Below are 114,699 nucleotides of genomic sequence, written 5' to 3' on the forward strand. Positions count from 1 at the left end.
TCAGGTTCATGGCAGAACAGCGTGGTAATCACCCCGAGTGACATCAGACCGGCCATCACCAGATAGGTGATCTGCCAGCCACGATAGTCATAGCCGCTGTTGCTGCCAAACCAGGCTGCCAGCGCCAATGCGCCGGCACCGGCGATGATCATCGCCAACCGGTAGCCAGTCATGTAGGAGGCCGCCATCGCAGCCTGCAGTCGCTCGGGAGCAGATTCGATGCGATAGGCGTCGATCACGATATCCTGAGTCGCCGAGGCAAAGGCCACCAGCAGGGCGAACAAGGCCAAATGAGTCAACCCGCTCTTGGGATCACAAAACGCCATCCCTACCAACGCAGCCGCGATCAATAGCTGGGAGAAGAACATCCAGCTACGACGACGCCCCAACAGGGTAGAGAGCAGTGGCAATGGCATACGATCCACCAGCGGCGACCACAACCATTTAAAGCCGTAGGCCAGCGCCACCCAGCTCATGTAACCGATATCGGTCAGGCTGACATCGGCCTCGCGCAACCAGAATGAGAGGGTGCCAAATACCAGCAACAGCGGCAGACCCGATGAAAAGCCCATGGCAAAGAGAATGAGTACTCGGGCTTCGAGATAAACAGCGAGCGATTCCCGCCAACTCGGTGTGCGGATCATATTCAACTACCTGACGACTTTGGAAAAGTGCGTCATTTTGGCAGGTTGATGGCAGATAGCCAAGGCGGGTAAGGAGATAGACACAAGAAGCCCGGCCAGAGAAAAGGCCCATCCCGAACGGGATGAGCCTTGCATGGTGGCGCGACGGGATCACGGTGACATACCGCATCCGGCGATGGGTTACTTGCCGGCTTTCTTGTCCGCCGGGGTTTCCGCCAGCAACACTACCTTCTTCAGGATGACAGGGCTGGTCGGCACATCGTTGGCACGCAAAATGGGGCTGTAACCGGTCTGTACCTGAGCCAGTTTGTCCAGCACCTCCATCCCCTGAACCACCTGACCGAACACGGTATAACCCGCAGAGCCACCGGCGTTGAGGTTATTGTTGTCGACCAGATTGAAGTAGAACTGGCGAGTAGCGCTGTCGACCGCCTGGGTGCGAGCCATGGCGATGGAGCCACGCTTGTTGGGCAGACCGCCACGCGACTCGTTGACCACCGGCTCATAAGTTGGCAGTTGCTGGAACTGCTGGTTATACCCCCCCCCCTGCACCACAAAATCCTGGATCACCCGGTGGAAGATGCTGCCGTCATAGCTGCCATCAGCCACGTAGCGCAAAAAGTTTTTCACCGTCTGGGGCGCCTGCTTGGACGCCAGCTCCACCACGATATTGCCGTGGTTGGTCTCCATTCTCACTTTCGGGCCCGCGAACGCCAGCGGGGCGATCAACATGGCCAGCAACCAGAGTTTTTTCATCATCAGACACCTGCGCCGTTCGGTTGACCTTTAAGGTAACCGCGCAGCGCCTCATCGGCCATGATCTGCTGCAGCACGCTACCCAGTTGCAGGTTCAGTGTAGACTCGAGATCGGCCATGCTTGGCTCGCTCGGGCTCTCCTTGCTGGAAGACATGTTGAACTGCTTGGTCAGACGGTTGCCCTGGAAATCGGCGATCACCTGCAGACTGACGCGGGACTTGGTGACATAGGTAAAGGTCTTCTCTTCCACATTGACTGCGGCGTTGGAGATCACCAGCGTCAGGTTGGTGGTGCCACTGTTGCCCACTTCGAGACCCTGACTACGCAGTCCTTCAGCCAGCCGTTCGGCCATCAGCAGATTGAGCGGACGCTCGCTGTTGACCAGCACGGGGGCTTTCTCTTTATGTTTGATGGAGAAGACGTAGGCAGCCTCACGCTTGTCTACCCCTTCCATGGTGATGCGATTGCCAGAGTAGTATTGCTGGTTGGCGGGGATCACCTGCGGATTGAGCAGCGCTGTCTCCGGCCAATGAGTGGCACACCCGCCCAGCATCAGGGCGGCCAGCAGCAAGAGTGACTTTTTCATCATGGTTTCCTTTGGCTTTAGCGTTTGATGGCTTTCAAAATAACGAATTTGCTGTTCGACGCAACGACTTGTGCGTTGGCAAACAAGCGCTTGAGTTTGTTGTGATAGTCCAGATGACGGTTGCCTACTATCCAGAGTTCACCCCCCTGAGGCAACACCCGGTGCGCATCGCTGAACATCTGCCAGGCGATATGATCGGTGATCGCCTGTAACTGATGGAAAGGAGGGTTGCAGAGGATCCGATCCGCCGAACCTACCGCCACCCCGTCGAGACAGTTATTGACCATAAAGCGGGCACGCGGCAGTGCATCGGGCAGATTGTGCTCGACGTTGAGCTGTGCCGAGGCGACCGCCATATAGGATTCATCGATAAAGGTCACCTCCACCTCGCTATCTTTGGCGAGCAGCGACAGACCCAAAACCCCGTTGCCACAGCCCAGATCGATCACCTTGCGGGCACTGTGGATGGGCAGGTTGTCCAGCATAAAGCGGGCACCGATATCGAGACTGGTGCGCGAGAAGACGTTGGCATGGTTGTGGATGAGCATGCTACTCCCCTCCAGCGGCCAGACAGTCGGGAAGGGGTTGGCCAGCGCGGGTTGCCCCGCCTGCGGCTCGCAGTGAATGAGACGCGCTTTTTTCCAGGCCAGCGAGGTACGGGTAGGCCCCAGATACTTCTCAAACAACTTGAGCGTGGAGGTATGAATATCCTTCGCCTTGCCGGCAGCGATAACGCGGGTTGCCGGTGTCACCACCGCACGCAATGCCAGCAGTTGCTGCTCCAGCAGTGCCTGATATTTGGAGACCTTGATCACCACCAGCGCAGGGGCATCGGGCAGCGGCGCCAGCGCATCCTGCAAGCGGATACCACCCGCATCCAGTCCGTTTTCGGCCAGATTGGCCAGGGTCGCCCGCTCACTGATGTAGGAGTCGGTGACGCAGCAGGGGAAGTGCGGATGCAGATAGGCGGCCAGCGCGCCAAAACCGTCATTCATGATGATGACGGGGCCCGCCTGCTCGAGGGGAGACTCCGCCAGGGTGTTGATCAGGTATTCGTCAGCCGCATCCCAGGCTTGCAGGGTCTCCTGACTCTGGCGCGGATAGCGGTAGAGCGTGAGCTGGCAATGGGGAGTGTCGAGAAGGGTTTGCATAGGAAGAGTCCAACCTCGGCTTGATTCGTGTATACAGGCGCCAGGGGCGACGCAAAGTGGCGCTATTCTAGCGAGGAGCAGGAATTTCACCAGTTCGATGCGCATCAAGGGGGCAACTGACGGGTGATTTCCCTCTTACGGGGGCTTATTCCATCCCGCGACTGCCGATAGAATGGCCCGACATTCACTCTGGAAGCCGATCCGATGACTATCCAACAACTGATTGAAGCCAAGCTGACCGCCGCCCTCTCCCCTACCGTGCTGGAGGTGATCAACGAGAGCCACATGCACCGTGTGGAACCGGGATCTGAGAGCCACTTCAAGGTGGTGATCGTCAGCGAACAGTTTGCGGGTCAGCGCCTTCTCTCTCGGCATCGTCAGGTCAACGCCATCCTGGCCGATGAACTGGCCGGCGCTGTCCATGCACTTGCACTGCATACCTACACGGCAAGCGAGTGGCAGGAGAAGGGTAAGGCACCACGCACACCAGCTTGTGTTGGCAACCCCTCGCACTCCTGAACGGCTAGCTGTCACCCATTGCTCTGACCCACCACCCTATGGGTGACAAACAAACAAAAATTAAACAAAAAGCCGCCAGCCTGCTGATCCTGACAACCATAAATAGGTATTTAATTCAGTTTTCCCTGGCGGCTTAGTCACAGCCTTACACAAGCATACCCCCATGGGGGTATTAAACTAAAAAAACCTTTAAAACCACAGCTTACAAGGAATTCAGGGGTTATTCATTGCAGGTTAATTTTGTGATGACGCAGGGATTTTGCCTATTTGGCATGGCAGAAAATGGGCCTTAAGTGGTAGACTCAAGCGCTTTTGAGTGACCTCGCATGTTGAATAATTGCTGAGCCTGACCACCCGGCGCAGCCACAACAGCGACTCATTCAACCACCCGTCGTGATGTATTTCTCGGCGCTAACCAACCTCTCTTCCCGTAACGGTAGTGCAATTAAGTATGATTACAATCAAAAGAGGACTGGACATCCCCGTGCTGGGTGCGCCAGAGCAAGTAATCTACGATGGCCCCGCCATCACCCGTGTTGCTACACTGGGCGAGGAGTTCGTGGGGATGCGACCTACTATGTTCGTCAAAGTAGGTGATCGCGTCATCAAAGGTCAGGAGCTCTTCGAAGACAAGAAGAATCCCGGCGTTAAATTCACGGCCCCCGCCACCGGCGTAGTTTCAGAGATCAACCGTGGAGCCAAACGTGTGCTCCAGTCAGTGGTCATCGACCTCGACGGCTCCGATGAGCAGGTGACCTTCGAGCATTTTGCCTCTTCCGAGCTGGCCAAGCTCGAGCGCAGCAAGGTGCAAGAGATCCTGGTTGCATCAGGTCAGTGGATAGCACTGCGCACTCGCCCGTTCAGCAAAGTCCCTGCGGTTGGCTCAGCCCCGCGCGCCATCTTCGTGACCGCGATGGACACCAACCCGCTGGCTGCCGATGCCGAGCTGATTATCAAGGAACAGCCGCAGGCCTTCCTCGATGGTCTTGCCGTATTGACCCGCCTGACCGACGGCACCGTCTATGTCTGTAAAGGCGAAGGCAGTCTGCCTCACTCCTCTTTGGCTCAGGTCAAGGAAGAGATCTTCGTCGGTCCGCACCCTGCCGGTCTGCCGGGTACCCATATCCACTTCCTGGATCCGGTCAGCAGCACCAAGGTGCAGTGGCACATCAACTATCAGGATGTGATCGCATTCGGCAAGCTGTTCACCACCGGTCAGATCTGCACCGACAAGGTGATCGCCCTGGCCGGCCCGAATGTGCTCAAGCCGCGTCTGCTGCGTACCCGTCTGGGGGCCTGCATCAGCCAACTCACCAACAATGAGCTGCGTGCCGATGAAAACCGCGTCATCTCCGGTTCCCTGCTGAGCGGCGCCAAGGCTGAGGGTGTTCACGACTATCTGGGTCGTTACCACAATCAGGTCTGTGCACTGGGCGAGGGTCGCGAGAAAGAGTTCCTGGGCTGGATCAACCCCAGTGCCAACAAGTTCTCCATCACCCGCACCACCCTCTCTCATCTGATGAAGGGTCGCCTTATCAACTTCACCACCACTACCAACGGTAGTGACCGTTCCATGGTGCCTATCGGCAACTATGAACGGGTGATGCCACTCGACATCCTGCCTACCCTGCTGCTGCGGGACATGGTCTCCGGCGATACCGACGGTGCGCAAGCACTGGGCTGCCTGGAGCTGGATGAGGAAGATTTGGCCCTCTGTACTTTCGTTTGCCCCGGCAAGACCGAGTACGGCCCTATCTTGCGTGAGTGCCTGACCAAGATTGAACTGGAAGGTTAAGCGATGAGTTTCAAGCAACTTCTTGAAAATATGGAACATCACTTCGAACCGGGTGGAAAGTACGCCAAGTACTACGCCCTGTTCGAAGCGGCGTATACCCTGTTCTATACCCCGGGTAGCGTTACCCGCAATGCCGCCCACGTCCGTGATGCGCTCGATCTGAAGCGCATGATGATCATGGTGTGGCTGGCCGTGTTCCCGGCCATGTTCTGGGGCATGTACAACGTTGGCAACCAGGCCATCGCCGCCATTGCCCACATGGGCTCGGCAGCCGGTGCCAGCAGCTGGCAATATGCCCTGGCCACCATGCTGGGCGCCTCCCTCGATCCGTCTGTTGCCGGTATCGGCAGCAAGATGCTGATTGGCGCCACCCACTTCTTCCCGATCTACATCACCGTCTTCTTTGTCGGTGGTTTCTGGGAAGTGCTGTTTGCCATGGTGCGCAAGCACGAGATCAACGAAGGCTTCTTCGTGACCTCCATCCTGTTTGCCCTGATCGTGCCGCCCGAGCTGCCCTTGTGGCAAGCTGCGCTGGGCATCACCTTCGGTGTGGTAATGGCCAAGGAAGTGTTCGGTGGTACCGGCAAAAACTTCCTGAACCCTGCGCTGGCAGGTCGTGCCTTCCTGTTCTTCGCCTACCCAGGCCAAATCTCCGGTGACGCAGTCTGGGTTGCCGTTGATGGCTACTCCGGTGCAACCGCGCTGAGCCAGTGGGCTCAGGGCGGCCAGATGGCGCTGATCAACGGTGCCACCGGTCAGGCTATCAGCTGGATGGACGCTTTCCTTGGCAACCTGCCGGGTTCCATCGGTGAAGTCTCCACCCTGATGATCCTGCTGGGTGCGGCCATGATCGTCTATATGCGCATCGCCTCCTGGCGCATCATCGCCGGCGTGATGGTCGGTATGATCGCCACTTCCCTGCTGTTCAACGTCATCGGTTCCGATACCAACCCCATGTTCAACATGCCGTGGCACTGGCATCTGGTACTGGGTGGCTTCGCCTTCGGTATGGCCTTCATGGCGACCGACCCTGTCTCCGCCGCCTTTACCAACAAGGGCAAGTGGTGGTACGGCGCCCTGATCGGCGTGATGGTCGTGCTGGTTCGCGTGGTCAACCCTGCGTTCCCGGAAGGCATGATGCTGGCCATTCTGTTTGCAAACCTGTTTGCTCCCCTGTTTGACCACTTCGTCGCTCAGGCAAACATCAAGCGGAGGATTGCTCGTGGCGTTTAATAAAGACTCAACCTTCGGCACCATCAGCGTGGTCACCGGCCTCTGTCTGGCCTGTTCCATCGTGGTATCCGTTGCTGCCGTTGGCCTGCGTTCTACCCAAGAGGAGAACAAGGCGCTGGATAAACAGAGCAATATTCTCTCCGTAGCCGGCGTGGACATCAGCGATGTAGCCAAGCGCGATCTGGCCAAGCTGTATGGCGACAAGATCGAAGCCCGTCTGGTGGATCTCGCCACCGGTAACTTTGTTGACGGCGATGCCGACAACTTCGATACCAAACAGGCGGCCAAAGATCCGGCGCAAAACATCCGTCTGGCTGCTGCCGAGGACAAGGCTGGCCTGCGCCAGATCTCCAAGCTGGTTCCGGTGTTCTTCGCCAAGGATGCCGATGGCAAGATCGACAACATCATCCTGCCCATCTACGGTCAGGGTCTGTGGTCTACCATGTATGCCTTCGTCGCGGTTGCCGCTGATGGCCAGACTATCAAGGGCATCACCTACTATGACCACGGTGAAACCCCTGGTCTGGGCGGTGAAATCGAAAATCCAGCCTGGCGCGAGCTGTTTGTCGGCAAGAAGCTGTTCGATCAGGATGGCATGCCGGCGCTGCGCGTCATCAAGGGTCACGCTCCGGCGGGCTCCGAGCACGAGATCGACGGTCTCTCCGGCGCCACCCTGACCGGTAACGGTGTACAGCATACCTTTGACTTCTGGATGGGTCCCAAGGGCTTCGGTCCTTTCCTGGCCAAGGTTCGTGCAGGAGAAATCAACAATGGCTGACAAGAGCGAAATGAAAAAGTTGCTGTTGACTCCAGTGCTGGGCAACAACCCCATCGCCTTGCAGGTGCTGGGGGTCTGTTCCGCACTGGCGGTTACCAGCCAGATGAAGACAGCGTTTGTAATGACCCTTGCGGTCATGGCGGTCACCGCCTTCTCAAACCTGTTCATCTCCCTGATCCGCAACCAGATCCCGAACAGCGTGCGGATCATTGCCCAGATGGCGATCATCGCCTCGCTGGTTATCGTGGTTGACCAGGTGCTCAAGGCGTATGCCTATGACATCTCCAAGCAGCTGTCAGTCTTCGTCGGTCTGATCATCACCAACTGTATCGTGATGGGCCGCGCCGAAGCGTACGCCATGAAGAGCGCGCCGCTCCCTTCCTTCCTGGATGGTATCGGTAATGGTCTGGGCTATGGCGCCATTCTGCTGAGTGTCGCGACCGTGCGTGAACTGCTGGGCTCCGGCACCTGGTTTGGCATCGAGCTGCTGCCGCTGGTGAACAACGGTGGCTGGTATGTACCCAACGGCCTCCTGCTGCTGCCGCCGAGTGCATTCTTCATCATTGGTCTGATCATCTGGGGCGTGCGCACCAAGGATCCCAAGCAGGTGGAGGCGAAGGATTAAGGTATGGAACACTATCTGAGTCTGTTGATTAAATCGATCTTCATCGAAAACCTGGCACTCTCCTTCTTCCTGGGGATGTGTACCTTCCTGGCGGTATCCAAGAAGGTCAAGACCTCCATGGGTCTGGGTATTGCCGTTATCGTGGTGCAAACCATCGCCGTACCGGTCAACAACCTGATCTACAACTATGTGCTGAAGGCCGGAGCTCTCTCCCCTGACCTGGATCTGAGCTTCCTGAGCTTCATCACCTTTATCGGGGTGATCGCAGCGCTGGTACAGATCCTGGAGATGGCGCTGGACAAGTACTTCCCGGCTCTCTACAACGCGCTGGGCATCTTCCTGCCGCTCATCACCGTGAACTGCGCCATCTTCGGTGGCGTTTCCTTCATGGTGCAGCGTGACTACAACTTCGTGGAGTCTGTGGTCTACGGCGTGGGCTCAGGGGCAGGCTGGATGCTGGCGATCGTTGCGCTGGCGGGTATCCGCGAGAAGATGAAGTACTCCGATGTTCCGGAAGGCCTGCGTGGTCTGGGCATCACCTTCATCACCGCCGGTCTGATGGCGCTGGGCTTCATGTCCTTCTCTGGTATCTCCCTGTAATCGGCTTTCCTGCAATCAGAAAGGAACGATAGATGGAAATTATTTTGGGTGTGGTCATGTTTACCGTGATCCTGCTGGCACTGGTGGCAGTCATTCTGTTCGCCAAGTCCAAGCTGGTGACCGCGGGCGACGTGACAATCAGCATCAATGGTGACCCGGCCAAGGCTGTGACCAGCCCGGCCGGTGGCAAGCTGCTCGGCGTACTCGCTGGCAACGGTATCTTCGTCTCTTCCGCCTGTGGCGGCGGTGGCTCCTGCGGCCAGTGCAAGGTACGGGTGAAATCCGGTGGCGGCGACATCCTGCCGACCGAACTGGATCACATCAGCAAGGGTGAAGCCCGTCACGGCGAGCGTCTGGCCTGCCAGGTCACCGTGCGTGGCGACATGGACATCGAACTGCCGGAAGAGATCTTCGGGGTGAAGAAGTGGGAATGTACTGTTATCTCCAACGATAACAAGGCCACCTTCATCAAGGAGCTCAAGCTGCAGATCCCCGATGGCGAGAGCGTACCGTTCCGCGCCGGTGGTTATATCCAGATCGAAGCGCCGGCTCACCACGTCTACTACAAGAACTTCGATATTCCCGAGGAGTATCGCGGTGACTGGGATCGCTTCAAGATTTTTGAGCTGGAGTCCAAGGTCGATGAGCCGATCATCCGTGCCTACTCCATGGCAAACTATCCGGAAGAGTTCGGCATCATCATGCTGAACGTGCGTATCGCGACCCCACCCCCGAGCAACTGGACTGCCCCTCCGGGACAGATGTCCTCCTACATCTTCAGCCTGAAGGCTGGCGACAAGGTGACTATCTCCGGTCCGTTCGGTGAGTTCTTCGCCAAGGATACCGATGCCGAAATGGTATTCATCGGTGGTGGTGCAGGTATGGCGCCGATGCGTTCCCATATCTTCGACCAGCTGCGTCGCCTGAAGTCCAAGCGCAAGATGAGCTTCTGGTACGGTGCCCGTTCCAAACGCGAGATGTTCTATGTCGAAGACTTCGACATGCTGGCGGCCGAGAACGAGAACTTCACCTGGAACGTAGCCCTGTCCGATCCGCAACCGGAAGACAACTGGGATGGCTACACCGGCTTCATCCACAACGTGCTCTACGAGAACTATCTCAAGAACCACGAAGCGCCGGAAGATTGCGAGTTCTACATGTGTGGACCTCCCGTGATGAACGCAGCCGTCATCAACATGCTCAAAGATCTGGGCGTTGAGGACGAAAACATCCTGCTGGATGACTTTGGTGGTTAATCCATGAACAGCGTTGTAAAGACCTGGCTAGCCTTCGGGCTAGCCTTTTTCTTGACAGGGTGCGGTCAGGAAAGCACGGTCCAGTCGAAACCGGAGATCCATATCACCGGCAGCACCATGGGCACTTACTACTCCATCAAGGTGGCGGACAACGTCATCAGCGATGCAGCCAAGTTTCAGGCCGAGGTCGATGTACTGCTGGAGCGAGTCAACGATCAGATGTCCACCTATCGCCCCGATTCCGAACTGTCGCGCTTCAATCAGCACCACAGTTCGACACCGGTAGTGGTATCGCGGGACACCGCTCGGGTCATTACAGAAGCCATTCATATTGGCCGTGAGAGCCAGGGGGCGCTGGACGTCACCGTCGGCCCCTTGGTCAATCTGTGGGGCTTCGGTCCGGACAAACGGCCGACCAAGATGCCATCAGAGGAGCTGATCACCCAGACCCGTCAGAAGACCGGCCTGGGCAACCTGCACGTCATCACTTCGGTCGATGCCGACACCCTGCAAAAGGACATCCCGGATCTTTACGTTGATCTCTCCGCCATTGCCAAGGGCTTTGGTGTGGACAAGGTGGCCGAGTATCTGGAGTCTCTGGGTGCGCGCAACTATCTGGTGGAGATCGGCGGCGAGCTGCGGATCAATGGCGTCAACGGCAAGGGACACCCCTGGCGCGTTGCCATCGAAAAGCCGACAGCCAATGCCGGTTCGGTGCAGGAGGTGATCGTTCCGGGTGACAACGGAGTGGCCACTTCGGGCGAATATCGCAACTACTATGAGATGGATGGCCAGCGCTTCTCCCACACCATAGATCCACGCACCGGCAAGCCAATCCAGCACCGCATGGTGTCGGTCACCGTGATCCACCCCTCCTGCATGACCGCAGACGGGCTGGCGACCGTATTCATGGTAATGGGACCGGAGAAGAGCCTGGCCTATGCCAAAGAGCGCGGCCTGGCGATCTTCGTGATCACCAAGACGGACAACGGCTTTGAAGAGGCCTACTCCGATGCGTTCAAACAGTATCTGGTCAGGAAATAGGGAGGATAGATGCAGGTTTTTCTGATCACCTTCGGGGTATTCATGCTGGTGATAGCCGCCATGGCTATCGGCTATATCTTCCAGAAAAAATCCATCTCCGGCTCCTGTGGCGGTCTGGGGAGCGTTGGCATCGAGAAAGAGTGCGACTGCCCCGAGCCCTGCGACAATCGCAAGAAGAAGATGGCCAAGGAAGAGGCCCGTCGCAAGATGCTGGAAGAGAACCGCATCATCTGATGACTCTGATTGTTCGATAAACAAAAGCGCGCCATCGGCGCGCTTTTTACTGGGCGTTATCTTGCGTTAACGGTCAGGCTGACGTTCGATATAGAGGATCACCTCGCCAAGATGGATACCGAACTTGCTGATCTCGGCACGATTAATCAGACGATCTTCGTCCAGCAGATACATCCAGTCATCGAAGCTCACCCGCACTACCTCGCCATCCGGCAGCGCCAGATCAAGCTGATAACGCCAGTTGAGGGCAAACCCTTGGCTTTTACCCATCGCCTCCCCCACCACATCGGAAGCAGTACCTCGCCAGTGACCGTCAACCCCCTTGCTCAGATACCAGGTACGGGTCTGCTGGCGGCCATCATCAAAGTAGAACTGCTCGAACAGCTCTCCCTTGCCATCCTTCCAACGACCCACCATCTCGACCCGAAAGCGACTGGTCACTTCGCCGCTGCGGTCGGTTACCAGGCCGTGAGCCACTAATTTACCGTTGAAGAAACGGGCGAGATCCCAGTTTGGCCCCTGCCCCCGATAGTCATCGAGACTGGCACCACAGCCGCTCAGCAGCAAAAAAGGGAGCAACAGCAACCAGCGGTATGCACGATAGAAAAACATTGGAAACTCCATGTTCAGGGTTGGCCACGCAGGCGGCGGGTCAGGGCAGGATCGCGGCTGTTGTCAGCCAGCCAGATGGCGAGAAAAGCGGCCGAGAATTGCGGATCGGCCAGAGTGCCGAGGGGCTTCTCCTGCCACCAGAAGTGGCCTGTCCCACCCTTGTCGACATAGAAGGTAAGCCGGTCACCCGCCTGGATATCGGGCCAGAGTGCGGCGAGCTGGCCTAGCCAGCGCTGACGGTCGGCGTCAGAGCCAAGACCGAGTCGCTGCCACTCGGCGGCGGTGGCGCTCAGCAGATCTTGCCGCTCGATGGATCTGGCATAGGTGAGGGTCAGTGCCTGTGGATAGTGACCGGGCTGATAGCGCCCGCTCGCACTGTAGAGGGTGGCATCGTAGAGCTTGAACCAGAGCCAGTTCATCTCCCCCTGCCCGACCGGGCGCAGCTGCTGCCAGGGTGCGGCAGAAGCCTGCACCGCGGTTGCAGCAAAGAGCGTAAACGCCAGCAGCAGCGGGTTAATTCCACCCCATATGCCAGTGGTTGGGGTCTTCCAGTTCATGCCAATCCATCTCCTGTTCCTGCAGGGTGTTGATATCCTGCATCACCACCTGCACCAGCTGCCCCTGCGCATCCCGCTGGCAGGCAACCACCAGATAGAAGCGATCAGTCAGCTCATGCTGGCTCTCTTTGGTCCATTTGGAAAAAAGCAACGAGTCGGTCGAAAAGGTGTTTGTCATGACTCACCCTCCAGCTTGACCATTACCCACAGGAGTACGGGTAACCACCACATCCAGATCACAGCCAGCTGCGCCGAACTGATCCAGATGCCCCAGGGTAAGTGTACTGCCCCCATGGCGGCCCCCGCCACATAGGAGGAGGCACCACCAAATACGCCAAACAGTGCCTGCTGCCAGCGAGGCAAGCGCAGCAGCCAGCGCATACCGTGGGCCAGCGTCAGGGCAAAACCGAGCCAGAGCAGCACCAGCCAGAGGGGAAAACCGGACGGGAAACGGAACAGGCCGAGCTGCCAGAGCAGGGCATCCAGCAGACAGCCAGCAACCGCGATGGGGAGCAGCCGCCAGTCACGCAGGCGGCTGGGTGAGAAAATAAAGTGCAGCAGCAACATTGCCAGCAGCGGGCCCGGCTGCTGCCACTTCACCGCCAGCAACCAGTAGAGGTTGAACCCCAGCAGGTGAGCCCACTGCCACATGGTCAGTGACCGCTTACTGGCACATCACCCGACCAGCCAGCGGGCCCCGGCTTGGCGGCCTCCAGCTGCACCAGACTGATGGTGCGCTCCCAGAATCCCCCCTCGCAATAGGCGAAGTAGAAGTGCCACAGCCGGATGAAATCCTGGCTGTAACCGAGCTTGGGCAGCTCGGGCGCCAACGCCAGAAAGCGATCGCACCAGTGAGCCAGGGTGCGGGCATAGTGATGGCCGTGATCGTGCAACCGCACCAGCTGCATGTCGGTCTCCCGCGCCAGCAACCCCGCCATCTGGGAGACACTCGGCAGGCAGCCACCGGGGAAGATGTAGCGCTGGATGAAATCAACGCCGCGCAGATACTGGGCATGGCGCTGATCGGCGATGGTGATGGCCTGGATGAGCAGGCGACCACCGGGTTTGAGCAGCCGCGACAGCTGGCGGAAATAGTCGGGCAGGAAGGCGTGGCCCACCGCCTCGATCATCTCGATGGAGACCAGCTTGTCATAGGTGCCCTCAAGCTTGCGGTAATCCTCCAGCAGCAAGGTGATGCGATCCCCCAGCCCCTCCCGCGCAATCCACTCCTTGGCATAGTCATGCTGGGCCCGGGAGATAGTCGTGGTGGTCACCCGGCAGCCATAGTGGCGGGCGGCATAGACGGCGAGGCCGCCCCAGCCGGTGCCGATCTCCAGCAGATGATCGTCAGGGCCCAGCTCCAACCGCTCGCAGATGGTACGCAACTTGGCCTGCTGCCCCTCTTCCAAAGTAGCCTCGGCGCTCGGATAGATGGCGCTCGAGTACTGCATATGGCTGTCGAGAAAACCCTGATAGAGGGTATTGCCGAGATCGTAGTGGGCGGCGATGTTGGAGCGCGAACCGGTCAGGGTATTGCGATTAAGCCAGTGGCGCACCTTGTTGAAGGGGAAACTGAGCCAGCCTAAGCGCCGCTCGAGGGAGTCGAGCAGAGTCAGGTTGCGAGCCAGCAGCCGTACCAACGCCACCGGATCCGGGCTGGTCCAGAGCCCCTCCACCCAGGTCTCCCCGGCGGCAATGCTGCCCCCCAGCAACAGGCGGCGATAGAAGGCGGGATCCTGCACCACCAGTTCGGCATGCAGATCGGTGCCCGCCACGCCAAAGCTGTGGCGCTTACCGCCATCCCGCAGCAGCAGCTGGCCATGTTCTAGGCGCCCCAGCAGATTGAGCAGCAGTTGCCTTGCCCCCTTGTCGATGAAAGAGGCAGAGAGGGTTGATTGAGCAAGTTCCATTAGCGGCTCTCCGGATGGGTAAATATCGGGGTTCGTTTGATAAAAAGACGCAGGGCCTGCCAGTAGATCCCGAGCAGCACCTTCATGGTCATCCATGGCCAGCGGGCCAGCAGGGCCACCAGCCCCTTGCGCGACAAGGGTTCGCGAGTGAGCGCCAGGGTGGCGTCAAACAACTTGGCTTCACCGGATACGGGATGACTCTCGATATGGATCAGCGTCTCCTGCGCGGGCGGCCTGATCCGCCAGTGATAACGCATCGCCAGCCCCATGAAAGGGGAGACGTGAAAATCCTTGTCATGGGGTGCCAGCGCCGCCAGATCCAGCAGGTAGTAGTGACGCTCGTTCCAGGGGGTGTTGGAGACCTCTGCCAGCAGATAGCGGGCGTCTCCCTGCCGGTAGCAGAAGTAGAAGTTGACCGGGCTGAAGTAGAACCCGAGACAGCGCACATTGCCGAGCAGCAGTACCCGCCCCTCGGGCTCGGCATCACCACCCAGCTCGCTCACCTTCTGCCACACCGCCTGCTTGAGGCTCCCCTCGCTGCCCTTGAGATAGTCATGGCGGTGAAACGAGAGCAGCCCCGAGCGCTCCACCCCGAACCAGCGCCCCTGATCGAGCTGCGGCAGCTCGTCGAGATCCAGTCCCAGCATAAAGAGGCTGTAGGAGAAGGCGTGGGGCCGCGGCGCGAAACGGCGGTGGCGCACCGAACCCTGCCAGATGGCGCTGGTAACACCAGCCAGTTCGTCGGCTCCCTCATGTTCGGTGGCCACGGTGGCGCCATTCATAGCTCGGCCCCGAAGCGCCTGGCGACATCCAGCGCGCTGCGCACCCCATCCTCGTGGAAGCCGTTGTACCAGTAGGCACCGCAGAAGTGGGTGTGCTGCTGGCCGCAGATCTCCGCACGCCGCTGCTGGGCGGCGATAGAGGCCTGATTGAACACCGGATGGTGGTAGACGAAGCGGCGCAGCACCTTGCTCTCATCCACCTTGCCCTTGGGGTTGAGGCTGACGCAGAAGGGCTCCGGCGAGTTCACCCCCTGCAGGATGTTCATGTTGTAGCTCACCAGCGGCCGTGTCTCATCGTTGCCATCGAGCTGATAGTTCCAGCTGGCCCATGCCTTGCGACGGGTGGGCAGGCAGCGAGCATCGGTATGGAGCCAGACATCGTTGGCCTGATAGGGCATGTCGCCGAGGATGGCCTGCTCCCGCTCGCCGGGATCCGCCAGCAGCGCCAGCGCCTGATCGCTGTGGCAGGCGAAGATCACCTCGTCAAACCGCTCCTCGCCGTAACTGCTCTGGATCACAACGCCATCCGCGTCCCGCCGTACGCTCTGCACCGGACAGGCGAGTCGGATCTGCGACTGCCAACCCGCGGTAAGGGGGCCGATATATTCCCGCGAGCCACCCGGGATCACGTACCACTGGGGGCGATTGGCCACATCCAGCAGGCCGTGGTTGGCAAAAAAGCGCAGGAAGAAGCCAAGGGGGAAGGCGCGCATATCGGCCAGGGTCGATGACCAGATCGCCGCCCCCATCGGCAAGATGTAGTGGCGGGCGAAGTAGTCGCTAAACTCCCCCGCCAGCAAAAAATCCCCCAGCGTCAGCTCGGGGCCAGCCCCCTGATGCTGACCATCCGCCAGCCAGGCCCGCGCCTCCCGGTTGAACCGCAAGATCTCGGCGACAAAGCCATAGAAGCGCGGACTCAGCAGATTGCTGCGCTGGGCAAACAGGGTGTCGAGATTGTGGCCGTTGTACTCCAGCCCCTCCGGGCTCTTTACCGAGAAGCTCATCTCGGCCGGTTGGCGCGCCATGCCAATCCGCGCCAGCAACTTCAAGAAGTTGGGGTAGGTACGATCGTTGAAGACGATAAAGCCGGTGTCGATGGCATAGCTGCGGCCAGCCTGATTCACATCGACGGTGGCGGTGTGACCGCCCAGGGTCGGCGCCGCTTCGAACAGGGTGATGTCATGGAGTTTGTGGAGCAGAAAACCGGCGGTGAGCCCCGAGATCCCTGAACCGACGATGGCGATCTTTTTCTTCATGAATGGCTTCCTTTCGATACGAGTGCGCGGCCAAGGCGCAGCCAGAGCCCCACCGGCAGCGCACCAAGCAGGCGCAGCAACCAGATGAAACGGCGGGGAAAGTGGATCTGGTGACGACCAGCGGTCAGCCCGTCCATGATGGCGCGGGAGGCCTCTTCCACCGTCACCAGACAGGGCATGGGAAAATCATTTTTGGCGGTGAGCGGCGTCTGGACAAAGCCGGGGCGGATCAGGGTCACCCCGATCCCTTTGCTGGCCAAATCGAGGCGCAAGGTATCCGCCAGATAGTCGAGGGCCGCCTTGGAGGCGCCATAGGCCTCGGCTCGTGGCAGCGGCAGCCAGCTCACCGACGAACTGACGATGGCCAGCCGTGACCCAGCCCCTAGCAACGGCAAGAAGGCGGCCAGCGCATGGCCGGTAGCGGTCAGATTGGTGTCGATGACATGGGCAAACAGCTCGCTGTCAAACCCCTCGCCGACATCCATGTACTCGCAGTTGCCTGCGTTGAGGATTAGCAGATCGAGGGATGGCAGCGTAGCGGCTATCCCGCTCATTGCGGCCAGATCCCGGGCATCGAACTGCAGCGGAGTGACGCCATCCAGCCCCAGCGCCTGCAGCCGTTCGCCATCGCGGCCACAACCCCACACCTGCCAGCCGGCGCGCCGGTAATCCAGCGCCAACTGGCGACCTATGCCGGAGGTCGCGCCTGTGATAAGCACCCGGCCGCTCATGCGCCAAGCCTCATCTTGATGGTGCGAACCACTGGCCCGAGCAACGGCAACTGCTCGTAGAGCATGGCGCCCAGGTCAAAATAGTCCCTGTGCTGGCACACCTTGCCCGCCTCGTCGAATTCGAGGCGGGTGGCCCCCTCCACCGTCACCGGCTCACCACCACGCAATCTGGGGTGAGAGAAGGTCATGGTCCAGCCGAGCCAGGCCTGTGGCCCTTGCTGCTGCTGACTGGTGATGACGAAACGGCAGTAGGCGAGACGCTGATAGAGGGCGGCAAAATAGTCGCCAAGGGCCGCCAGCCCCTCGATACGGTGAGCCGGATCGATAAAGACCACCTGTTCGGCATAGACCTCGGGCAAGCGATGCAACTGCTGTTTGTCCAGTTGCTGATAGAGGCCAATAAAGCGGGCCAGCGGCTCGTTCATCCTATTTCTCCAGAGAGCGAAACATCTCGATGGCTCTCACCCGGGCAACGGCGTGATCCACCATGGGTGCCGGATAATCCTGTCGCCCCTTGAGTCGCAGCCAGTCGTGGGGCTGATGCACATAAGCGGCAGGAATATCGGCCAGTTCAGTTACCCAAGTACGGATAAACTCCCCTTGTGGATCAAATCGTTGCCCCTGAGTGGTGGGGTTGAAGACCCGAAAGTAGGGGGCCGCATCGGCACCGGTGCCTGCAGCCCACTGCCAGCCGCCATTGTTGGCTGCCAGATCCCCGTCGATGAGTCGACTCATGAAGTAATCCTCCCCGAGCCGCCAGTGGATATGGAGATCCTTGGTGAGAAAGCTCGCCACTATCATTCGCAGCCGGTTGTGCATCCAGCCGGTGGCGTTGAGACAACGCATCGCCGCATCGACGATGGGGTAGCCGGTGCGCCCCTCGCACCAGGCGGCGAAGGCATCCGGATCCCAGCTCCACGGCAAGGCCACCGTCTCGGGCTTGAAGGGGCGATTCATCGAAAGAGTCTGGATCAGCACCAGCAGGTGGCGATAGAACTCGCGCCAGATAAGTTCGTTTAGCCAGACAAAGCCGGGCTGAGCCTTGGACTGGGGCCGATAGCCGAGCCGCTGCTGGAGCGCCGCCACACACTGGCGCGGGCTGATGATGCCCGCCGCCAGATAGGGGGAGAGCACAGAGGTGCCCGCGATGGCAGGAAAATCGCGGGTCTCGCCATAGTCGAGCACCGCCTGCTCCAGAAAAATGTTCAAACGACGCTGAGCTTCCGCCTCCCCCACTGGCCAGCGGGGATCCGCCGTCAGCTCGCCGAGCGCCTCATCAACCCACGCACGTTCGGCCAGCGGCTGCCACGGCAACGACTCGCCACGGGGCGCTGGGGCGCGATGAATGACAAACCCCTCTTCATCGAGGGCCTTGAGCCAGGCACGGCTGAAGGGGGTGAACACCTTGAACATCTCACCCGAGCCGGTCAGCACCCGCCCCGGCGGCAATACGCAACAGCCGTTGAACCAGTGACAGCTCACCGCCTGATCAGCCAGCGCGGCGCTGACGGCATGGTCGCGACGCTGCTCATCGATCTCGATAGCCTGATTGGCATAGAGCTGGGTCACACCCTGCTCGCGGCAGAGGTTTGCCAACGCAGCGGGCACCTCGGCAAAGGTCTCCACTCGCAGCAGATGGAGCGGGATGCCGAGCGCCGCCAGCTCGCGGCCCAACTCATCCACCTGCGCCAACATAAAGCGCTGACGGATGGGGGCCATTTTGTGCTGCCGCCACTGGGTAGGAGAGATGATAAAGAGCGCGGCGACCGGTCCATCACCGGCGCAGGCATGCCGCAGCGCCGGGTTGTCGGCAAGGCGCAGATCGTTGCGAAACCAGACCAGTTTCATGATTTTTTCCTCCCGCGTCCGCTGGCGCCAGCCGCAGCAGGTGCGTTCGCCATCAGCTCGGCAAGGCTCGCCTGCCAGCCGTGTGCTTTCAGCCACTCATCGTCGTAGAGACGACCCAGTTCGCCAAACAGGCGCGTGCCTGCGGGCCACTCGGCGGCCAGCTCCTGTTTGCCAAGCCCTGCCCCCAGCAATACCAGCCAGGGGGTAACGGCACGCCCCTCCAGCAAGCTGGCATGGCGCGGCTCGACCGCCCCCAGCAGTTGCACCTCATAACCCTGACCGATCAACTCGTAGGCGGCCCAGACCAGATCGAGGGGGCCGACTTGCCCCCAACTCGCCAGCGTGATCGGCACGCCCTTCTCCTGCTCGATCAGGTGGCGGGCGAAGCGGGTATGGAGCCAGCCCAGCCACACCTGTTGCAGCAACTCGCCATCGGGCCGCTCGCGCCACAGCCCCAGCAGCCGCTCCACCAGCGGTTGCAGTACCCGGCTGCGCACCAGCTCGAACGGGTAGCTCGCCAGCAGATCGTTGAGCTCAGCCTCCGCCTTGCGCTGGTTGAAGGCGAGCAACGCCTGACTGAACTGCTCCAGGGTCTGCTGCCAGTGATCGCTCACCGGATCGGAATGGGGTTCGCTCAGGAGCCCCTTCACCTGCCCGATACTCACTCCCCGCTCCAGCCAGCTCAGGATCTCGCCGATTTGGAGGATATCCTGCTCGCTGTAGAGGCGGTGGCCCTTTTCGGTGCGGGCCGGTTGCACCAGACCGTAGCGGCGCTGCCAGGCACGCAGGGTCACGGCGTTGACGCCGGTGAGACGGGAGACCTCGCGAATGGGGTAGATCCCCTCATCAGCGAGAGGAGCAACTTCTTGCGATAAATCAGACATGACAACGTCCATCAAACAGAGGGGTAAAGCACCCCGGCGCAAACCATGCGCCGGGGCAACAGAACGGATTCAGAGCCCGTAACGCAGCTTGAGCGTATCGGGGTGCGGATTGAGATAAACCTGCTCGGCGAGATAGGGATTGGGGTACTCGCGCAGGTAGTGACGGATCAGGGTGAGCGGCACCAGCAACGGGAAGATACCGGTGCGGTACTTGTCGATGGTATCGGCAAGCTCCTGCTTCTGGGCCGGGGTCAGCACCCGCTTGAAGTAGCCCTGCAGGTGCATCAGCACATTGGTGTGGCTGCGACGGTTGGCCCGCAGGGTCAGCGCCGTCATCAATCCCTTGATGTAGTTGTCGGCCACCTCCTGCAAATTGGTGGACTTGCCCAGATTGCCGAGCAGCTTGCCAAGCGCCCGGTAGTGGGTGGTGGCGTGGGAGAGCACCAGATACTTGTAGCGGGAGTGGAAGCGGATCAGCGCAGAGGCGGTGATGCCGCGGGCGCAGAGCTGCTGCCAGTCGTGGTAGGCAAAGACCCGCAGCACGAAGTTCTCGCGCAGGATGGGGTCGCACAGGCGGCCATCCTCTTCCACCGGCAGCAGGGGGTTGGCCTCCATCAATGCCTTGGCAAAGAGGCCGATCCCCTCCTTGGCGCTCCCCTCGTTGTTGGCGCCATAGACCTTGACCCGCTCCATACCGCAACTGGGTGATTTGGCACAGAGGATATAACCGGAGATGAAGTCAAGCTGGCGTGCCTTCTGCTCGCTGAAGGCGATCAGCTTTTCGGTGACATCGAAGCTACCGTTGCTCGCCTCGGCACGGATCTCGCCGTTGCGCTTGACCAGCCGGATGGCGGCACGGGGCGCCCCCAGACCGATAGCCATCTCGGGACAGACGGGGTGATAGTCAAAGTGAGCGCCAAGATCCCGTTCGCAGAAGCTGGAGCGCTTGTGGCCCCCATCGAAACGTACCTCTTGTCCCAGCAGGCAGGCACTGATACCGACTTTAATCTTGTACATGATGACGCCCCTTGTATAAGCATTGATTCAGTTATAGCAGTTATACAAAAAAATGAAAGTTGTATAACTATTTGCGACTGATACGACACAAGGAGAAAAAAGGGATCACCGGAAAAAGAAAAAACCCATGGCGAACGCCATGGGTAAAAGTCAAGACACTACGGACTACGGGAAGGGGGATTAGAAGCTGTACTTCACACCCAGGCTGGAGATGGAACCTTTTTGCAGATCCCAGTTGCGATAGGTGTAATCGGCAGTCAGCGCCCAGTTCTGGTTGAGCTTGTAGGCACCGCCCACCTTGAAGTCGTGCATATCGTCGGTCATGTTGGCGTAGCGATAAGCGGTAGAGAGCTCGATGTCGCCGATGTCGTAGCGCAAGCCCACTTCACCGTACATGCTGCCGCTATCCTTGCGAGCCACTTCGTCCCATCCCTTGTTGTTCTTGGCCAGCTCACGCTCAAGTTGATAGCCCATCAAACCGGTTTCGCCATAGAGATTGAGTCCTGTGCTCAGCGGGGTAAAGACACCGATACCCAGGCTGGAAATGGACATGCTGTCATTGCCGTCGTTGCGGGAGGTGAATTCGGTTCCGGCACGACCGTAGAAGTTGGAGCCAAAGCTCTTTGAGAGGTCCAGGCTCAGACCACCAAAATCACGGGTACCTTTGCTGGCAGCATCACGGGGAAATGCAGCGCTGTCTTGGCTAAGGTAATCAGACTTGGTGTGCGCCCAGGTCAAACCGCCCTTTGCGTAGCTGAACGCATCCTGTGCCAGAGCGGAAGTAGAGGCGAAACCGGCCAGAACCAGAAGAGATACAGTTGCTTTTTTCATGATGATAACTCCATGTGATTGGGCCCGTTGCTAGCGAGCTGGTATGGAGTCATTGTGCAGTCAGCATCCCGGCTTGCCGAGCGGCAAGCTATTGCAAAACCATGTCAGATGTAAGCAGATATTTCCCGAGATGTCAGGGGTAACAAATTGCCGGCCCAAGCGGTTTGCATGGGCCGGACAACACCAAATCAGCGGAAGACCACCTCATCAATTTCGACCCTGACCAAGGGCTGCCCGGTCAATCCGGCAGGACGGGGGATCTCGAGTGCCAGCGACGGACGGACTTGCCCCTTGCGCAGATAGGTCTCCGGCAAGCGATTCTCGGCGACCCAGAAACGGGCTTCCTGACGGCTCAGCTGCACTCCGTCAGCACTGAACAGAGTCACCATGCCGCGCACCCCGACCACATTGCGGCTGCCGGTATTGCTCACCATAAAGGTCAGCGCCAACGGATCAGACCCCTCGAGCTTGTCCAGCTTGACCACCACACCGTCGCGTGCCGCTTGTGACAGCAATTCGGGGTTGGCCTTGGCCTGCTCGGTCAGTACCGGTGCTGCAACCGCCACCACGGCCCCCGCTTTCCCATCAGCAGCCATACCCTGCACGGGTTCGGCCGGTTTGACCACCAGATACTCCCAGGTAAAGTCATCGTTGAGCTGAACCTGCCGACCATCGGGCAGCGTCACCTGAGAAAGAGGGGCAGCCTGCGCCAACACGGGGGAGAGGCACAGGGCAATCAGCAGACGGGAGAAGGGTTTCATAGGGCGAAGCTCGGCAACAGGTGAAAGGGCGACAGTATAAACAGTCCCGCCACCCCTTGCCTATGACGGCACTCACGTTCTGGCTCCGGCGTCGCTTGCCCACGGGCTAGATGGCAAGATCGTGCCGCTCTTTGTGCGCCATATCCAGAGTCACCAGATCGAACTCGGTCCTCTTGAGGGCAGAGAGAATATCCGATTGCATATCAAAGGCCTGAGCACGCTGATGCTCGGGCAGACGCACCCGGGCCAGGGTGGTAGAGCAGTCGCACAGGGTATGGAAAAAGACCTGCGCCTCATCCAGCCCCATGTCGGCCAGCATCTGTTCGGCCTGATCCACCATTCGTAGATAACGTTGCTTCAACTGCCGTGGATTGGTGAAGCGATTGCTGAGGCAACCGTTGCTCCCTTTGCCCCAACGACCGAGCTGACGCTTGTTGAAGCCATAGCGAAAATCACGGCTCATCACCCCGTTATCGGCAAAAAACCAGATGGTATTGGCAGGCAGTGAGCCGAACTGGGCAAGATAGTCATCACGCTCCTCCACCGCGGCCGGGACCAACAACGGCAGATGAGCCCATTCCGGACGAGCCTGCACATACTCACCAATGCGACGGACCGGATCGATCAACCCTTCCATATTCGGCAGGCGATCGCAAAAGATGATCTCGTCGCTCTTGATGATCCAGTGGTCGATGCCGTAACGCTGGCAATAACGCCGGGCCCGAGCCACCTCACTGCGGCTGCGGGTCGGATTATCGAGGGTGATGGCGCGGATCTTGATCCCGCTGGCACGGCACAAATCGATGCTGTAACAGGATTCCAACCGCCCCGAAAAAGAGACTATCAGCTCGTCAAAATTTGCCAGTCGCTCAATCAGCTGCAGCTCCCTGGCTTGAAAAGAGTGATCATATCCCTGATTCAAGACAACAACATTGGCATCCATTAAACAGCTCCGGATGATAAACAGGTGGCTTATTGTGCGGGAAACAAGCTGAATAGGCCCTTACAGAGTCAGGTTAAAATTAAAACTTGATGATTATTTCCCGTGATTCATCCTTAAAATCAACATCTTGAGCGTCATACACTCGCAATCTGGCCTGATGTACCCGATGGGCTCGCAAAAAGCCCTGCGCCTGATCCAGCGAGGTGAAGGTCAGGTGCTCCCCCTCGCTGTCGGTCAGACAGAGGTACTCCCCTTCCGCCTCGATACAGAGCTGATAACCACTGCCATCCTTGCAGGCGATGATCAGGGTTGCCTCGGGATAGTGACTGAGCCAATTGCGAAACCGGCCATGCTCCATAGTACTCCTGGAGGGGCATCACCCCTTGTCGGTGACAGGCAAACTACCCAGCTCACCCAGTTGCTGACGGCAACTCGCCACGTCGGTAAAGACGATCCCCCTGATGCCGAGGGCCTCGGCGGCCGCAATATTGGCGGGACTGTCATCAATAAAGATGCACTCTGCCGGTTTCAGATCAAACGACACCAGCAGATAACGGTAGATATCCGGCTCCGGCTTCATCATCCGCACCCGCGCCGAGACCACCTTGCCGCTGAAAAAGCGCCAGAAATCCTGATGCTGCTCCAGCCAGTCGATGCTGGCGTGCCCCATGTTGGAGAGGGCATAGAGCGAATGGCCCGCTCCGTGCAGCTCGGCTATCAGGGTTAGCATAGCGGGATCTGGCAGCAGGGAAGCGGGAACTGCCTGTAAAATGGCCAGATTCTCCGCCGTCGAGAGGCCAGTGCGCGCTTGCGCTTCCCGGGCCATGTTGTGGAGCGACATGGTGCCTCTGTCTACCTCCAGCCAATCCGGGTGGTTAAAGAGCTGCTCGGCCAACTGTTCGGCCCCTTGCGGACCACGCACCGAACGCACTATACCTACCGGATCCCAGCTCACCACCACCCGTCCCAGATCGAAAATAATCGCCATCGTCTTTACCTCCCCCACTGGGTGTCAGTCATCAAAACAGAGTCAATAGAAGATCGCTCATACGCCATTTTCTTAACCGGATACCCTGCCCCCATCCCCGCCCGCGGGCAAGTTTTACTTGCATCAGACCGGCAAATCCCTTAATGGTTATGACGTTACTTCAAGGACACACCTATGCACGCACCATTCTTCTTTGCTTTCTCGTTTATCCGGCCCGCTTGAGGGAAGGCCTGTCGTCGTGTGAACAGAAAGCAAAGACGAATCGAGCCTCCCCTAGCGGAGGCTTTTTTTTGCATTAATATCAATCGATTACTTGGATAGGGAACAATCATGGCAACGCTCGACGAGATCAGACAAGACATCACCCGGTTGGATCAGGAGCTGCTTGCCCTGCTGGCGAAACGCAAGGCCCTCAGCATCGAGGTCGCCCGTGCCAAGCAAGCCAACCCGCGCCCCATTCGTGACCACCAGCGGGAGCAGGAGCTGCTGGTTGCCCTGATCCAGAAAGGGCGCGTGCTGGGGTTGGATGCCCAGTACATCACTCGCATCTATCACACCATCATCGAAGACTCTGTGCTCTCCCAGCAGGCCTATCTGCAGAGCCTGCTCAACCCGGAGCAGCAGGAGCCGATGACCAGCGTCGCCTATCTTGGGCCGCGCGGTTCCTATTCCAGCCTGGCCGCACGCAAATATCTGGCGCGCTACAAGGATCAGGTGATCGAAGTAAACTGCCAGAACTTCCGTGAAGTACTGGATGCGGTGGAGTCGGGTCGCGCCGCCTTCGGCGTGCTGCCCATCGAAAACACCAGCTCGGGCTCCATCAACGAAGTCTATGACGTGATGCAGCATACCAGCCTATCCATCGTCGGCGAGCTCACCTACCCCATCGAGCACTGCATCCTCACCGCCGTACCGACCGAGCTGAGTCGCATCAAAACCTTCTATGCCCACCCGCAGGTGTTCCAGCAGTGCTCCCACTATCTGAGCAAATTGGAAGGGGCGCGCCACGAGATCTGCGACTCCTCCTCCAGCGCCATGATGAAGGTGAAAGAACTGGCCAGCCCGGAGGCCGCCGCCATCGGCAGCGCCGCCGGTGGCGAACTGTATGGTCTGGACGTGCTGGCCGAGCAGCTCGCCAACCAGAAAGAGAACTACAGCCGCTTTATCGTGGTGGCGCGCAAACCCATCGACGTGGCGCCGCAGATCCCGGCCAAGACCACCCTCATCATGTCCACCTCCCAGAAGCCGGGCTCGCTGGTGGAGGCGCTGCTGGTACTGCGCAGCCACGAGATCAACATGACCAAGCTCGAATCCCGTCCGGTGCAGGGCAACCCGTGGGAAGAGATGTTCTATCTCGATGTCTCCGCCAACCTGCAGACCCCGGCGATGCAGGCTGCACTGGTGGAGCTGACCAAGATCACCCGCTATATCAAGGTGCTTGGCTGCTACCCGAGCGAGGATGTGAAACCCACCGCAGTGCCGCCGGTGCTGATGGGAAGCTAACCAGCCCACAACGACAAAAGGCGAGCACCCTGCTCGCCTTTTGTTTTGATGCCTGTGTTGATGCCTGTTTTCAGGTCAGACAATCAACTCAGAACTGACCAGCCATCAACTGATTGATGTTGTAGAGGGCACGGGTATCGAGCTCCATCTCGGTGGCATAGGTGTTGCCGCGCGGATAGGAGGCAACCACCCGGGCACCACGCACCACACCAGCGACCGACACATCCAGCGAGTTGGAGGTCTGGGTCAAGTCGCGGTAGCTGCTCTGACCGCGCACCTGCTGACCATTGAGCTGCTCGGCCAGCTCGCGATAGGCATCCATCTTGGAGGCGCGAATGGCTTGCAGCATCTTCTCCGGCTGGGAGGGGCCGGGCTGGATGTCGATCACCGCATAACCCACCGCCTTGAGCACCGGAAAATCATCGGGCTTGCCACCCTGGGTGTAATCCACCACCCGGTTACCGCTGCAACCGGTGAGCAAGAGAGCCAACAGGCAACCAAACAGGATCTTCATGACTCGCTCCTCACGGGGTCAGGTTGACTAGATGACCGCCCGGCCTAGCCTGACTGTCACGCATCAGATAACCGCGATTGATCGATGCCCGACCAAACGAGTTGTTGGCACCGAACAGATATTTTTGCGGGATCAGGCTCTGGGCTGTGGTCTCCACCATCTTGGTGCGCATGTCGATAACGCGGGCGTTGACCAGGATCCCCTTGCTATTGCGGCTGAAGGTGCCGACCAGAATGCGGGAGATCGGCAAACGGGAAGAGAGCTCCTTATAGTTGCGGCTCAGCACGAAGTCCCCCTGCGGCGTCACCTTGATGCTACCGGTCAGCTTGAAGTCCACCACCACCTCGCCGCGGCGGTTGAGCTCGTAGATAAAGCTCTCCTCAATCTGCTGCCCCATCCAGTTGGTATCCTGCAGGGTATCGAGATCGACGAAAGAGGCCACCGCGATGGGCTCGGTCAGGGTGGTCAGTGATTTGCGCTCCATCAACTGATCGGTCATGCGCGCCACCAGCCAGTTGAGCTCCATCCCCTGCGCCGCCTGGCGGGGGTCACCCTGATCTCGATTGATAGGGTCGGAGCCGCATCCGGTCAATGCCAGGGCGAGCGCCAACGCCGTGATGAGTTTGTTCATGGATACCTTTCCTGTATCTGCACCTGATTTGTTATCGGACGCGCCGGACAAAGCTTGAGCCGGGAATGAGGCATGATTCTTGCTTTTTTAATGGACATCGTCAGCGCCAACGTGCGCTGCCACTTGGAACGTGTTGTGATCCATGTCGGCCAGCAGGCGCCATTTCCTCAAAATGGCGCGGCTGCCCGCCAACTCAAGGTATCTGCTATGAAATTACCGCTGCTGTTGACCCTGCTGCTGGCCAGCCTGAGCGCCCGAGCCGAGCTTATCGAAGCGCAGGGCAGCGCCGCCATTCTGGGGGGCGATGAGGTCTATGCCCGCGAGCAGGCGACCCGCGACGCCCTGCGTCAGGCGCTGCTGGCAAGCGGCGCGGCCGTTTCCAGCGTCCAGCGTCTGGAAAATGGCAGCCTGCGATCCGAGCAGATCCAGATCCGCTCCGGCGGCGACATTCGCCAATACCGGCTCAAGCGGGAAGAGGTGCGCAACGGCCGCATGTACATCACGCTAGTGGCCGACATTCAGGCCGAACGCCAGATCTGCCAGACCCAGCACTTCGCCAAGGATTTGACACTGGTCAGGCTGCGAATGCGCTATCCGGACCAAGCCAGCTACGGCGCCATGGACGACATGCCGGAAAACCTCTCGCGACGACTGTTCGAGACCCTCGCCAATGCGCCGCAAGGGGTCGCGGTGCGCCAGTGGCTGGATGAAAACCTGCGCATCGATCCGCTCCATCTGCAACAGGGAGATCGCAGCGCCCTCGAGGAGATCAAGGCGCTCAGCCTGCGTACCGACAGCCAGTATCTGGTGCTCGGCAGCATCGACGATCTCTCCATAGAGCCGCAGGGCAACCAGCTGACCAGCTGGTATGAGGATCCGGTGCGCAACTTTCGCATGCAGCTCTACCTGTTCGACGGTATTAACGGCAGTCTGATCAACCGCAAGGTCTACGAAGGACGTGCCACCTGGACCTTTGGCAAGCGGGAACAGGTGGGCAGCAGCAGCGGCCAGTTCTGGCAATCGAGCTATGGCCAGGAGGTCAACTACCAGTTGCAGCAGGCGGCTCAAGATCTGGTAGCCCAGCTCACCTGCGCCCCGGTCACCGCCCGGGTGGTAGGCCAGAACGAACGTGGCCCCTACATCAATCTGGGGCGGCGCAACGGCGTCAAACTTGGCGACCAGTTCCGCATCCAGCACAACGCCGACTTCATCGACCCCTACGGCAAGTCGCGCATGATGCGCAATCCGGCCGACGGTCTGTTCGAGGTGGTGCAGGTATTCGACGATGGCGCCATCATCAGCAGCCAGAACAAATATACGCCGTTTAACATCCAGAATGGGGATTTGGCTGTATTGGAATAGGTGCCAGAGAGTTACCGGCGCTTACGGCATCTCCCGAGTTTCCCGTTGTTATGGTTCACCAGTGGATTGGTATCGGTCAGTTTCCCAACACCTGACGCAACCTCTCCTGCGCAACGCCCACCAGCAGGTCGGGCTGGAACTTGGAGATAAAGCGATCACAACCCACCTTCTTGACCATGGCTTCGTTGAAGTTGCCGCTCAGGGAGGTATTGAGGGTAATAAAGAGATCGGACATGCGCGGATCACTGCGCACCTCGTGGGTCAGCCGATAGCCGTCCATCTCAGGCATCTCGGCATCGGTGATCATCAGCAGGATCTCGTTGGTCACCTTCTTGCCAGCATCGCACCACCCCTTGAGCAGGGTCAGCGCCTGCAAGCCATCCTGACACTCGATAACCTCGAGTCCCAGCTGGCCAAGAGTCTCACGCACCTGGGTGCGGGCGGTGCTGGAATCATCGACGATCAGCACCTTGCGACCGTGCATCTCGGGCAGGATCTCCCGATCCAGCACCTCTTCGGAGATGCGGATGTCATAGGTGATGATCTCCGCCAACACCTTCTCCACATCAATGATCTCGACAATCTGATCGACGCCATCTTCCGGAATGCGGGTGATGGCGGTGAGGTAATTGGCGCGCCCGGCGGAGCGCGGCGGTGGCAAGATATCCTTCCAGGTCATGTTGACGATATTGGCCACCTGCCCCACCAGAAAGCCCTGAATGGTGCGGTTGTATTCGGTGATGATGAGGTTTGATTCACTGTCGATGGGCATGGGGCGCATACCAATGGCACTGCGCAGGTTGATCACCGGGATCGAGGTGCCGCGGATATTGGCCACCCCGCTGATATTGTGATGGGAGCCCGGCATCTTGCTGAGATGGGGCAACTTCACCACTTCCCTCACCTTGAAGACGTTGATGGCGAACATCTGGCGGGTGCCGAGACGAAACATCAACAACTCAAGGCGGTTTTCCCCCACCAGTTGAGTTCGTTGATCAACGGAATCCAATATACTCGCCATACGCTGATATCCATCTGATTATTAATCGACTCTAGTATAGAGGCTGCCTGCCAGGAAGGGCAGGCGCATTTTCAACCAGAGTGACCAACCAGATAAAAAAAGTGAGGCCGAAGCCTCACTTATATCATTGATTTTAAAATCAATAACTACAGACAGACTTCCAGCTGCCGTCGCTTGCCTTGGGCTCGCTGCTGGTCCACCAGTTGGCCTGCCACACCATCTTGTTATGGGTGATGCGATCACCACCATTGGCATGATCCCCCTGCGGCCAGTTCGGGTAAGCCTTGTAGGAGGCAGGGTTGACGTTCTGGCTGCTGCAGGTGGCGCCGCCCGGGTTCTCACCGCCACCATTGCTGCCCAGCACGGCCTCCGGCAGGGTCGGGAACTCAGCCTTGAGGCCCGCAGTCTGGGTGCCGCTGATGATGCGGATACCGCTCGGCACACCGGCGGCCGGCAGATAGTAGGTCATCGCCACTTCCACGTCGCTGCCCGGCGCCCACGCCTTCCAGGTCGGCAGCGTAAAGGCCGCCTTGTGGAAGTCCTTCTCGCCCGCGATGCCGTCGGAGTTCTGGTTGCCACCGCTCTCCACCACTTTCAGCCCCATCCCGCTTTGGTCGGTGATGGTGTCGGAGGTGGAGGTAGGCACCAGGAACTCGATGCGAGTACCGCCCGGAATGGTCTGGGTCGAGTTGTTGGTAAGCTTCAGGGTCGGATTGATCGGGTAGTTGGAATCCCCCTCCTTGAAGCCGGAGAGGCTCACCGCGATGTCGAGCTGGGCGGTTGGCGCCGCCAGATCGTTCTGCTTGGTGTTGTACTTGGTCGCCTTGGCAAACTTCTCGTAGGCGAGCGTGGTCAGCGTGCTGCCCATGCCGTACTCGTTCTTGGCCGGATCGAAGGCGTAGTCACCCGCCATCTCCCAGAACATGACCCCGCCCAGGCCCCGCTTGATGATGTAGTCAAGCTTGTGGCCCATGGACTCTTCATCTTCGGTGGAGAGGAACACCTTCTTCTCTTCGTTCCACAGCCAAGGCGCCTGCGCCTTGTCATCGTAGTAACGCACGTACTTGCCCTGCATCACGTGGGCCGGGTTGTTGGGATCCAGCCCCCAGGCCTGGCCGTAGCTCGGCATGGTGGTGATACCCAGGCTGGCGGCGTTCTCCAGGTTCTTGGCATGCCACATGGGCACGGCGCCACCGCCGATCTCCTTGCCGTTCTTGTCGAGATCGTGCCAGATGTTGTCGATGCCGACCGCCCCGTTGCCGCACGGAATGGTGCTGCCACCGGTGCCCGGCTGACAATCGCTCTGGCTCGGCAGGGCTGCCTTGCCAGCCAGGCCGTGGGTGCCACCGCTGACCCCTTGCCAGCCGCGGGTGTAGTAAGGCACGCCCACGTTGATCTTGCCGGCCGCCAGGGCGCCACGGAAGTAGTGGGCAGACCAGGCCGCGTTGAGGTAGCCGATACCGCCAAACTGGCTCTGGGTATAGACGCCCCAGTGGGCAAGTTCGGCATCCGCCTTGTTGTCAAACAGGGCGGCGTTGTGACCGACGAAGTTGTTCCAAGCGCCGTGGAAGTCGTAAGTCATCAGGTTGACGTAGTCGAGGTACTGGGTGACCTGGAAGTTCTCCATGCCGCGCAGCAGGTAGGCCGAGGCCGGCGAGGCGATGGTCAGCATGTACTTGCGACCATCCTCGCTGCCGGCGCTGTCGAGCTTGCTGCGCAGAGTCTGCATCAGCACCTTGTAGTTGGCAAACAGCTTGCCACGGCACTGGTTGGAGAGCGGGAAGTCGTTGGGGTTGCCCGCATCCTTCATCGAGGTGGGGTATTCGTAGTCGATATCGACCCCATCAAAGCCGTACTGGCGGATAAAACTCACCGCCGAATCAGCCAGGGTGTTGATACCGGCAGTATTGACCGAGCAGTCACCCTTGGTGGTGGCGGTATAGAAGCCGCGGGTATCGGCCCAGCCCCCCACCGAGATGAGGGTCTTCACGTCCGGATACTGCTTCTTGTACTTCGACAGCAGGTTGAAGTGGCCCTTGTAGGCAAACTCCGGATCCATCTCGGCACCCGGCACGCCGTCCCAGGTCATCTTGGTCGCCGAGTCGTCCACCTTGATGGTGTGGCTCTGCTCGTCCACCGCCGCGAAGGCATAGTTGATATGGGTGATCTTGTCCCAGGGAATGTCGCTCACCAGATAGGAGGGCAAGCCGTTCTTGCCGGTACGCCAGGAGGTGAAATAACCGATGACCCGACGGGCGTGGTCATCCCCCATGCACTCGTAGCCGTCCGGGCGGTAGATCTGGCGAATGTCGCAGGAGAGGTTGCCGCCGGTGGGCGGCAGGGCTGCCTCTTCCACCTGTACGTCGACCTGGCTCGATTCGCCGCTCAGGTTCTCCTTGTCGGTCGCCACCAGCTTGAGGCCGGCCAGCCCCTTGCTCTGGGGCGTCCAGTTCACCTGCCAGGGGGCACTGGTGTCTTCGCCCACCTTCTTGCCATCGACGAACAGCTCGACCTTGGCGACGTCGTTGTTGGCATCGGTGACGTTGCCGCTCACCGCCACGCTGCGACCCAGGGTCACCTTGGCGCCGCTGGCCGGACTGCTGATGCTCACCTTGGGCGCCTCCGGCGCCACCACGGCGGCGACGTTGAAGTTCGAATCCGCCTCGCTCAGCACCTTGCCATCTTTATCCAGTGCCCGTGCCTTGAGGGCATGGGCGCCGACACCGGCGGCACTCCAGCTGCCGTTCCAGGGCGAGGCGCTCGCCGTGGCGACCAGCTTGCCGTTGATGAGGTATTCCACCCGAACCAGCGCCGTCACCGGGCCGCTCAGGGTCACCGCCAGCGCGACGCTGGCCCCCTCGTTGAAACTGGCGCCGGCAGCTGGCGAGCTGACGGCTACGCCGAGTGCCGGTGGCGGCACGTCCCCGCCATACAGCTTCCAGGCATCGGCCCAGACCACACCCACTCCGGGAGCGTAGTGATAGGGCGAGGCCCCGCACCAGCCGGAGTAGGGAAATTCTTTGCACTCATAGAGATTGCCGACGTTGCTGACGATGTCGCCGGCCTTGTAGGCAGTACCGGCCTGATAGGCGGGATAGGCGGCCTGTGCCCAGGCGGGCATGGCAGCCAAAGCCACCAGCATGGCAAGCCTGCTGGGCCTTAGGGTCTGTTGCATATTGTTATCTTCCTTGTTTTGTCTTGGCATTGGTCACCAAGGCAAAGAACAAGCGCAACCTGCGTGATGGGCGCAGACAACTGGCAATGGACCTGCCACAAACGTCACCCTCACCCTGGGAAGCCCCGCTATCTGGATCGCACGCTCTGAAGACCGGAGGCATTGCGTCCCGGCATCTCGACCGGTTTGCCCTTTACCTGGGTTCCGTGAGGAACAAGCCGAGTATAGGAATCAACCAGCTGAGTCTCAATCTTCATTCTCGAAGAAAAATATGTGGTTGCCGGCAGGATCACACTTTCTCACCGACGCACTTGATAGGTCTTTTATCAGTAACTTCAAGATGTTAGCCAAGTCAAAAAAAGCTGCTTTGCGCTCGTTTGTATCCCTGGAATGTGCGTTGGCTCACTGGTACGACATGCCAGAAATGTGACAATGCGCGCCCTTGGTCAACGAGCCAAGGCTATGGAATCACTGGCAAAAATAAAAAAGGAACACCTATGAAAGGTACTCGTACCCTGCTGTCGCTGGCCGTGGGGCTGGCACTTGCATCCTCAGGCGCCCATGCGGCATTTGTCTGCCCGTCCGATCCGGCTCAACTCACCCCCATCCCGACCATTCAGGGCACAGGCTCCGCCAGCGCGCTGGCCACCCAGACCGTGACCGACAAGAACGGCAATGTGACCGGTAAAATCAGCACGGGCACCTTCAACGTTCGCGGTATCGTGACAACGCTGGGCCAAAGTCTGACCAAGGGTTTCTATCTGACCGACCCGGTGGGTGATGGCAATCCGGCCACCTCTGACGGCATCTTTGTCTATCTGAACGACAAGGAGTTTGCGACCAACTATGCCGACATCAAACCGGGGGCAGAACTCTGCCTCGAAGCCAAAGTCGAGGAGTATTACGGCGGCACCCAGCTCAAACCCACCTTCGAATCCAGCAAAGCCCGCCTGCAGGTCACAGCGCAAGGACTGGCGGTGCCGACCAGCGTACTGCAGGTCAATGAAGGGGAGACGCTGGCGCAAGCGCTCAATCGCCACGAAGGGATGCGGGTACGTCTCGACAGCAGCAGTGACCTGCACCTGACCCGCAATTACGGCTTCGACTACAAGGTCTATCGCAACAACCTAGAGCTGGCCCACAAAACCCCGCTGATCAAACCGACCCAGCTCCATGTCGCCAACAGTGCGGACGCTGTCGCGCTGGCTACCAAAAATGGCAGCAACCGTCTGGTAGTAGAGTCTGATTACAAAGCACCGGATGGCGTACTGCCCTGGTTCCCAGGCTGGGATGCCGATCAGGGCTATCTGCGTATCGGTGATCAACTGACCGGGCTGGAGGGGGTGATCGTCTATAACAAGGATGCCTTCCGTCTGGTGGTACCGAGCGACGTCACCCTGGCTGCCGGTGCTCTGCTGCGCAGCCCTGAAGAGGATCGTCAAGACGCGCCGGCTCGCCTCTCTGGCAGCGATCTGCGGATCGGCAGCTTCAACGTGCTCAACTACTTCACCAGTCACTCCAGCATCGGCGGTGCACTCAATATCCTGTGCAAGGATCAGGCGGATGCCGACAACGCCAAAGGTTGCAACCGGGGTGCCAAGAGCCAGCCCGAGTTCGAGAAGCAGCGCACCAAGATCGTCAATGCCATCACCGCAATGGATGCCGATCTGCTCGGCCTGATGGAGATGGAGAACAACGGCTTCGAGGATAACTCTGCCCTCCACAATCTGGTGACCCGCCTCAACGAACAGCAAAAGGATGCGAGCAAACACTACGCCTATGTGCGTCTGCCGGTCACTGCTCTTACCGATGGCAAGTTCTTCGGCGGTGACGCCATCATGGTGGCAATGATCTACCGTCCTGCCCTGCTCACCCCCAGCGGAGATGCCAGCGTCATCAAGCTGCCGGAGCAGCGCTACACCACAGGTGGTGTGGCCAAGACAGCCGGTCAGCGCGACTCGCTGGTTCAGACCTTCACCCTCGCCAAGAGCAAGGAGCCGCTGACACTGGTGGTCAACCACCTCAAATCCAAGGGGTCAGGCTGCTACGAAAATGGCGATGGCAAGACAGAACCGGCCGACCTGCAGGGCAAGTGCACCGAGTTCCGGGTCTCTGCCGCCAAGGTGCTGGGTGAGGCAGTCAGCAAACTGCCGGGCCAGGTGCTGCTGGTTGGCGACTTCAACTCCTACGCCAAGGAAGATCCGATCCGGGTGCTGACCGACTACAACCCGGCCACCAGCGAGCGTAAGATCGTATCGGCCTCTCACACCTTTATCGGTGATCACTCCTATGAACAGCTCGGTCGCGAAGTGACTCGCAGCTACGGCCTGATCGATCTCAACGTCAAATTCAACAAGGAGAAAGCCATCTCCTACAGCTACGACGGGGAGCTGGGCACCCTTGACTATGCCCTCGCCAACCCGGCGCTGGCCAGCAAGGTGGCAGGTGTCGCCGACTGGCACATCAACTCCTTCGAAAGCTCCCTGTTCGAATACGGCAGCAAGTACACCGGCACATTGCTCAAGTCTGACAACCCCTTCAGTGCCTCCGACCATGATCCCATCATCGTCGACCTGAGACTGGAGAGCGATGCCACCAAACCGGACACCTCCTCAGGCGGTGGTGCGCTGGGACTCGGCCTGCTAGCCCTGTTGCCACTGGCCTGGCGACGTCGCCGTTAACCACAGGCGCATTTGAATAGTGCAAGCAAAGCCCGCGACTCTCGCGGGCTTTTTCATTCAGGTCATTGGATTTACAAATGAAAGGCACGGACGTATGGAGAAAATAAATGATGGAGAAAACAAAAAGGCCACCGCGATGCGGTGGCCTTATTGCTTCTTGTAACAAGAATTTGGTGGAGCTACGCGGGATCGAACCGCGGACCTCTTGCATGCCATGCAAGCGCTCTCCCAGCTGAGCTATAACCCCGATTTGTGTGAATGACGGTAGTCACTCTGAATTTGGTGGAGCTACGCGGGATCGAACCGCGGACCTCTTGCATGCCATGCAAGCGCTCTCCCAGCTGAGCTATAACCCCAAATTCGGTACTCAATGAATGGTTCTGGCGGCCATTCATCCTAAATAATGGTGGAGCTACGCGGGATCGAACCGCGGACCTCTTGCATGCCATGCAAGCGCTCTCCCAGCTGAGCTATAACCCCACAAAGGTCGGCTTGGGTGATACACACCACACTGCCCTGGGTATTCAATACAACAATCAAGAATCTGGTGGAGCTACGCGGGATCGAACCGCGGACCTCTTGCATGCCATGCAAGCGCTCTCCCAGCTGAGCTATAACCCCTTTGATTCCAGATTGTTCGAGGAGAATTTGGTGGAGCTACGCGGGATCGAACCGCGGACCTCTTGCATGCCATGCAAGCGCTCTCCCAGCTGAGCTATAACCCCAACTCACCTCGGTGCTGACGAAGTTATCTCCGGCAACGGAGGCGCATGATATGCATCACCCGCTTTGCTGTCAACCCTAAAATAACCGCGACTGATTCGTTTAGTCAAAATTGCAGCAGTTCGCTGTTTTTACCAGCAAGGCGCGTGCTATCTCTCTGTTTTATGTCACAAATTGGCTCAAGCACCTATAAAGGAGAGGCCGTGCAGCGAGCCTCTTTCCCCGTGCAACGCTCCCGCTCTCAGACCTCTCTATGCTGGCTGGTAATCAGCTTCTCCCCCGTCACCTCGGGAAAGCCTTTCCATAAAGGGCATTGCATTTGAAAACCCTTTCCATGATTTTTGTAAATTTACAACACAGAAAGTTGATCTGGCTCACAAATGACCATAGGATCAAACCGTGACCCAGGTCACACACCATAACCATAAATGACAGAGCGATGAGGTAAACCATGTTTGAGAATCTGGCAGTCCTGTTCCACCTGCGCGGTGCAACCACCAAGAACGGCGTTGTAGAGAAAGATGCCTATGCCCCCTCCACCCGTGAATACTACTTCCGCTACGGCAAATAATTGCTGAAAGTCTTTCACGGAAAACGTAATAAAACTACAACACACATCATCACACAGCCCTCTCGAGGCGCTGTCCTGTCCGGGCCAGATGTTCCACGGCCAAACCTGAACTCCACCAAACAAGAATGGGGCCCGCAGGCCCCATCTTTTATTGCATCGGCTCATTGCGGGATCTCGGCCTGATCCAGGTATGACACCATGAAATCCCCTTGCCGGGAGCGCTGGCTTGGATAACACCAGCATCCGGGAAGCTGGCTATAATGCTTGCCATCCTTGTTCAACAGCCAAATGCCGTCGATTAGGTACTGCATGAAGGGACAGCATGACGACGGACAGAGATTTAAAAAGAGCAAGCGAAGTTGAGCAAGCCCTCATCCTGGCGATACCGACCCGCTGGCCTGTCTCGCCAACAGCGGGATGCTCGCCTCTCGGGCAACCTGAAAATATTCGGCCGCAGACTTTCCAGCAGTGTAATTACAACAGCGGAAAGGTTACCACGAATCAGGTTCACACCTTATCAGAGAGCAGTGCAGCCATCACTTGGGGAGAGCCTTCATGCCGGCACCACAAGTCGGCCTGACCGGATACAAGACAGAGCAGAAAAAGAGGGATTGGCAGAGCAACCAATGTTCAGCGCCGCGGGTTGCAAAAGCGGGGCATGACCAGCATGCCCCGCCACAACTCAAGCCTTATTTACAGCTGGCGGCCCCCACATCCTGCCAGACGTCGTGTTTGCCGGGCTCGTTGCCCTTGGTCCAGTATTGCGCTTTCCATTGACGGCCATTATGGGTGGTGATCTCGCCACCGTTGTAAGCTACATTGGCATCCCAACCCAGTTGCACCTTGCTCACCAGCAACCACTGATCTGCGGTACGGCTCGGCTCGTTGCCCTGAGTCCAATACTTGGCCTGCCACACCAGCTGGTTGTGACTCACCTTGTCACCGCCGTTGTAGACCTTGCTCGCCTGCCAGGCAGGCCAGTTGGCCGCATCCGGATCGGTGGCCGAGCAACCGCCACCACCGCTGACCGGCTTGACCGTCAGACGGGTTGCCGCGCTGGCATCCAGCGCGCCGTCGGAGACGGTGAGGCTAAGGTCATAGGCGGTGTCGCTGGTGACGCTCGGGCCGGTGACCACCAGGGTGGCGCTGTTCTGACCGCTGGCGGTGAGGCCGGCCGGTACCGTCCACTGATAGGTGAGCGGATCACCGTTCGGGTCAGACGCGGTCGCCTTGAGGGTCACCTGCTTGCCAGACTCCACGGAAGCGGTAGCCGGCAGGCTCACCAGTGGCGGCAGGTTGGGCTGCGGCGCCTTGTTGGTGACCACCACCTGATCCTTGGCACTCAACTGCTGGTCATCGGTCACTGTCAGCTCGAACACCAGATTGATGTCGGTGGACACGGCATCGAGTACAACGCGGGCCTTGGCCTGAGTGGCATCAAACAGGGTGGCCTGCGGGCCGGATACCTGCTTCCAGCTATAGGTGAGGGCGCCATTTTCCGCGTCGTGGGACGCGGAACCATTCAGCGTCACCTCGGTCGGGCCAGTGACACTCAGATCGCTGCCCGCGTTGGCCACCGGCGGCTTGTTAGCTGGCGGAGTGGTTCCCTCGCCGTGACCCAACCCCTCGTGCATGGCATTGAGGATGTCGCCGTTGTCGGCATCAATCTCCCAGGAGAAGAGGCCGCCCAGCTTGTTGGCTAGCACATACTGCCCCTTGGCCTTGACCGAGCGGTCGTTGTCATAGGTGATGAGATCGCCGGTCGAAGCCTTGAACAGATAGGGAGCCTCGGCCACCTCGTCGTAGCTCTTCTCCCAGCCAGCTCCCATCCGGTTGTTGACGATGTCGCGGTAATCGACCACGCCATCTTCCCAGGTGCCTTTCACCTTGCCGGTCGCCTTGCCGGTGAAGGGGTTGTTGCCCTGATAGCCGCTCACGCCAGTCCAGCCACGGCCATACATGGCGGCACCGACCACCAGCTTGCCGGGGTCAACCCCTTGCGCCAGCATCAGGTTGACTGCCTTGTCGGTGGTGTACTTGGTATCGGGATCCCAGCTCGCCGCGTAGAGGTTAGTCTGGTGGCCCAACTCGGTGTTGCTCCAGGCGCCGTTGTAGTCGTAGGTCATCATAAAGATGTGGTCCATATAGGGTTGGGCCGCCCTGTAGTCCACATCCTGGATCTTGTCCCCCCCGGCCCCGATAGCCGACGTCAGCTCATACTGGCGACCAGTCTGCGACTCCAGCTCGTCGAGCATGGCGCGCAGCTCCTTCATCAGGGCCACGTAGGTGGCACCATCACTCGGGCTACCCAGCTTCGGGTTGGCACCCTGTCCGCCCGGATACTCCCAGTCAATGTCCACGCCATCGAAGAATTTCCAGGTCTGCAGGAACTCTTTGACCGAGGCGACGAAGGTATCGCGCTTGGTTTTGTCACCGAGGAAGTAGAAGGGGTCGGAAAGGGTCCAGCCGCCGACGGAGGGGAGGATCTTGAGGTCAGGGTAAGCCTGTTTGAGCGCCATCAGGGCACCGAAGTTACCCTTGTAAGGCTCGTCATAGGCAGTCAGGCCACTTTGCGGCATCTGAACGGCGGCCCAAGGATCGTGGATCGCAACCTTGAAGTCGGCACGACCGGCACACGCACGTTGCAACGCCTGGAAGCTCCCTTCGATCTCCTTGAGGCTATCGTTGAGGCCATCCCCGCCACAGATGGGGGTGAAACCATAGAGGATATGGGTCAGGTTCTGGGCCGGGATCTTGTCCACTGTGAACTTGCGACCATAGACGCCCCACTCCACGTAGTAGGTACCGACCACCTTGCCGGACTTGTTGGCGTAGGGCTTGTTGTTCTCCTGCAACGCGGCCTTTAGCGGCGCCAGGTGGCTGCCATCGGTATCGGCGACCACGATCTCCTTGGCATCAGAGAGAGTACAGCCATCGGCATTGCAGAGGGCCACCTGCATCTGGTAGCGCCCACCTTTGTTCACCTTGAATTTGGCCGTGCCTGCAGCAGCAGAGGGGCCAGACCACACCTCCTTGCCATCAAGCAGTACCTTGGCAGTCTGGCCGACGTCACCGCTCCAGAGGTTCCAGTTCACCTCCACATCGGCGGCATCCTTGACCTTGACCAGATTGTTGTAGGAGGTTGCCGCCTGATCCACTTCAACAATGGCGAACTTGATGGGACCCCAGCCGATGGTGGGCTTGCCCGGCGCAGCCGCATAAACGGCAGATGAGGCAAGCAGGGAGCCGACCATCATGGCCAGCAATGCGGGTTTTGGACTTAGCATATTGTTTTCCTTTACGTTATGGACAAACGAAAGGGCAACACAACACGACAGGCAACACAAACACGACTACCCCTTGGCAAAGGCAGCCAGCATAACACTGTGGTGGCCCCGCTATCCCAGCTCAACAACGCCTTTAGACCGGAGGCTTTGCGTCCCGACTTTTCAATCGGTTTGCCCTTGTCACAACTTTATTTTCGGCGATAACTAATCGCGAATTAACTCTATGGCAATTTATATAACTAAGCAAACAAGACCATTCCAAACCCGCTACTGGCCGTACCTGACGCTGAGCCATAGCTTCATGATTCATCTTTAAAATACAAGGGAGCATTGGCCATGATTAATAGCTACCCAACTGATTAAGCTAAATATTTCACTAAAACAAAATAAAACGACAAAAGCTCAATACCTGTGGCACAACACAACAAGAGGTAGCCATACCTCACGGCAACAAGTGAATTAAAAGTCAATTTATTGCATACCAGTATCTTCCTCCCCCCACCCCTTCTTATTCAGACACCACAAACTTGTTTATCTGACCCCCAGAGCACAAACGTACAATCCGGCCAGAATGTAAGCAACTGGATAAACAGACATACGCAGTTGTTTATTTTTATTGGCATTTTTATATAATGCCCGCACGTCCCAGTGGCACAGCTGGATAGCGCGCGCCCCTCCTAAGGGCGAGGTCGCAGGTTCGAATCCTGCCTGGGACGCCACCCATCATCCCCTTTTCGCATTCACTCATCTCTTTGGCGATTCGTTCGACGTCCAGCAGCACTCTGCTTGCACCATCAAAATTCTCACCAAGTCACAAGTAATTGTATTCACGCGGCATTCGGCATCTCTCCTCTCTCTGATAGACTGCTTTTTTTGGCTGAGCCCTACGGCAAAGCCAGCAGCTTCATCTTGCAAAGGAGTGTTGGATGTCCGGATGTTCCTGGTGGGATAGATCCACCGGTTTTGCACTGCTGACCATTGTGCTGTGGGCCTCACTGGCGGCGCTGACGTCACGGGTCACCAGCGTGTCACCACTGGTGCTGGTCGGGCTGGTGCTGTTTTTCTGCGGGGTCGGGGCCTTGCCGTTTTGGCGCCAATGGCGCGCTCGTCCTATTACCTGGCTGGTGACGGTTACGGCATTGCTGCTCTACCATCTGCTGCTCTTTATGAGTTTTCGCCATGCCCCGGTGCTGGAGGCCAACCTCATCAACTACCTCTGGCCGCTCTGCATCATTCTGTTCACCCCGCTGTTGTTGCCCGGCCATCCACTCCATGCCCGTCATCTGCTGGCTGGCGCCTTTGGTCTGGCGGGCTCCATGCTGGTGATGGTCAATGGCGAGCTGCAACTGCAACAGACCTATCTGCCGGGATACCTGTTGGCGCTCGGTGCAGCTGTCGTCTGGGGAGCCTACTCGGTATTATCACGCCGTCTGCCGCCAGCCCCCGCCGTGGTCACTGCGGCAGCCTGTCTGCCCGCGGGTTTGCTGGCGCTGCTGCTTGCCCGTCTGCTGGAGGGGCCCCTGCCGCTCGCGCAGATCCCCACCAGTGACTGGTGGCTGATCATCGGGCTGGCGCTGGGCCCTATGGGGGCGGCCTTTGTGACCTGGTATCTGGCACTGCGAGACGGCGATCCACGCCGGATCGGTGCCCTTGCCTACCTGACACCGCTGCTGAGTACCTTGCTGCTGGTGTTGCTCAATGGAGAAACGCTGACTTCGCGCCATCTGCTGGCCGGTGCACTTATCATGGGAGGCGCCCTGCTCGGTATGCTTGGCCAACGCAACAGCGCTCAGGTATCCCCAGCCAGTTAAGCCGGCAAGATAGGACCACCTGACCATGCTGTCATAAAAACGCCATCATCCCTGTTTAGGCTCTGGCCACGCTCCCCCATGGTCTGTGCTGACAGGAATTACCCCGTGAAAATCGCCCATTACGCCACCCTCTCCTCCCTTGTTTTGTTACTGGTCGCGGGAGGACAGGCGCTGGCCCTCTACCACGGCTGGCAACAGCTTGCCCGTACCAATCAGGCCCAGCATCAGCACGAGACGCTGCAACAACTGGTGACAGTGACCCTGCAAAACAGCCTGCGTGACTACCTCAACAGCGGCGATCCACAGCAACTGACCGCTGCGGAGAAGATCCGCCAGCAAGCGCTTTCCTCGCTGACCACTCAGGATGATGCCGTGGCGGCCCCGCTCAGGCAGCAACTCGAACAGATGGGGCAGCGCATCGCACACGACTATCAGGCCGCAGGCAAGCTCTCGGGCAACAGCCAGCTGCTGCTGCAAAATGCGGAGAGTGAGCTGGGCAGCCAGGCCATGGCGCTGATCCGCTATGGGGAGCAAGGTGCCAGCACAGAACAATCTGCCGCGGCACAACAATATCGCAGCGGTGCGGCCGAGATCCTGGCGGGCCTGCCGCGCCTCGCCCATTTGCGCCAAAGCTATATGGAGCAGGGCAATGAAAAGCTGCTCGAAGGGATCCGCTTCGAGCTGGAGGCACTGCAAAAACAGGCGCAAGCACTGCAAGCCTTGCCGCTGATCGGCCTGTATGAAGAGGCGCCCGCCGATGAGTTCACGCTGGGGGAGCCGGTGCGCAAGGAGCTGGGAGATCAACCACGCAGCGAATTACGCTCGCTGCTGGGCCGCTATCCGCAGGAGCTGGCCAACAGCCGCACGGCGCTTCAGCAACAACAGGCTGGCCGCCAGACCGTGCAGCAAGACATCATGGCCATGTTGCAAGCGACCAGACAGATGGGGGAACTACTTGCCCACGAACGGCAAGCCGTCAATCAGGAGCTGGCCACCATCCTCGGCACGCTGGCGCTCTGTCTGGTGATAGTCGCCCTGCTGTTTGCGCTGGTGCAACGACGCTGGCTGCTCACCCCCTTGTTGCGACTGCGTGGAGCCTTTCTGCAGCTCGATCAGACGGGGCAGGCCGAGCCGTTGCCTGCCGGGCGCGATCGCAACGAGCTGGCCGATATTGTTGCCAGCTACAATCGGCTGATCGGTCGCCTGCAACTGGACCAGCAACAGAAAGAGGGGCAGCTGTCAGCGGTATCCCTCAGTCTGCAAGGAATGGTCAGTCAGGTTGACGAGATCCACCACAGCACCCGCACCACCGAACAGGTGGTCGACGAGAGCGGCCAGATGATGGATGAGCTGAACCTGCTGGCCGGAGAGGTCCATCAGGTCGCCGCCGACATCGCCCAGCATGCCCACCATAACGAACAGGCGATGAGCCAGAGCGAAGATCTGGTGGGGAGCATGCTGCACGCCACTCATCAGACAGGACTGGCGATTGACGAGAGCGATGAGGCGCTGCAAGCCCTCACCCGCTCGGTTGCCGATGTGACGGCCATTGTCGATGTGATCGGTCATATCGCTCAGCAGACCAACTTGCTGGCCCTCAACGCCGCCATCGAAGCGGCCCGCGCAGGGGAACAGGGACGCGGCTTTGCCGTGGTTGCCGATGAAGTGCGCCACCTCTCTGCCAATACCCAGCAATCCCTCAACCAGATCACCGATATTCTGGGGCGTCTGACCCAATCCGGTGAACAGCTTGGCACTGTACTGAACCGGATCACCAGCGAATCAAGCCGCCAGCGGGCACAGGCGGAACAACTGCGCCAGACTACCCAGGCGGTGAGGGAGATCGCCCGCAACACCGCAGTGATCGCCCTGCAGGGGGCCGACAACGCCAAAAGTCAGGAACACAAACTGGCCAGTTTTGCCGATCTTATCGCCCGTATCCATCAGCATGCCCGTCAGGTGAGTCAGCTCTCGGTGCAGGTCTCGTCCCATATCCACCATCAGGCGCAACAGATCCCCCGCATCCTCGGCCAGCAAGGCTGACCCTATTCGCCCCACATCCCCACCAATTCACTTTCCCTCGACCAGAGGGAAAGTTTTTTTGTAGCACAAAATTATATGTTGCCTGCAGGTTAACAGCTTCCCTTCCCCCGTATCTGATGAAAACCCGCACCGGCGCTGGCCACACCTCCAAGAAAACGCTCTCATTACCGTGATACCTGCCATGAGGCTGTTTACGACCTTGCCCATGATTATTTGCACTCGGTCATACTTTTGAAACGTTGAGGGAACTTTTCATTGATATTTCGCACCGCGAACGTACTCTTGGAGTTGTCCGATAGCCAAGAATCGGAACAAAAAAAACAACATGTGATGATCAGGACTGCCAACTACAGATGTGCCAAGACATCCGGGTTTGCAGGTAGCCAAGAGAAGATTTTTTGCCCTTCGGGGTTTTGATTGCAATGCCAATACCGAGCGGTAGGCCCGATGCCAGCTGCCGGAAAAAAGCTAAGTCCATAAAATCAGGAGCAATAAAAATGGAAAAAGTGATCTTCAAGCGCGCCGCTTTGAGTGCCGCTGTGGTAGCCGCTCTGGTCGCCCCCGGCATGGCGTTGGCAGCCCAGGATATGATGAGCCCGGAATATGGCCAGTCCTATGAAACCTTCGTAAAAGACTCCAAACTGACCGGTGGCCTGTTCTACTTCCAGCGTGATCGTCAGCGCATCGATGGTGACCCGACTGCCGCCAAGAAAGAAGGCAAGTACCAGTCCAACCTGAGCCATTCCACCGTCCAGGCAGCTCTCAACTTCAACTCCGGTTATGCCTGGGACACTGTTGGTCTGGATCTGGGCGGCTTCGGTGCCTATGACCTGGCCGTTACCGAAAACCATCCGGTCAACCAGGAGAACGAGTTCTCCTTTGCAGGCAACTCCTGGGGCAACAACTACAAAGATGGCTCTCCCGAGGGTGGCTTCAGCCTCTCCAACGCAGCTCTGAAGCTGAAATTCCTGGACGGCGGTGTGACTGCCAAGGGTGGTTACACCCAGCTGTATGTCCCTGGCCAAATCGGTGTTAACTGGTCCTATCAGCCGGGTACCTATCGTGGTGGTCAAGTCGAAGGCAACTTTGGCGGTCTCTACCTGACCTACGCCATCGCTGACGAGTACAAGGCCCCTTGGTACAAAGAGACTCAGGTCTTCTCTCGCGCCAAAGCGTGGATGGATCCGTTCGCTGATGAAAACATCATCGACTATATCCACGGTATCGCGGCTCGTTACACCTTTGAAAATGGCACTGCCGTGACCGGTTCTTTCGGTCAGTCCGAAGGCTACATGGACAGCTACCACTTCAAACTGGCTCACAAGTTTGACGTACTGGGCGGCCTCGCCACCAGCTACCAGTTCTACGGTTCCGAGACCGAGACCTACACCAAGGGCGGCTCCCAGATTGAAACTTACGACGGCCTGGCATGGCAACAAGCACTGACTGCTGCTTGGAACTACGCCCAATACGGCTTCCGTCTGGAAGGTCTGTGGACCAAGGCTGAAGGTGCGGAAGGCAACTACCTGCCCCGTCTGACCCGTGGCTACGCCAACTCCCAGGGCGCCAACGAAATTTGGTGGGATTCCCGCTCTGACTGGAACGCCAACAACGAAAAAGCACTGTTCTTCGGCGTGACCCGTTCTCTGGATGATCTGGTTGGTGCGCCGGGCTGGGCTGTCGGTGTATCCGGCGCCTACGGTTGGGATATCGAAAATGGCCAAGGCAAGAAAGCAGCCAACGGCGAGGATACCGAGTGGGCCGTCAACTTCGATGTCAGCTATACCGTGCAGGATGGCAAGCTGAAAGGCACCCTGTTCAAACTGCACTACACCGACTACAACAACGACATCAGCCAGGGCGGCGGTTGGACCGATTACCCCAACATCTTCGCCTCCGAGCACGACGTCAAGTTCCACATCATCATGCCGCTTACCTTCATGTAATCAGGCAATACGATGTCAGCAAACCGGGCCACTTGGCCCGGTTTTCTTTTTTCCGGTTGGCAGGCTAACATGCGAGCCGGATAAGGGTTTTATCCACTCACCAGCACGCTTTTGTCAGCAGTCACAAGGACGCCATCATGCCCCGTTTTGTTTTGATCACCGGTTGTTCCAGCGGTATTGGCCTCGCCGCCGCACAGGCGCTCGGGCAGCACGGTTTTACCGTGATCGCCTCGGCGCGCAAGGCGGAAGATGTGGCCCGTCTGCAGCAACAGGGATTGCTGGCAGTACAGCTGGATCTGGCGGATTCTGCCTCCATCGAGCTGGGTGCCAGTGCGGCGCTCCATCTGGCAGGCGGGCGCCTCTATGGCCTGTTCAACAATGGCGCTTATGGCCAACCCGGGGCGCTGGAAGATCTGCCCACCGAAGCGCTCAGGGAACAGTTCAATACCAACCTGTTTGGCTGGCACCATCTGATCCGTCAGGTGCTGCCGCCTATGCTGGAGGCCAAAGAGGGGCGGATAGTGCAGAACAGCTCGGTACTGGGACTGGTTGCCATGAAGTATCGCGGCGCCTATAACGCCAGCAAGTTTGCGCTGGAAGGTTATAGCGACACTCTGCGCCTCGAACTGGCGGGTAGCGGGGTACATATCAGCCTGATTGAACCGGGCCCCATCGATACCCGTTTTCGTGCCAATGCTCGCAACGCCTTCCTGCGCCACATCGATCCGGCTCAGAGCCGTCATCAGTCGGCCTACCGCCAGACCCTGACGCGGCTGGAAAAAGAGGGGGCCACCAGCGGCTTTACCCTCTCGAGCGAAGCCTGCATCCCGCCGCTGCTCCATGCGCTGACCCACGCCCATCCCAAGGCACGCTATCCGGTGACCACTCCGACCCGGCTGTTTGCCTTCTTGCGACGGGTATTGCCCACTCGCTGGCTCGACAAACTGCTGGCCAAATCGGCCTGATCCCGTGATGGGCGACAAGCATCCTGCCGCCCGGATTGAGTTAGCTGTATAGCGGCGTAATCCAATCCGCCAACCTGGTTTGTCCCCCTCTTCAGTAGTGCTCACCGTTGCTGTAGTAAGCGCTCTTGACCAGAGGGATCACCTGCACCACCACATAGGTCTGCTCCCCCAGCACCCGTTTCAAATGGCGCGTGATAAGGCGCGCGGCGGCGTCCTGCATCTCCTGCGGCCGCTCGAACCAGTGCAGCTCGACAAACGGAAAACCCACCTCTGACTCACCGTTGCGTATCCAGCAGCTATCAATCCGCTCCATGGTGACAAACTCCGGCTTACCGCCGGTCAGCTCGCAGAGCTCGGCCAGCAGCGGGCCGCTCACCTGTTGCAGGGTATCGAGCGTCACGGCGCGAAAACGAAGATGGGGCATGGCAAACCTCTTGGTTATCTGAAATGAGGACTTATCATAGGGGTTATTGTCAGCAAGAGAAGTCACCCGGCGCACATTAAGGATCCCCATGAGATTTCATCGCACCCTCTTTGCCTTCCTGCTCTGCCTGCTGCTACCGCTGCACGCCTTTGCCGATCCCGCCTTCTATCGGGTGAGCAAGGGCAACCTGCAACACTGGCTGCTGGGCTCCATCCATGCGGGCAAGTCTGCCCTCTATCCTCTGCCCGAGCCGGTGGAGCGTGCCTGGCTGCAGAGTCGCACACTGGTGATGGAGGTGGACATGAACAGCATCACGCCGGATCAGTGGCAACAGACCGGCTCCCTCACCCGACTGGTGGATGGCAAACCGCTCAAGGATCATCTGCCTGCCGAGCTCTATCAACGCACCCTGATGGCGGGGGCCCGCTATGGCATCGACGAGGCTACCCTCGCCACCCTGCGCCCCTGGTTTGCCGCCATTACCCTGACCCAGGCCGCCATGGCCCGCTCCGACTTCAAGAGTGAACTCGGGATAGACCAGCACTTTGCCGTCCGGGCCGCCAAAGAGGGCAAACCGGTAGTGGGTTTTGAAACCCTGCTGGAGCAGCTCGGTTATCTGGCCAGCGTGGGTGACAACCAGACCCTGATGCTCGCCAGCACCCTGGATGAGCTACCAATGCTGGAGAGTGGTTTCGCCGCCGTGATGAAGGCGTGGCAGCAGGGAGATGAGCCAACGCTGATCAATCTGCTCAAGGAGGAGATGGCCCCGCCCGCGCTACAGAGCTGGATGGAGCAGACCCTGCTGGCCGAGCGCAACCATAACTGGCTGAAAAAATGGTCCACCCTGCCCAACGAGAGCTTTATCGTGGTAGGCGCCCTGCACCTTTACGGCGAACAGGGGTTGCTGGCGTTGTTGGAGCAGCAAGGGTGGCGCATTACCCCGCTCACCACTCCAGGTCCGGTGCAGACTCGGTCGCAAGGAGTCCAGTGAGAACGATCACAGAACGCGCTGGTTATTAAACAACCTGCAAGGGAGTTGATCGGGATCATCCCGGACGGGGCAAAGAGGTATTTATCATGCCTGTCATCAACCGGGTGACAGGAGCAATAAAATGGACTTTTGGCTGGACCTGATGTTTGGCAACAGCGTGGGATTGATGTCGATGCTGGTGATTATCGGCACCTTCTTGCTCATCAGCTCTTACGCGGCCTACTTCATCTACAAGGTGATGCACTCGCAACCGCCTCATTCACAGCAACCCCATTCTCAACAGCCCAAAGAGGGAAAATAATCCTCTGACCACAGGCGGTAGCTCACACTGACCGCCTGTGCTGTTTTATGGTTCGCGACTGTGATTCCCGGGCCAGACTGCACCAGTGTCCATGCTGGGCGCCCCTTATCCCCTCCCCCTTTCCCCGTTTTCTGTGCCGGTTGCGGCCGTTATAATGGCCCCCACTTTTTCTTATGGGGAGCCTGCCGTGTCTCATAACGACGAACTCTCGCTATTCATGAATGCAGTGGCCGACGTGCGGCCCATTCGCAGCGACAACATCCATCCCCATGCGGCCAAATCCGCCCCGACCGAGGCACAGCTCGCTCGCCGCCAGGCTGCCACCGCCGAACAACTCGCCCTCGACCACCTCACCATGGAGGCCATCGAGATGCGCGATCCGCACGAAATCGTCGGCTTCAAACGCGATGGGGTGCAGGAGGGGGTCTACAAGAAGCTGCGGCTCGGCAAATACGAGCTGCAGGCCAGCCTGGACTTGCACCAGAAAACCCTCAATGAGGCACGCCAGACGCTGGTGCAGTTCATTGCGGATTGTGAAGTCCGGGATATCCGCTGCCTGCTGATCCTGCACGGCAAGGGGGAGCGCAGCACCCCGCGCGCCCTGCTGAAAAGCTATGTGAGCGCCTGGTTGCCGCAACTGCCCGCCGTCATGGCGATCCACAGCGCCGAGCGTCGCCACGGCGGCAGCGGTGCTCTATACGTGCTGCTGCGTAAAAGCGAACGCAAAAAAGTGGAAAACCGCGAACGGCACCAGAAGCGGCTCGGCTAATCCGCGTTTCGCTCCCACGTCTTTTGCCCGCCCGCATGAAGGTGGTCAACTATACAGCGGCGGTGTTAGCATCGAACGGCCCCGATCATGCCAGGTACGGGGCTGCATACCATCAGGGACGATAACAAGGACAATCCCATGTCATATCAAAAGCTTGAACAACATCAGCAGCAGATCCACCGCTTTAGCCACCTCGCCGCCATCTGCGGCTGGGATCAGGCGGCCATGATGCCGGAAGGGGGCAACGATGCCCGCGCCGAAGCAATGGCCGAACTCGGTCTGCTGATCCACCAGAAGCGCACCGCTCCCGAGCTGGGCGACTGGATTGCCAAGGCCGAGAGTGAGCCGCTCGATGAAGTGCAACGTGCCAACCTCGGCGAGATCAAGCGCCAGTGGCAAGATGCCAGCCTGCTGCCCGGTGAGCAGGTCGAAGCGCTGTCGCTCGCTGGCAGCAAGTGCGAGCACGCCTGGCGCAGCCAGCGCAAGAACAACGACTGGGCCGGTTTTGCCCCCAATCTTGAGGAGGTGGTGAAACTCTCCCGTGAAGTGGCGCAGCTGCGGGCCGATGCCCTTGGCGTGCGCCCCTACGACGCCATGCTGGCGCTCTATGAGCCGGGCATGACCAGCGCACGGCTCGATCAGATCTTCGGCGATCTCGCCAGCTGGCTGCCGGCTCTTATCCAGACCGTGAGTGAACAGCAGAAGGGCGATGCCCTGCTGCTGCCGCAAGGCCCCTTCCCCATCCCCACCCAGCAGGCGCTCGGTCAGGAGGTGATGGGACTGCTCGGTTTTGATTTCGCCCACGGCCGGCTCGATGTGAGCAGCCACCCCTTCTGTGGCGGCGTGCCGACCGACGTGCGGATCACCACCCGCTATAACGAGCAGGAGTTTGTCTCCAGCCTGATGGGCATAGTGCACGAGACCGGTCACGCCCGTTACGAGCAGGGGCTGCCGCGCCATCTGCTGGGTCAGCCGGTGGCCGAAGCGCGCTCCATGGCGATCCACGAGAGCCAGAGCCTGTTTTGCGAGATGCAGCTGGGGCATCATCCGGCCTTCCTCGCGCTGCTGGCACCACGCATTCGTCACCACTTCGGCGAGCAGGCGGCGTTTGCGCCGGACAATCTGGCAAAGCTCTACAGCCGGGTCGAGCCGGGCTTTATCCGGGTCGATGCGGACGAGGTGACCTATCCGGCCCACGTTATCCTGCGCTACGAGCTGGAGCGCGATCTGGTGGAAGGGAAGATCGAGGTGGCTGACATCCCCGAGCTGTGGGACGCCAAGATGCAGCAGTGGCTGGGGCTCTCCACCAAGGGCAACTACCGCAATGGCTGCATGCAGGATATTCACTGGACCGACGGCTCGTTCGGCTACTTCCCGAGCTACACCCTGGGCGCCATGTATGCCGCCCAGCTGCGTTTTGCCCTCGAAAAAGAGCTGGGCAGCATGGGGGAGGTGATCGCGGCGGGTCGCTTGCCGGAGATCTTCGGCTGGCTCGGGCGCCAGATCTGGTCACAGGGGAGCCTGCACAGCACCGACGAGCTGGTGCGCCGCGCCACCGGTGAAGCGCTTAACCCGCACTGGCTGCGCCAGCATCTGGAACAGCGTTATCTGAAGTGATGCTTGCTACACGGGTAACAAAAGACGGGGCCCTTTTAGTTGACCACTACAGGGCCCCGTTTTTATGGCGGTGCATGGCACAGCACGCCGCCACAACCATGCTGTAAAAAGAGAAAATTCAGAGAGGATCAGGGGAACCCAGCAACTCGCGCAGTTGCAGGATATTGCCCTCAGGGTCGAAGGCGTTGCGCACCACAAAGCCGGGCCCCGTCCACTGCTGTGGCAGCAGGCCGCCGCCGAGATCCGCCGCCTTCGCTTCTGCCCAAGCGAGGCTGGAGACGGTGAAGAACAGCTTGATGGCCCCCTCTTCCCGCAATTCCGGCGGCCGCTTGATAACAACTTGCCCGGTATAAGGCTCGGGAATGGCGTGGATCAGCAGCTGGATATCGCTGTTTTCCAGCACCACCAACTGCTCATCCTGACTGCAGACCACCATCTGCAGCAATGTACGGTAAAAGTGGGTCAGCAGGCCCGGATCCTTGGCATAGATCAGGGCACCGGCACGAGCTGGGCCTGGCATGGAGCACTCCTCAACAGTGAACGACTGGGTGGACAGATCTCCACCTTCTCACAGTTGCGCGCCCCATTCGATCCTTTTTAGCGGCTCGCCAGCCTCACTGCACAAAGTGCCACTGCCGCAGTGCCAACGTCGGAGGCGGCCCCTGATCGTCCCCCAGATCTGCCATGCCCAGCGCCTCGTCATAGTGCACACCGCCCGCACCGCTCTCGGTCAGGTGCTTGGCACGCACCGCCCCGTACAGACCGCCACTTCCGCTGATCTTCATCTCGGTGAGCGGGGCATAGAGAGCGGCATAGAGCGGCGTATTGCCCGACAGCTTGACCCCATCCTTGCCGCTATACGCGGAATAGATGGAAATAGCGGGCGTACCGCCAGCGGTCAGCCCCTGTTTGGCTGCCGTCACCTCGGCACCGGCCCCAAGATCGACCTTGCCGCTGACGATCAGGGTCAGGCTGCTCCCCTCGCTCACCGTCAACTTGTTGCTGCCTGTCATGGTGAAATCCTTGTCGATCAGCAGCACCACATCCCCCTTGATGGTGAGCTTGGCATCGGCCCCCATATTGAGGCTGTCGAGCTTGTAAATAGTCTGTTCCTTGCCAAACAGCTCCCCTTTGCCGGGGAACGGTAGCCCGGGCTTGTGCTGGTTGCTGCTGGTTACCGAGCCGGTGGAGGGATCCGTGGTCAGCACCATCTGCTGGGTGGCCCCGAGCGTCAGCGGGCCATTGATGGGCAATGTTGCAGGGGGGAACGATTTGGGCAACGCTGCCACATTGAGCGGGTCACACACCTGCCCGGCAACAGGCGGTAGCTTGGGATGAGTTCGGTATTGGGGCTCCAGATACTTCTGATGCTTGGCATCAAGGAATGCCCCGTTCCCACCATAGTTCAACTTGTCGCCAGCAATGCTTGTGCCATGACCCATAGAAACATCCCCATTGATCGCAACAGCTCCGGCAATATGCCCCCCTTGCAAGGCAAAATTTCCACTCCCGTTCACGCTGCCCTCAACCCTGACGACCCCATCAGAGGGAGAAATGGTGATATCGCCGCCAGCAAGTACATTACCCGCAACAGGTGAAGAACCTTTCAAGGTCACCGAGCCGGTCGCCCGCACATCACCCCAGATGGGGGAGTGCCCGGCGAGCACCACATTGGCCTTGTCGCTGACGGTCGCCACCTTGGCGTTCTGCCCCTGATTAAGGGTCCCGGAAACAGACTCCTTGTACGCTCCCTTGCGCGAGTCATAACTATCGATAAAACCGCTACCGGAGAGGCTTAGCCCTTCGCATGCCACTACCGAATCCTGAAAGATGAGATTGCCGGGCTCGCGCTTGAGGGCAAACAGCGCGTTGAGACTGGCATTGCCCTCCAGATAACGGCCATGGCTCTGCAACGCCAGTTTGCTGCCTGTAGAAGCATCCAGCTGATCGATGCGAAAGCGGCTGCCCGCCATGGCCCCTTCCCCCTTGCCTGGCACCTTCTGCACCAGTTGATCCCACTCTATCCGTGGTTCGGAGCCGAGCGCCTGATGCAGGGCGCGATAACTGTCGTTCATCCCCTGCTCGGCACTGAGCTGTGCATTGATCTTCTTGTGAAAATTGCCGCTCAGGCGGGTTTGCAGCTGGTTCTCCTGAATGCTGGTAAACACCAGCAGGCTCGACAGCAGGCTCACCACCAGCACCACCAGCAATACGGCTCCTCGCTGCCCCTGCAATCCCTTGTTCATCCTGCTCCCCCTGCACCGGATGTGGCCAGTGCTGCCGCCCAGACCGCCTTGCGGCGTGCCACCTGCACCTCTACCCCAGGCGCCAGATAGCTCGGCAGCCCTTCGGGCAAGATGCGGATATTGACCAGCGCCCCCTGCTGGCTGAATTCAAGATCCTGAAGATGGGCCAGCAACAGGCGCGGGCCATCCCCGTCATCGCAACTGAGTACCGGCGGCGTGAAGCGGTACTGCTCGGTAAAATCGGCGGTTTTCTGGTTGCCAAGGCAGGAGAGCACCGGACTGCCCCCCTCTACCTTGAAAGCCAGCGTCAGGCGATCAGGGGTGACCGCTATCAGCTGATCCGCCTGCTTGACGCTGTTGGTAAAGGTGAGAGTGGCAAAGCGCAGCACTTCGTTCGCCTGCTCCAGCGCCTTGCTCTGCTCAACCGTGCTCTTGATAGGCACGTAACCGGCAAAAATAGCCAGCATCAGCATCAGACCGAGCACCATGGAGATCATCAGCTCGACGAGACTGACACCTCGCTGTCGGAAGGGAACGTTCAGCATAGTGGCGGAAATCCTGCGTTCAGCTCAACCCGCCTGGCACCGGAGATCCGCGCATCACGCCACTCGATGGCGACCACAAAGTGGTCGCTGTAGCGACTAGGCAGCACCAGCTGGTGGCCCTCGTGCAGGGTGAAGCGGGCAAGAAAATCGCCCTGGGTGAACCGCTCCGGCTTGCGCTGTACTTCACACAGCGAACCCCAGATCTGCTCCACACTGTTGCTCGCCTCAATCGTGGCCAACGTACTCTGCAGGCTATAGTGCGCCTGCTGCAACGAGACCACCTGCCCCTTGGCGAGACCGAGAAATACCATCACCGCCAACACCATGGAGACCATGATCTCCACCAGATTGAAACCCTGCTGGCGAGCAGGCGCGGTGTGTCTCATGAGCAGCTCCCGTGCAGCAGCTGGCCGCTCGGCGCCACACAGAGCACGCGCTGCTCACCGAGGCGATTGGCCAGAATGATCTCGGCGTGGCTGCTACTGCCGGTTGGCGCGATCTTGATGGGGTCAAACGGCTTGATCACCACGCCGCCAGCAGGTGCTGCCGTCTGACGCAGCAACTTGCTGTCAGCCATCACCTCCCAGCCACCGTTCTCGGTGCCCTGCAGTACCACCGGCAGGGTCAGCTTGACCGCTTCGCTGCGGGCAAAGCGGTAGGCTGACGCGAGCTCGGTCGCACTGCGATCGAGTCGTTCGGCCGCGAGGCGCTGACTCATGGAGGGCAACCCGACTAGCAGCAAAATAGCGGCGATGCCGACCGTGATCATCAACTCAATCAGAGTAAATCCGCGCACGTTCATCTTATGATCCCCAGCAGTCATGGCGATTGGCCGCGCGATAACCGGTCTGATCGAGGGTCAGAGTGCCGCATTCATCCTGTTGTCGCGTCGTTGGAATGGCTTTGAGCAGATAGTCGCCAGCATCTTGCTGGCTGTAGCTGAACTGGTAGAAATCCGTGTTGGAAGGGGTGGCAAACGTGGCGGGATAACGCCCCTGTTGGGTATAGATACGTTCGAGGGCGAGCGCCTGCTCCAGCAATTGCTGCTGTGCTTCGTAACGACGTCCCTGTTGCAGATAACCCTGATACGCTGGCAACGCGATGGCTGCGAGAATGCTGACAACCGTCATGGCGATCAACAACTCGATCAGACTAAACCCCCGGCAATGGGACCATGCCTTACAGTCGTTCACTTATCATCCTTGGCAAGTGTTGTTATTGGTCGGCCTTGAGCCGCAGATGTGATGACTTAATAATCACCAGAAATTAACCGACTCAATTGAACAACACAAAATCACCACATTCAATGTAAAAAAGATAATTATGTGATCTTTTATTAATTTATAAGCAGTTTTCGCCGCCACTAATCTCGCTAAGCAAATAAAGCTAGACCAATCGAGCCTCCGACCCCATCCGTTATGAGCTCTTCTGCCGAGCATTGCCAAATGGACAACAACGGAGCGAAGAGTGAAACCCAACCGTGCAACGAAAGAGTAAAAAAACCTTTCGCCAATTTTTGCTATCCCTGTCCGTTTCTGGCTAGTCATGGCCCCCGAGCCCCCTTACTCTCTTGCCATCTATTCCAGCAAAGCCGCCAACACCATGAATGCAAAGCCCAGCCCAGAGTCGTCACCGGATGAGGTGATCAACACCCTCAGCCGTGAACAGTGTCACGCCGCACGGCTCGCCCGCGACGCTCGCTTTGATGGCCGTTTTTTTACCGGCGTCATCTCGACCGGCATCTACTGCCGGCCAGTCTGCCCGGCACGGCCACCGCACGAGCACAACGTGCGCTACTTCCAAAGCGCCGCGGCCGCCGAGCAGTATGGGCTGCGCCCCTGCCTGCGCTGCCGCCCCGAGCTGGCCCCCGCCGCCCGTGGCGATCTGCCGGTTGAACTGGCACGTCTGCTGGCGCGCATCGATCGCGGCGAGCTGGCGGAGGGAACGCTCGCCAAACTGGCCACTGAGGCAGGGATAAGCGAACGTACCCTGCGCCGCCAGTTCGAGCAGCACCTCGGCGCCTCGCCAAAACAGGTGGAGCAGACGCGCCGCCTGCTGCTCGCGAAACGACTGCTGACCGAAACAGGGCTGCCCATTACCGACATCGCGTTTACCGCCGGTTTTGCCAGCATCCGCCGCTTCAATGACGCCTGGCTGAACGCCTACGGGCTGGCCCCACGCACCCTGCGCCAACAAGAGGAGCATGCGCCAGAGCACATAGGCTCGGAGCCGCGCGGCGCAACGCTGACGCTGCAGTTGCCCTACCGTCCCCCGTATGATGTGGCGGCCATGCTGGCGTTCTACCGGCTGCGTGCGATCCCCGGGCTGGAGCGGGTAGATGGCGAGGTGTATGAGCGGCGCTACCAGGTCGGTGATCAGGTCGCGCTGGTGCGCATCGCGCAGGGCAAGGGGCACAGCCTGCAACTCACCGTTCATGATCTGCCGCTCGCGGCGCTACCCGATCTGCTCTATCGAGTGCGCCGGATGTGGGATCTCGATGCCGATATGCAGCGGATCGGTGATCTGCTCGGTCAGGATCCGCTGCTCGCCCGCTTGCAAGCGCGCTGGCCCGGCGTACGGCTGCCAGGTGGTTGGGATGAGTACGAAGTAATGCTGCGCGCCATCGTCGGCCAACAGGTCTCGGTCAAGGGGGCCATCACCATACTCGGGCGACTGGTAGCCCGTACCGAGGCGCAATTCGGGGTGGCGCAACTACCGACCCCCGCCCAGTTGTGCGAACTCGATCTCGACGGTATCGGCATGCCCGGCAGCCGTATTCGTACCCTGCGGGGCGTGGCACAGGCGCTGGCCAGTGGCGAGCTGACCCTCACGACAGCCAGTGACGAGCAGTTGCTGGCGCTGCCGGGTATAGGCCCCTGGACGGTCTCTTACTGGCGGCTGCGTTGCGGGCTGGATACCGATGCCTTCCCCGCCTCCGATCTGGTGCTGCAAAAGGCACTCGGAGGCGGCACCAAGCTGCCGGTAAAAGAGGGGTTGGCGCAAAGCGCAGCATGGCAGCCGTGGCGCAGCTATGCGGCCAGCTGGCTGTGGCATGCCATGAGTGAAGCGCCCGATTTGCTGCTCCATGCCACCAGCAATGAACAACAGCCAGATACCCAACAACAGGAGATAACCCCATGATCCGCTACGATATCCTGCCGACCCGCTGCGGCGATCTGCTGGTCGCCATCAATGAATCCGGTCTGGTGCACGTGGACTTTGTGGCGGGCCTGCGGGCACTGCCCGATATGAGTGGCTGGCAGCAAGATCACGGGGCACTGGCCCCCTTCCTCGCCGAATTTGACGCCTATTTTGCCGGTCGCTTGCAGCGCTTCTCCCTGCCCCTTGCCGCCAGTGGCACTGCTTTTCAACAAGCTGTGTGGCAAGCGCTGTGCGACATCCCCTACGGCGAAACTCGCAGCTACAGCGATATTGCCCGAGCCATCGGCAAACCGGATGCGGTGCGAGCAGTGGGCGCGGCAAACGGCCGCAATCCACTCTCGATCATCATTCCCTGCCATCGGGTGATCGGCCAAAACGGCAGCCTGACCGGCTATGCGGGAGGATTGGAGATCAAAAAAGCGCTGCTGGCGCTGGAATCAGATCGGCTTCCATTGTGACAATCCCTTGAGAGAAATAAACACATGGACAGGTAAAGGACTCGATCGCAGTGAAACCTTTTTTAAATGAAAGCTGTTAGTTGAATTGGCTAAAGCCCAGAAAGATCGAAATCAACTTCGTAAAGCTTTCTTTTTGCACAGATGAACTGACCATTCTCAATGGCACGAACATTTGACAGACTCCATGCCCAATAACCTGATTCCCAACCACTTGAACAGGCGGCAACGACCTCACTAGGCTGCCACTCATGAATCTCCTCAATATCAACGATCGCAACGGCCTTACCATAGGGGTCAATCGGCATGTCGCGAGATAAAAATACTGAGTTTTCAACAATCAAAAGATCGCGAATAGGGAGGTATTGAGGGCACCATGAGCGCACCTCCAACGTTTTCTTTCCTGAAGCAATATTTGCCCCATGCGGACTCACGATCGAAAGTGCGAGCATCAATACGTCCTTGTATTTTCCTGTCATGGTAAGAGCCAGCGTAAGGATGGGTAACATCTCTCAAGCCATTCAATGAGTTATATTGCCATTTGACAATATACTTGTCAGTCACCGTTTCAGGCTGCCCATCACATGCATTTCGCAGCGGTTGCAGTCAAAACGCAGGCGGAAGGTGTCTTTGCCCATTTTGAGTTCCAACGGCTCGGCCTTGAGACCAGGCACCTCGTTCGGGCAGAGGTTCTGGCTATAGCGGATGCAATGCTTGGTGATCATCAGCACCACTTCCCGCTCCTCCTTGTTCGCCTCATAGGCGGGAGCGATGCGCTCCACCCCGTGTTCGCGGAAGAACTGCTCGGCGGCGCTGTTCAGCACGTTGCCAAGGTAGGAGAGGCGGTGCTGGGGATAGCTGATATCCCGCAGGGCGATACGTCGCTCGGGGCGCTGGTAGCTGGCCACTCGCGCCACCTCCAGCGCGGCGATGCCCTCCCGGCGCAAACCGTTGAGCTGTGATGCGGCGATAAATAGCGGGTGAGTAAATGCCAACTCAATCTTGCGCGCCACAAACAGGGTATTGCCGAGTTTGCCGAGCTGGTCACGCGCCTGTTGCAGCGCCCGCTCCGGGTTGTCGGCAGGCTGTTTGTCACAAGGCACGGTCACTGCGGCACTGATGCCCTGCTCGTCGGTGAGCGTGAGGCTCACGCCCTCATCGCACTCTGCCAGCACCATATCGACCCGGATGCGACGATCCGCGCTCGCCTTCTCCAGCATCTTGCTGAACGCCTGATCGTGGTTACGGTAGATTTCGGTCCCCACCTTCAGCCCCGGCATACGTTCTGACAGAAGTAACTGCTTACCTTCGACCTTGTTGAGACGCATACCCACCAGCTCGTTATTCGGCTTGAAGAAGCCGAGACCATCGCCGTTGTTGAGGGTGACCTGTTTGCCATCGATCTCGATACCGTCACGGGTCACCTTGGTGACCCGCCCCAGCGCCTCTCCCACATATTTCGGGCTTTTTGTGGAGTCGATCCCCTGCTGGCGACCATGGAGGAAGTAATCGGTGCTGCCGCGGTTGAAGCTCTTTTTGGGGTCAGGCGTGAAGCTGTAGCTGCAACGACCCGCAGAGGCGGCGACCAGATCGGAGCGGCTATCCAGAATAGCGTCCAGCTTCTGGCGATACCAGGCGGTGACGTTCTTGACGTAGTCGAGCCCCTTGAGACGCCCTTCAATCTTGAAGGAGCGGATCCCCGCCTCGATCAAGGCCTCCAGGTTGTCGGTCTGATCCATATCCTTGAGCGACAGCAGGTGGCTGTCGGCCACCAGCACTTCACCGTCCGGCTTTTGCAGTGAGCAGGGCAGACGGCAGAGCTGGGCACACTCACCTCGGTTGGCGCTGCGGCCGGTGCGGGCATGGCTGATATTGCACTGGCCGCTGTAGGAAACGCAGAGCGCGCCGTGGATAAAAAACTCCAGCTGCACATTGGTCGCCGCACTGATCTCGCGGATCTGCGCAAGAGACAGTTCGCGCGCCAGTACCACCTGAGAGAAGCCCACATCCTGCAGAAATTTCACCTTCTCTGGCGTGCGGTTGTCGGTCTGGGTACTGGCATGGAGCGCGATGGGTGGCAGATCGAGGGCCAACAGCCCCATATCCTGCACTATGAGCGCATCTGCTCCCGCTTCATATATTTGGTGAGTCAGCCGCCGGGCCTGCTCCAGCTCGTGATCGTGCAGCAGGGTGTTGAAGGCGACAAAGACCTGGGAGCCGAAACGGTGGGCGTGGCGCGCCAGCGCCTCGATATCCTCGATGGAGTTGCCCGCCGCACTACGGGCGCCAAAGGCCGGCCCCCCCATGTAGACGGCATCGGCGCCATGGTTGATGGCTTCGATGCCGTAGGCGAGGTTCTTGGCCGGAGCCAGCAGCTCCAACCGGTTGTTGTGGCTTAACGGGTGCTTGTTCTGGTGCATGGTCTCGGGATCAGGGCAGACAGAAAATGGGCGCTACTCTAGCCCATTCACCACCCGCATGCCTTGATCCCGCTTAAGGTATCCGCAAAATGCAGGATTAGATAACCACCTTGAGTGCCAGTCCCAGCAGCACCAGCCCGCTCACCTTGTCGATGACAAAGGATTTGGCTTTAAGCCACGCCAGCACAGGCCCGCGGGAGAGCACCAGCGCCACCAGCACGTACCAGACGGCATCGATCCCGCCCGCGGTGAGCATCATGATGCCCCCTTCGCTCCAACCGGTATCGGCCCGCACAAACTGGCTGAACAGGGCGATGAAGAAGACCGCCAGCTGGGGATTGAGAAAGGCCACCATAAAACCTTCAAAGGCTCCCTGCCGACCACGCCGCTGGTGAACCTCTTCACTCGCTTCACCACTGGCTGGTTTTGCCAGCAGGGCTTTCATCCCAAGCCAAGCAAGAAACGCTGCACCGCCGTAGCGGATCAGATCAAACAGGATCGGGGTCTGGGTGATCAGGATGGAGAGGCCAAGCGCGGTAACCAGCGCATAGATACCAACCCCGAGGCCGTGGCCAAGCGCAGTGGCGACGCCATGCCCCTGCCCTCCCTGCACCGTGTTGCGGATGATCAGCGCCAGACTCGGCCCCGGGCTGATAGCGCCCATTACGCAGATTGCGGCCAGTGCCAGCCAACTCGTCAGTTCCATGCATTTCCTCTTTATATGCTCGATATGATGACCTGCCTTCAGAGTACGGGCTGAGCCATTATGCCAGTAGTGAAAGTTATGAATAGATTCCATAACCAATGGCTATGGCACCACACAACTGACTGCGGCTAACCGCCGAGCTCGAGCAGCTTGCGACTCTCGCCGACAGTACGTTGCAGGTGATCCCGCAGGAATGGGTAGGCCAGCTCGCGAAACCAGCGGTGGGCCGGATCCTGATGGTGGCGCTGGTGCCACAGCAGATGATACTGCTGGTCGCGGGTAGCAAATGGCAGATCGACAAAGGTGAGTTCATGGCCGCAGGAGAGCTGCCAGGCGATATGGGCCGGGGTAGTCATCAGGCAATCGGTGCGCAACAACACCTCCACCGCCGCCTGAAAGAAGGGAACTCTGGCAAACCAGCGCCGCCTCAGTCCCTGCGGCGCCAACACCTGCTCCACCGGGCTGTCCTTGTCGCCACCGCCACTCACCTGCAGGTGAGGCCAGGCGAGATAGTCATCGAGACTCAGCGCCTTGCCTGCCAGCGGATGGTGGCTTCCCATCAGCACCGCCAGTCGATCTTCCCCCTGATGCAGACCACGGATCTGCTCCGGTACCAGCTCGGTGATGGTGGAGACCAGATCCAGCTCCGACTGCCACAACTGCGGCAGCTGACGCTTGTCCCACAGGCTGTACTCCAGCGCCACCAACGGCGCCTCTTTGGCAAGCGCGGCGCAGATATCGGGCAGAATATGTTGGGCAACATAATCAGAAGAGGCGAGCCGAAATACCCGCTCGCAGCGGCTCGGGTCAAATCCGGGCGCCTCGTAGAGCCGCTCCAACGCACCGAGAGAATCCGCAAGCTGAGCGGCCAACAGTTCGGCCCGTGGCGTCAGCAGCCAGCGTTGCCCCTCCCGCACCAACAACTCGTCATCAAACTCGCTGCGCAACTGGGCAAGCTGCTTGCTGATGGAGGGCTGGCTCAGGTGCAGCAGCTCGGCGGCGCGACTGATATTACGGGTCTCCAGCAGCACCTTGAGGGTCGGCAACAAGTTGAGATTGGCTCTGAGCAAGGAGATACCCTCATCGGTGGGGAAACGCCTATCTTAGGGCAGAGGAGTCCCGCGTTTTAAGCAAAATTTCCTGCCATGTTCAGCACGTTGCAGCCCTTTGCGACCAGATGGCACAGCGGCCCCCCCCGCACATAACCATGACCACAAGATGACAGTGGTTGTCTCGTACGGCATAATTGCACGATTTTCCGCCCGCGGGCGATCCACTTTGAGAAGCGGTAACAAGATGAAATACGCCAATATCACCGGCTGGGGCAAATGCCTGCCTCCCTCCGTGCTGACCAACGACGACCTCAGCACCATCATGGATACGTCAGACGAGTGGATCTATCCGCGCACCGGCATCAAGGCCCGCCGGATCTCCCATGTCAGTACTTCGGATCTCGCCACCCTGGCCGGTCGCCGCGCACTGGCCTGCGCCGGTCTGGAAGCGAGCGATCTCGATGGCATCATCCTGGCCACCGCCACTCCGGACAACCTGCTGCCAAGCGCCGCATCTGCCGTGCAAAAGAAACTGGGCGCCATCAACGCTGCCGTGTTTGACCTCAACGCGGCCTGCACCGGTTTCGTCTATTCCCTCTCCGTCGCCACCTCGCTGGTGCAGACCGGCATGATGAAGAAGGTGCTGGTGATCGGTGCCGAACGCCTCACCTACCTGCTGGACTGGGCGCGCCGCGATACCGCAGTGCTGTTTGGTGATGGTGCCGGTGCCGTGGTAATCGAGGCGAGCGAGCAGGAGTGTGGCCTGATCGCCAACAAACTGGGCTGTGACAGCGAAGCGCGGGAGATCCTGCACGTACCGAACTTCGGTACCGATCGGGTGCGTTTTGCCGATATCGATGGGCTATTCACCTTCAACTTCGAAGGGCCGGAGATCTTCAAACGCGCCGTGCGCGGCATGGGTGAGGCCACCAGCACTGTGCTGGCGCAGGCCGGTATTGCGCCGGAGCAGGTCGACCTGATCGTTCCCCATCAGGCCAATATCCGCATCATCGAGACCCTCGCCAAACGGATGAATGCGCCGATGGAGAAGGTGATGGTCAACATCAAAAACTACGGCAACACCTCCGCCGCTACCGTGCCCATCGCCCTGTGCGAAGCGCTGGAACAGGGCCGCGTCAAGCCGAACTCCTATCTGCTGACCGCCGCTTTCGGTGCCGGCCTGACCTGGGGCGCAGCCATCATCAAGTGGGGCGATCGCGTCACCCCTATCAACAAGTGCGAGGCGGAACTGCCCCCCTGCGACCAGAGCGCACTGGAACTGATTGCTCACGCCGTGGAAGGTTGCCAGAAGGCTCACGCCAACGAGGCTTGATCCTCATCAGGAGCCTGAATCCTCAGGCTCCTTTCTCCCACCCCCTTCGCGATACTTTTCTAACCTGATCTCTTGAGGCTCCGGCAATGCCCACCACATCCTGAGCAGAGAGCCAACTTCGGCGTGATGAGCCTGAGCGCATAAACGTGATGAGCCTGAGCGCATAAAAAAGTCCGGCGCCCCAAAGGGCGCCGGACTTTTTACTGCAACCGGAGAATCCGGTTCAGGAGGACAGATTACTCTGCGGCAGGCGCTTCGGCAGCAACCGGAGCATCAGCAGCCGGGGCTGCATCAGTCGGAGCGTTCGCTTCCTTGATGGAGAGACGTACGCGGCCCTGACGGTCCACTTCCAGTACCTTCACCTTGACCACGTCACCGATAGTCAGGTGGTCAGCCACGTTCTGAACGCGAGCATCGGTGATCTGGGAGATGTGTACCAGACCATCTTTGCCCGGCAGGATGTTGACGAATGCACCGAAATCGGCCAGACGGACAACTTTACCTTCATAGATGCGGTTCACTTCGATCTCGGCGGTGATGGCCTCAATGCGACGGATCGCTTCCATGGCAGCTTCGTTGGCCACAGCGGAGATACGTACAGTACCGTCATCATCCAACTCGATGTTGGTGCCGGTCTCTTCGGTCAGCGCACGGATCACGGAACCACCCTTACCGATCACGTCCTTGATCTTCTCAGGATTGATCTTGATGGTGTGGATACGCGGTGCGAAATCGGAGATCTGGGCACGGGGAGCCTGGATTGCTTCATCCATCACTTTCAGGATGTGCAGACGAGCACCACGAGCTTGCTTCAGCGCAATCTCCATGATCTCTTTGGTGATGCCTTCGATCTTGATGTCCATTTGCAGCGCGGTCACACCTTCGGTGGTACCGGCTACTTTGAAGTCCATGTCGCCCAGGTGATCTTCGTCACCCAGAATGTCGGACAGCACGACGAAACCTTCTTCTTCCTTCACCAGACCCATGGCGATACCGGCGACGGAAGCCTTGATCGGCACACCGGCATCCATCAGCGCCAGAGAGGAACCACAGACAGACGCCATGGAGGAGGAGCCGTTGGATTCAGTGATTTCAGACACCACGCGCACCACGTACGGGAACTCAGCAGCACTCGGCATCACGGCAGCAACGCCGCGCTTGGCCAGACGGCCGTGACCGATTTCACGACGCTTCGGGCTACCCATCATGCCGGTCTCACCGACGCAGTATGGCGGGAAGTTGTAGTGCAGCATGAAGCGATCGGCACGGTTGCCGGTCAGCTCGTCGATGTTCTGGGCGTCACGCTCGGTACCCAGGGTCGCAACGACCATAGCCTGGGTTTCACCACGAGTGAACAGGGCAGAACCGTGAGCACGGGGCAATACGCCGGTAGCGACAGACAGGGCACGGATCATTTCCGGATCGCGACCATCGATACGCGGCTCACCACGCACTACGCGGCCACGAACGATGCGGCTTTCCAGGCTGTGGAACTCTTCGCCGATCTTCTTGGCATCTTCTTCCACGCCGGAAGCGATAACTTGCTCAACCACACGACCCTTGATGGCCGCGATGGTTTCGTAACGAACAGCCTTCTCGGTGATGCGGTAGGCTTCACCCAGCTCGGCGCTCGCCAGCTCGGCAACCTTGGCTTTCAGCGCTTCGTTGACGGCAGGCGGAGTCCAGTCCCACGGCTTGGTGCCGACGGCAGCGGCAAATTCGTTGATGGCGTTGATAACGGTCTGCATCTGCTCGTGACCGTATACCACGGCGCCCAGCATCACCTCTTCGGAGAGGATGGCCGCTTCGGACTCAACCATCAGTACGGCGTTGGCAGTACCGGCAACAACCAGATCCAGATCGCTCTGTGGCAGTTCGGTGGTGGTCGGGTTCAGCACATACTGACCGTTCATGTAACCCACGCGAGCAGCACCGATCGGGCCGCCAAACGGAATGCCGGAGATGGCCAGCGCAGCAGAGGCGCCGATCATGGCAACGATATCGGGGGAGACTGCCGGATTCACGGACATGACGGTGGCAACCACCTGAACCTCATTGAAGAAGCCTTCCGGGAACAACGGACGAATTGGACGGTCGATCAGACGGGAGATGAGGGTCTCGCCTTCGCTCGGACGGCCTTCACGACGGAAGAAACCACCCGGGATACGACCAGCAGCATAGGTACGCTCCTGGTAGTTGACGGTCAGCGGGAAGAAATCACGGCCGTGATCGGCCTCTTTCTTGCCTACGACGGTCACAAATACACAGGTATCGTCCATGCTGACCATAACGGCCGCAGTGGCTTGACGGGCCATCACACCGGTTTCCAGTGTGACGGTGTGTTGACCGTACTGGAATGACTTAACAATAGGATTCACGTGAATTTCCTTTTTACAATTTGGCTCTTTAAATTCGCGCACAAGTATACTTGATTCGATGCAAAAGGTAAGCGGCGACACAAATTCTGTGAGGATGGCAACATGCCGCTAAAGAGCAATAAAAAGGCTATGTCCCAATTACGTGTTGCATGGGGCGCCCCAGGGCCTCATACAAACACACTTTGATATTTACGCCTTTTCCGTAACGCTCCAACATCCTGCGCCAACCCAGGTAGTTCTTCAGGTAGTGCGTCGCCACTCCATTAAATCGCTCCATCCACTCTTTCAACCGATGGTGATATCCGTTCACATGCTGGATGTGATACGCACCGACTACCCGTTCGCCTTGACGATTGCGCACCACCTGATGGGTTATACCCTGTTCCTTGCTGAAACAGGCATACACACCCGCCCCATCGCTACACAGCACCGCATCCGGTGACACCAACGGCTTCAACACCGCGATGACCGTCTCGGCATCTATTTTCTCCAACTGGAAATCCGCATGGTGGCCTGCACGCTCTTGTACCACCATCACCGGGATGTAATCTGGCCCGGTTCCACGAGTTCGACCTTTACCACCGCGATGACGTGGTGGACGCGGCAGTCCCCGCTGCCCCTTGAACGATTCAAGGAAGAAGGTCTCATCAACCTCAACGATGCCCTCTTCCCGGGTGGCCTGATGGGTTGCCATCGCGCGCAAGAAGCGGTGACGCCAGAGGAACGCGGTGTTCTTGCTGACCCCACAGCGCCGCGCAGCCTGGCGGACAGTCAGTCCTTCGATGAGGGCTTGCGCGTAGTCTTCCCAGCACTGTGCTTTACGCAATCTGGCCAAGGGCGTCTTGGTCAGAACGGTGCTGGTGCGCAGACACAGTTTGCAACGGTAGCGGCGCAGTCCCCGACTCCATCCCCAAGGCGCCAGCTGGGTAACATCGGCCTGACAATGGGGGCAGCCACTGCATGCCGGTAACTGAGTATTGAGCGAGGTAATGGTGTGGGGTGCAGTGAGCTCCTGCTGAGCAACACGGCGCTGGCGCAGGGTTAACTGGGGAAAAAGGGACAACAGGTGTTGAAAGGCTGGGGTATCCATGATGGTAGACCTCAAGGTGATGGCCTACTTCAAGATTAGCCTTTCAACACGTAATTGGGACAGAGCCAATAAAAAAGGGGAACCCGGAGGTTCCCCTTTTTCGCGAAATCTGATGGTAGATTAACGACGCAGACCCAGCTTGGCGATCAGAGCAGCATAACGCTCGGAATCTTTACGCTTCAGGTAGTCCAGCAGCTTACGACGCTGGGAAACCATGCGCAGCAGACCGCGACGACCGTGGTGATCCTTGGAGTGCTCCTTGAAGTGACCTTGCAGATGGTTGATCTGGGCAGTCAGCAGGGCAACTTGCACTTCGGGGGAGCCAGTGTCGTTGGCGCAACGAGCGTTGTCAGCAACGATTTGAGCTTTGATCTCAGCATTTAGAGACATGGTAATACTCCAGTAGAGTGTTTAAAGGTTCACAGCCAATCTCTAATTCAGCCGTGAAATGAGGGCGGTATAATAATCGTCCCCGTCCCTTTTCGCAATGATAAAGAGGCGAAACGGGAAAGAGATACCCTATACCGCCAGAGGATCACTCCTCGTCGTGATAACGCACCAGTCGCTTGGGCGCGACACGGCCATCATCATCAATCTCGCCGACACCGATGAACTCGCGCTCCGGGCCGACAGTCATGCGAACCTGACCGCTGGCCGGAGCCCCCGGTACCTGCACTGCCTGACCCTGATTCACATAGGCTGCGACTACCGCCAGCATGTTCACCTCGGGCAGGGATGCCACAGCGGTATCCATCGGCAGCAACAAAGGATCCAGCTGCTCGCGCGGCGGGATGCTCTCGGCCTTGGCCTGCTCGAAGATGCACTCGAGTTGCTCCAGGGTCAGCATCCGCTCGTACGGATAACTGGCCACCTGGGTACGACGCAACTGGGTCACGTGGGCGCCACAGCCCAGCACTTCACCCAGATCATCTACCAGAGAGCGGATATAGGTGCCTTTGCTGCAGTGCACTTCAAGGCGCACTTCATCACCTTCGAAGCTCAGCAGTTTGAGCTCGAATACGGTGATGGGACGGGCTTCACGCTCAATCTCGATACCTTCGCGGGCATATTCATAGAGCGGACGGCCGTTGTGCTTGAGCGCGGAGTACATGGAGGGCACCTGCATGATGGGGCCGCGGAACTGGTCCAGCGCCTCGATCAGGGTACCCACAGCCACGTTCACCGGACGGGTGGAGACCACCTCACCATCAGAGTCGCTGGTGTTGGTGCGCTCGCCCAGTTTGGCGGTCACCTCATAGCGCTTGTCCGCTTCCAGCAGATACTGGGAGAACTTGGTGGCCTCACCGAGGCAAATCGGCAGCATGCCGGTCGCCAGCGGATCCAGCGCCCCGGTATGACCGGCCTTGGCAGCGTTGTAAATCCGCTTGACCTTCTGCAACACATCGTTGGAGGTCAGGCCGGTCGGCTTGTCCAGCAGCAGAATGCCGTGCACATCACGGCCCTTGAAACGACGTCTTCGGGTCATCTCAGGCTTTATCCTCAGTCGTGTCATCCGGTGCGGATTCAGCTTCTTCGTCACGGCCGGATTCGGCCATGCGACGCTTGTCTTCACGCACAGTGTTGGTCACCAGGTTGGAGAGACGCATCCCCTCAACCAGCGTCTGATCATAGAAAAAGCGCAGCTCGGGCACCACGCGCAGACGCATGGCACTGCCCAGCAGACTACGGATATATCCGGCTGCTTCGGTCAGACCCTGCAAGCCTTCCTTGATGCGCTCGGCATCATTTTCCAGCTGCAAGAAGGTAACGTAAATTTTGGCATAGTTGAGGTCACGGGACACTTCCACATCGGAAACGGTCACCATGCCGATGCGCGGGTCTTTCACCTCGCGCTGCAGGATCAGCGCGATTTCACGCTGGATCTGCTGTCCGACCCGACGGGTCCGGCTGAATTCTCTGGCCATATTCTATCCTGCGATAAAAGGGGGCCGCGGCCCCCTATTTTGTCTAACTCTCGGCTTACAGAGTCCGTTGGATTTCAACAGTCTCGTAAACTTCGATCTGGTCGCCTTCGCGCACGTCGTTGTAGTTCTTGACCGCGATACCACACTCGTAGCCGTTGCGAACTTCGTTGACGTCATCCTTGAAGCGGCGCAGGGATTCCAGCTCGCCTTCATAGATAACCACGTTGTCACGCAGAACGCGGATACGGTTGGAACGCTTGACCACACCTTCGGTAACCATACAGCCGGCAACGGCGCCGAACTTCGGAGACTTGAAGACGCTACGCACTTCAGCCAGACCGATGATTTCCTGACGATACTCAGGGGCCAGCTTGCCGCTCATGGCCTGCTTCACTTCGTCGATCAGGTCATAGATGACGGAGTAGTAACGCAGATCCAGGCTCTCGGATTCGATGACCTTGCGCGCAGATGCGTCGGCACGGACGTTGAAACCAACCAGGATGGCGCTGGAAGCAGCAGCCAGGGTCGCGTCGGTTTCGGTGATACCACCTACGCCGGAACCCACGATCTTCACCTTCACTTCGTCGGTGGAGAGTTTGACCAGCGCATCGCAGATCGCTTCCACAGAACCTTGTACGTCGGCCTTGATCACCACGTTCACTTCGGACACTTCGCCCTCGGTCATGTTGGCGAACATGTTTTCCAGCTTGGCCTTCTGCTGGCGAGCCAGCTTGACTTCGCGGAACTTGCCCTGACGATAGAGCGCCACTTCACGGGCTTTCTTCTCGTCACGGACAACGGTGGCTTCGTCACCGGCAGAGGGAACGCCGGACAGACCCAGAATTTCCACCGGCAGGGACGGACCCGCTTCCTTGATCTCGCGACCCAGTTCGTCACGCATGGCGCGAACACGGCCGTACTCGAGACCACACAGAACGATGTCGCCCTGACGCAGAGTACCTTCTTGTACCAGTACGGTAGCAACCGGACCACGACCTTTATCCAGGAAGGATTCGATCACGACGCCGTTGGCCATACCGTCAACCACCGCTTTCAGCTCCAGTACTTCAGCCTGGATCAGGATGGCTTCCAGCAGATCGTCGATACCCTGACCGGACTTGGCAGATACGTGCACGAACTGGCAGTCTCCACCCCAATCCTCGGACATGACGTTGTAACGAGCCAACTCGGTCTTGACGCGATCCGGATCCGCTTCCGGCTTGTCGATCTTGTTGACTGCCACAACCAGCGGCACACCGGCAGCCTTGGCGTGCTGGATCGCTTCGATGGTTTGCGGCATCACGCCGTCGTCAGCAGCAACGACCAGAACAACGATGTCGGTCGCCTTGGCACCGCGAGCACGCATGGAGGTAAACGCCGCGTGACCCGGAGTATCCAGGAAGGTGATCATGCCGCTATCGGTCTGAACGTGGTAAGCACCGATATGCTGGGTAATACCACCGGCCTCGCCAGCAGCAACCTTGGCTTTACGAATGTAGTCCAGCAGCGAGGTCTTGCCGTGGTCAACGTGACCCATGATGGTCACGACCGGTGCACGGGGCTTGGCTTCGGAGGTCTCGTCACGATCGGACAGTACCGCCTCTTCCAGCTCGTTCTCGCGACGCAGCACAACCTTGTGACCCATCTCCTCAGCGACCAGCTGAGCGGTCTCCTGGTCAATCACCTGGTTGATGGTGGCCATGGCACCCATCTTCATCATCGCCTTGATGACTTCAACGCCCTTGACGGCCATCTTGTTGGCCAGCTCGGCCACGGTGATGGTCTCGCCGATGACAACGTCGCGGTTCACCACGGCAGCCGGCTTGTTGAAGCCATGCTTCATGGCGTTCGGGGTAGCGACCTTGCCACGTTTGCCTTTACGGGCACGCGGATCACGGGAGTTGCGATCATTGCGATCATCATCGCGACGACCCGCCTTTTTCGGGGCCTTGACAGCGGCGGCGGCAGTACGGCGGCTGGTCTCTTCTTTGCGATCCAGCTCGTCTTCTGCAGCTTGCGCATGCTTGTTGGTAGTCAGGTGATAATCGCTGCTCTCTTTTGCACGAGCGGCTTCTTCTTCAGCCCAGCGGGCTGCGTTCTGTTCCGCCATGATGCGAGCCTCTTCGGCTTTCTTCGCGGCGAGTTCTTCAGCTTTTTTCAAAGCTGTCTGTTCCTGTTGGCGCTTCAGTTCTTCTGCTTCGCGCTTGGCCATCTTTTCTGCCTCTTGCTGAGCTGTGCTACTGGCTGCTTTGGCGGGCTGTTGAGCCTGTCGAGCCTTTTGTTGTGCCTCGATCCGCGCCTTTTCCTCAGCTTCACGACGAGCCTGCTCAGCCTCACGGCGAGCCTTCTCTTCAGCGTCGAGGCGAGCCTTCTCTTCGGCTTCACGACGAGCTTTTTCTTCTGCTTCCAAACGCGCTTTTTCCTCGGCTTCCGCCTGACGCTGTTCTTCTTCCAGCGCCGAGCGTCTTACATAGGTGCGAGATTTGCGAACTTCCACCTGCACTTCTTTGTTCTTGCCGCCGGTTCCCTGAACACTGATGGTGCTCTTGGTCTTGCGCTGCAAAGTCATGCGGGCAGGAGCGGCGACCTCGTCACCTCCATGCTGTTTCTTCAGGTGTGCCAGCAGAGTCTGCTTTTCAGACTCGCTGACCATGTCGTCGGCCTTGCTCTTGCTGATACCGGCATCGACAAACTGCTGGAGAAGACGATCAACCGGTGTGTCGATGTCAGTGGCAAGTTGTTTGACTGATACTTCTGCCATTCATTTTCCTCCGTTTGATCTTACTTAAGACTGCTCTTCTCCGAACCAACAGATATTGCGAGCAGCCATAATGAGCTCACCCGCCTTCTCGGCAGTCAGCCCTTCAATACCAGCAAGGTCATCAATACCTTGCTCAGCCAAATCTTCTAGGGTGCCCACGCCGCGGCCCGCCAGAGCGTATGCCAGTTCACGACTCAGACCGTTCAGATTGAGCAGCTCTTCGGACGGCTCGACGCCATCAAAGGACTCCTCTTTGGCCAGCGCCTGGGTAGTCAGGGCATCTTTGGCACGCTTGCGCAGCTCTTCGACCATGTCTTCATCCAGACCGTCGATAGCCAGCAACTCGTTGACCGGTACGAAGGCGATCTCTTCCAGGGTCGAGAAGCCCTCTTCCATCAGCAGACCGGCGAAATCGTCATCGATATCCAGGGTGCTGGTGAACAGGTTCATGATGCGGTCGTTCTCGGCCTGGTGCTTGGCACGCATGTCCTCAACGGTCATCACGTTCAGCTCCCAACCGGTCAGCTGGGAGGCCAGACGCACGTTCTGACCATTGCGACCGATGGCCTGAGCCAGGTTGGCAGCTTCCACGGCGATATCCATGGTGTGGTTGTCTTCATCAACGATGATGGAGGCCACATCGGCAGGAGCCATGGCATTGATCACGTACTGGGCCGGGTTGTCATCGTACAGCACGATATCGGCGCGCTCACCGCTCAGCTCTGCGGAGACAGCTTGCACACGGGCACCACGCATACCGATACAGGCACCGATCGGGTCGATACGACGATCGTTGGTCTTCACCGCGATCTTGGCGCGGGAACCCGGATCACGGGCAGCGCCCATGATTTCGATCATCTCTTCACCGATCTCCGGTACTTCGATACGGAACAGCTCTTTCAGGAAGTCCGGGCTGGAACGGCTGACAAACAGCTGGGAACCACGGGCTTCCGGACGCACTGCATAGAGCAGGCCACGGACACGGTCGCCCGGGCGGAAGGTTTCACGCGGCAGCATGTCATCACGGAAGATCACGGCTTCAGCATTGCTGCCCAGATCCAGGATGACGTTGTCGCGGTTGCTCTTCTTGACCACACCACTGATGATGGTGCCTTCTTTATCTTTAAACTGATCAACTACTTGTGAACGCTCGGCTTCGCGCACTTTTTGCACGATAACCTGCTTGGCGGTCTGGGTAGTGATACGGTCGAAGGTTACAGAGTCGATCTGGTCTTCAACATACTCACCGATCTGGATTTCCGGCTGATCAATCTGAGCAGCTTCCAGGGTAATCTCGGCGTAAGGGTTCTCCATCGCGGCTTGATCTGCGATTACCAGCCAGCGACGATAGGTGTCGTAGTCACCAGTCTTGCGATCGATTTCGACCCGAACTTCAATCTCGCCTTCATATTTCTTCTTGGTCGCAGTCGCCAGCGCGGTTTCCAGAGCCTGGAAGATCTTCTCGCGGGGTACCGCTTTCTCGTTGGATACTGCGTCAACGACCAGCAAAATCTCTTTATTCATATCCGATAGCCTCGTTAACCAAAGTTCGGCACTATGTTCGCTTTTTGGATATTGGTGAAAGCCAACACGTCGTCCTTACCATCTACTGTCAGGGTGATCATGTCGCCTTGCACAGCTTTGATTACGCCTTTGAACTTGCGGCGGTTGTTTGTTGCCATCCGAAGCGTTACCGCCGCCTCTTGGCCAACGTATTTTTCGAAATGGGCAACCTTGAACAGGGGACGATCCAGGCCTGGGGAGGATACCTCGAGGTAGTACTCCTCGGTGATGGGATCTTCGACGTCCATGATGGCGCCAACCTGATGGCTGACCTCAGCACAGTTCTCGACAGTCACACCCTGCTCGCCGTCAATATAGACACGCAAGGTGGAGTGTTTACCCGCGCGGATAAACTCAATACCCCAAAGTTCAAAACCCAAGGCAACGACCGGAGCCTCGAGCAGATCGGTCAAACGTTGTTCCAACGTAGCCAAAGTCACCCTCCGAAAAACAAAAAAAGGGCATAAAGCCCAGATAGATATCGATTCAGAGTAAATTGCACATAACAAAAAGCCCCGATGTCAAATCGGGGCTTGGCGCTTTACCCTGATTGTCGCCTCGCAGCGACCGCCTTCCTGAGCGTAGGAAATGCGTGAAATTTGGTTGCGGGGGCCGGATTTGAACCGACGACCTTCGGGTTATGAGCCCGACGAGCTACCATGCTGCTCCACCCCGCGTCCGAAATCGTGCGAGATTATAGCCACTTCACTCTCTCGACACAAGACTGACTGGCTATAATACACTCGGTTTCCCGAGCTCACTGCTTAATTGGTGCCGTGGGCGGGACTCGAACCCGCACACCCTAGAGCACTACCCCCTCAAGATAGCGTGTCTACCAATTCCACCACCACGGCAAAACTCTTACTCGGGAACGTCAGTATCTTTCTTCACTGGCGCTTTGGTCTGCTCAACCTGTTGGGTTTGTTGCAGATTTTCCCATTCACTACCCTGCTTTACCTTGTTGCTGGACATAGATCCGAGCACCAGGCTGATAACGAAAAACAGAGTAGCCAAAATTGCTGTTGTTCGGGTCAGGAAACTGCCTGAACCACCGGAGCCGAATACTGTGTTCGATGCCCCTGCGCCGAAGGAGGCGCCCATATCAGCCCCTTTACCTTGCTGAATCATCACCAGACCAATCAGAGCCAGTGAAACCAGCAGATAAACGACTAAAAGAATCTCGTACATTTAACTTGCACCCTTTGCCGCTTCAACAATTCCTAAAAACGCATCGCTATCGAGGCTTGCTCCGCCAATCAGTCCGCCATCAATGTCGGGCTGTGCAAACAAATCTCTCGCGTTGCTCGGCGTTACGCTCCCACCATAGATGATTCTGACTTTCTCACCTATTACCGGAGTATCCTCCGCCAAGCGACCACGTATAAAGGAATGAACCTCTTGTGCCTGCTCGGGTGTGGCGCATTTACCTGTACCTACAGCCCAAATCGGCTCGTAGGCGATGATAGCATTATCGAAAGCCATCGCGCCATTTTTCTCTATGACGATATCCAGCTCTTCAGCGATCACCTCGAAGGCTCTTCTCGCCTGCCTCGCCGCACCTGATTCACCTAAACAGAGGATGGGAATCAAGCCTGCCGCTCTGGCTGCCGCAAACTTCTCTGCGACGATAAAACTGGTCTCACCAAAGAGACGCCTGCGCTCGGAGTGCCCTACCAATACGTAACGACACCCTGCCTCAACCAGCATCTGACACGAGATTTCTCCAGTGTAAGCGCCAGTCGTGTGCTGACTCACATTCTGAGCCCCCAACTTTATTACTTTCTGCTCATTGAGCAGTGAAGCGCTAAAATCGAGATGCACATGGGAAGGACAGAGAACCACATCTACTTTTCCGTCAACGCCGTTTAGGCACTGACTCGTAAACTGCTCTAACTGCGACCTACTACCGTGCAACTTCCAGTTGGCTGCTACAAACGGCTTGCGATGTCCCATCGGCAAATCCCTTGCGAAAGCGGGGCTGATAATATCCAGAGGATGCTCAGCTGACAAGTGCTATTTTTAAATTTTTGAATCGTTTGAACAAGATACAACCAGGGCGGCTAAAAAGCCGCCCTAGTTGTTCATTAAAACGCCGATTCAACCTGCTTGGCGATGCGCTGAGCCATGTCACGCACCTGCTGTTCATGCTCCCCTTCGACCATGACCCGGATCAGTGGTTCGGTACCGGATTTACGCAACAGTACGCGACCACGGCCAGCCAGCTCCTGTTCCACCTTGGCAACCTCAGCCATGACAGCATCCGCGGCCAGCGGATCCTTGCCTTCGGCAAAGCGAACATTCACCAGAACCTGCGGGAACTTGCTCATGCCGGAGCGCAGCTTGGCCAGCGGCATCTCGGCACTGCGCATAGCGGTAAGCACCTGCAAGGCGGCTACGATGCCATCACCCGTAGTGGTTTGATCCAGACAGATGATGTGGCCGGAGTTCTCGCCACCGATGCGCCAGCCCTTCTCTTCCATCATCTCCAGCACATAGCGGTCACCCACCTTGGCACGGGCAAACGGAATACCCAGGGTTTGCAGCGCCAGCTCCAGACCCATGTTGGCCATCAGGGTGCCGACGACACCGCCTTTGAGGCGACCATTGCGCAGGGCATCGCGCGCGATGATATAGAGCACTTCATCACCGTCGATGAGATAGCCGGTATGGTCGACCATGATCAGACGGTCACCATCACCATCAAAGGCAACCCCCAGATCGGCCTTGCACTCCAGTACCTTGGCAACCAGAGCGTCAGGCGCAGTCGAACCGACACCATCGTTGATATTGAGACCATCCGGGGCACAGCCCATGGTGATCACTTCAGCGCCCAGCTCGCGGAAAACCGACGGCGCAATGTGGTAAGTGGCGCCGTGGCCACAGTCGACCACCATTTTCACCCCATCCAGATTCATGTGGGAGGGGAAGGTGCTCTTGCAAAATTCGATATAGCGACCGGCAGCATCATCAATGCGCACCGCTTTGCCAAGTTCGGCCGACTCGACACACTTGAGCTCGTGATCCAGCTCGGCTTCGATAGCCAGCTCGACATCATCGGGCAGCTTGGTGCCGTCGGCGGAGAAGAACTTGATGCCGTTGTCGTAGAAGGGATTGTGGGAAGCGCTGATGACGATACCAGCTTCGGCACGGAAAGTGCGAGTCAGGTAGGCAACCGCCGGCGTGGGCATGGGCCCCATCAGAATGGCTTTAAGGCCTGCCGCAGAGAGCCCCGCTTCCAGCGCGGATTCCAGCATGTAACCGGAAATGCGGGTATCTTTGCCAATCAGCACCTTTTTGGTGCCCTTCTTGGAGAGCACCTTGCCGGCAGCCCAACCCAATTTCATTACAAAATCAGGAGTGATCGGGTATTCGCCAACCTTGCCGCGCACACCATCGGTACCGAAATACTTTCTTGCCATTGTCTGTTCTCTTTATTATCTGGAAATAAAATCTTGTCCCGTCATTGCCAGCCAACCGACGCGCAATGCGTCCATGGTCTCCCTTACATCGTGTACCCTGATGATGCGGGCCCCATGCTGCATGCCGATAAGGGCGCATGCCAGACTGCCCGCCAGACGCTCATCCACCGGACGGCCCAGCAGGTTGCCTATCATAGACTTTCGCGACATCCCCACCAATAGCGGCAAGCCATAATCAAGCAGTTCCTTTTGAGCCGCTAACAGCTGATAGTTGTGTGCAAGGGTCTTGCCAAAGCCATATCCCGGATCCAGCAACAGCTCTTCACGACGGATCCCGACCGCCAGACAAGCCGCAATGCGTTCATCAAAAAAGGCGCGTACCTCTCCGACCAGGTCGTCATAGTGTGGCTGGACTTGCATGGTTCTCGGCTGCCCCTGCATATGCATCAGACAGACCGGAACCCGCGCTTCGGCCGCGGCTTGCAGTGATCCAGGTTCTTGCAGTGCCCGCACATCGTTGATCAGATGGGCACCCACCTTGCAACCCTCCCGCATCACAGCCGCTTTGGAGGTATCGAGGGAGATCATCACATCCAGCTCACGAACCATCTGCTCCACAACAGGAATGACCCTGTCCAGCTCCTCCTGCTCGTTCACATCGGGCGCACCAGGGCGGGTTGACTCGCCACCGATGTCGATGAGGGTCGCACCGTCAGAGACCATCTGGCGCGCATGGGCCATTGCCCGTTCAAACTGGTTGAAATTACCGCCATCGGAGAAGGAGTCGGGCGTCACATTGAGGATCCCCATCACATGGGGACGATCGAGGGAGAGGCTGAGCCCCTTGCTGGTTAACTGCATTTTCACATCCATCTGATAAAGAAAAACCCCGGGCAAGCCCGGGGTTTGGAGAGTCACGATTATTTGGCCGGAGCGTCGTTGGCTTTGTCGATAGTGACATCCGCCACCGGTGCAGCCTCATCGGCAGGCTTGGCCTCGGCAGCCACGGTGGAACCGCCTTGCGGGGTATCACCGTGCTCGTCATGCCAGTTGCTCGGAGCACGAACCTCGCGACGCGCCATCAGATCATCGATCTGTTTGGCGTCGATGGTTTCATACTTCATCAACGCATCTTTCATGCTGTGCAGTACATCCATGTTATCCAGCAGGATCTGCTTGGCGCGGTCGTAGTTGCGATCAATGACCTGCTTCACCTCGGCATCGATGATGCGCGCAGTGTCGTCGGACATGTGCTTGGCCTTGGCCATGCTGCGGCCGAGGAACACTTCACCATCTTCTTCCGCATAAAGCATCGGGCCGAGACGCTCGGACATACCCCACTGGGTCACCATCTTGCGTGCAATGTCGGTCGCCCGCTCGATGTCGTTGGACGCGCCGGTCGAGACCTTCTCGGCACCGTAGATCAACTCTTCCGCCAGACGACCGCCATACAGGCTGGAGATCATCGACTCCAGATGCTGCTTGGAGTGGCTCCAGCGATCCTGCTCAGGCAGGTACATGGTCACACCCAGCGCACGGCCACGCGGAATAATGGAGACCTTGTAAACGGGATCATGATCCGGAACCACGCGACCAATAATGGCGTGACCGGCTTCATGATACGCAGTCATCTCTTTTTCAGACTCTTTCATCACCATGGAGCGACGTTCCGCCCCCATCATGATCTTGTCCTTGGCCTTTTCGAACTCAGCCATGGAGACCACTCGGCGGCTTTCGCGAGCAGAGAAGAGGGCAGCTTCGTTGACCAGGTTGGCCAAATCCGCACCGGAGAAACCGGGTGTACCACGGGCAATCAGCGCCGGATTGACGTCATCCGCCAACGGAACTTTGCGCATGTGCACTTTCAGGATCTGCTCGCGACCACGGACATCCGGCAGACCGACCACAACCTGACGGTCGAAACGGCCCGGACGCAGTAGTGCCGGATCCAGTACATCAGGACGGTTGGTGGCAGCGATGACGATGATCCCTTCATTGCCTTCAAAGCCATCCATCTCGACCAGCATCTGGTTAAGGGTCTGCTCACGCTCATCGTGACCACCGCCCAGACCGGCGCCACGCTGGCGACCGACCGCATCAATTTCATCGATGAAGATGATGCAGGGGGAGGATTTCTTGGCCTGCTCGAACATGTCACGTACCCGGGAGGCACCGACACCCACGAACATCTCCACGAAATCAGAACCTGAGATGGTGAAGAAGGGCACCTTGGCCTCACCCGCAATGGCCTTGGCCAGCAGGGTTTTACCGGTACCGGGAGGACCTACCAGCAGTACGCCAGTCGGGATCTTGCCACCCAGTTTCTGGAATTTGCTCGGGTCGCGCAGATAGTCGACCAGCTCCTTCACCTCTTCCTTGGCTTCATCGCAACCAGCTACATCGGCAAAGGTAGTCTTGATCTGATCTTCACTCATCAGGCGAGCCTTGCTCTTGCCAAACGACATGGCGCCTTTGCCACCGCCGCCCTGCATCTGACGCATGAAGAAGACCCAGACACCGATCAGCAGCAACATCGGGAACCAGGAGATGAAGATAGAGGTCAGCAAAGACGGCTCTTCCGGCTTCTCGCCCATCACCTTGACGTTGTGATTGAGCATATCGTTGAGCAGCTGGGGATCCGGCGCCGGGATGATGGTGGTGAATCGTTCACCAGTACGCTTGACGCCATTAATGACCTTACCGTCCATCCGCACTTCACGGATCTGATCTTGGGTCACCTCTTTAACGAAGCTGGAATAGTCCAGCTGGCGACTGGTGGTATCGCTGGGGCTGAAGCTATTGAACACCGACATCAATACGACGGCGATGACCAGCCACAGGATTAAGTTTTTCGCCATGTCACTCAAATCAGTAACCTCGCAGACTGACAGTTAACGATGAAGGTTAGGGTACTACAGTTTAAAACCGGTAGCCACAATGTAGACTTCCCGTGATCTGGCGCGGGATGAGTCTGGTTTACGAATTTTAACGGCGGAGAAAAGTTTCCGAATTTCATTCAGATAGGCATCAAAGCCCTCCCCCTGAAACACCTTCACCACAAAACTGCCGTCACTGCGCAATACCTGATGACACATGTCCAGAGCCAACTCGACCAGATACATGGCACGAGCCTGATCCACCTGCTGGGTGCCGCTCATGTTGGGGGCCATGTCGGACATCACGACATCGACCTTGTCGGGTCCGACTCGCTCCAGCAAGGCACCGAGTACAGTTTCCTCCCGAAAGTCCCCCTGCAGGAAATCGACTCCGGCGATGGGATCCATAGGCAGAATATCGCAGGCGATGACCCGACCCGATTCGCCAACCTGCTCGACCGCGAATTGGGACCAGCCGCCGGGGGCAGCCCCCAAATCCACTACCGTCATGCCATTTTTCAACAGGCGGTCTTTGCCCTGGATCTCGTCGATCTTGAAAACAGCACGGGAACGCAGCCCCAATTTCTGGGCTTTTTTGACGTATTGATCGTCGAAATGTTCTTTTAACCAGCGGGTGGAGCTGGCGGAACGTTTTTTCTGGGTCATGATAATCGGCTTTAAAAAACCACAAGGGTTATTAGTATTAAGGGCTAAGTGGGGGTAGAATACGCCCCTTTCAACCCTGACTTATGAAGAAATTGCGATGATTCTCAACAATAAACAGAAACAGTACCTCAAGGGCCTTGCCCACAGCCTCAAGCCTGTCGTCCTGCTGGGTCAGCACGGTCTGACCGAAGGTGTACTGGCGGAGATCGATCTGGCGCTGAACCATCACGAGCTGATCAAGGTTAAGGTTGCCTCTGAAGATCGCGAAATGAAACAACTGGTTATGGATGCAATCGTCCGTGAAACAGGCTCTGTAAAAGTACAAAGCATGGGTCACGTGCTGACCATCTATCGTCAGGCCAACGAACCCAAAATCCAGCTGCCTCGCAAGTAAAAGGAAAGAGCATTGCTCTTTCCTTATTTCACTTCTTCCCGAGTCGCTTGCCACAGTAGTCGCCAAGCCCTTAACCTGCGATGAATAGTTTCGGACACGCGCCATGGTTCACCATCCTATTCTGACCGACGATGAACTGACCATGTTGCGGGAGCTGGGATGCTCGGAGGCGACCCACCTTCTGAGCGGACATCTCGACAACCCCATGCTTGGCTTGCTGCAAAAAGCCGAACAGCTGGTATTGGAAGCCCGCTATGCAGGCCATCAGTTGCGATTCCCCCTCACCTTTATCCAGAGAGAAGATGGCTTTGTCGAGCCTCGGCTCGCTGCGCCAGTGATCCGGGAGCTGGGGTTTGCCCAGCCAAGAGCTTGGAGACTTGCCCAGAAAGCGACACTGCAAACAGCTCATGGAGTACTCCAAGTGCTGAGCCTTTCGCTCAATGGCATCATCGTGGAAGATCTGCCCACAGATATGATGGCGGATACTACCTTGCAGGGAACTCTGCAGATCGCCACAGAGGCGCCATTTCCCTTGCAGGCCAGGCTGGTGAGGCGGGTCAAATCTAATGCAGACCGTGCAACCTGGGCACTCAGTTTCCAGATGAGCGAGGCAAACATAGAGCGACTTCGTCACTGGCTGTTTCAGCGCCATCAGGACACCTTCAACGACGCTTACCAACCAGCCTGAAGCGCAACAAACAGGGGAGCAAGTGCTCCCCCGTCTCATCCCGCATTAACTACATCAGATGTAGGCAACGTCCAAGATTTCGTACTCCACATCACCTGCGGGCGTCTTGACGAGCGCCACATCGTCCACTTCCTTGCCAATCAGAGCGCGGGCAATCGGAGAGTTGACAGAGATGAGGTTCTGCTTGATGTCAGCCTCATCGTCACCCACGATGCGGTAGATAACCTCTTCCTCTGTTTCGCTCTTGAGCAGGGTCACGGTGGCACCAAAGATGATGCGACCATTGTTGGTCATCTTGGTGACATCGATCACCTGGGCATTGGAGAGCTTGGCTTCAATTTCCTGAATGCGGCCTTCACAGAACCCCTGCTGCTCACGGGCGGCATGGTATTCGGCATTCTCTTTCAGATCACCGTGCTCACGGGCTTCAGCAATCGCTTCGATAATCTGGGGACGAAGCTCGGTCTTGAGATATTCGAGCTCTTCGCGCAGCTTCTCAGCGCCGCGAACAGTCATCGGAGTATGATTCATAGTCGAAACCTGGGTTGCTTGAAAATAGAAGCTGCGGCTATCTGTCAGGACGCCGCAGCACTCGGTTCGGATGGCGCATCTTAATATGAAGCCAACACAAAATCCATGTCGGCCCCCTGATGCAGATCCCGCTTTATCTGTTGCTCCAAGAAATATTACTTTCCTTCCGGTACCGAAATAGGAGAGGAAATGGTCGGTTTGCCCTGCATGATAGCGATCTCTACCCGTCGGTTCATCCGGCGATTCTCGGGAGTATTGTTGGGCACCAATGGTTGGGAATCGGCCATCCCCTGCACGATCAAGCGTCCCTGATCAAATCCTGGGACCTTGATCATCTGGTGTGCCACAGCCACTGCTCGCTGGGACGAAAGCTCCCAGTTGGACTGAAACAGCTCGTCCTCGGTCGCCACGTTGTCGGTGTGGCCGGATATGGTGATTTCACCCGGTACATCCTTGAGCAGGGTCGCGACCTTGCGAATAACCGGCCAGAACTGGGGTTGCAGAAACGCCGAGCCAGCCGGGAAGGAGGCTTTTTCCCTGATCCGGATAATAATCTGCTGTCCCAACGCCTCGATTTCGATGGCACCATCCTGGATCTGATCTTTCATCTGCTCGGCCAGCGCCTTTGCCAGGGTATTGGACTGCTGCTGCGCCTTCTGAGCATCCTGAGCTGTGTCCCCCCCCGTCTGCTTGCCATCACTCTTGTCCTGACCACCTGCCTGCTCGGCCTCACCGGGCAAAAAATCCAGCTCGGTCTGGGTCATGTCCATGGTCTGCTGCATCACGGTATCAATCGGGGTTGGCTCTGGGCGGCCAGGACGGAACTCCTGGGCAATGACAGAAGTTCCCTTCGGAATATCTTTCACCTCAAGGATATTCTGGACCCCGAATGCCTTCTCCATGGACCCCGCAATCTGCTTGAACTTCTGCACATCCATCTCGGCAAAGGAGAGCAACAACACGAAAAAGCACATCAGCAGAGACATGAGGTCGGCGAAGGTCCCCATATAACCGGGCAGGCCGGGAGGCGGGCATTTGCAATCAGACATAGGGCTCCCTACTCACTGCCGTTGTTGCGTTTGGACTGGTTCAGATAGTTCTGCAGCATGGACTGGATCACCCGCGGGTTTTGGCCATCCTGGATCCCCATGATGGCATCGAGGATCAGCGAACGGCTAAGGCGCTCTTCGCCGCTTCGCAGTTCCAGCTTGTCGGCTATCGGGATGGCCAGCATGTTGGCTTCGATCGCACCATACAGAGTGGTCAAGAGGGCTACAGCCATGGCAGGACCGATAGATTTGGGATCACTCATATTGGCCAACATGGCCACCAGACCCACCAGCGTACCGATCATCCCCATCGCCGGGCCAAGATCCCCAAGGGTACGGAACACCTTGATCGCAATGACGTGACGTTCGGCAGTCAACTCGATATCCTTTTCCATCACTGCGCGCACTACATCGGCATCATGGCCATCCACCAGCATATCGATCCCTTTTTTCATGAAGGGATTGGGAATCTCGGCCGCTTCAAGCGCCAGAAATCCGCCTTTACGGGCGGCATCGGCAAGCTCAACGGCTTTAACTATGAGGTCTTCCAGCTTGTCGCCCTTGTACATAAAAGCTTTACCAGCGACCTTAAACGCCATCAGAAACTGGCCTAGGTTGAACTTCATCATGGCGATGAAGATGGAGCCCAATACGGTGATGTAGACCGATGGCATGTCGACGTACATGCTCATGGGGCCCCCCAGCAGCATGCCGTACACCACCACCCCGAAACCCAGCACTATCCCTATCAGACTGCCTAGATCCACGTCCCTACTCCTGTCACCGGTTCTTATGCCCAATTATAGTTTGTTGAATTTTCTGCTATTGCGACCCAAGCGGCAAGCATGCATCCACTGAGAATCATGGTTCATTATCGGCCAGTTTATCGAGAGTTTGAGGAGGCAGCGTTTTTCAGCCTCCCCCCGGTGGGCGGTCGATGTTAATATAAGCCGTTTTTTCAATTCCCGAGGATGGACATGGCCAGTAAAAAAATCGACCGTCTGAGTTTTGACGCCACTCTCGAAGAGCTGGAAACCATCGTTCATCAGCTGGAGCAAGGTTCCCTACCGCTGGAGGAGGCCCTCAAACAGTTCGAGCAGGGAATCCATCTGGTGCGGGCTGGCCAACAAAAGCTGGAGCAAGCCGAGCAGAAGATCCAGATCCTGCTGAGCAAGGCCGATGGCAGTGATCAGCTGACCCCCTTCCAGCCAGAACAAGGAGACGAGTGAGTGGCACTGGTCCATTTTTCCCGTCAGCATCGCCAGCGTATTGATGACTGCCTGTTGGCAAAACTTGAAGCTTTGCCACCCATGGCGCCTCGTCTGCGTGATGCCATGAAATATGGCCTGCTGCTAGGCGGCAAGCGGGTTCGCCCGTTTCTGGTCTACGCGGTCGGCGAAATGCTGGGCGTAAAGAGCGACCTGCTGGACGGCCCTGCGGCTGCCGTGGAGTGCATCCATGCCTACTCACTGCTGCACGACGATCTGCCCGCCATGGATGACGACGACTTGCGTCGCGGCCAGCCGACCGTTCACAAGGCATTCGATGAAGGCACCGCCATTCTGGCCGGTGATGCGCTGCAGACGCTGGCGTTCTCCATTCTGGCCGATCACCCCATGCCCGACTCCTTGATGGCCAACCGGGTGCGGATGCTGAGTACCCTCGCCCGCGCCTCCGGCTATCTGGGTATGTGTGGCGGTCAAGCGCTGGACCTGCAGGCTGAAGGACGCCAGATCACGCTTGCCGAACTGGAGCAGGTACACCGCCACAAGACCGGTGCGCTGATTGAGTGCGCCGTGGCGCTCGGCGCCCTGTGCAAAGCCGATGTCGATGATGCAACCCTGATTGCCCTGCAAACCTATGCCGCCGCGATTGGCCTCGCCTTTCAGGTGCAGGATGACATCCTCGACATCACAGGTGATACCGCCACCCTGGGCAAGCCGCAAGGTTCTGACCTGGCGCTGGAGAAAAGTACCTATCCGGCCCTGCTCGGACTCGAAAATGCCCGTGAGCTGGCTCGCGAACTGCATGGGAAAGCCTTAACAGCCCTGCAATCCTTGCCCTACAATACCGACATTCTGGAAGCGTTTGCCGATTACATCATCGAGCGAACCCACTAAACGCTGGATAACAGTAACAATATGAGCGTTGATATTAGCAATTTCCCCAACCTGGCCCTCGCGGACACTCCGGTCGAGCTGCGTTCCTTGCCCAAAGATCGGCTGCCGGTGCTGTGCAACGAGCTGCGCGAATATCTGCTGCGCTCTGTCAGCCGCTCCAGCGGACACTTTGCCTCCGGTCTCGGCACGGTCGAACTGACCGTGGCCCTGCACTACGTCTACAACACCCCGTTCGATCGGCTGATCTGGGATGTGGGCCATCAGGCCTATCCCCACAAGATCCTGACCGGGCGCCGTGACCAGATCCACACCATCCGGCAGAAAGATGGCCTGCACCCCTTCCCCTGGCGCGGCGAGAGCGAGTACGACGTGCTCTCCGTCGGCCACTCCAGCACCTCCATTGGTGCGGCGCTCGGTATGGCGGTCGCCGCCGAGAGTGAAGGGCTGGGTCGCAAGGTGGTAGCGGTAATTGGTGATGGTGCCATTACCGCAGGGATGGCCTTTGAAGCGCTCAACCACGCCGGCGATGTCCATAAAGACATGCTGGTGATCCTCAACGACAACGAGATGTCCATCTCCGAGAATGTCGGGGCGCTCAACAACCATCTGGCCCGGGTCATGTCCGGCAAGCTCTACACCACCATCCGCGAAGGTGGCAAGAAGGTGCTGGCCGGTCTGCCACCGGTCAAGGAGCTGGCCAAGCGGGCCGAAGAGCACCTCAAGGGGATGGTGGTGCCCGGCACCCTGTTCGAGGAGTTCGGCTTCAACTATATCGGCCCCATCGACGGTCACGATATCGAGGCGCTGGTCGAGACCCTGCGCAACATGCGCAATCTCAAGGGCCCACAGCTGCTGCATGTCAAGACCAAGAAGGGCAAGGGTTACGAGCCGGCGGAGAAAGACCCCATCGGTTATCACGCTGTGCCCAAGTTCAATCCTGACGAGTGTTCCCTGCCGAAAGCGAGCGCCGCCAAACCCACCTTCTCCGCCATCTTTGGCCAATGGCTGTGCGACATGGCCGCCAAAGACGAGAAGCTGGTCGGTATCACCCCCGCCATGCGTGAAGGCTCGGGGCTGGTGAAATTCAGCCAGCAATATCCTGATCGTTACTTCGACGTGGCGATTGCCGAGCAACATGCGGTCACGTTCGCCGCAGGTCTCGCCATCGCCGACAAGAAGCCGGTGGTCGCCATCTATTCGAGCTTCCTGCAGCGTGCCTACGATCAGGTGATCCACGATGTGGCGCTGCAAGATCTGCCGGTGCTGTTCGCCATCGACCGGGCCGGTCTGGTGGGGGCCGATGGTCCGACCCATCAGGGGGCGTTCGACATCAGCTTCCTGCGCACCGTGCCCAACATGGTGGTGATGACGCCATCTGACGAGAACGAGTGCCGCCAGATGCTCTATACCGGCTATCTCCATCAGGGCCCTGCCGCAGTGCGTTACCCACGCGGCAGCAGCCTGAGCGATGCCCCCATCTCGTCAGAGATGCAGGCACTGGAGCTCGGCAAGGGTCGTATCCTGCGAGAGGGCAAGGGCACTGCCATTCTGGCGTTTGGCACCTTGCTGCACCACGCGAAAGCGGCGGCCGAAGCGCTCGATGCCACCTTGGTGGACATGCGCTTCGTCAAACCGATGGATGAGGCGCTGGTGCTGTCGCTGGCGGCCAGCCACGATCACTTCGTCACCATCGAAGATAATGCCATCATGGGTGGCGCCGGTTCGGCGGTGAACGAGTTGCTGATGCGCAATAAACAGTGCAAGCCGGTGCTCAACCTCGGCCTGCCGGATCGCTTCGTCGAACAGGGCACCCAGCAGGAGATCTATGCCCTACTCGGTCTGGACGATGCAGGCATCCAGCGCAGCATCGAAAGCTGGCTGCAAGCCTGATAACGCTTGAAGCTATCAAACAAAAGAAGGGCGCCTCATTGGCGCCCTTCTTATTTTTGCGTTTCTGACCCAGATTACCCTTTATAGATCTTGGGGTTAAACACATCCCGCAGCCAGTCGCCCAGCAGGTTGATGACCAGCACCAGCACCACCAGACAGATTCCCGGGAAGGCGGTGATCCACCAGGAGCCGGAGAAGATGTAGTTGAAGCCGACGCTGATAAGCGAACCGAGCGAGGGCTGATCAACCGGCATTCCCAGACCGAGGAAGGAGAGTGCCGCCTCGCTCATGATGGCGTTGGCCACCTGCACGGTGGAGATCACCAGAATGGGCGACAAACAGTTGGGCAGAATGTGGCGGAACATGATGCGCGGGGCACGGAATCCCATCACCTTGGCTGCTTCCACATACTCCTTCTTCTTCTCCGCCAGCACAGAGGCGCGCACGGTACGGGCATACTGCGGCCACTCGGCGATACCGATGATCACCACCAGCATCATGATGGCGAACTTCGAGTAGAACTCGGAGCCAAAGGTTGCCTGAAATATGGCGGAGATGATGATCGCCACCATCATGGTGGAGAACGACAACTGCACATCGGCAAAGCGCATCAGCAGGTTGTCGATGCGGCCACCGAAGTAACCGGCAATCAGACCGATGACGATACCGAGCACCAGCTGCAGCGCCACCGCAAACAGACCGATAGTGAGGGAGATACGGGCGCCATAGAGGATGGTGCTCCAGATATCCCGCCCCTGGTTGTCGGTACCGAGCCAGAAGCGCTCCTCGCCGCCTTCGAGCCAGGAGGGGGGCAACTCGGCATCCATCAGATCAAAACTGGTCTGGTCATAGACGTTGTGCGGAGCGAGCCAGGGCGCCAGCAGCGCCGCCAGCACGAACACCACAAACACCGCAAAGCTGAACATGGCTACCTTGTCCCGCAGGAAGTAGTAGACGATGTCAGAGTTCTTGAATCGTGCCCAACGGCTTGGGCTTGCAGTTACAGCATTAGTCATGCGCTTACCCCTTGGCAGTCAGGTTAACGGTCGGGTTGATCAACCCGTAGAGCAGGTCGACCAGGGTATTGGTCACCACGAAGATCAATCCCACGAAGATGACGTAGGCGGTGATCAGCGGGGTATCGACCCTGTGGATCGCTTCAAGAAACAGGAAGCCGGTACCCGGCCACTGGAACACACTCTCGGTCAGAATGGTGTAGGCCACCATAGTGCCGATCTGCACCCCGCCGACGGTAATGACCGGCAGCATGGTGTTTTTGAGGGCGTGCTGATAGTAGACCTTGTTGTTATCCAGCCCTTTGGCGCGGGCGAATTTGACGTACTCGGAGGAGAGCTGCTCCAGCATCTCGGAGCGCACCAGCCGGATAAACAGCGGCAGCATGATGGAAGAGAGCGACACCGCCGGCAGGATCAGGTGCAGGATGCCGTCCCAGGTGAAGAAGCCCGACTCCCAGCCCAGCAGGTTACGGGTCTCGCCGCGGCCATAGGCCGGCAGCCAGCCCAGCTGGATGGAGAAGAGATACATCAGCATGATGGCGGTCAGGAACACCGGGATCGAAATGCCGATACTGCTCCCCGCCATGATGATCTTGGTGGGAATGCTGCGCGGGCGGATCGCCGAATAGACACCGAGTGGAATGGAGACCACCACGATGATGAGCGCGGCGGCAAACACCAGCTCAAGGGTAGCCACCAGCTTGTCGAGGATCACCTCGAGAGCGGGTCGCTTGAAGAAATAGGAGGTGCCCAAATCCCCATGCACCGCATTTTTCAAAAAGCGGCTGTATTTGATGAGGAAGGGATCGTTAAGGCCCATCTTATCGCGCAACTCGTGACGCTGGGCTTCGGAGACGGATTGTCCCACCAGCTCGCGCAACGGGTCACCCAGGTTATCCTGGATGGAGAAGGCGACCAGGCTGATGACGAACATCACTATCACGGCCTGATAGAACCGTTTCAGCAGGAATGTAAACATGCTTGTCCTTCTACGTGGCCTGTGTCGTGGCACAGGCTTCTGTTAGTGGGCGGAGTGGCCAGCTGACCACCCCGCCCCGTCCTTCCTTGCGACGTTCTCTTACTTGCTGACCACCAGGTCACCCAGGTAAGGGAAGTTCATCACGTTGACCACCGGCTTGATGTCGACGTTCTTCTTGGCGCCATAGGCCAGATCTTCCCAGTGCAACGGCACATAGGCAGCATCTTCGATCAGCATGGCTTCGACCTTCTTCAGCATCTCGGCACGCTTGGCCGGATCGGTCTCGGCATTGGCATCCATCACCATCTTGTCAGCTTCGGCGTTGGCATAACCGGCGCAGTTGTACTGGCCCATACCGGTCTTGGCATCCTTGGTGAAAGTCAGGAACTCGAAGAAGTTCGCGGTATCTTCAGTATCGGAGTGCCAGCCAATCAGCTGCATGTCAGCGGCGCACTTGTCAAACTCCGGCCAGTACTGGGCCACCGGCATGGTCTTCAGATCCACCTTGATGTTGATCTTGGCCAGCATGGCGGAAACAGCCTGGGCAATCTTGACGTCGTTGACGTAGCGGGCAGCCGGGGAGATGAAGGTCATCTTGAAGCCTTTCTCGTAACCGGCCTCTTTCATCAGCTCCTTGGCCTTGGCCAGATCATACTGGGGCACCAGCGCCTCGTTATGACCGGCATAGCCTTTCGGGCTCAGCTGACCAGCAGGGGTACCGAAGCCCTTGTTAATCTTCTCGACGATGCCCACCTGGTTGATGGCGTAGTTGATCGCCTGACGCACGCGCTTGTCTTTCAGCGCCGGGTTGGTGTTCTGGTTCAGCTCGATGATGATGGCACGGGTACCGGACAGGGTGACCAGCTGGGAGTCCTTGCCATTCTTCACACGCTCCAGATCGTTCGGCGCAACCGGATAGATCATGTCCACGTCGCCACCCAACAGGGCTGCAACACGGGTCGCATCTTCCTTGATCGGCACCACGGTCAGGTTCTCGACGTTACCCTTGGAAGCTTTATCCCAGTAGTTGGCGTTGCGGGCATAATCCAGCTTCACGCCCTGCTCGCGGAACTTGACGGTGAACGGGCCAGTACCGGAGACGTGGGTAGAGGCATAGGAGTCGCCGTTTTTGACGATCTCGGCCTTGTCTTTGCCCGCTTCGGTTTTGCCGGTGTAGAACTTGGAGTCCATCGGGAAGATGTAGGTGACGGTCTGCAGCACCAGCGGGAACGGCTTGGCGGTAATCAGATCGACGGTGTAGTCATCGACTTTCTTCACTTCGCTGATGGGATCGAAGATCGCCTTGAAGTCGACGGAGGATTTCAGGCGGTTGACGGTCCACACCACGTCGTCTGCGGTGAAGTCGTTACCGGAGTGGAACTTGACCCCTTTGCGCAGGTGGAAGCGGACGGTCTTGTCGTCAATACGCTCATACTTCTCGGCCAGACGGGGCTCGAACTGCAGGTCCTGGGTGTAACGCATCAGGGGATCGAATACCAGGTGCGACATCTCCAGGGTCTGACCGGAGAGCTGCTCCTGCGGATCCAGCGAAGTGGCGTCAGAAGCGACACCCACCTTGATATCGGCGGCTGAGACACTGAAGGCGAAACCGGCGGCAAACAGCGCCAGGGCAATCTTGGACAATCCTTTCTTCATCTTGTTCTCCATGCTTTTGGCTTTCTTATGACACTTTTTTTGACAAGCAGACCGGCGCACCGGCGCTCTCCTAGCTTGCGATTTCCAGCCCCTCGCGGGACATTCCCTTGAACTCCGGCATGAGGGAGATCAGCTTGCGGCTGTACTCATGCTCGGCATTGGTAAAGAGTTTCTCGGTCTCGGCCACTTCCACCAGATGACCGTGCTGCATCACCCCGATGCGGTCGCACATCTGGCGGATCACCGGCAGATCGTGGCTGATAAACAGCATGGTGAGCTTGAGCTCCTGCTGCAGATCCTTGAGCAGGTTGAGGATCTGGGCCTGCACCGACACATCCAGCGCCGAGGTCGGCTCGTCGCAGATAAGGAAGCGCGGGCGAGTGGCCAGGGCGCGGGCAATGGAGATGCGCTGGCGCTGACCGCCGGAGAACTCGTGGGGATACTTGAGGCCAGCACCACGACCGAGACCCACGTGATCCAGCAGATCGCCGACGATCCCCTCGATCTGGCTCTCGCTGCTCGCCAGCTGATGGAAGCGGATCGGCTCGGCAATGATGTCGCGCACCTTCATCCGCGGGTTCATCGAGGAATAGGGGTTCTGGAACACCATCTGCATCTGGCGACGCAGCGGGCGACGCTCGCGCTCGCTCTTGAGAGCGGTCAGATCGATCCCCTCGAAGAAAATCTTGCCGGTATCAGGCGGATAGAGACCGGTGATGGCGCGGGCAATGGTCGATTTGCCGGAGCCCGACTCCCCCACCAGACCGAAGGTTTCACCCTCGAAGATCTCGAAGCTGATGTTGTTGCAGGCACGCACATACTGGCGGCGGCTCGGGAAGATGGAGTCCTTGGTGACGAACTTCAGATCGACGTTCTCCACCCGCAGCAGCGCCCCTTCATAGGCACGCTCGTCCTGACTCTGGCCGAGCCAGTGGGTCTTGAGGTCGATATTGGTATCCGGCGCACTGGCATCCTCGATATAGGAGACCAGCGGGAAACGCACCAGCTTCACATCGGAGCGGGGCACCGCCGAGATGAGGCTGCGGGTATAGGGGTGATTGGGGCTGCCCAGTACCTGTTCGGTCAGGCCGAACTCCACCAGATCGCCGCGATACATCACCGCCACCTTGTCGGTAACGTTGGAGACCACGCCCATGTCGTGGGTCACCAGCATGCAGCCCACCTGACGCTCTTTGCAGAGGGCGCGGATAAGCTGGAGGATCTGATCCTGAATGGATACGTCGAGCGCCGTGGTCGGCTCATCAGCGATGATCAGCTCCGGATCGCAGGAGAGCGCGATGGCGATAACCACCCGCTGACGCATGCCACCGGAGAACTGGTGCGGATACTGTTTGATGCGCAGCTCCGGCTGCGGAATACCCACCGCCCCCATCAGCTCCAGCGCCTTGGCAAAAGCGGCCTCGCGAGAGAGATCGGTATTGGCCAGAATGGTCTCCACCAACTGATGCTCAACGGTGAACAGCGGGTTGAGGGAGGTCATGGGGTCCTGGAAGATGAACCCGATACGGGAGCCACGGATGGCCCGCATCTCGTTCTGGCTCTTGCCGGAGATAAGCTCGCCATTGAGATAGATATCGCCACGGGCGATGCGACCCGGCGGGCTCAGGAGGTCGATAACGGCGTTGCCGATGGTGGACTTGCCGGCGCCGGATTCACCGACCACCCCGACAATCTCACCCTTTTCGATAGAGAAAGAGAGATCCTTCACCGCGGCCAGCACCCCGTAGCGGGAGGGGTACTCGATCCGCAAGTTCTTTACTTCGAGCAAGGACATGTTTACCTCTGCGGGGGACATCCGTCCCAAATAATTCGTCCGTAAATCAGCCGCAGATGCCGGTTGTTACCTTGGGCAATATTTGCTCAATCCATGAGGCAGCGAAACCAGCGATCCGGGCGGGTTTTTTGCATTTTTTTGGAATAACCCGCGAGTAACTTAGACGGTTTGACCACGGGTGTAAATGATTGAGTTATACAATTCCGCAATGTTTTGTGCAGATAACCACCAATTCGGCAGAGATAAATGATGATTTTCATCACACAAATGGCCGGTGCGTCCGTACATCTATTGGTATCATTACTTTAATTTCAACAACAACGCAACAAGCAGCATTTATCACTATTTCCAAAACAATCACCAGCCCCGAATGAGTAGTGAATATTTATGTGAAATGGATGATAAACGGCAGCATATGCCGATGAATGAAAATTAAGCAGATATAAATCGGGGGATGCCAGAACGGTCATCCCCCGGAAGATGGCTCTCAACCGAGCCAGAATGCCAGTAATTGCATACAAAACAGAGCGAACAGGCCGGCGATCAGATCGTCCAGCATGATGCCTAGACCACCGTGGATCCGGCGATCAAACCAGGAGATGGGCCAGGGCTTGAGCACATCAAACAACCGGAACAGCGCGAAGCCCGCCACCACCCACTCCCAACCGGCTGGCGCTGCGATCATGGTAAAGCCAAAGCCGATCACCTCGTCCCAGACGATGGCGCCGTGATCCGGCACGCCGATGGCATCGGTGGCGCTCTGGCAGATACGGATCCCCACAACAAAACCCACCGCCAGCAAGGCGATAAACCAATAGGTCGGCAGCCCGCTCACCAGCAGGTAGAGCGGAATGGCCGCCAGGGTGCCCATGGTGCCCGGCGCCTTGGGGCTGAGGCCGGAACCAAACCCCACCGCCAAAAAATGAAGCGGATTTTTCAGATCCAGTCGTGTCAGCTCGGGCTTTATCCTGAACAAACTCATGCGAAGTGATCCCACCCTTTCAGTTGCAGCTCGACCGCTTGGTCGCCACGCAGGTAGTCGATGCCCGGCTCGCCCGCCACGATGCGGCCGATGCGGCTGAACTTGACCCCGCTGTGGGCCAGCGCCGTATCGAGCGCGCCGCGGTGCTCCTCCGGTACGGTGAAGCAGAGCTCGTAGTCATCGCCACCGGCCAGCGCCAGTTGCCACGCCTCCTGCTCGCTCACCGCATCCTGCAGCACCGGCGAGAGCGGCAGCAGATCGAGATCGATCTGGGCCCGCACGCCGGAGGCCTTGAGGATATGGCCGAGGTCCGATGCCAGACCGTCGGAGAGATCCAGCGCACTACCCGCCAGCCCGCGCAGCGCCTGACCGGCCAGAATGCGGGGGTGGGGGTGGTCGAGCCGTGGCAGCACGGCGGCCAGCTGGTTCTCGTTGAGGGTGCGTTTGCCCAGCAGGTGGGAAAGCGCCAGCGCGGCATCACCCAGAGTGCCGGTCACATAGATGCCGTCACCGGCTTTGGCACCGCTGCGCATCAGGGCGCGACCGGCAGGCACCGATCCCTTCACCGAGATGGTGATGGAGAGCGGCCCGCGGGTCATGTCTCCGCCCACCAGCGCCACATTGTAGTACTCGGCCAGCTCCAGGAACCCTTCGGCAAAACCGGCGACCCAACCTTCGTTAATGGCAGGCAAGGTCAGCGCCAGCGACACCCAGCGCGGCTCGGCCCCCATGGCGGCGAGATCGGAGAGATTGACCGCCAGCGCCTTGTAGCCGAGATCCACCGGATCCATGTCGGGAAAGAAGTGTACGCCGCTCACCAGAGTGTCGGTGCTCACCGCCAGCTGGGTATCGGGGGGCAGGGTCAGCAGGGCACAGTCATCTCCAGGGCCCATCACCACGTCCTTGCGGGCGTGGGGAACCTTGAAGTACTTATCAATCAGCTCAAATTCACCCATACAGTAAAAAGCCAGCAATAAGCTGGCTCCTCTCTTAGATGCTGACGGACAGCAGGATCAACGCTTGTTCAGCGATTTGATCACCTTGTCCAGTACACCGTTGACAAACTTGTGGCTGTCATCGGCAGCAAAAGCTTTGGCCAGCTCGATCGCTTCGTTGATGACCACGCGCGGCGGTACATCATCACGACGGGTCAGCTCGTAGGTCGCCAGACGCAGGATCGCCTTGTCCACCATGTCCACTTCTTCCAGCGGACGGGAGAGGAAAGGTGCAAACACCTTGTCCAGCTCGCTGCAGTGGAGGGCTACCCCGAACAGCAGATCGCGGAAATAGTTCAGGTCTACACCCTTGGTGTCCTGATCGATCTTGAACTGCTCTTCGATGTCACCCACGTTAGCCTTGGTCATCTGCCACTGGTAGATGGCCTGGGTGGCGCAATGGCGGGCTTTACGGCGCTCAGACGGTTTCAATGTACTTCTCCTCGTTACACGTCCAGTTCTTTCAGGACGTTGATCATTTCGAGCGCTGCCAGTGCAGCCTCTGCACCCTTGTTACCCGCCTTGGTACCTGCACGCTCGATGGCTTGTTCAATGTTTTCAGTGGTCAACACACCGAAGGCAACGGGAATTTCATATTCCATCATTACCTGGGCCATGCCCTTGCTGTTCTCGTTTGCCACCAAGTCGAAGTGATAGGTGCCGCCACGGATGACAGTACCGACCGCCACGATGGCGTCGTATTGACCACTCTTGGCCAGCTTCTTGATGACCAATGGCATTTCAACCGCGCCCGGCACTTTTACCAGTGTCAGGTTGCTGTCCTGCACTTGACCTTGACGCTTCAGTACGTCCACCGCACCGTTCACCAGACTGTCGTTGATGAAGCTGTTGAAACGGGCAACAACAATAGCAACGCGCGCCTCAGGAGCGGCGATATTTCCTTCGATAACCTTCATTGGAAATCCTGTATCTGTGCAATCAAAAGGGCCGGAGTCAAAAGTGCGCACATTCTAGCACAACAGACCCACGACAAAAACCATGGCCGCAATAGACGGCCATGATCGCGATTTAACCAGTCCGGCGCGCTTACTCGCCGGTAAATTCCACGACTTCCAGACCGAAACCGCCCTGAAGGGGATGGTACTTCTCTGGTAGAACTTTACTCGCCAACGTACTCAACCACTGCCAGACCGAAACCGCCCGGAAGGGGATGGTACTTCTCTGGTAGTACGTTACTCGCCAACGTACTCAACCACTTCCAGACCGAAACCACCGAGGGCATGGTACTTCTTCGGCGAGCTCAACAGGCGCATCTTGCTCACGCCGAGCGCCTTGAGGATCTGGGAACCCACACCAACGCGGCGAGAAGTGCCTTGCCACTTGGCTCCTTCCGGCGCCAACCCCTTGTCGGCGGCTTCAAAACCCTTGACCCTAGCCAGCAGCTCGGCGCCATGGGATTCCGCCCCCAAAATCACCAGCACCCCGCCTTCGTCAGCGATGCGGGCCATGGATTTGGGCAGCGGCCAGCTGCGGGCGGCGTGGCGGTCGGTCAGCAGCAGATCGCTCAGCACATCGTGCAGATGGACCCGCACCAGGGTCGGCTGGTCAGCCTGCACCTCACCCTTTTTCAGGGCGAAGTGAACCTGATTGTCGATGGTGTCGCGGAAGGTGATGAGGTCGAACTCGCCAAACTCGGTGGGCAGCTTGCATTCGGCCACCTTCTCGACAGTGGTCTCGTGCTGGTTGCGGTACTCGATAAGGTCGGCGATGGTGCCAAGCTTGATGCCATGCTGCTCGGCGAACACCTCCAGATCCGGACGGCGCGCCATGGTGCCATCTTCGTTGAGGATCTCGACGATGACGGCGGCCGCCTCGAAACCGGCCAGACGGGCCAGATCGCAGCCCGCTTCGGTGTGACCGGCACGGGTCAGCACGCCGCCATCCTGCGCCATCAGCGGGAAGATGTGGCCCGGCTGCACCAGATCGGCCGCCTTGGCATTGGGCGCCACAGCCGCCTGCACGGTCACCGCGCGATCGGCGGCTGAGATACCTGTGGTCACCCCTTCTGCCGCCTCGATGGAGACGGTAAAGGCGGTGGAGAACTGGGCATTGTTGCGATCCACCATCAGCGGCAGCGCCAATTGCTTGCAGCGATCCCGGGTCAGAGTCAGGCAGATGAGGCCACGGCCGTAGCGGGCCATGAAGTTGATATCCTCCGGACGGACGCAGGAGGCGGCCATGATGAGGTCCCCTTCGTTCTCCCTGTCTTCGTCATCCATCAGGATCACCATCTTGCCAGCCTTGATATCGGCAATGATTTCCTGGGTTGTGCTCAGCGCCATGGGCTACTCCATCAGTGTGCTTGGGGGTTGAGCCCGCAGGCTCAACGCAAATGCGTGTGTATGTTGCTCTAGATTGGGGCTAGCGGCTCCATTTCAATCAGAGCGGGATCACAGAAAATCGTTTTGGTGGCCAGAATCAGCGCACACCGTCAGAGAAAACCGGCCTTGGCCAGCGTCTCCATGGTCAGGGTCGAGGCGCTGCTCTCCTGACTTTTTCCCATCATCAGCCGCTCCAGATAACGGGCGATCTGATCGACCTCGAGGTTGACCTTGTGACCCGGCTTCCAGCTGGCAATAGTGGTCTCCTGCGCGGTGTGGGGCACGATCGTCAGGCGGAAAAGGTCCCCCTGCACCGCGTTGACGGTGAGGCTGATGCCATCCACCGCAATGGAGCCCTTCTCGGCGATATAGCGGGAGAGTTCCCCCGGCGCCTTGATCCAGTACTCGATGGCACGGCCGCTGCTGGAGACGCTTTTCACCTCCCCTACCCCATCCACATGGCCGGAGACCAGATGGCCGCCGAGGCGGGAGGTGGGCATCAGCGCCTTCTCGAGGTTGACCCGATCGCCCACTCTGGCGGCGGCAAAGCCAGTACGGGAGAGGGTTTCCAGCGACACGTCGGCGGTATAACTCTTGTCGCCCAGCGCCACCACGGTGAGGCAGACGCCGTTGGTGGCGATGGAGTCGCCCAGTTTGACGTCACTGAAGTCGAGATGCGGTGCATGGACGGTGAGGGCCATGTCCTCCCCCTGACGGCGCAGCTCGGCCAGGGTTCCCACCGCTTCGATAATTCCGGTAAACATGCAGATCACCTTGCTGATGACGGGGGCTGATTATGCCCCCTTGAACATTGAAAGATCAGGCTATTTTGGCGGTAATGCGAATATCCGGCCCCACCATGCGCACATCCTTGATGGCGAGCTTGGGGGCCTGGAACAGCCGGGTCAGACCCGGCAGATGGAACAGGCCGCGCCCCTCTTCGCCCATCAGTTTGGGCGCCTGATAGAGCACCAGCTCATCCACCAGCCCTTTTTCCAGCAGAGCGCCGCAGAGCCGCGGGCCCGCCTCGACCAGTACCGAGTTGACGTTCTGTTTGGCCAGCAGCATGAAGAGGCTGACCAGATCCAGCTTGCCATCCAGCAGCGGCAGCTCCAGCTGCTGCACCCACTCGGGCCACTCGCCAGACGCCTTGTGACGGGCCAGCAGCACCGGGCTCTCGCTCTGGAACAGCGGCAAGTCGGGGGTGAGCCGGTTTTGCGAATCGACGATGACCCGCAGCGGCTGGCGCAGGGTCTCCTTGGGATAGCTCGCCTTGACCGAGGGGGGCAGCTCGTCCCAGCGCACGGTCAGGGAAGCGCCATCGGCCAGCACCGTCTCGGCGCTGGAGAGCACCGCATCGTGGCGGGCCCGCAGTCGTTGCACATCGCGGCGCGCATCCGGGGAGGTGATCCACTGGCTCTCGCCGCTCGCCATGGCGGTGCGGCCATCGAGGCTGGCTCCCAACTTGACGGTCACCCGCGGGAAGGCGGTACGCATCCGCTTGAAAAAGCCCGGGTTGAGCGCTTCGGCTTCGCTCGCCAGCAGGCCGAAATCGGTCTTGATCCCCGCTTCGGAGAGCATCCGCAGGCCACGTCCACCCACCTGGGGATTGGGATCGACCATGGCCGCCACCACCCGGGCCACGCCGGCGTTGATCAGCGCCTCGGCGCAGGGGGGAGTACGACCGTGATGGGAGCAGGGTTCGAGAGTCACATAGGCGGTAGCGCCACGGGCGTTGTCACCGGCGGCGCGCAGGGCGTAAACCTCGGCATGGGGCTCGCCCGCCTTCTGATGCCACCCTTCGCCAACCACCACGCCATTTTTGACCAGCACAGCGCCGACGCAGGGGTTGGGGGCTGTGGTGTAGCGGCCGCGGCGGGCCAGTTCGAGGGCCCGACTCATCCATTGGTAATCATCTTGACTAAACATTCGGGCTCCTTTGACAACACATCTCGACTTTACGCAGTATCGTAGGTTCGATTAGCGCAGCGTAATCGGACGCGGCAACATGGGTGAGCATGGCGGTTTACTTCTCCAGCTTGGCAATCTTTTCGCCGAACTCGCGAATATCTTCGTGTCCTGAGGTAGAGAGGGGCGAAGCGGATATCCACTTGCCCATCCGATACCATCATTTCTCCAATTTGGCGATCTCTTCGCCGAACTCGCGAATATCTTCGAAGCTGCGATAGACGGAGGCAAAGCGGATATAGGCCACCTTGTCCAGACTCTTGAGTTCATCCATCACCAGATTGCCCACCAGCTCGGAGGCGACTTCGCGCTCGCCGGTGGCACGCAGGCGGGATTTGATATGGTTGACCGCTTTTTCGATGGCCTCCATGCTCACCGGCCGCTTCTCCAGTGCCCGCAGGATGCCGGCACGCAGCTTGTCTTCGTTGAACGGCTCGCGGGAACCGTTGGACTTGATGACGCGGGGCATCACCAGCTCGGCCATTTCGAAGGTGGTAAAACGCTCGTGACAGAGCAGACACTCACGACGGCGGCGCACCTGATGGCCTTCTGCCACCAGACGGGAATCGATCACCTTGGTATCAACCGCACTACAGAATGGGCAATGCATCGGACCTCCGGCGTTAATGGAACAGGGACCGGCCCGGCGGGCCAGGATCTAGGTCGGCCAGTGTAGCACGGCCATCCAAAACCGGTAAAAGCCAGAAAAAACAATGCCACCCGCAGGTGGCATTGGTCTCAAACCGGATGGTCTGACTTATCAGCCATAAACCGGGAAGCGGCGGCAGATATCCAGCACCTTCTCGCGTACGGTGGCCAGCACAGCATCGTTGTCGTGGTTGTCCAGTACGTCGCAGATCCAGTGGGTCAGCTCGATGGACTCGGCTTCCTTGAAACCGCGGCGGGTGATAGCCGGGGTACCGATCCGCACACCGGAGGTGACGAACGGGGAGCGCGGGTCGTTGGGCACGGAGTTCTTGTTGACGGTGATGTTGGCTTTGCCCAGCGCAGCGTCAGCATCCTTACCAGTCAGCTCACGACCGATCAGATCAACCAGCATCAGGTGGTTGTCGGTTCCGCCGGAGACGATCTTGTAACCGCGCTCGATAAAGGTCGCAGCCATCGCCTTGGCGTTCTTCACTACCTGAGCCTGATAGGTCTTGAACTCGGGCTCCAGCGCCTCTTTGAAGGCAACGGCTTTACCGGCAATGACGTGCATCAGCGGGCCACCCTGACCACCCGGGAAGACGGCAGAGTTGAGCTTCTTGTAGAGCTCCTCGTCGTCAGCAGCGGAGAGGATCAGACCACCGCGCGGACCGGCCAGGGTCTTGTGAGTGGTAGAGGTGACCACGTGAGCGTGGGGAACAGGGTTCGGGTAGACGCCAGCGGCGATCAGGCCAGCCACATGGGCCATGTCGACGAACAGGTAGGCACCGACCTTGTCGGCGATTTCGCGCATGCGGGCCCAGTCAACGATGCCGGAGTAGGCGGAGAAGCCACCGATCATCATCTTCGGCTTGTGCTCGACAGCCTGACGTTCCATGTCGTCGTAGTCGATCTTGCCGGACTCATCGATACCGTAAGGCACGATGTTGTAAAGCTTGCCGGAGAAGTTGACCGGAGAGCCGTGGGTCAGGTGACCGCCGTGGGCCAGGTTCATGCCCAGTACGGTGTCGCCCGGCTGCAGCAGAGCCATGTAAACGGCGCTGTTGGCCTGGGAGCCGGAGTGCGGCTGCACGTTGGCGTAAGTGGCACCGAACAGCTCTTTGGCGCGCTCGATAGCCAGGGTTTCGACCACATCCACATACTCGCAACCACCGTAGTAACGCTTGGAGGGGTAACCTTCGGCGTACTTGTTGGTCAGCTGGGAGCCCTGGGCTTCCATGACACGGGGGCTGGTGTAGTTCTCAGACGCAATCAGCTCGATATGCTCTTCCTGACGACGGGTTTCGTCTGTGATGGCCTGCCACAATTGCGGATCATAATTGGCGATGGTCATGTCACGTTTCAACATCCGTTTCTCTCCTGAAAATCGTTTGCGCGTTAGGTGAAGTGGGCGAGGGCATTGTAACGTGAGCTGGATCAAAGAGACAGTCCAACCACCTAAAAAAATGTTGAATTTATGTTGTAAAAAGCAAGATTCCCTCCCCGTTCAATACCCTGGCCGCTCCGCCAAACGGCACATTTTTCATCCCGCTGCAGGCGGGCAAAACCCGAAGGGGATCACAACGCCCTCTTTATCCATCCTGTAACATATTCATTCGAAACAAATTTAATGATGATGGAGCTGATTGCAGCCATGCATCCGAGGGGCTGCACCTAACCGGAGGAGTTCAAGATGGACCATCTGCTGACATTCGTGATCCTGGCTGTCTTTTTTCTGTTCTACTGGGTCTACTACACCAGCCAACGCAAACATGTCCCCACCACCTCGTGGGAGCAGCTCCCCACCAAAGCCGACTATCTGGCGGCCCACCCTGAATCAGTCGATGGCGATATCATCTTCTGTTATCACTGCGGCCACCACGAGTTGCTGGAGGTGGGCATGGTGCACCTGACCGATTTTCGTCGGGAATGGGTCTGTGCCAAGTGCAAGCAGGTGCTGTTTCGCGAGAGCGAATAACGGCGCAGGGGCTGGCCCCCTCTGAACGTTGTGCATCGCCAGCAGGGATCAAAACGGCGCATCCCTGTCGGCCGCCAACCACTGCTGCAACCCGCTCACCGCCGCGTCAAATTGCGCCCCGATTGTCGCAGGCTCCCCGCCTCCCGCCTCAAGAGCCGCACAGTGGCTGGCAAATTCGGTCAACCCAAGCGCCAGCGCACTCCCCTTGAGCTTGTGCGCCAGCTGACGTTGCTCACTTCCCTCACCCTGAGCCAACTTATCCACCAACACCCGCCCTTGCGACTCAAACAGCGCGACCAGCTGACGGATCCGCGCCATGCCGAGCAGGGGAAGATCGGCATCCAGCACCGGATTGGCCCACTCGGGGTGGTTAGTTGGGGGCACGGCTACTGATAACTGCACCTGCGGCTCGATAGAGGCCCCTTCTTGCCGAAATAGTTGATCTATGGCGTTCGCCAGCACCGCCAGCCGCACCGGCTTGCCGACAAAATCGACAAACCCGGCGGCAAGGCAGTGGCGGATATCCTCCGGATACATCTGGGCCGAGATGGCGATGGCGGGCAGCGGCCGCTCATGCATCTCCTCGCTGATGGCGGCCAGATCCTCGCGCAGGGTCATGCCGTCCATATCGGGCAGATTGATATCGAGCAGCGCCAGCTCGAAGGGGCGCTCGGTCACCAGCGCCAGCGCGCTGCGACCATCCTCCGCCAGGGTGACGCGATGGCCGAGGCGGGTCAGCATGCCGTGCGCCACCAGCCGGTTGATCTCGTTATCCTCCACCAGCAGGATGTCGCGGGACTGGCCAAGGTGCAGCGGTTGCGCCTCGGCAGGCAGCTGAGCACTCGAGCGTTGCAAGGGCAGGCTGAAGCTGAATTCACACCCCTTGCCCGGTTCGCTGGCAAGGATCAGCTCGCCCCCCATGGCGGCCACCAGCTTGCGGCTGATCGCCAGTCCCAACCCGGTGCCGCCCTGATGGCCTATATCGCGCTTGCGCTGGCGAAACGCCTCGAACACCGCCTCCTGCTCATCGGCCGGAATGCCGGGGCCGGTATCGCGCACCACAAACCGGATGCAGGGCTCGGCGCAAGGGCCTTGGCAGGCAAGAGGCGCCACCGTCAGGGTAATCTGGCCACGGGCGGTAAACTTGACCGCATTGCCGAGCAAGTTGCCGAGCACCTGCCGCAGCTTGCCCAGATCCCCCTCGACCACAGGCGCCAGCTCGGGTGCATATTCCAGCGCCAGGGTGACCCCCTTGGCCGCAGCCTTTGGCCGGAACAACGCGCTGAGTTCATCCACCAGCTGGAACAGGGGGAAGGGCTCGCGGCGCGCCTCCACATGGCCCGCCTCGATCTTGGAGTAGTCGAGAATGTCGTTGAGGATCTCCAGCAGGGATTCGCCACTGTGCTCGATGGCGGCCAGATAGCGCTGCTGGGTATCGCTCAGGTGGGTATCTTCCAGCAGCGTCAGGCCCCCGAGAATGCCGTTCATGGGGGTGCGGATCTCGTGGCTCATGGTGGCGAGAAACACCGACTTGGCCCGGTTGGCCTGCTCGGCCTCGGCGCGAGCCTGCCGCTGCTTCTCCACCTCCTCATTGAGCCGCTCGTTGGCGTGGCTGAGCTGGCCGGTGCGCTCCTCGACCCGCGACTCCAGCTCTCGCTGATAGCGGCCCAACTCGACCGCATTGTCACGAAACACCTGTAAAGCTCGGCCCAGCTCCGCCAGCTCATCGCGCCCGGTGCTGGCGATCGGCTCAAGAGGTGCCAGATCTCCGCGTGCCAACCGGCTCATCCCCGCCACCGCCCGTTGCAGCGGCCAGACGATCCGGCCGTAGACCATGCGCCACATCAGCAGCATCAGTAGTAGCAGGGTGAGCAGGCCAATGCCCATCAACGCCTGCTCCAGCAGCCTGAGGCGCTGGCTTAGCGCCTGCTGGCTCTGCCCCAGCGAATCGCGGGCACGGCTGACCAGCTCTCCGACCTGCTGGTTGAGACTGCTCATCAGAGCTTCATTGGCATTGGCCAGCACCCGCAGCGCCTCCCCCTTGCCGAGCCAGTCGCTGCGCAGTTGCACCAGCTTGTCGCTCTGTGCCAGCACGGTCAGCGCCTGTTCCACCGCCTGCCGGCGGGCCGGGTCGGTCACAGCCCCGGCCCGCAGTTGCAAGATGGCCAGCTCCCGCAGCCCCTCTTGCAATAGCGTTTGCAACTGTTCCTGTCGTTCGCTGCGCCACATCTCCTCGATGCGCTGCTGCTGCATCAGGGTACGATGACGCAGCTCGGTCATCTGCTCCAGCCAGTCAAGATCCTGCTCCAGCAGGCGGTCCAGCGTCCGGGTCGCCTGCGCACCTTGCTGTTGGTAGAGGGAACCCAACCCCGCCACCATCACGGTTTCGGCGTTCTCCATCTGGCTTCTCGCCAGCTCGGCGATCTGCCCAGCCGCCGCCACCAGACGGGCCCGCTGCGCCTCCCCCTGCGCCATCAGGGTCAGTCGCTCTCCCACCAGCCAGCCCTGCTGACCCAGATTACCGATAATGCTCTGGCTGAGCTGATCGAGGCTTGTTGAACCCTGCCCACGGCCAAGTTGTGCCAGTACCTGCTGCAACTGTTGCCCCTGCAGAGTGAGCAAGCGTCCCTGATGCTCCCGCTCCTGCTCGCTGGTCGCGGTGGCCAGCAGCCGCGACGCGCTCTGGATCTCGCCGCTGAGGCGAGAGAGCGTGCGGGCCAGCTCCTGATCGGCCAGAGTCTGCTGCACCCCTTGCTCCAGCTGGCGCAGATGGCTAAGCCCCACCCAACCCAGCAGGGAGGCACTCAGTGTGAGTAATGCCATCAAGGAGAAAGCCAGCAGCAACTTGCCACCCAGGCCGGAAAAGATTCTCACGGGAAGTCCCTTGGTTGTGGTCGGCTTTGACCGGATAATATGGCCCAACACTTTAACAAAACCCCTGACCATGCGAAGCGTCTATCTCTCCCCGTTGTTGCTGATGTGGTTGCTAATGCTTCCCCGCGCCGCCCTCGCCTTTGCGGTCGATATCTGGCCCGGCGGCGAATTCAGCGGCCAGCCGCTGCGCCAGCAGTGGCAGGAACCCGCCGCCGCAACCAAACCGCTGACCCTCTGTGCCCTCTACCCCCATCTGCGCGACGCCTACTGGCTTTCGGTCAATCAGGGCATGGTGGACGAAGCGAAGCGGCTGGGAGTCAAGTTGCAGATCCACGAAGCGGGGGGCTATGGCGCCCTCGTCGAGCAGCGCCAGCAGTTGCAGCGCTGCGTGCAGGAAGGGAGCGACGCCATCTTGCTCGGCGCGGTGAGCTATCAGGGCTTGCGCGAGGCCATCAAGGTCACGCCGCTGCCGCTCTTTGGGCTGGTCAACGATCTGCCCAGCGGTCTGGTGCAGGCGAAGGTGGGGGTCTCCTGGTACCAGATGGGCTGGCAAATCGGCCACTGGCTGGCGCAGCGTCACCCCGCCGGCAGCAAGCCGGTCTCGGTCGCCCTCTTCCCCGGCCCGCAGGCAAGCGGCGGCAACAACTTCGTCGAGCCGGGCTTTGCCGACGCCATCAAGGGGAGCGCCATCAAGCTGGTCACCACCGAGCGCGGCGACAACAGCCGGGAAATCCAGCGCACGCTGGTGCAGCAGACGCTGGCCCGCTATCCCAACCTCGACTATCTGGTGGGAGGCGCCATCGCCGCCGAAGTGGCGGTCAACGAGCTGGCGCAGCGCCATCTCGACAGGCCCCAGGTGCTGAGCACCTACTTCAGCCACGGGGTACAGCGGGGACTGCGCCGGGGCAAGATCCTCGCCGCCAACAGCGATCAGATGCGGCTGCAGGGACGCCTTGCGGTCGCTCAGGCGGTCTGCCTGCTGCAACACCCTGATGCCAATGCCGAGCAGTGCCCGCGGGTGATGGGGCCACCCATTCTGACGCTGTCTGCGCCGCTGGCCGATCCCGCAGATTCCCTCTCGGAGGGCGCTTTTCGCCCCGTCTATCGGGTCGAATAGCCGTTCCAAATCCGATCAGCACACTCAAGGAGAAGAGATGAAAGAGTTACATGCCAGCTGCCTGTGCGGCGCCGTCGCCCTGACCCTGCCGGATCAGTTCGACTATATGGGGAACTGCCACTGCAGCGAATGCCGCAAGTTTTCAGGGGGAGATTATGCCTCGGTCGGCGGACTGGATGGCAACAAGGTCACCATAGTGAAGGGAGAAGAGGCCATCGGCCGCTACCGGAAATCGGCAGAGACCACCCTGGCCTTCTGTCGTCACTGCGGCTCCAGCCTGTTCAGCCAGAAGAGCAGCAGCGGCAAGATCAACCTGCGCCTCGGGGTACTGGACGATGTGCCGAGCCAGCGACCCGCGTTTCACATCTTTGTCGGCTCCAAGGCGCCCTGGCACCAGATTGGCGACGACTGCCCGCAATTTGATACCCGCCCGCCGGTCTGACACCCGGTCAAACAGGTCAAGGCCACCGTAACGGGGTCAGGAGGCTATCTCGCCGGCAAACAGATAGCCTTCCCCATGGACGGTGACAAACAGCTGGGGATCCCGCGGATCCGCTTCCATCTTGCCGCGCAGCCGCCGGATCAACACGTCTATGGTGCGATCGCTCGGGCCATCGCTGCGATGGCTGATGAGGGTCAGGATCCGCTCCCGACTGAGCACCCGCCCGGCATGGGCGACAAAGGCCACCAGCACTTCGTATTCCGCCTTGGTCAAACGCACCGGCACTCCGTCCTTGCTGAGCTGGCGACGGGGAATGTCAAAACGCCAGGGGCCAAAGCGCACCGCATCGTCAGCGACCGCAGGCTCGCTCGGCGCGGCGGCCGCCAGCGAGATCCGCCACAGCAGATTCTTGACCCGCACCAGCAGTTCCCTGAGCTCGAACGGCTTGGTGACATAGTCATCGGCCCCCATCTCGAGGCCGACAATCCGGTCCACCGCATCGCTGCGGCCGGTGACAAGAATGATCCCCACAGTGCTGCGCGCCCGCAGTTCACGGGTCAGCAGCAGACCATCTTCCCCCGGCAGGTTGATATCCAGCATCACCAGATCGACCGTCTGCTCCGCCAGCACGGCGCGCATCTCCTGGCCGTTTTCGACCGCCGTCACCCGATAGCCCTCCCGCTCGAAATAGCCGGTCAGCTTCTCGCGGGTAACCGCATCATCTTCAACAACCAGAATGTGGTAGCTCATGGGCAGGATTCACGATGGTCGACAAGGGAGGATTATTCTATTCACATTTTGTCATAAATACCCCTATTTCATTAATTTGTGGCGGCAGCCCTGTTCACAACGCCTCCCTATCATGGCTCCCATCAAAAAAGTGATGTGAGAGAGCATGATGAAAAAACTGTGGCACTTCCTGCGCACCCCCAGCCGTCGCTGGTCGGTACTGGCGCTGCTTCTGGTGGGCGTCGGCGTCACCCTCGCGGGCACCGTCGGCCTGCACTACGGCTTTGAGAAAACCAGCAGCCTCGAATTCTGTATCTCCTGCCACTCCATGAAAGACACCGTCTATCCGGAGTACAAGGAGTCCATCCACTTCAAGAATGCCTCAGGGGTACAGGCGGTCTGTACCGACTGTCACCAACCGAAGGATTTCGTCGGCAAGGTGGCCCGCAAAATGGAGGCGGCCAACGACCTCTATCAGGAGTACATAGGCCACAGCATCGACACCCAGGAGAAGTTCGAGGACCGCCGCCTGCATCTGGCCGAGAAGGTGTGGGCGCGGATGAGCAGCCAGAACTCCAAGACCTGCAAGTCCTGCCACAGCTACGACAACATGGATCACGCCAAGCAGTCCCCGGCGGCAGCGCTGGCGATGAAAGATGCGGCGGCGAAGAACATGAACTGCATCGAGTGCCACAAGGGCATCGCCCACGAACTGCCCAACATGGCGGGGGGCTTCCGGGCCACTTACGCCACCCTGGTCAACGACGCGCAAGAGGCGCCAGCCGCCGAGACCCTCTACAACCTGGGTGAAAAAGATCTCTACGCCAGCGAACAGAGCAGCGACCCGGTCGGCAAACTGCTGCCCGCCTCCCGCATCGACGTCGTAGACCGCAGCGGCGATCGCCTCAAGGTGACCATCGAAGGGTGGCGCGAGAGCGATGGCAAGGGCCGGGTGCTGAGCGAATACATGGGCAAGCGGGTCTTCGTCGCCACCATCCGTGATGAACTGAAAGCGAGCGAGAAAGTGCTCAAGCAGGAGACCGACAGCGCCACCCATATCAAGTGGGAGCAGGTTCAGGTGCAGGCCTGGGTCGATGGCAAGGGCTTTGAGTCCTCGCTCAAGCCGATCTGGGATTACGCCGGCGAGATGTACAAATCCACCTGCAACTCCTGCCACGGCGCGCCGGATCCCGCTCACTTCACTGCCAACGGCTGGATCTCGGGGCTCAAGGCGATGTCTGCCTACTATCGCCTGAGCAAGGAAGAGGAACGCACCCTGCTCAAATACCTGCAAAACCATGCCGCCGATACCGGTGGTCAGGGCAGCCACTAAATCCGGATTCGAAAGAGGAATAACAAGATGATCAATATTTCCCGTCGTGGTTTTCTGGGTGGCTTGCTGGCCAGCGGTGCCTCTGCCCTGATCGGCCCCTCCCTGCTCGGTCGTGCCGTGATGGCCGCTGAGTCTGGCGACAAGCTGGTGCAGTCCGGCTCCCACTGGGGCGCCTTCCGTGCCCGGGTGGTCGATGGGCGCTGGGTCGAGACCCTGCCGTTCGAGCACGACAAGCACCCCACCGACATGCTCAAAGCCTTGAGTGAAGTGGTCTACAACCCCTCCCGCATCCGCTACCCCATGGTGCGGCTGGACTGGCTGCGCAAGGGCCACCAGTCCAACACAAGCGAACGCGGCCAAAACCGCTTCGTGCGGGTCACCTGGTCCCAGGCGCTGGACTTCTTCTATCACGAGCTGGAGCGGGTGCAGAAGACCTATGGCCCGAGCGCCCTCTATGCCGGCCACTCCGGCTGGCAGTCGGTGGGCAAGCTGCACTCCGCAGGTGCCATGCTGGGGCGCGCCATGAACCTGCACGGCACCTATCTGGCCAAGGCCGGTGACTACTCCACCGGTGCCGCCCAAGTGATCCTGCCCCACGTGGCGGGCGCCATGGAGGTGTATGAACAGCAGACCTCCTGGCCGCTGGTGCTGGAGCACAGCAAAACCATCGTTATCTGGGGCTCCGATCCCATCAAGAACCTGCAGGTGGGCTGGCTGGTGCCGGATCACAGCGTCTACGACTACTGGGCACAGCTGAAAGAGAAGGTGGCCAAAGGCGAGATCCGGGTGATCAGTGTCGACCCGGTCAAATCCAAGACCCAGAAGTACCTCAATTGCGATCAGGTGACCCTGAATCCGCAGACCGACGTACCGCTGATGCTGGGCATCGCCCACACCCTCTACAGCGAGAAGCGCCATGACGAGGCGTTCCTGAAGAACTACACCACCGGCTTTGACAAGTTCCTGCCCTACCTGCTGGGCACCAGCGATGGTCAGGTGAAGGACGCCGAGTGGGCCGCCGCCATCTGTGGCGTACCAGCCGAGACCATCCGCGAGCTGGCCCGCACCATGAGCAGCGGCCGCACCCAGCTTATCGGCGGCTGGTGCGTGCAACGCATGCACCACGGCGAGCAGTACGCCTGGATGCTGGTGGTTCTGGCCTCGATGATTGGCCAGATCGGCCTGCCGGGGGGCGGTTACGGCTTTGGCTGGCACTACAACGGGGCGGGCACCATCACCTCCAGCGGCCCCATCATGTCCGGTTTCAGCTCGGTCATCCCCGGGGTCAAGCCACTCCATGACGGCGACTGGAAGGGCTACTCCAAGTACATTCCGGTGGCCCGCTTCGTCGACTGCATCCTCAATCCGGGCAAGCAGATCGCCTTCAACGGCCAGACCATCACCTACCCCCACATGAAGATGGCGGTGTTCTGCGGCAACAACCCCTTCCACCACCAGCAGGATCGCAACAAGATGGTCGCGGCCTGGCGCAAGCTGGAAACCGTGGTCAGCATCGATCACCAGTGGACCGCCAGCTGCCGCTTCGCCGATATCGTGCTGCCCGCCACCACCACCTATGAGCGGGATGACATCGAGCAGTGGGGCTCCCACTCCAACGCGGGTATTCTGGCCATGTACAAGGTGGTGGAGCCGCTGTTCGAGGCGCGCGATGACTACGATATCTTCGCCGACCTCTGCCGTCGCTTCGGTCGCGAGGCCGAGTTTACCGGTGGCAAGAGCAAGCTGGAGTGGATCCAGAGCATCTATGACGACGCCCGCCTGCAGGGTCGCGGCATCGGCATCCGTCTGCCCCGTTTCAGCCAGTTCTGGCACGGCGAAGGTTTCATCACCTTCCCGGCGGGCCAGCCCTGGGTGCGCCACGAGTCGTTCCGTCAGGAACCGGATCTGGAACCCCTCGGTACCCCGTCTGGCCTTATCGAGATCTACTCCAAGACCATTGCCGACTACGGCTATGGGGATTGCCCGGGCCACCCGGTCTGGATCGAGCCCTACGAGCGCTCACATGGCGGGCCGGGCAGCAAACAGTACCCGCTGCACCTGCAATCCTGCCACCCGGACAAGCGACTGCACAGCCAGCTCTGCTCCTCCGACAACTACCGCGCCACCTACACGGTGCAGGGTCGCGAGCCTGTCTATATGAATCCGCAAGATGCCAAATCCCGCGGCCTCAAGGACGGCGATCTGGTGCGGGTGTTCAACGGTCGCGGTCAGGTATTGGCTGGACTGGTGGTGAGCGATGATTACGCTCCCGGCGTGGTGCGCATTCAGGAAGGAGCCTGGTATGGTCCGCAAGAGGGTGGCAAGGTGGGCACTCTCTGTACCTACGGCGATCCCAACGTGCTGACCGCCGACATCGGCTCCTCCAGCCTGGCGCAGGCCACCACGGCCCATACCGCGCTGGTGGAGATCGAGAAGTTCCGCGGGCAGGCACCCGCCATCACTGCCTTCGGCGCGCCGGAATCGGCCAAAGGCATCGACCCCATGTTCCCGGCACTCTGACCCCGGGGGGACGAAAGCGCCCCCTTGAGTTTCCTTTATTTTTAAAGTCGTTAGAATCGGGAGCCATCAAGGCTCCCGATTGCCATCCACGGAGGAAAAATGCAGGAATTTATGGCTACCAGCGAACGCCGGGCCGAACTCTACTGGTGGTTCTCCACCCTGTTCGCCGCCGAACTCAGTGATGAGCAGATCGCCGAATATGACACCTATGATGTGCGAAGCTTCCTGAAAAGCCTCTCCACCCTGGATCCGATGCGCGAAGCCGTGGCCGAGCTCAACGATGCCATCGCCCGCCTGCTGGTGCGCCCGGATCGCCAACTGGAACTCGCCGCCGACTTCGCCGGGCTGTTTCTGGTGGACCCCAAACAGGGCGCCCTGGCCTACGAATCGCTCTACCGCGGCGAAGCCAAGTTGCTGATGCAGGCACCGATGGCCGAGATGCAGGCCCGCCTCGATCGCCTTGGTATCAATGTCAGCGACAAATACAAAGAGCCCGCGGATCATCTGGCCATCGAGCTGGATCTGATGGGCAATCTCATCATCCGTGCGGCGGAAGCCAAGAGCGCGGCCGAGCGGGAACGCTGGCTCGACGAGCAGGAAGCGCTGCTGCACAGCCATCTGCTGGGCTGGTTCGACAAGTTCGAAAGCGCCTGTCGCGCCGCCGACCGGTTTGGCTTCTACGGCGCCAGTGCCCGTCTGCTGGGGGTCTTCCTCAAGATGGATGCCAACTACCTCTCTCTGGTCAAACCGGCACCGTCCGCCGACTGAGTCCGCGATGAAGACAGCCCTGCTTCTGATTGCATGCTGGCTGCTGGCCCTGATCCCGCTGGATCAGGGCATTACTCCCCTGATTGCGCTGCTGTTCAACCCGGATCGCGAGCTCTACGGCACCGCCCAGCTCACCGGATTTGCTGGCATCCTGCTCACCCTCTACCTTGCCAATCTCGGCGTCGAGGTGGTGTTGCGCCGCCGCTTCCAGATTGCCGGCATGCTGGCGCTGCTGGCCGCCTGGATCGACTTCATCAACAGCAGTGGCAGCGAGTCGCACTTCCTGCTGCTCTATCTGCTCGCCCTCCCCTTCCATCTGCTCGGCTGGCTGGTACTGGTGCGCGGTATTCAGGCATTTGGCCGAGAGAAAGGCTAAAAAATAGCCAACAATATTGCAAATCATGACAGCCAGGTCAGGCACTTCCCAGTCATTACAAGCACATCGGTACAGCTCCCCGTAATATTTGCTTACATTCAGCTCCCGTTCAGTTTTAAAAAAGCCTATATAGTGCCGCTCCTTTCGCCACACTACACAGGAGCAATCGTATGCCTCCACAGGATGCGCGCATCACAGGCCTCGATCTGTTGCGCGGGCTTGTCATCTTCATGGCCGTCTTCGAGCACTACACCGGTTACCTCAACTACTGGTACATCGATTTCTTCAATCGGGAACATGCCTTGTGGGACAGCTTCTATGTATCACACAAGGCAATGGCGGGACACCTGCTCCCCATGGATCAGCTGACAGCACACGCATCAGCCTGGTTAATCCCCTGGGTCAGCCAGATCTACCTGGCCTTGGCCGCATTCAACCTGAGCCGCCGCGATCAGGCCAGCTTCAAGCCGCAGCTGGGCAGCAAGCTGGCCCTGTTTGCCAGCATCATACTGATGCTCTATGTCGAAGGGTTGGTCATCGCCCCCAACTTCGGCGAGGCCATCTCGTTCTACCCGGTCATGCTCTGGATGTGCCTGCTGGCGCTCTTCTCCATGGTGTATGCCTGGTTCGGCATCCGCGGCATGCTCCTGCTGACCCTTCTAAGCCTGCTACTGGATCAACTCGGCGTACAGGATCTGCTCGGCCATATCGACAGCTGGATGAAGCTGCACGTTCACCCCGACTATGAGCTGGATGCCCGTCTCGACCTCTTCATGGCCAGTGGCTGTTTCGGCTTTCTCTATGGCTGGTGCTGGCATCAGCGCCCACAATGGCGAGATCGCCTCAACCGTCTGGTACTGACGCTGTCGCTGGTGGCGCTGGCCATCTATCTCATGTTCGGCGAGACAAGCACGGTCGAGCTCAACGACATCTACGCCAACGAACACGAACTGGCGCTGGACATGATCGGCCGAGCCGGGATCTGGGGTATGGAGTTTCTGGTGATCGGTACCGTGCTCTGGCTACACCAACACAATATCCGTCTCTGCTGGCGACCACTCAACTGGATCGGCATGTACTCGCTGACCGTCTTCATCTTCCACAAGAGCATCTTCGTGCACCTGTGGGGCCCCTTGCTACTGTGGTGGACCGCCCGTCAGGGCACCATACTGCCCAACAGTTTTGGCCTTATCATGTTGCTCTGCACCGCCAGCGTACTGCTGATTTATGCTTTCCAGCGCTCCGGCATCATCTGTCATCTGATGGGAATGCATCAGGATCGGGACTGGGCGCGGCTATATGGCAAATAAGTATTGGCTGTCGCTGCTAATACTGGTAACGCTACCATTGCAAGCAAAGGAGTTGTTACTCGGCAGCAGCTGGCAACTGGACAGTAACCAGGCCAGTAGTAACGCAACCCAGCACAGCCAACTCTGGTGGGGTTATGAACGGGAGACCCAGGTTGGGCTCCTTTTCACTAACGGAAGCAGTGCCGGGCTGGCACTACCTCTCTATGAAAAGAGTTTTATCGCCTTGGGAGTCGGATCCATGCCAGTGGTTGATAGTACCCGTTTCAGTGCTATGTGGCGCCTGGGATGGCAGCTGGATGATGACCATCAATTGACGTTGTCCCAGCTCGTCGACCTCACTGGCCGTTATGGCCAGCTCTGGTACATGGAGCACAGCCTGCCGCTGCCGGCCGGGCTCTCCCTCAACCTCTGGCTGACCCGGGGCAGTCAGGCACACATGGCCGCTTATGATGCTCATGAAGGTTGGCGAGACTGGGGGCTAACCCTGGAGCACAGTTGGGCTTGGCAAAAGTGGCAACTCGACGCAGAAGCGGGTGCCAAGCAGTGGCTCATCAAGGATCGCGATTGGCAACCCGTCGTGAACCTGACCCTGAGCTATCGCTTCAGCTGGTAACACTCACACCACAGGCAACTTCCACGTTTACCAGCGCCCACCTATCTTGGGTCCAGCCAAATGAAAACGCACAGACAGTCAAACCCATCGCATCATTAGGCTCTACAATGCAACTGCTTCCTGCAATCAGGGGGATATCCTGTTGCTGCGCACTCCAGGTTTCCTGACCAAATGGCAACATGCCAACCATGTTGCCAAATTCCATTACAACAGAGTCAATCATCGTCAGCCCTCTTTGCCAGCAAGCCGCACAGCTCAAGCACTAACGCTCTGATCGCGCATGATAAACATCCCCTGTTAGCGACATAACGCTCTCTCGGGATGTCAAAAGGACCACGGTAGCAAGGGCTTGCAACTCAGGCTGAACATCTGTGCCCAGAAGCCCTTAACAGGGGAAAAAGGGATTATCTATTGGTACGCAACGTCAGGTCGACTGCGTTCATCAAAGGATGATGATGTCATTGGTGCCGCAGGGGAAAATCCCCTGGCGATAGATATGACTATCTGCCAAACGTCAGGGTGGGAACACCACCATCATCCCGCTCATTGAGCATGCGTGTGAGCGGTGAGTCGCCAGAGTAACGGGATCCAGGCTCACTGAGGGAAAATTTGGCCCCCGGTTTTTTTGCCTGCCATGCGTTGCCAAGCTGATCGGCAACCCGATCCCGCACGGTCTGTGACGGCTCCTGATGCGTAATCGCAAACTCTTTGGGGGGCTTGTCTGCCAGTACAGGCACATCAAACTGCCAGAGGGATGCACAGAGCAATAGAGAGAACATAACTACCTCCATCCATCAAAGTCCTCCTTTTTACTCACTCACCACCTGAGTGTCACCCATTACCCTGTAACCAAATGTTGCTGTCTATCCAAAAGTCTAATTGCCCCCATCAGCCAAAGGTATAAGTTGTTACTTAATTATTAAAAGTATGTATTCAAAGGAGTGAGTGATGAGCGAGAGCAAGGTCTATCCGGTCAAACCCCATATCAGCAACAGCGCCCTGCTCGACAAGGGCGACTACGCCGCCATGTACCAGGCCTCCGTCGAGGATCCCGATACCTTCTGGGGTGAACAGGGCAAAATCCTCGACTGGATAAAGCCCTACACCAAGGTAAAAAACACCTCCTACGATCCGGGCCATGTCTCCATCAAATGGTTTGAGGATGGCCAGCTCAACGTCTCCGCCAACTGCCTCGATCGCCACTTGGCAGAGCGTGGCGACAAGGTCGCCATCATCTGGGAAGGGGACAACCCTGCCGAAGATCGCAAACTCACTTATCGCGAATTGCACGCCGAAGTGTGCAAGTTTGCCAACGTCTTGAAAGCACAAGGGGTTCACCGCGGCGACGTGGTCTGCCTTTATATGCCCATGGTGCCCGAAGCCGCCATCGCCATGCTGGCCTGTACCCGCATCGGCGCGGTACACAGCATCGTCTTCGGCGGCTTCTCGCCGGAAGCGCTGGCCGGCCGCATCATCGACTCGGGCTCGCGCATCGTCATCACCGCCGACGAGGGACTGCGTGGCGGCCGTCCGGTGCCACTCAAGAAGAATGTGGATGAAGCGCTCACCAACCCGGATACCCAGGTCAACAAGGTGATCGTGCTCAAGCGCACCGGCGGCAATGTCGCCTGGCACAACCACCGCGACATCTGGTGGCATGAAGCAACCGCCGCCGTCAGCAGCGACTGCCCGCCCGAGGCGATGAACGCCGAAGATCCGCTCTTTATCCTCTATACCTCCGGCTCCACCGGCAAACCCAAGGGGGTGCTGCACACCACCGGCGGCTATCTGGTCTATGCCACCCTCACCTTCAAATATGTGTTCGACTACCACGAAGAGGACATCTACTGGTGTACCGCCGATGTGGGCTGGGTCACTGGTCACTCCTATCTGGTCTACGGGCCGCTTGCCAACGGCGCCACTACCATCATGTTCGAAGGGGTGCCCAACTACCCGGCCACCAACCGCATGAGTCAGGTGGTGGACAAGCACCAGGTCACCATTCTCTATACCGCCCCTACTGCCATCCGCGCCCTGATGGCCAAGGGCAACGAAGCGGTCACCGGCACCTCGCGCCAGAGCCTGCGCATCATGGGCTCGGTGGGTGAACCCATCAACCCGGAAGCCTGGGAGTGGTACTACCGCACCATCGGCGACGAACGCTGCCCCATTGTCGATACCTGGTGGCAGACCGAGACCGGCGGCATCCTGATTACGCCGCTGCCCGGCGTCACCGACCTGAAACCGGGCTCGGCGACTCGTCCCTTCTTCGGGGTGCAACCGGCGCTGGTCGACAACATGGGCGAGCCGCTGGA

At 58.9% G+C, this 114,699-nt stretch carries 109 protein-coding genes, 8 tRNA genes, 2 riboswitches and 1 other annotated feature (2 of these 120 cut by a window edge); of the genes, 39 read left to right on the forward strand and 78 right to left on the reverse strand.

What is annotated here, in order from left to right; all coding sequences use genetic code 11:
- From I6L44_RS11695 to I6L44_RS11710, 4 genes are all read right to left on the reverse strand, one after another.
- Positions 1-650: the 5' end (the start) of an MFS transporter gene (locus tag I6L44_RS11695; protein WP_216951902.1), read on the reverse strand. 730 nt of this gene lie to the left of the window's left edge; the window shows 650 of its 1,380 coding nt (coding positions 1-650); the start codon lies at positions 648-650; its stop codon lies off the left edge, out of view.
- A 174-nt stretch (positions 651-824) separates the two neighbouring features.
- The gene (locus I6L44_RS11700) at positions 825-1,400 is read right to left on the reverse strand and encodes a peptidylprolyl isomerase (protein WP_216954445.1); all 576 of its coding nucleotides are present in this window, start codon (positions 1,398-1,400) and stop codon (positions 825-827) included.
- A 2-nt stretch (positions 1,401-1,402) separates the two neighbouring features.
- On the reverse strand, positions 1,403-1,987 hold the full coding sequence (locus I6L44_RS11705) for a YajG family lipoprotein (protein WP_047435490.1): 585 nt from the start codon (positions 1,985-1,987) through the stop codon (positions 1,403-1,405).
- A 17-nt stretch (positions 1,988-2,004) separates the two neighbouring features.
- Complete coding sequence (locus I6L44_RS11710) at positions 2,005-3,138, reverse strand: methyltransferase (protein WP_216951903.1); 1,134 nt, start codon at positions 3,136-3,138, stop codon at positions 2,005-2,007.
- A 204-nt stretch (positions 3,139-3,342) separates the two neighbouring features.
- Here I6L44_RS11710 and I6L44_RS11715 point away from each other — a divergent pair, with 204 nt between their 5' ends.
- From I6L44_RS11715 to nqrM, 9 genes are all read left to right on the forward strand, one after another.
- On the forward strand, positions 3,343-3,657 hold the full coding sequence (locus I6L44_RS11715; RefSeq protein WP_005343682.1) for a BolA family transcriptional regulator: 315 nt from the start codon (positions 3,343-3,345) through the stop codon (positions 3,655-3,657).
- Between the two features lie 451 nt (positions 3,658-4,108).
- On the forward strand, positions 4,109-5,452 hold the full coding sequence (locus I6L44_RS11720; protein WP_216951904.1) for a Na(+)-translocating NADH-quinone reductase subunit A: 1,344 nt from the start codon (positions 4,109-4,111) through the stop codon (positions 5,450-5,452).
- 3 nt (positions 5,453-5,455) lie between these two features.
- Positions 5,456-6,685, forward strand: coding sequence for an NADH:ubiquinone reductase (Na(+)-transporting) subunit B (locus tag I6L44_RS11725; protein WP_216951905.1), 1,230 nt, complete (start codon positions 5,456-5,458; stop codon positions 6,683-6,685).
- On the forward strand, positions 6,675-7,463 hold the full coding sequence (locus tag I6L44_RS11730; RefSeq protein WP_005343676.1) for a Na(+)-translocating NADH-quinone reductase subunit C: 789 nt from the start codon (positions 6,675-6,677) through the stop codon (positions 7,461-7,463). Before I6L44_RS11725 ends, I6L44_RS11730 begins: the two co-directional genes overlap by 11 nt.
- Positions 7,456-8,088 carry an NADH:ubiquinone reductase (Na(+)-transporting) subunit D gene (locus tag I6L44_RS11735; protein ID WP_033114212.1) on the forward strand — a complete coding sequence of 211 codons (633 nt, stop codon included), beginning with the start codon at positions 7,456-7,458 and terminating at the stop codon, positions 8,086-8,088. Before I6L44_RS11730 ends, I6L44_RS11735 begins: the two co-directional genes overlap by 8 nt.
- 3 nt (positions 8,089-8,091) lie before the next feature.
- Complete coding sequence (gene nqrE, locus I6L44_RS11740; protein ID WP_216951906.1) at positions 8,092-8,688, forward strand: NADH:ubiquinone reductase (Na(+)-transporting) subunit E; 597 nt, start codon at positions 8,092-8,094, stop codon at positions 8,686-8,688.
- A 32-nt stretch (positions 8,689-8,720) separates the two neighbouring features.
- Positions 8,721-9,944, forward strand: a complete 1,224-nt coding sequence (gene nqrF / locus I6L44_RS11745; protein WP_216951907.1) for an NADH:ubiquinone reductase (Na(+)-transporting) subunit F — start codon at positions 8,721-8,723, stop codon at positions 9,942-9,944.
- Positions 9,945-9,947: 3 nt separating this feature from the next.
- A complete protein-coding gene (locus I6L44_RS11750) occupies positions 9,948-10,988 on the forward strand; it encodes an FAD:protein FMN transferase (RefSeq protein ID WP_216951908.1) in 1,041 nt (346 codons plus the stop codon).
- Between the two features lie 9 nt (positions 10,989-10,997).
- Positions 10,998-11,222: a (Na+)-NQR maturation NqrM gene (gene nqrM / locus I6L44_RS11755; RefSeq protein ID WP_216951909.1), complete on the forward strand. Its 225-nt coding sequence runs from the start codon at positions 10,998-11,000 to the stop codon at positions 11,220-11,222.
- Positions 11,223-11,288: 66 nt separating this feature from the next.
- On the opposite strand, the gene I6L44_RS11760 is transcribed toward nqrM, so the two are convergent.
- From I6L44_RS11760 to I6L44_RS11840, 17 genes are all read right to left on the reverse strand, one after another.
- Positions 11,289-11,834, reverse strand: a complete 546-nt coding sequence (locus I6L44_RS11760; protein WP_216951910.1) for a DUF3833 domain-containing protein — start codon at positions 11,832-11,834, stop codon at positions 11,289-11,291.
- 14 nt (positions 11,835-11,848) lie between these two features.
- Positions 11,849-12,391, reverse strand: a complete 543-nt coding sequence (locus I6L44_RS11765) for a chalcone isomerase family protein (RefSeq protein WP_216951911.1) — start codon at positions 12,389-12,391, stop codon at positions 11,849-11,851.
- Positions 12,348-12,569: a TIGR02450 family Trp-rich protein gene (locus tag I6L44_RS11770; RefSeq protein ID WP_005338671.1), complete on the reverse strand. Its 222-nt coding sequence runs from the start codon at positions 12,567-12,569 to the stop codon at positions 12,348-12,350. Before I6L44_RS11770 ends, I6L44_RS11765 begins: the two co-directional genes overlap by 44 nt.
- A complete protein-coding gene (locus tag I6L44_RS11775) occupies positions 12,566-13,042 on the reverse strand; it encodes a DUF2878 domain-containing protein (protein ID WP_064338593.1) in 477 nt (158 codons plus the stop codon). Before I6L44_RS11775 ends, I6L44_RS11770 begins: the two co-directional genes overlap by 4 nt.
- Positions 13,043-13,044: 2 nt before the next feature.
- Positions 13,045-14,301 (reverse strand): cyclopropane-fatty-acyl-phospholipid synthase family protein, encoded by a 1,257-nt coding sequence (locus I6L44_RS11780; RefSeq protein ID WP_216951912.1) that lies wholly within the window; start codon positions 14,299-14,301, stop codon positions 13,045-13,047.
- Entirely contained in the window at positions 14,301-15,083 is a 783-nt protein-coding gene (locus tag I6L44_RS11785) for a DUF1365 domain-containing protein (protein ID WP_216951913.1), read from the reverse strand. Before I6L44_RS11785 ends, I6L44_RS11780 begins: the two co-directional genes overlap by 1 nt.
- On the reverse strand, positions 15,080-16,339 hold the full coding sequence (locus I6L44_RS11790; RefSeq protein WP_216951914.1) for an NAD(P)/FAD-dependent oxidoreductase: 1,260 nt from the start codon (positions 16,337-16,339) through the stop codon (positions 15,080-15,082). The genes I6L44_RS11785 and I6L44_RS11790 overlap by 4 nt, the downstream gene beginning before the upstream one ends.
- Positions 16,336-17,070, reverse strand: coding sequence for an SDR family NAD(P)-dependent oxidoreductase (locus tag I6L44_RS11795; protein WP_216951915.1), 735 nt, complete (start codon positions 17,068-17,070; stop codon positions 16,336-16,338). The genes I6L44_RS11790 and I6L44_RS11795 overlap by 4 nt, the downstream gene beginning before the upstream one ends.
- Positions 17,067-17,495, reverse strand: a complete 429-nt coding sequence (locus I6L44_RS11800) for a nuclear transport factor 2 family protein (protein ID WP_139410959.1) — start codon at positions 17,493-17,495, stop codon at positions 17,067-17,069. Before I6L44_RS11800 ends, I6L44_RS11795 begins: the two co-directional genes overlap by 4 nt.
- A gap of 1 nt (position 17,496) precedes the next feature.
- Positions 17,497-18,918, reverse strand: coding sequence for a deoxyribodipyrimidine photo-lyase (phrB, locus tag I6L44_RS11805; RefSeq protein WP_216951916.1), 1,422 nt, complete (start codon positions 18,916-18,918; stop codon positions 17,497-17,499).
- Positions 18,915-19,802 carry a MerR family transcriptional regulator gene (locus I6L44_RS11810; RefSeq protein ID WP_216951917.1) on the reverse strand — a complete coding sequence of 296 codons (888 nt, stop codon included), beginning with the start codon at positions 19,800-19,802 and terminating at the stop codon, positions 18,915-18,917. The genes phrB and I6L44_RS11810 overlap by 4 nt, the downstream gene beginning before the upstream one ends.
- A 69-nt stretch (positions 19,803-19,871) precedes the next feature.
- Entirely contained in the window at positions 19,872-20,819 is a 948-nt protein-coding gene (locus tag I6L44_RS11815; protein ID WP_005343644.1) for a DUF523 and DUF1722 domain-containing protein, read from the reverse strand.
- 180 nt (positions 20,820-20,999) lie between these two features.
- Positions 21,000-21,650, reverse strand: coding sequence for an outer membrane beta-barrel protein (locus I6L44_RS11820; RefSeq protein WP_216951918.1), 651 nt, complete (start codon positions 21,648-21,650; stop codon positions 21,000-21,002).
- Between the two features lie 188 nt (positions 21,651-21,838).
- Positions 21,839-22,411, reverse strand: coding sequence for a DUF3157 family protein (locus tag I6L44_RS11825; RefSeq protein ID WP_216951919.1), 573 nt, complete (start codon positions 22,409-22,411; stop codon positions 21,839-21,841).
- 106 nt (positions 22,412-22,517) lie between these two features.
- Positions 22,518-23,354, reverse strand: coding sequence for a hypothetical protein (locus tag I6L44_RS11830; protein WP_216951920.1), 837 nt, complete (start codon positions 23,352-23,354; stop codon positions 22,518-22,520).
- 79 nt (positions 23,355-23,433) lie between these two features.
- Positions 23,434-23,712 carry a DUF6482 family protein gene (locus I6L44_RS11835; protein ID WP_216951921.1) on the reverse strand — a complete coding sequence of 93 codons (279 nt, stop codon included), beginning with the start codon at positions 23,710-23,712 and terminating at the stop codon, positions 23,434-23,436.
- 18 nt (positions 23,713-23,730) lie between these two features.
- Positions 23,731-24,342, reverse strand: a complete 612-nt coding sequence (locus tag I6L44_RS11840) for an HAD family phosphatase (RefSeq protein ID WP_216951922.1) — start codon at positions 24,340-24,342, stop codon at positions 23,731-23,733.
- A gap of 170 nt (positions 24,343-24,512) precedes the next feature.
- Positions 24,513-24,634, forward strand: a sequence feature (Phe leader region).
- Positions 24,635-24,672: 38 nt separating this feature from the next.
- Here I6L44_RS11840 and pheA point away from each other — a divergent pair.
- Entirely contained in the window at positions 24,673-25,845 is a 1,173-nt protein-coding gene (gene pheA, locus I6L44_RS11845; RefSeq protein WP_101323838.1) for a prephenate dehydratase, read from the forward strand.
- 88 nt (positions 25,846-25,933) lie between these two features.
- On the opposite strand, the gene I6L44_RS11850 is transcribed toward pheA, so the two are convergent.
- Both I6L44_RS11850 and I6L44_RS11855 read right to left on the reverse strand, forming a co-directional pair.
- A complete protein-coding gene (locus tag I6L44_RS11850) occupies positions 25,934-26,359 on the reverse strand; it encodes an LPP20 family lipoprotein (protein WP_064338605.1) in 426 nt (141 codons plus the stop codon).
- Between the two features lie 10 nt (positions 26,360-26,369).
- Positions 26,370-26,990: a FlgO family outer membrane protein gene (locus I6L44_RS11855; protein WP_005338718.1), complete on the reverse strand. Its 621-nt coding sequence runs from the start codon at positions 26,988-26,990 to the stop codon at positions 26,370-26,372.
- Positions 26,991-27,197: 207 nt separating this feature from the next.
- Here I6L44_RS11855 and I6L44_RS11860 point away from each other — a divergent pair, with 207 nt between their 5' ends.
- The gene (locus tag I6L44_RS11860; protein ID WP_216951923.1) at positions 27,198-28,352 is read left to right on the forward strand and encodes a flagellar assembly protein FlgT; all 1,155 of its coding nucleotides are present in this window, start codon (positions 27,198-27,200) and stop codon (positions 28,350-28,352) included.
- 76 nt (positions 28,353-28,428) lie between these two features.
- On the opposite strand, the gene I6L44_RS11865 is transcribed toward I6L44_RS11860, so the two are convergent.
- On the reverse strand, positions 28,429-29,373 hold the full coding sequence (locus I6L44_RS11865; RefSeq protein ID WP_216951924.1) for a chemotaxis protein CheV: 945 nt from the start codon (positions 29,371-29,373) through the stop codon (positions 28,429-28,431).
- Between the two features lie 139 nt (positions 29,374-29,512).
- Positions 29,513-32,515: a glycosyl hydrolase family 18 protein gene (locus I6L44_RS11870; RefSeq protein WP_216954446.1), complete on the reverse strand. Its 3,003-nt coding sequence runs from the start codon at positions 32,513-32,515 to the stop codon at positions 29,513-29,515.
- 148 nt (positions 32,516-32,663) lie between these two features.
- A riboswitch (cyclic di-GMP riboswitch) is annotated at positions 32,664-32,749 on the reverse strand.
- A 296-nt stretch (positions 32,750-33,045) separates the two neighbouring features.
- Between I6L44_RS11870 and I6L44_RS11875 the strand changes: the two genes are divergently transcribed.
- Positions 33,046-35,229, forward strand: coding sequence for an ExeM/NucH family extracellular endonuclease (locus I6L44_RS11875; RefSeq protein ID WP_216951925.1), 2,184 nt, complete (start codon positions 33,046-33,048; stop codon positions 35,227-35,229).
- A 171-nt stretch (positions 35,230-35,400) separates the two neighbouring features.
- Here I6L44_RS11875 and I6L44_RS11880 read toward each other — a convergent pair.
- The 6 genes from I6L44_RS11880 to I6L44_RS11905 all read right to left on the reverse strand — a co-directional run bounded on the left by I6L44_RS11880 (position 35,401) and on the right by I6L44_RS11905 (position 39,810).
- Positions 35,401-35,476, reverse strand: a tRNA-Ala gene (locus I6L44_RS11880).
- 33 nt (positions 35,477-35,509) lie between these two features.
- Positions 35,510-35,585 (reverse strand) — tRNA-Ala (locus I6L44_RS11885).
- Between the two features lie 48 nt (positions 35,586-35,633).
- A tRNA-Ala gene (locus I6L44_RS11890) sits at positions 35,634-35,709 on the reverse strand.
- 65 nt (positions 35,710-35,774) lie between these two features.
- A tRNA-Ala gene (locus I6L44_RS11895) sits at positions 35,775-35,850 on the reverse strand.
- Positions 35,851-35,878: 28 nt separating this feature from the next.
- Positions 35,879-35,954, reverse strand: a tRNA-Ala gene (locus I6L44_RS11900).
- Between the two features lie 1,258 nt (positions 35,955-37,212).
- Positions 37,213-39,810 carry a glycosyl hydrolase family 18 protein gene (locus I6L44_RS11905; protein WP_216951926.1) on the reverse strand — a complete coding sequence of 866 codons (2,598 nt, stop codon included), beginning with the start codon at positions 39,808-39,810 and terminating at the stop codon, positions 37,213-37,215.
- Positions 39,811-39,908: 98 nt separating this feature from the next.
- A riboswitch (cyclic di-GMP riboswitch) is annotated at positions 39,909-39,996 on the reverse strand.
- Positions 39,997-40,452: 456 nt separating this feature from the next.
- Between I6L44_RS11905 and I6L44_RS11910 the strand changes: the two genes are divergently transcribed.
- The 5 genes from I6L44_RS11910 (at position 40,453) to I6L44_RS11930 (ending at position 46,575) form a co-directional block, all read left to right on the forward strand.
- Positions 40,453-40,529 (forward strand) — tRNA-Arg (locus I6L44_RS11910).
- A 207-nt stretch (positions 40,530-40,736) separates the two neighbouring features.
- Positions 40,737-41,621: a DMT family transporter gene (locus I6L44_RS11915; RefSeq protein WP_216951927.1), complete on the forward strand. Its 885-nt coding sequence runs from the start codon at positions 40,737-40,739 to the stop codon at positions 41,619-41,621.
- 105 nt (positions 41,622-41,726) lie between these two features.
- The gene (locus tag I6L44_RS11920; RefSeq protein WP_216951928.1) at positions 41,727-43,664 is read left to right on the forward strand and encodes a methyl-accepting chemotaxis protein; all 1,938 of its coding nucleotides are present in this window, start codon (positions 41,727-41,729) and stop codon (positions 43,662-43,664) included.
- 497 nt (positions 43,665-44,161) lie between these two features.
- Positions 44,162-45,610, forward strand: coding sequence for an OprD family outer membrane porin (locus tag I6L44_RS11925; protein ID WP_216951929.1), 1,449 nt, complete (start codon positions 44,162-44,164; stop codon positions 45,608-45,610).
- A gap of 137 nt (positions 45,611-45,747) precedes the next feature.
- Positions 45,748-46,575 (forward strand): SDR family oxidoreductase, encoded by an 828-nt coding sequence (locus I6L44_RS11930; RefSeq protein WP_216951930.1) that lies wholly within the window; start codon positions 45,748-45,750, stop codon positions 46,573-46,575.
- Between the two features lie 91 nt (positions 46,576-46,666).
- Here I6L44_RS11930 and I6L44_RS11935 read toward each other — a convergent pair whose 3' ends face one another.
- Entirely contained in the window at positions 46,667-46,999 is a 333-nt protein-coding gene (locus tag I6L44_RS11935; RefSeq protein WP_216951931.1) for a DUF1904 family protein, read from the reverse strand.
- Between the two features lie 88 nt (positions 47,000-47,087).
- Here I6L44_RS11935 and I6L44_RS11940 point away from each other — a divergent pair, with 88 nt between their 5' ends.
- The 4 genes from I6L44_RS11940 (at position 47,088) to I6L44_RS11955 (ending at position 50,677) form a co-directional block, all read left to right on the forward strand.
- The gene (locus tag I6L44_RS11940; RefSeq protein ID WP_216951932.1) at positions 47,088-47,990 is read left to right on the forward strand and encodes a TraB/GumN family protein; all 903 of its coding nucleotides are present in this window, start codon (positions 47,088-47,090) and stop codon (positions 47,988-47,990) included.
- 121 nt (positions 47,991-48,111) lie between these two features.
- On the forward strand, positions 48,112-48,291 hold the full coding sequence (locus I6L44_RS11945) for a DUF3149 domain-containing protein (RefSeq protein WP_005338733.1): 180 nt from the start codon (positions 48,112-48,114) through the stop codon (positions 48,289-48,291).
- A 187-nt stretch (positions 48,292-48,478) separates the two neighbouring features.
- Entirely contained in the window at positions 48,479-49,060 is a 582-nt protein-coding gene (gene smrA / locus I6L44_RS11950) for a DNA endonuclease SmrA (protein ID WP_216951933.1), read from the forward strand.
- Between the two features lie 138 nt (positions 49,061-49,198).
- Entirely contained in the window at positions 49,199-50,677 is a 1,479-nt protein-coding gene (locus I6L44_RS11955; RefSeq protein WP_216951934.1) for a carboxypeptidase M32, read from the forward strand.
- Positions 50,678-50,795: 118 nt separating this feature from the next.
- Here the strand turns inward: I6L44_RS11955 and I6L44_RS11960 are convergent, their stop codons facing one another.
- The 6 genes from I6L44_RS11960 to I6L44_RS11985 form a co-directional block, all read right to left on the reverse strand.
- On the reverse strand, positions 50,796-51,197 hold the full coding sequence (locus I6L44_RS11960; protein WP_159143128.1) for a VOC family protein: 402 nt from the start codon (positions 51,195-51,197) through the stop codon (positions 50,796-50,798).
- 94 nt (positions 51,198-51,291) lie between these two features.
- The gene (locus I6L44_RS11965; RefSeq protein WP_216951935.1) at positions 51,292-52,923 is read right to left on the reverse strand and encodes a hypothetical protein; all 1,632 of its coding nucleotides are present in this window, start codon (positions 52,921-52,923) and stop codon (positions 51,292-51,294) included.
- Entirely contained in the window at positions 52,920-53,468 is a 549-nt protein-coding gene (locus tag I6L44_RS11970; RefSeq protein WP_216951936.1) for a PilW family protein, read from the reverse strand. Before I6L44_RS11970 ends, I6L44_RS11965 begins: the two co-directional genes overlap by 4 nt.
- Positions 53,462-53,854, reverse strand: coding sequence for a prepilin-type N-terminal cleavage/methylation domain-containing protein (locus tag I6L44_RS11975; RefSeq protein WP_159143122.1), 393 nt, complete (start codon positions 53,852-53,854; stop codon positions 53,462-53,464). The genes I6L44_RS11970 and I6L44_RS11975 overlap by 7 nt, the downstream gene beginning before the upstream one ends.
- Positions 53,851-54,270: a GspH/FimT family pseudopilin gene (locus tag I6L44_RS11980; protein ID WP_159143120.1), complete on the reverse strand. Its 420-nt coding sequence runs from the start codon at positions 54,268-54,270 to the stop codon at positions 53,851-53,853. The genes I6L44_RS11975 and I6L44_RS11980 overlap by 4 nt, the downstream gene beginning before the upstream one ends.
- A 1-nt stretch (position 54,271) precedes the next feature.
- A complete protein-coding gene (locus tag I6L44_RS11985; protein WP_216951937.1) occupies positions 54,272-54,661 on the reverse strand; it encodes a type IV pilin protein in 390 nt (129 codons plus the stop codon).
- A 409-nt stretch (positions 54,662-55,070) separates the two neighbouring features.
- On the opposite strand from I6L44_RS11985, the gene I6L44_RS11990 reads away from it, so the two are divergent.
- Both I6L44_RS11990 and I6L44_RS11995 read left to right on the forward strand, forming a co-directional pair.
- Positions 55,071-56,609: an AlkA N-terminal domain-containing protein gene (locus tag I6L44_RS11990; RefSeq protein WP_159143116.1), complete on the forward strand. Its 1,539-nt coding sequence runs from the start codon at positions 55,071-55,073 to the stop codon at positions 56,607-56,609.
- The gene (locus tag I6L44_RS11995; RefSeq protein ID WP_216951938.1) at positions 56,606-57,088 is read left to right on the forward strand and encodes a methylated-DNA--[protein]-cysteine S-methyltransferase; all 483 of its coding nucleotides are present in this window, start codon (positions 56,606-56,608) and stop codon (positions 57,086-57,088) included. The genes I6L44_RS11990 and I6L44_RS11995 overlap by 4 nt, the downstream gene beginning before the upstream one ends.
- A gap of 89 nt (positions 57,089-57,177) precedes the next feature.
- On the opposite strand, the gene I6L44_RS12000 is transcribed toward I6L44_RS11995, so the two are convergent.
- From I6L44_RS12000 to I6L44_RS12015, 4 genes are all read right to left on the reverse strand, one after another.
- Positions 57,178-57,594: an ASCH domain-containing protein gene (locus I6L44_RS12000; protein WP_254204218.1), complete on the reverse strand. Its 417-nt coding sequence runs from the start codon at positions 57,592-57,594 to the stop codon at positions 57,178-57,180.
- 51 nt (positions 57,595-57,645) lie between these two features.
- Positions 57,646-59,505 (reverse strand): U32 family peptidase, encoded by a 1,860-nt coding sequence (locus I6L44_RS12005; protein WP_216951939.1) that lies wholly within the window; start codon positions 59,503-59,505, stop codon positions 57,646-57,648.
- Positions 59,506-59,602: 97 nt separating this feature from the next.
- The gene (locus I6L44_RS12010; RefSeq protein WP_216951940.1) at positions 59,603-60,211 is read right to left on the reverse strand and encodes a LysE family translocator; all 609 of its coding nucleotides are present in this window, start codon (positions 60,209-60,211) and stop codon (positions 59,603-59,605) included.
- A gap of 128 nt (positions 60,212-60,339) precedes the next feature.
- Entirely contained in the window at positions 60,340-61,281 is a 942-nt protein-coding gene (locus tag I6L44_RS12015) for a LysR family transcriptional regulator (protein ID WP_216951941.1), read from the reverse strand.
- A gap of 226 nt (positions 61,282-61,507) precedes the next feature.
- On the opposite strand from I6L44_RS12015, the gene I6L44_RS12020 reads away from it, so the two are divergent.
- Complete coding sequence (locus tag I6L44_RS12020) at positions 61,508-62,596, forward strand: ketoacyl-ACP synthase III (RefSeq protein WP_216951942.1); 1,089 nt, start codon at positions 61,508-61,510, stop codon at positions 62,594-62,596.
- 236 nt (positions 62,597-62,832) lie between these two features.
- On the opposite strand, the gene pnp is transcribed toward I6L44_RS12020, so the two are convergent.
- From pnp to rlmE, 16 genes are all read right to left on the reverse strand, one after another.
- Positions 62,833-64,974 (reverse strand): polyribonucleotide nucleotidyltransferase, encoded by a 2,142-nt coding sequence (gene pnp, locus I6L44_RS12025; RefSeq protein ID WP_216951943.1) that lies wholly within the window; start codon positions 64,972-64,974, stop codon positions 62,833-62,835.
- A gap of 127 nt (positions 64,975-65,101) precedes the next feature.
- Positions 65,102-66,064: an IS1595 family transposase gene (locus I6L44_RS12030; protein ID WP_216951944.1), complete on the reverse strand. Its 963-nt coding sequence runs from the start codon at positions 66,062-66,064 to the stop codon at positions 65,102-65,104.
- Between the two features lie 120 nt (positions 66,065-66,184).
- Positions 66,185-66,454, reverse strand: coding sequence for a 30S ribosomal protein S15 (rpsO, locus tag I6L44_RS12035; RefSeq protein ID WP_005338797.1), 270 nt, complete (start codon positions 66,452-66,454; stop codon positions 66,185-66,187).
- 145 nt (positions 66,455-66,599) lie between these two features.
- Positions 66,600-67,550: a tRNA pseudouridine(55) synthase TruB gene (truB, locus tag I6L44_RS12040; RefSeq protein ID WP_216951945.1), complete on the reverse strand. Its 951-nt coding sequence runs from the start codon at positions 67,548-67,550 to the stop codon at positions 66,600-66,602.
- 1 nt (position 67,551) lies between these two features.
- Entirely contained in the window at positions 67,552-67,989 is a 438-nt protein-coding gene (rbfA, locus tag I6L44_RS12045; RefSeq protein WP_075115420.1) for a 30S ribosome-binding factor RbfA, read from the reverse strand.
- 55 nt (positions 67,990-68,044) lie between these two features.
- A complete protein-coding gene (gene infB / locus I6L44_RS12050) occupies positions 68,045-70,750 on the reverse strand; it encodes a translation initiation factor IF-2 (protein WP_216951946.1) in 2,706 nt (901 codons plus the stop codon).
- A 24-nt stretch (positions 70,751-70,774) separates the two neighbouring features.
- A complete protein-coding gene (gene nusA / locus I6L44_RS12055) occupies positions 70,775-72,274 on the reverse strand; it encodes a transcription termination factor NusA (protein WP_005343546.1) in 1,500 nt (499 codons plus the stop codon).
- 14 nt (positions 72,275-72,288) lie between these two features.
- On the reverse strand, positions 72,289-72,747 hold the full coding sequence (gene rimP / locus I6L44_RS12060; protein WP_005338809.1) for a ribosome maturation factor RimP: 459 nt from the start codon (positions 72,745-72,747) through the stop codon (positions 72,289-72,291).
- Between the two features lie 166 nt (positions 72,748-72,913).
- A tRNA-Met gene (locus tag I6L44_RS12065) sits at positions 72,914-72,990 on the reverse strand.
- 92 nt (positions 72,991-73,082) lie between these two features.
- A tRNA-Leu gene (locus tag I6L44_RS12070) sits at positions 73,083-73,167 on the reverse strand.
- 7 nt (positions 73,168-73,174) lie between these two features.
- Positions 73,175-73,501 carry a preprotein translocase subunit SecG gene (gene secG / locus I6L44_RS12075; RefSeq protein ID WP_005338811.1) on the reverse strand — a complete coding sequence of 109 codons (327 nt, stop codon included), beginning with the start codon at positions 73,499-73,501 and terminating at the stop codon, positions 73,175-73,177.
- Positions 73,502-74,266, reverse strand: a complete 765-nt coding sequence (tpiA, locus tag I6L44_RS12080; protein ID WP_216951947.1) for a triose-phosphate isomerase — start codon at positions 74,264-74,266, stop codon at positions 73,502-73,504.
- A 131-nt stretch (positions 74,267-74,397) separates the two neighbouring features.
- A complete protein-coding gene (gene glmM, locus I6L44_RS12085; protein ID WP_005338823.1) occupies positions 74,398-75,732 on the reverse strand; it encodes a phosphoglucosamine mutase in 1,335 nt (444 codons plus the stop codon).
- Between the two features lie 15 nt (positions 75,733-75,747).
- The gene (gene folP, locus I6L44_RS12090; protein WP_216951948.1) at positions 75,748-76,593 is read right to left on the reverse strand and encodes a dihydropteroate synthase; all 846 of its coding nucleotides are present in this window, start codon (positions 76,591-76,593) and stop codon (positions 75,748-75,750) included.
- 59 nt (positions 76,594-76,652) lie between these two features.
- Positions 76,653-78,599 carry an ATP-dependent zinc metalloprotease FtsH gene (ftsH, locus tag I6L44_RS12095; RefSeq protein ID WP_216951949.1) on the reverse strand — a complete coding sequence of 649 codons (1,947 nt, stop codon included), beginning with the start codon at positions 78,597-78,599 and terminating at the stop codon, positions 76,653-76,655.
- Positions 78,600-78,644: 45 nt separating this feature from the next.
- Entirely contained in the window at positions 78,645-79,274 is a 630-nt protein-coding gene (gene rlmE / locus I6L44_RS12100; RefSeq protein ID WP_216951950.1) for a 23S rRNA (uridine(2552)-2'-O)-methyltransferase RlmE, read from the reverse strand.
- Between the two features lie 97 nt (positions 79,275-79,371).
- Here rlmE and yhbY point away from each other — a divergent pair, with 97 nt between their 5' ends.
- Together yhbY and I6L44_RS12110 are read left to right on the forward strand one after the other, a co-directional pair.
- Entirely contained in the window at positions 79,372-79,668 is a 297-nt protein-coding gene (yhbY, locus tag I6L44_RS12105; protein WP_033114153.1) for a ribosome assembly RNA-binding protein YhbY, read from the forward strand.
- Positions 79,669-79,771: 103 nt separating this feature from the next.
- Positions 79,772-80,356 (forward strand): PilZ domain-containing protein, encoded by a 585-nt coding sequence (locus I6L44_RS12110; RefSeq protein ID WP_216951951.1) that lies wholly within the window; start codon positions 79,772-79,774, stop codon positions 80,354-80,356.
- 54 nt (positions 80,357-80,410) lie between these two features.
- Here I6L44_RS12110 and greA read toward each other — a convergent pair whose 3' ends face one another.
- From greA to pomA, 3 genes are all read right to left on the reverse strand, one after another.
- Positions 80,411-80,887 (reverse strand): transcription elongation factor GreA, encoded by a 477-nt coding sequence (gene greA, locus I6L44_RS12115; RefSeq protein ID WP_216951952.1) that lies wholly within the window; start codon positions 80,885-80,887, stop codon positions 80,411-80,413.
- Positions 80,888-81,042: 155 nt separating this feature from the next.
- Positions 81,043-81,936 carry a flagellar motor protein MotB gene (locus I6L44_RS12120; protein ID WP_216951953.1) on the reverse strand — a complete coding sequence of 298 codons (894 nt, stop codon included), beginning with the start codon at positions 81,934-81,936 and terminating at the stop codon, positions 81,043-81,045.
- A gap of 8 nt (positions 81,937-81,944) precedes the next feature.
- Entirely contained in the window at positions 81,945-82,703 is a 759-nt protein-coding gene (pomA, locus tag I6L44_RS12125; RefSeq protein ID WP_216951954.1) for a flagellar motor protein PomA, read from the reverse strand.
- Between the two features lie 210 nt (positions 82,704-82,913).
- Here pomA and xseB point away from each other — a divergent pair, with 210 nt between their 5' ends.
- Genes xseB through dxs form a run of 3 tightly spaced genes read left to right on the forward strand, consistent with a single transcriptional unit; the run spans position 82,914 to position 85,946 of the window.
- Complete coding sequence (gene xseB / locus I6L44_RS12130) at positions 82,914-83,165, forward strand: exodeoxyribonuclease VII small subunit (protein ID WP_216951955.1); 252 nt, start codon at positions 82,914-82,916, stop codon at positions 83,163-83,165.
- Complete coding sequence (gene ispA / locus I6L44_RS12135; RefSeq protein WP_216951956.1) at positions 83,166-84,056, forward strand: (2E,6E)-farnesyl diphosphate synthase; 891 nt, start codon at positions 83,166-83,168, stop codon at positions 84,054-84,056.
- A gap of 21 nt (positions 84,057-84,077) precedes the next feature.
- Positions 84,078-85,946 (forward strand): 1-deoxy-D-xylulose-5-phosphate synthase, encoded by a 1,869-nt coding sequence (gene dxs, locus I6L44_RS12140; RefSeq protein ID WP_216951957.1) that lies wholly within the window; start codon positions 84,078-84,080, stop codon positions 85,944-85,946.
- Positions 85,947-86,020: 74 nt separating this feature from the next.
- On the opposite strand, the gene I6L44_RS12145 is transcribed toward dxs, so the two are convergent.
- The 13 genes from I6L44_RS12145 to glyA all read right to left on the reverse strand — a co-directional run bounded on the left by I6L44_RS12145 (position 86,021) and on the right by glyA (position 99,693).
- Positions 86,021-86,962 (reverse strand): ABC transporter permease, encoded by a 942-nt coding sequence (locus I6L44_RS12145; protein ID WP_019445927.1) that lies wholly within the window; start codon positions 86,960-86,962, stop codon positions 86,021-86,023.
- Between the two features lie 4 nt (positions 86,963-86,966).
- Entirely contained in the window at positions 86,967-87,941 is a 975-nt protein-coding gene (locus I6L44_RS12150) for an ABC transporter permease (RefSeq protein WP_103250976.1), read from the reverse strand.
- Between the two features lie 99 nt (positions 87,942-88,040).
- A complete protein-coding gene (locus tag I6L44_RS12155; protein WP_106842304.1) occupies positions 88,041-89,597 on the reverse strand; it encodes an ABC transporter substrate-binding protein in 1,557 nt (518 codons plus the stop codon).
- A 70-nt stretch (positions 89,598-89,667) separates the two neighbouring features.
- Complete coding sequence (locus I6L44_RS12160) at positions 89,668-91,392, reverse strand: ABC transporter ATP-binding protein (protein ID WP_100654430.1); 1,725 nt, start codon at positions 91,390-91,392, stop codon at positions 89,668-89,670.
- Between the two features lie 487 nt (positions 91,393-91,879).
- On the reverse strand, positions 91,880-92,374 hold the full coding sequence (locus I6L44_RS12165) for a phosphatidylglycerophosphatase A (RefSeq protein WP_216951958.1): 495 nt from the start codon (positions 92,372-92,374) through the stop codon (positions 91,880-91,882).
- A complete protein-coding gene (gene thiL / locus I6L44_RS12170) occupies positions 92,371-93,330 on the reverse strand; it encodes a thiamine-phosphate kinase (protein ID WP_026034998.1) in 960 nt (319 codons plus the stop codon). Before thiL ends, I6L44_RS12165 begins: the two co-directional genes overlap by 4 nt.
- Before the next feature lie 57 nt (positions 93,331-93,387).
- Entirely contained in the window at positions 93,388-93,801 is a 414-nt protein-coding gene (gene nusB / locus I6L44_RS12175; protein ID WP_005343514.1) for a transcription antitermination factor NusB, read from the reverse strand.
- A gap of 14 nt (positions 93,802-93,815) precedes the next feature.
- The gene (gene ribE / locus I6L44_RS12180) at positions 93,816-94,286 is read right to left on the reverse strand and encodes a 6,7-dimethyl-8-ribityllumazine synthase (protein ID WP_005338866.1); all 471 of its coding nucleotides are present in this window, start codon (positions 94,284-94,286) and stop codon (positions 93,816-93,818) included.
- Positions 94,287-94,562: 276 nt separating this feature from the next.
- Positions 94,563-95,672 carry a bifunctional 3,4-dihydroxy-2-butanone-4-phosphate synthase/GTP cyclohydrolase II gene (gene ribBA / locus I6L44_RS12185; protein ID WP_042054172.1) on the reverse strand — a complete coding sequence of 370 codons (1,110 nt, stop codon included), beginning with the start codon at positions 95,670-95,672 and terminating at the stop codon, positions 94,563-94,565.
- 149 nt (positions 95,673-95,821) lie between these two features.
- Positions 95,822-96,475 carry a riboflavin synthase gene (locus tag I6L44_RS12190; protein ID WP_216951959.1) on the reverse strand — a complete coding sequence of 218 codons (654 nt, stop codon included), beginning with the start codon at positions 96,473-96,475 and terminating at the stop codon, positions 95,822-95,824.
- A gap of 55 nt (positions 96,476-96,530) precedes the next feature.
- The gene (gene ribD / locus I6L44_RS12195; protein WP_216951960.1) at positions 96,531-97,640 is read right to left on the reverse strand and encodes a bifunctional diaminohydroxyphosphoribosylaminopyrimidine deaminase/5-amino-6-(5-phosphoribosylamino)uracil reductase RibD; all 1,110 of its coding nucleotides are present in this window, start codon (positions 97,638-97,640) and stop codon (positions 96,531-96,533) included.
- Between the two features lie 199 nt (positions 97,641-97,839).
- Complete coding sequence (nrdR, locus tag I6L44_RS12200; protein WP_005338880.1) at positions 97,840-98,289, reverse strand: transcriptional regulator NrdR; 450 nt, start codon at positions 98,287-98,289, stop codon at positions 97,840-97,842.
- A gap of 150 nt (positions 98,290-98,439) precedes the next feature.
- Positions 98,440-99,693: a serine hydroxymethyltransferase gene (glyA, locus tag I6L44_RS12205; protein ID WP_005338884.1), complete on the reverse strand. Its 1,254-nt coding sequence runs from the start codon at positions 99,691-99,693 to the stop codon at positions 98,440-98,442.
- A gap of 324 nt (positions 99,694-100,017) precedes the next feature.
- Here glyA and I6L44_RS12210 point away from each other — a divergent pair, with 324 nt between their 5' ends.
- Positions 100,018-100,302 (forward strand): hypothetical protein, encoded by a 285-nt coding sequence (locus tag I6L44_RS12210; RefSeq protein ID WP_201938297.1) that lies wholly within the window; start codon positions 100,018-100,020, stop codon positions 100,300-100,302.
- Between the two features lie 48 nt (positions 100,303-100,350).
- On the opposite strand, the gene torS is transcribed toward I6L44_RS12210, so the two are convergent.
- Positions 100,351-103,176: a TMAO reductase system sensor histidine kinase/response regulator TorS gene (gene torS, locus I6L44_RS12215; protein ID WP_216951961.1), complete on the reverse strand. Its 2,826-nt coding sequence runs from the start codon at positions 103,174-103,176 to the stop codon at positions 100,351-100,353.
- A gap of 70 nt (positions 103,177-103,246) precedes the next feature.
- On the opposite strand from torS, the gene torT reads away from it, so the two are divergent.
- Together torT and I6L44_RS12225 are read left to right on the forward strand one after the other, a co-directional pair.
- Positions 103,247-104,293 (forward strand): TMAO reductase system periplasmic protein TorT, encoded by a 1,047-nt coding sequence (gene torT / locus I6L44_RS12220; protein ID WP_216951962.1) that lies wholly within the window; start codon positions 103,247-103,249, stop codon positions 104,291-104,293.
- Positions 104,294-104,330: 37 nt separating this feature from the next.
- Positions 104,331-104,735, forward strand: a complete 405-nt coding sequence (locus I6L44_RS12225) for a GFA family protein (protein WP_005338893.1) — start codon at positions 104,331-104,333, stop codon at positions 104,733-104,735.
- A gap of 36 nt (positions 104,736-104,771) precedes the next feature.
- Here the strand turns inward: I6L44_RS12225 and torR are convergent, their stop codons facing one another.
- A complete protein-coding gene (gene torR, locus I6L44_RS12230) occupies positions 104,772-105,485 on the reverse strand; it encodes a two-component system response regulator TorR (protein WP_128836388.1) in 714 nt (237 codons plus the stop codon).
- Between the two features lie 145 nt (positions 105,486-105,630).
- Here torR and torC point away from each other — a divergent pair, with 145 nt between their 5' ends.
- From torC to I6L44_RS20620, 6 genes are all read left to right on the forward strand, one after another.
- Entirely contained in the window at positions 105,631-106,797 is a 1,167-nt protein-coding gene (gene torC / locus I6L44_RS12235; protein ID WP_080771394.1) for a pentaheme c-type cytochrome TorC, read from the forward strand.
- A gap of 27 nt (positions 106,798-106,824) precedes the next feature.
- Positions 106,825-109,317, forward strand: coding sequence for a trimethylamine-N-oxide reductase TorA (gene torA, locus I6L44_RS12240; RefSeq protein WP_216951963.1), 2,493 nt, complete (start codon positions 106,825-106,827; stop codon positions 109,315-109,317).
- A gap of 99 nt (positions 109,318-109,416) precedes the next feature.
- Positions 109,417-110,085: a molecular chaperone TorD gene (gene torD / locus I6L44_RS12245; RefSeq protein ID WP_216951964.1), complete on the forward strand. Its 669-nt coding sequence runs from the start codon at positions 109,417-109,419 to the stop codon at positions 110,083-110,085.
- A gap of 7 nt (positions 110,086-110,092) precedes the next feature.
- A complete protein-coding gene (locus I6L44_RS12250) occupies positions 110,093-110,461 on the forward strand; it encodes a hypothetical protein (protein WP_216951965.1) in 369 nt (122 codons plus the stop codon).
- 170 nt (positions 110,462-110,631) lie between these two features.
- Positions 110,632-111,771 carry a hypothetical protein gene (locus tag I6L44_RS12255; protein WP_216951966.1) on the forward strand — a complete coding sequence of 380 codons (1,140 nt, stop codon included), beginning with the start codon at positions 110,632-110,634 and terminating at the stop codon, positions 111,769-111,771.
- Positions 111,761-112,384 (forward strand): MipA/OmpV family protein, encoded by a 624-nt coding sequence (locus I6L44_RS20620; protein WP_216951967.1) that lies wholly within the window; start codon positions 111,761-111,763, stop codon positions 112,382-112,384. The genes I6L44_RS12255 and I6L44_RS20620 overlap by 11 nt, the downstream gene beginning before the upstream one ends.
- Here I6L44_RS20620 and I6L44_RS12265 read toward each other — a convergent pair.
- Both I6L44_RS12265 and I6L44_RS12270 read right to left on the reverse strand, forming a co-directional pair.
- Complete coding sequence (locus I6L44_RS12265) at positions 112,374-112,607, reverse strand: hypothetical protein (protein WP_216951968.1); 234 nt, start codon at positions 112,605-112,607, stop codon at positions 112,374-112,376. The genes I6L44_RS20620 and I6L44_RS12265 overlap by 11 nt on opposite strands.
- Positions 112,608-112,884: 277 nt before the next feature.
- Positions 112,885-113,163: a hypothetical protein gene (locus I6L44_RS12270; RefSeq protein ID WP_216951969.1), complete on the reverse strand. Its 279-nt coding sequence runs from the start codon at positions 113,161-113,163 to the stop codon at positions 112,885-112,887.
- A 169-nt stretch (positions 113,164-113,332) separates the two neighbouring features.
- On the opposite strand from I6L44_RS12270, the gene acs reads away from it, so the two are divergent.
- Positions 113,333-114,699, forward strand: partial view of an acetate--CoA ligase gene (acs, locus tag I6L44_RS12275; RefSeq protein ID WP_216951970.1) — the 5' portion only. The gene runs 580 nt beyond the window's last position; 1,367 of the gene's 1,947 nt are visible here — the first part of the coding sequence; its start codon is at positions 113,333-113,335; its stop codon lies off the right edge, out of view.

Source organism: Aeromonas sp. FDAARGOS 1414, assembly GCF_019047065.1.
Classification (GTDB): domain Bacteria; phylum Pseudomonadota; class Gammaproteobacteria; order Enterobacterales; family Aeromonadaceae; genus Aeromonas; species Aeromonas veronii_A.

Bases quoted from the DNA above. Each gene is read 5' to 3' on its own strand.
- ribD (WP_216951960.1), bottom strand. From the start codon at position 97,640: ATGTTTAGTCAAGATGATTACCAATGGATGAGTCGGGCCCTCGAACTG.
- I6L44_RS11875 (WP_216951925.1), top strand. From the start codon at position 33,046: ATGAAAGGTACTCGTACCCTGCTGTCGCTGGCCGTGGGGCTGGCACTT.
- I6L44_RS20620 (WP_216951967.1), top strand. From the start codon at position 111,761: ATGGCAAATAAGTATTGGCTGTCGCTGCTAATACTGGTAACGCTACCA.
- I6L44_RS11915 (WP_216951927.1), top strand. From the start codon at position 40,737: ATGTCCGGATGTTCCTGGTGGGATAGATCCACCGGTTTTGCACTGCTG.
- I6L44_RS11795 (WP_216951915.1), bottom strand. From the start codon at position 17,070: ATGAGCGGCCGGGTGCTTATCACAGGCGCGACCTCCGGCATAGGTCGC.
- I6L44_RS11815 (WP_005343644.1), bottom strand. From the start codon at position 20,819: ATGTACAAGATTAAAGTCGGTATCAGTGCCTGCCTGCTGGGACAAGAG.
- I6L44_RS11975 (WP_159143122.1), bottom strand. From the start codon at position 53,854: ATGAGACACACCGCGCCTGCTCGCCAGCAGGGTTTCAATCTGGTGGAG.
- secG (WP_005338811.1), bottom strand. From the start codon at position 73,501: ATGTACGAGATTCTTTTAGTCGTTTATCTGCTGGTTTCACTGGCTCTG.
- I6L44_RS11965 (WP_216951935.1), bottom strand. From the start codon at position 52,923: ATGAACAAGGGATTGCAGGGGCAGCGAGGAGCCGTATTGCTGGTGGTG.
- nrdR (WP_005338880.1), bottom strand. From the start codon at position 98,289: ATGCATTGCCCATTCTGTAGTGCGGTTGATACCAAGGTGATCGATTCC.
- I6L44_RS11970 (WP_216951936.1), bottom strand. From the start codon at position 53,468: ATGCTGAACGTTCCCTTCCGACAGCGAGGTGTCAGTCTCGTCGAGCTG.
- I6L44_RS12225 (WP_005338893.1), top strand. From the start codon at position 104,331: ATGAAAGAGTTACATGCCAGCTGCCTGTGCGGCGCCGTCGCCCTGACC.
- I6L44_RS12120 (WP_216951953.1), bottom strand. From the start codon at position 81,936: ATGTCTGATTGCAAATGCCCGCCTCCCGGCCTGCCCGGTTATATGGGG.
- I6L44_RS11775 (WP_064338593.1), bottom strand. From the start codon at position 13,042: ATGTGGCAGTGGGCTCACCTGCTGGGGTTCAACCTCTACTGGTTGCTG.
- I6L44_RS11860 (WP_216951923.1), top strand. From the start codon at position 27,198: ATGAAATTACCGCTGCTGTTGACCCTGCTGCTGGCCAGCCTGAGCGCC.
- I6L44_RS12155 (WP_106842304.1), bottom strand. From the start codon at position 89,597: ATGAAGAAAGGATTGTCCAAGATTGCCCTGGCGCTGTTTGCCGCCGGT.
- I6L44_RS11925 (WP_216951929.1), top strand. From the start codon at position 44,162: ATGGAAAAAGTGATCTTCAAGCGCGCCGCTTTGAGTGCCGCTGTGGTA.
- I6L44_RS11905 (WP_216951926.1), bottom strand. From the start codon at position 39,810: ATGCTAAGTCCAAAACCCGCATTGCTGGCCATGATGGTCGGCTCCCTG.
- I6L44_RS11935 (WP_216951931.1), bottom strand. From the start codon at position 46,999: ATGCCCCATCTTCGTTTTCGCGCCGTGACGCTCGATACCCTGCAACAG.
- I6L44_RS12255 (WP_216951966.1), top strand. From the start codon at position 110,632: ATGCCTCCACAGGATGCGCGCATCACAGGCCTCGATCTGTTGCGCGGG.
- I6L44_RS11995 (WP_216951938.1), top strand. From the start codon at position 56,606: ATGATCCGCTACGATATCCTGCCGACCCGCTGCGGCGATCTGCTGGTC.
- rbfA (WP_075115420.1), bottom strand. From the start codon at position 67,989: ATGGCCAGAGAATTCAGCCGGACCCGTCGGGTCGGACAGCAGATCCAG.
- I6L44_RS11785 (WP_216951913.1), bottom strand. From the start codon at position 15,083: ATGAATGGCGCCACCGTGGCCACCGAACATGAGGGAGCCGACGAACTG.
- glyA (WP_005338884.1), bottom strand. From the start codon at position 99,693: ATGTTGAAACGTGACATGACCATCGCCAATTATGATCCGCAATTGTGG.
- I6L44_RS11865 (WP_216951924.1), bottom strand. From the start codon at position 29,373: ATGGCGAGTATATTGGATTCCGTTGATCAACGAACTCAACTGGTGGGG.
- I6L44_RS12165 (WP_216951958.1), bottom strand. From the start codon at position 92,374: ATGAGTTTGTTCAGGATAAAGCCCGAGCTGACACGACTGGATCTGAAA.
- ribE (WP_005338866.1), bottom strand. From the start codon at position 94,286: ATGAAGGTTATCGAAGGAAATATCGCCGCTCCTGAGGCGCGCGTTGCT.
- pheA (WP_101323838.1), top strand. From the start codon at position 24,673: ATGGCAACGCTCGACGAGATCAGACAAGACATCACCCGGTTGGATCAG.
- I6L44_RS11710 (WP_216951903.1), bottom strand. From the start codon at position 3,138: ATGCAAACCCTTCTCGACACTCCCCATTGCCAGCTCACGCTCTACCGC.
- I6L44_RS11840 (WP_216951922.1), bottom strand. From the start codon at position 24,342: ATGGCGATTATTTTCGATCTGGGACGGGTGGTGGTGAGCTGGGATCCG.
- I6L44_RS12210 (WP_201938297.1), top strand. From the start codon at position 100,018: ATGGACCATCTGCTGACATTCGTGATCCTGGCTGTCTTTTTTCTGTTC.
- nqrM (WP_216951909.1), top strand. From the start codon at position 10,998: ATGCAGGTTTTTCTGATCACCTTCGGGGTATTCATGCTGGTGATAGCC.
- greA (WP_216951952.1), bottom strand. From the start codon at position 80,887: ATGAATCATACTCCGATGACTGTTCGCGGCGCTGAGAAGCTGCGCGAA.
- I6L44_RS11820 (WP_216951918.1), bottom strand. From the start codon at position 21,650: ATGAAAAAAGCAACTGTATCTCTTCTGGTTCTGGCCGGTTTCGCCTCT.
- I6L44_RS11960 (WP_159143128.1), bottom strand. From the start codon at position 51,197: ATGCCAGGCCCAGCTCGTGCCGGTGCCCTGATCTATGCCAAGGATCCG.
- I6L44_RS11930 (WP_216951930.1), top strand. From the start codon at position 45,748: ATGCCCCGTTTTGTTTTGATCACCGGTTGTTCCAGCGGTATTGGCCTC.
- xseB (WP_216951955.1), top strand. From the start codon at position 82,914: ATGGCCAGTAAAAAAATCGACCGTCTGAGTTTTGACGCCACTCTCGAA.
- I6L44_RS12020 (WP_216951942.1), top strand. From the start codon at position 61,508: ATGAAATACGCCAATATCACCGGCTGGGGCAAATGCCTGCCTCCCTCC.
- nqrF (WP_216951907.1), top strand. From the start codon at position 8,721: ATGGAAATTATTTTGGGTGTGGTCATGTTTACCGTGATCCTGCTGGCA.
- I6L44_RS11945 (WP_005338733.1), top strand. From the start codon at position 48,112: ATGGACTTTTGGCTGGACCTGATGTTTGGCAACAGCGTGGGATTGATG.
- I6L44_RS11990 (WP_159143116.1), top strand. From the start codon at position 55,071: ATGAATGCAAAGCCCAGCCCAGAGTCGTCACCGGATGAGGTGATCAAC.
- I6L44_RS11955 (WP_216951934.1), top strand. From the start codon at position 49,199: ATGTCATATCAAAAGCTTGAACAACATCAGCAGCAGATCCACCGCTTT.
- I6L44_RS11810 (WP_216951917.1), bottom strand. From the start codon at position 19,802: ATGTCTGATTTATCGCAAGAAGTTGCTCCTCTCGCTGATGAGGGGATC.
- I6L44_RS12145 (WP_019445927.1), bottom strand. From the start codon at position 86,962: ATGACTAATGCTGTAACTGCAAGCCCAAGCCGTTGGGCACGATTCAAG.
- nqrE (WP_216951906.1), top strand. From the start codon at position 8,092: ATGGAACACTATCTGAGTCTGTTGATTAAATCGATCTTCATCGAAAAC.
- yhbY (WP_033114153.1), top strand. From the start codon at position 79,372: ATGATTCTCAACAATAAACAGAAACAGTACCTCAAGGGCCTTGCCCAC.
- I6L44_RS11835 (WP_216951921.1), bottom strand. From the start codon at position 23,712: ATGGAGCATGGCCGGTTTCGCAATTGGCTCAGTCACTATCCCGAGGCA.
- I6L44_RS11825 (WP_216951919.1), bottom strand. From the start codon at position 22,411: ATGAAACCCTTCTCCCGTCTGCTGATTGCCCTGTGCCTCTCCCCCGTG.
- infB (WP_216951946.1), bottom strand. From the start codon at position 70,750: ATGGCAGAAGTATCAGTCAAACAACTTGCCACTGACATCGACACACCG.
- I6L44_RS11790 (WP_216951914.1), bottom strand. From the start codon at position 16,339: ATGAAGAAAAAGATCGCCATCGTCGGTTCAGGGATCTCGGGGCTCACC.
- I6L44_RS11735 (WP_033114212.1), top strand. From the start codon at position 7,456: ATGGCTGACAAGAGCGAAATGAAAAAGTTGCTGTTGACTCCAGTGCTG.
- I6L44_RS12010 (WP_216951940.1), bottom strand. From the start codon at position 60,211: ATGGAACTGACGAGTTGGCTGGCACTGGCCGCAATCTGCGTAATGGGC.
- phrB (WP_216951916.1), bottom strand. From the start codon at position 18,918: ATGAAACTGGTCTGGTTTCGCAACGATCTGCGCCTTGCCGACAACCCG.
- I6L44_RS12005 (WP_216951939.1), bottom strand. From the start codon at position 59,505: ATGCACCAGAACAAGCACCCGTTAAGCCACAACAACCGGTTGGAGCTG.
- I6L44_RS11850 (WP_064338605.1), bottom strand. From the start codon at position 26,359: ATGAAGATCCTGTTTGGTTGCCTGTTGGCTCTCTTGCTCACCGGTTGC.
- I6L44_RS11980 (WP_159143120.1), bottom strand. From the start codon at position 54,270: ATGAACGTGCGCGGATTTACTCTGATTGAGTTGATGATCACGGTCGGC.
- dxs (WP_216951957.1), top strand. From the start codon at position 84,078: ATGAGCGTTGATATTAGCAATTTCCCCAACCTGGCCCTCGCGGACACT.
- rpsO (WP_005338797.1), bottom strand. From the start codon at position 66,454: ATGTCTCTAAATGCTGAGATCAAAGCTCAAATCGTTGCTGACAACGCT.
- I6L44_RS11855 (WP_005338718.1), bottom strand. From the start codon at position 26,990: ATGAACAAACTCATCACGGCGTTGGCGCTCGCCCTGGCATTGACCGGA.
- I6L44_RS11830 (WP_216951920.1), bottom strand. From the start codon at position 23,354: ATGGATGCCAATGTTGTTGTCTTGAATCAGGGATATGATCACTCTTTT.
- I6L44_RS11705 (WP_047435490.1), bottom strand. From the start codon at position 1,987: ATGAAAAAGTCACTCTTGCTGCTGGCCGCCCTGATGCTGGGCGGGTGT.
- I6L44_RS12270 (WP_216951969.1), bottom strand. From the start codon at position 113,163: ATGTTCTCTCTATTGCTCTGTGCATCCCTCTGGCAGTTTGATGTGCCT.
- rlmE (WP_216951950.1), bottom strand. From the start codon at position 79,274: ATGACCCAGAAAAAACGTTCCGCCAGCTCCACCCGCTGGTTAAAAGAA.
- I6L44_RS12150 (WP_103250976.1), bottom strand. From the start codon at position 87,941: ATGTTTACATTCCTGCTGAAACGGTTCTATCAGGCCGTGATAGTGATG.
- I6L44_RS11700 (WP_216954445.1), bottom strand. From the start codon at position 1,400: ATGAAAAAACTCTGGTTGCTGGCCATGTTGATCGCCCCGCTGGCGTTC.
- I6L44_RS11760 (WP_216951910.1), bottom strand. From the start codon at position 11,834: ATGTTTTTCTATCGTGCATACCGCTGGTTGCTGTTGCTCCCTTTTTTG.
- torT (WP_216951962.1), top strand. From the start codon at position 103,247: ATGCGAAGCGTCTATCTCTCCCCGTTGTTGCTGATGTGGTTGCTAATG.
- folP (WP_216951948.1), bottom strand. From the start codon at position 76,593: ATGCAGTTAACCAGCAAGGGGCTCAGCCTCTCCCTCGATCGTCCCCAT.
- torD (WP_216951964.1), top strand. From the start codon at position 109,417: ATGCAGGAATTTATGGCTACCAGCGAACGCCGGGCCGAACTCTACTGG.
- I6L44_RS12265 (WP_216951968.1), bottom strand. From the start codon at position 112,607: ATGATTGACTCTGTTGTAATGGAATTTGGCAACATGGTTGGCATGTTG.
- I6L44_RS12250 (WP_216951965.1), top strand. From the start codon at position 110,093: ATGAAGACAGCCCTGCTTCTGATTGCATGCTGGCTGCTGGCCCTGATC.
- torC (WP_080771394.1), top strand. From the start codon at position 105,631: ATGATGAAAAAACTGTGGCACTTCCTGCGCACCCCCAGCCGTCGCTGG.
- I6L44_RS12160 (WP_100654430.1), bottom strand. From the start codon at position 91,392: ATGTCCTTGCTCGAAGTAAAGAACTTGCGGATCGAGTACCCCTCCCGC.
- I6L44_RS12000 (WP_254204218.1), bottom strand. From the start codon at position 57,594: ATGTTACCCATCCTTACGCTGGCTCTTACCATGACAGGAAAATACAAG.
- thiL (WP_026034998.1), bottom strand. From the start codon at position 93,330: ATGGGTGAATTTGAGCTGATTGATAAGTACTTCAAGGTTCCCCACGCC.
- I6L44_RS11765 (WP_216951911.1), bottom strand. From the start codon at position 12,391: ATGAACTGGAAGACCCCAACCACTGGCATATGGGGTGGAATTAACCCG.
- tpiA (WP_216951947.1), bottom strand. From the start codon at position 74,266: ATGGGACATCGCAAGCCGTTTGTAGCAGCCAACTGGAAGTTGCACGGT.
- I6L44_RS11870 (WP_216954446.1), bottom strand. From the start codon at position 32,515: ATGCTGGTGGCTTTGGCTGCCATGCCCGCCTGGGCACAGGCCGCCTAT.
- I6L44_RS12190 (WP_216951959.1), bottom strand. From the start codon at position 96,475: ATGTTTACCGGAATTATCGAAGCGGTGGGAACCCTGGCCGAGCTGCGC.
- I6L44_RS11800 (WP_139410959.1), bottom strand. From the start codon at position 17,495: ATGAACGAGCCGCTGGCCCGCTTTATTGGCCTCTATCAGCAACTGGAC.
- I6L44_RS11770 (WP_005338671.1), bottom strand. From the start codon at position 12,569: ATGACAAACACCTTTTCGACCGACTCGTTGCTTTTTTCCAAATGGACC.
- I6L44_RS11780 (WP_216951912.1), bottom strand. From the start codon at position 14,301: ATGGAACTTGCTCAATCAACCCTCTCTGCCTCTTTCATCGACAAGGGG.
- I6L44_RS12030 (WP_216951944.1), bottom strand. From the start codon at position 66,064: ATGGATACCCCAGCCTTTCAACACCTGTTGTCCCTTTTTCCCCAGTTA.
- torR (WP_128836388.1), bottom strand. From the start codon at position 105,485: ATGAGCTACCACATTCTGGTTGTTGAAGATGATGCGGTTACCCGCGAG.
- I6L44_RS12110 (WP_216951951.1), top strand. From the start codon at position 79,772: ATGGTTCACCATCCTATTCTGACCGACGATGAACTGACCATGTTGCGG.
- I6L44_RS11720 (WP_216951904.1), top strand. From the start codon at position 4,109: ATGATTACAATCAAAAGAGGACTGGACATCCCCGTGCTGGGTGCGCCA.
- nusA (WP_005343546.1), bottom strand. From the start codon at position 72,274: ATGAATAAAGAGATTTTGCTGGTCGTTGACGCAGTATCCAACGAGAAA.
- torA (WP_216951963.1), top strand. From the start codon at position 106,825: ATGATCAATATTTCCCGTCGTGGTTTTCTGGGTGGCTTGCTGGCCAGC.
- truB (WP_216951945.1), bottom strand. From the start codon at position 67,550: ATGACCCGAAGACGTCGTTTCAAGGGCCGTGATGTGCACGGCATTCTG.
- glmM (WP_005338823.1), bottom strand. From the start codon at position 75,732: ATGGCAAGAAAGTATTTCGGTACCGATGGTGTGCGCGGCAAGGTTGGC.
- I6L44_RS11725 (WP_216951905.1), top strand. From the start codon at position 5,456: ATGAGTTTCAAGCAACTTCTTGAAAATATGGAACATCACTTCGAACCG.
- ribBA (WP_042054172.1), bottom strand. From the start codon at position 95,672: ATGGCGCTGAGCACAACCCAGGAAATCATTGCCGATATCAAGGCTGGC.
- I6L44_RS11715 (WP_005343682.1), top strand. From the start codon at position 3,343: ATGACTATCCAACAACTGATTGAAGCCAAGCTGACCGCCGCCCTCTCC.
- I6L44_RS11750 (WP_216951908.1), top strand. From the start codon at position 9,948: ATGAACAGCGTTGTAAAGACCTGGCTAGCCTTCGGGCTAGCCTTTTTC.
- I6L44_RS11940 (WP_216951932.1), top strand. From the start codon at position 47,088: ATGAGATTTCATCGCACCCTCTTTGCCTTCCTGCTCTGCCTGCTGCTA.